General features: G+C 62.3%; 120 protein-coding genes and 5 tRNA genes (2 of these 125 only partly in view). 77 read left to right on the top strand and 48 right to left on the bottom strand.

Features of this window, described 5'->3' with window-relative positions; genetic code table 11:
* The 3 genes in view from HU770_RS12935 to HU770_RS12945 are tightly spaced (at most 53 nt apart) and all read left to right on the top strand, a layout consistent with a single transcriptional unit that may run on beyond the window.
* A protein-coding gene (locus HU770_RS12935) for a tyramine oxidase subunit B (protein ID WP_033696889.1) crosses the window boundary here: on the top strand, positions 1–223 show its 3' portion. It extends 917 nt beyond the left edge of the window; 223 of the gene's 1140 nt are visible here — the last part of the coding sequence; its start codon lies off the left edge, out of view; the stop codon is at positions 221–223.
* A gap of 26 nt (positions 224–249) precedes the next feature.
* On the top strand, positions 250–672 hold the full coding sequence (locus HU770_RS12940; protein WP_186659857.1) for a RidA family protein: 423 nt from the start codon (positions 250–252) through the stop codon (positions 670–672).
* Positions 673–725: 53 nt separating this feature from the next.
* A complete protein-coding gene (locus HU770_RS12945) occupies positions 726–2021 on the top strand; it encodes an FAD-binding oxidoreductase (protein ID WP_033696886.1) in 1296 nt (431 codons plus the stop codon).
* A 29-nt stretch (positions 2022–2050) separates the two neighbouring features.
* Here HU770_RS12945 and HU770_RS12950 read toward each other — a convergent pair whose 3' ends face one another.
* Complete coding sequence (locus HU770_RS12950; RefSeq protein WP_186663899.1) at positions 2051–4105, bottom strand: TonB-dependent receptor; 2055 nt, start codon at positions 4103–4105, stop codon at positions 2051–2053.
* 288 nt (positions 4106–4393) lie between these two features.
* Here HU770_RS12950 and HU770_RS12955 point away from each other — a divergent pair, with 288 nt between their 5' ends.
* Positions 4394–4636 (top strand): DUF1654 domain-containing protein, encoded by a 243-nt coding sequence (locus HU770_RS12955; protein ID WP_033696884.1) that lies wholly within the window; start codon positions 4394–4396, stop codon positions 4634–4636.
* A 6-nt stretch (positions 4637–4642) separates the two neighbouring features.
* Positions 4643–5335, top strand: coding sequence for an endonuclease I family protein (locus HU770_RS12960; RefSeq protein WP_186659862.1), 693 nt, complete (start codon positions 4643–4645; stop codon positions 5333–5335).
* A gap of 3 nt (positions 5336–5338) precedes the next feature.
* Here the strand turns inward: HU770_RS12960 and HU770_RS12965 are convergent, their stop codons facing one another.
* Both HU770_RS12965 and HU770_RS12970 read right to left on the bottom strand, forming a co-directional pair.
* Positions 5339–5764, bottom strand: a complete 426-nt coding sequence (locus HU770_RS12965) for a GTP pyrophosphokinase (protein ID WP_033696882.1) — start codon at positions 5762–5764, stop codon at positions 5339–5341.
* Between the two features lie 116 nt (positions 5765–5880).
* Complete coding sequence (locus HU770_RS12970; RefSeq protein WP_186659864.1) at positions 5881–6450, bottom strand: SPOR domain-containing protein; 570 nt, start codon at positions 6448–6450, stop codon at positions 5881–5883.
* 341 nt (positions 6451–6791) lie between these two features.
* On the opposite strand from HU770_RS12970, the gene HU770_RS12975 reads away from it, so the two are divergent.
* From HU770_RS12975 to HU770_RS12995, 5 genes are read left to right on the top strand one after another with little or no spacing between them, the layout of a single operon-like run.
* Entirely contained in the window at positions 6792–7310 is a 519-nt protein-coding gene (locus HU770_RS12975; RefSeq protein ID WP_186663826.1) for a TRAP transporter small permease, read from the top strand.
* Positions 7310–8593, top strand: a complete 1284-nt coding sequence (locus tag HU770_RS12980) for a TRAP transporter large permease subunit (RefSeq protein ID WP_186659871.1) — start codon at positions 7310–7312, stop codon at positions 8591–8593. The genes HU770_RS12975 and HU770_RS12980 overlap by 1 nt, the downstream gene beginning before the upstream one ends.
* 29 nt (positions 8594–8622) lie before the next feature.
* On the top strand, positions 8623–9618 hold the full coding sequence (locus tag HU770_RS12985) for a TRAP transporter substrate-binding protein (protein ID WP_033696877.1): 996 nt from the start codon (positions 8623–8625) through the stop codon (positions 9616–9618).
* A gap of 51 nt (positions 9619–9669) precedes the next feature.
* Entirely contained in the window at positions 9670–10473 is an 804-nt protein-coding gene (locus HU770_RS12990) for a carbon-nitrogen hydrolase family protein (protein WP_033696876.1), read from the top strand.
* Positions 10474–10498: 25 nt separating this feature from the next.
* Positions 10499–11299 (top strand): aldolase/citrate lyase family protein, encoded by an 801-nt coding sequence (locus tag HU770_RS12995; protein ID WP_095064276.1) that lies wholly within the window; start codon positions 10499–10501, stop codon positions 11297–11299.
* A gap of 51 nt (positions 11300–11350) precedes the next feature.
* Here HU770_RS12995 and HU770_RS13000 read toward each other — a convergent pair whose 3' ends face one another.
* Positions 11351–12250 carry a LysR family transcriptional regulator gene (locus HU770_RS13000; RefSeq protein WP_186663827.1) on the bottom strand — a complete coding sequence of 300 codons (900 nt, stop codon included), beginning with the start codon at positions 12248–12250 and terminating at the stop codon, positions 11351–11353.
* A 112-nt stretch (positions 12251–12362) separates the two neighbouring features.
* Here HU770_RS13000 and HU770_RS13005 point away from each other — a divergent pair, with 112 nt between their 5' ends.
* Genes HU770_RS13005 through HU770_RS13020 form a run of 4 tightly spaced genes read left to right on the top strand, consistent with a single transcriptional unit; the run spans position 12363 to position 16038 of the window.
* A complete protein-coding gene (locus tag HU770_RS13005) occupies positions 12363–13031 on the top strand; it encodes an RraA family protein (protein ID WP_186663828.1) in 669 nt (222 codons plus the stop codon).
* A gap of 48 nt (positions 13032–13079) precedes the next feature.
* Complete coding sequence (locus HU770_RS13010; RefSeq protein WP_186663829.1) at positions 13080–14129, top strand: TRAP transporter substrate-binding protein; 1050 nt, start codon at positions 13080–13082, stop codon at positions 14127–14129.
* Between the two features lie 26 nt (positions 14130–14155).
* Positions 14156–14764, top strand: a complete 609-nt coding sequence (locus HU770_RS13015) for a TRAP transporter small permease (protein WP_186663830.1) — start codon at positions 14156–14158, stop codon at positions 14762–14764.
* Positions 14758–16038: a TRAP transporter large permease gene (locus HU770_RS13020; RefSeq protein ID WP_186663831.1), complete on the top strand. Its 1281-nt coding sequence runs from the start codon at positions 14758–14760 to the stop codon at positions 16036–16038. The genes HU770_RS13015 and HU770_RS13020 overlap by 7 nt, the downstream gene beginning before the upstream one ends.
* A 46-nt stretch (positions 16039–16084) precedes the next feature.
* On the opposite strand, the gene HU770_RS13025 is transcribed toward HU770_RS13020, so the two are convergent.
* Both HU770_RS13025 and HU770_RS13030 read right to left on the bottom strand, forming a co-directional pair.
* A tRNA-Val gene (locus HU770_RS13025) sits at positions 16085–16161 on the bottom strand.
* Positions 16162–16344: 183 nt separating this feature from the next.
* Positions 16345–16421, bottom strand: a tRNA-Val gene (locus HU770_RS13030).
* 201 nt (positions 16422–16622) lie between these two features.
* Between HU770_RS13030 and HU770_RS13035 the strand changes: the two genes are divergently transcribed.
* Positions 16623–17906, top strand: a complete 1284-nt coding sequence (locus HU770_RS13035) for an FAD-binding oxidoreductase (RefSeq protein WP_186663832.1) — start codon at positions 16623–16625, stop codon at positions 17904–17906.
* Positions 17907–17956: 50 nt separating this feature from the next.
* Here HU770_RS13035 and HU770_RS13040 read toward each other — a convergent pair whose 3' ends face one another.
* Positions 17957–18643, bottom strand: coding sequence for a peptidase C39 family protein (locus HU770_RS13040; RefSeq protein WP_033696868.1), 687 nt, complete (start codon positions 18641–18643; stop codon positions 17957–17959).
* Positions 18644–18866: 223 nt separating this feature from the next.
* Here HU770_RS13040 and HU770_RS13045 point away from each other — a divergent pair, with 223 nt between their 5' ends.
* Positions 18867–19046: a hypothetical protein gene (locus tag HU770_RS13045; RefSeq protein WP_033696866.1), complete on the top strand. Its 180-nt coding sequence runs from the start codon at positions 18867–18869 to the stop codon at positions 19044–19046.
* Positions 19047–19123: 77 nt separating this feature from the next.
* Here HU770_RS13045 and HU770_RS13050 read toward each other — a convergent pair whose 3' ends face one another.
* Together HU770_RS13050 and HU770_RS13055 are read right to left on the bottom strand one after the other, a co-directional pair.
* The gene (locus tag HU770_RS13050; protein WP_033696865.1) at positions 19124–19876 is read right to left on the bottom strand and encodes a TerC family protein; all 753 of its coding nucleotides are present in this window, start codon (positions 19874–19876) and stop codon (positions 19124–19126) included.
* A gap of 28 nt (positions 19877–19904) precedes the next feature.
* Positions 19905–20144, bottom strand: a complete 240-nt coding sequence (locus HU770_RS13055) for a hypothetical protein (RefSeq protein WP_033696863.1) — start codon at positions 20142–20144, stop codon at positions 19905–19907.
* Between the two features lie 135 nt (positions 20145–20279).
* Between HU770_RS13055 and nhaR the strand changes: the two genes are divergently transcribed.
* The 3 genes from nhaR (at position 20280) to HU770_RS13070 (ending at position 23225) form a co-directional block, all read left to right on the top strand.
* Complete coding sequence (nhaR, locus tag HU770_RS13060) at positions 20280–21173, top strand: transcriptional activator NhaR (RefSeq protein ID WP_033696862.1); 894 nt, start codon at positions 20280–20282, stop codon at positions 21171–21173.
* A gap of 104 nt (positions 21174–21277) precedes the next feature.
* Positions 21278–22489, top strand: a complete 1212-nt coding sequence (sstT, locus tag HU770_RS13065) for a serine/threonine transporter SstT (protein ID WP_186663833.1) — start codon at positions 21278–21280, stop codon at positions 22487–22489.
* A gap of 88 nt (positions 22490–22577) precedes the next feature.
* Complete coding sequence (locus HU770_RS13070) at positions 22578–23225, top strand: DUF480 domain-containing protein (RefSeq protein WP_033696859.1); 648 nt, start codon at positions 22578–22580, stop codon at positions 23223–23225.
* A gap of 4 nt (positions 23226–23229) precedes the next feature.
* Here the strand turns inward: HU770_RS13070 and HU770_RS13075 are convergent, their stop codons facing one another.
* The 9 genes from HU770_RS13075 to HU770_RS13115 form a co-directional block, all read right to left on the bottom strand.
* On the bottom strand, positions 23230–23418 hold the full coding sequence (locus tag HU770_RS13075) for a hypothetical protein (protein ID WP_186659889.1): 189 nt from the start codon (positions 23416–23418) through the stop codon (positions 23230–23232).
* A gap of 57 nt (positions 23419–23475) precedes the next feature.
* Complete coding sequence (gene ahpF, locus HU770_RS13080; RefSeq protein WP_186663834.1) at positions 23476–25038, bottom strand: alkyl hydroperoxide reductase subunit F; 1563 nt, start codon at positions 25036–25038, stop codon at positions 23476–23478.
* 203 nt (positions 25039–25241) lie between these two features.
* On the bottom strand, positions 25242–25805 hold the full coding sequence (ahpC, locus tag HU770_RS13085; protein ID WP_033696855.1) for an alkyl hydroperoxide reductase subunit C: 564 nt from the start codon (positions 25803–25805) through the stop codon (positions 25242–25244).
* Between the two features lie 288 nt (positions 25806–26093).
* Positions 26094–27449, bottom strand: a complete 1356-nt coding sequence (gorA, locus tag HU770_RS13090; protein WP_047581926.1) for a glutathione-disulfide reductase — start codon at positions 27447–27449, stop codon at positions 26094–26096.
* 98 nt (positions 27450–27547) lie between these two features.
* Entirely contained in the window at positions 27548–28387 is an 840-nt protein-coding gene (gene galU / locus HU770_RS13095; RefSeq protein ID WP_033696852.1) for a UTP--glucose-1-phosphate uridylyltransferase GalU, read from the bottom strand.
* Between the two features lie 48 nt (positions 28388–28435).
* Positions 28436–29797 (bottom strand): UDP-glucose/GDP-mannose dehydrogenase family protein, encoded by a 1362-nt coding sequence (locus tag HU770_RS13100; protein ID WP_186663835.1) that lies wholly within the window; start codon positions 29795–29797, stop codon positions 28436–28438.
* Positions 29798–29899: 102 nt separating this feature from the next.
* Positions 29900–30814 carry a c-type cytochrome gene (locus HU770_RS13105; protein WP_033696850.1) on the bottom strand — a complete coding sequence of 305 codons (915 nt, stop codon included), beginning with the start codon at positions 30812–30814 and terminating at the stop codon, positions 29900–29902.
* The gene (locus HU770_RS13110; RefSeq protein ID WP_186660059.1) at positions 30811–31461 is read right to left on the bottom strand and encodes a c-type cytochrome; all 651 of its coding nucleotides are present in this window, start codon (positions 31459–31461) and stop codon (positions 30811–30813) included. The genes HU770_RS13105 and HU770_RS13110 overlap by 4 nt, the downstream gene beginning before the upstream one ends.
* Before the next feature lie 144 nt (positions 31462–31605).
* Positions 31606–31965, bottom strand: coding sequence for a hypothetical protein (locus tag HU770_RS13115; protein ID WP_033696847.1), 360 nt, complete (start codon positions 31963–31965; stop codon positions 31606–31608).
* Between the two features lie 161 nt (positions 31966–32126).
* Here HU770_RS13115 and HU770_RS13120 point away from each other — a divergent pair, with 161 nt between their 5' ends.
* The 8 genes from HU770_RS13120 to csrA all read left to right on the top strand — a co-directional run bounded on the left by HU770_RS13120 (position 32127) and on the right by csrA (position 37905).
* On the top strand, positions 32127–32429 hold the full coding sequence (locus HU770_RS13120; RefSeq protein ID WP_033696846.1) for a DUF1883 domain-containing protein: 303 nt from the start codon (positions 32127–32129) through the stop codon (positions 32427–32429).
* A 7-nt stretch (positions 32430–32436) separates the two neighbouring features.
* Positions 32437–32607 carry a hypothetical protein gene (locus tag HU770_RS13125; protein WP_077068364.1) on the top strand — a complete coding sequence of 57 codons (171 nt, stop codon included), beginning with the start codon at positions 32437–32439 and terminating at the stop codon, positions 32605–32607.
* Between the two features lie 51 nt (positions 32608–32658).
* A complete protein-coding gene (locus HU770_RS13130; protein ID WP_186663836.1) occupies positions 32659–33735 on the top strand; it encodes a nitronate monooxygenase family protein in 1077 nt (358 codons plus the stop codon).
* Between the two features lie 107 nt (positions 33736–33842).
* Positions 33843–34601 (top strand): molybdate ABC transporter substrate-binding protein, encoded by a 759-nt coding sequence (gene modA / locus HU770_RS13135; protein ID WP_186660064.1) that lies wholly within the window; start codon positions 33843–33845, stop codon positions 34599–34601.
* Positions 34601–35281, top strand: coding sequence for a molybdate ABC transporter permease subunit (modB, locus tag HU770_RS13140; protein WP_033696842.1), 681 nt, complete (start codon positions 34601–34603; stop codon positions 35279–35281). Before modA ends, modB begins: the two co-directional genes overlap by 1 nt.
* 1 nt (position 35282) lies before the next feature.
* Positions 35283–36374 (top strand): molybdenum ABC transporter ATP-binding protein, encoded by a 1092-nt coding sequence (gene modC / locus HU770_RS13145; RefSeq protein WP_033696840.1) that lies wholly within the window; start codon positions 35283–35285, stop codon positions 36372–36374.
* Positions 36375–36431: 57 nt separating this feature from the next.
* Complete coding sequence (locus HU770_RS13150) at positions 36432–37454, top strand: DNA topoisomerase IB (protein WP_186660079.1); 1023 nt, start codon at positions 36432–36434, stop codon at positions 37452–37454.
* Between the two features lie 253 nt (positions 37455–37707).
* A complete protein-coding gene (gene csrA / locus HU770_RS13155; RefSeq protein ID WP_004375914.1) occupies positions 37708–37905 on the top strand; it encodes a carbon storage regulator CsrA in 198 nt (65 codons plus the stop codon).
* Between the two features lie 45 nt (positions 37906–37950).
* On the opposite strand, the gene HU770_RS13160 is transcribed toward csrA, so the two are convergent.
* The 4 genes from HU770_RS13160 to HU770_RS13175 all read right to left on the bottom strand — a co-directional run bounded on the left by HU770_RS13160 (position 37951) and on the right by HU770_RS13175 (position 41304).
* Positions 37951–38313, bottom strand: coding sequence for a response regulator (locus HU770_RS13160; RefSeq protein WP_186663837.1), 363 nt, complete (start codon positions 38311–38313; stop codon positions 37951–37953).
* A gap of 11 nt (positions 38314–38324) precedes the next feature.
* Complete coding sequence (locus HU770_RS13165; RefSeq protein ID WP_186663838.1) at positions 38325–39770, bottom strand: ATPase domain-containing protein; 1446 nt, start codon at positions 39768–39770, stop codon at positions 38325–38327.
* Positions 39771–39775: 5 nt separating this feature from the next.
* Positions 39776–40936 carry an ATP-binding protein gene (locus HU770_RS13170; protein ID WP_186660085.1) on the bottom strand — a complete coding sequence of 387 codons (1161 nt, stop codon included), beginning with the start codon at positions 40934–40936 and terminating at the stop codon, positions 39776–39778.
* An 83-nt stretch (positions 40937–41019) separates the two neighbouring features.
* Positions 41020–41304, bottom strand: a complete 285-nt coding sequence (locus HU770_RS13175; RefSeq protein WP_186663839.1) for a hypothetical protein — start codon at positions 41302–41304, stop codon at positions 41020–41022.
* 213 nt (positions 41305–41517) lie between these two features.
* On the opposite strand from HU770_RS13175, the gene HU770_RS13180 reads away from it, so the two are divergent.
* Both HU770_RS13180 and HU770_RS13185 read left to right on the top strand, forming a co-directional pair.
* Positions 41518–41602 (top strand) — tRNA-Leu (locus HU770_RS13180).
* Positions 41603–41705: 103 nt separating this feature from the next.
* Positions 41706–42119 (top strand): DoxX family protein, encoded by a 414-nt coding sequence (locus tag HU770_RS13185; protein WP_033696831.1) that lies wholly within the window; start codon positions 41706–41708, stop codon positions 42117–42119.
* Between the two features lies 1 nt (position 42120).
* On the opposite strand, the gene HU770_RS13190 is transcribed toward HU770_RS13185, so the two are convergent.
* Positions 42121–42318, bottom strand: a complete 198-nt coding sequence (locus tag HU770_RS13190) for a hypothetical protein (RefSeq protein ID WP_186663840.1) — start codon at positions 42316–42318, stop codon at positions 42121–42123.
* Positions 42319–42825: 507 nt separating this feature from the next.
* Here HU770_RS13190 and HU770_RS13195 point away from each other — a divergent pair.
* Positions 42826–43104: a hypothetical protein gene (locus tag HU770_RS13195; RefSeq protein ID WP_033696828.1), complete on the top strand. Its 279-nt coding sequence runs from the start codon at positions 42826–42828 to the stop codon at positions 43102–43104.
* A 341-nt stretch (positions 43105–43445) separates the two neighbouring features.
* Here HU770_RS13195 and HU770_RS13200 read toward each other — a convergent pair whose 3' ends face one another.
* Entirely contained in the window at positions 43446–43670 is a 225-nt protein-coding gene (locus HU770_RS13200) for a hypothetical protein (RefSeq protein WP_186660092.1), read from the bottom strand.
* 179 nt (positions 43671–43849) lie between these two features.
* On the opposite strand from HU770_RS13200, the gene HU770_RS13205 reads away from it, so the two are divergent.
* Positions 43850–44107 carry a DUF6434 domain-containing protein gene (locus HU770_RS13205; RefSeq protein ID WP_050506020.1) on the top strand — a complete coding sequence of 86 codons (258 nt, stop codon included), beginning with the start codon at positions 43850–43852 and terminating at the stop codon, positions 44105–44107.
* The gene (locus tag HU770_RS13210; protein ID WP_186663841.1) at positions 44079–44447 is read left to right on the top strand and encodes a hypothetical protein; all 369 of its coding nucleotides are present in this window, start codon (positions 44079–44081) and stop codon (positions 44445–44447) included. Before HU770_RS13205 ends, HU770_RS13210 begins: the two co-directional genes overlap by 29 nt.
* Positions 44448–44536: 89 nt before the next feature.
* On the opposite strand, the gene HU770_RS13215 is transcribed toward HU770_RS13210, so the two are convergent.
* A complete protein-coding gene (locus HU770_RS13215) occupies positions 44537–44932 on the bottom strand; it encodes a MerR family transcriptional regulator (protein ID WP_186660097.1) in 396 nt (131 codons plus the stop codon).
* 73 nt (positions 44933–45005) lie between these two features.
* Here HU770_RS13215 and HU770_RS13220 point away from each other — a divergent pair, with 73 nt between their 5' ends.
* Together HU770_RS13220 and HU770_RS13225 are read left to right on the top strand one after the other, a co-directional pair.
* The gene (locus HU770_RS13220) at positions 45006–46073 is read left to right on the top strand and encodes an SDR family oxidoreductase (RefSeq protein ID WP_186663842.1); all 1068 of its coding nucleotides are present in this window, start codon (positions 45006–45008) and stop codon (positions 46071–46073) included.
* A 178-nt stretch (positions 46074–46251) separates the two neighbouring features.
* On the top strand, positions 46252–47151 hold the full coding sequence (locus tag HU770_RS13225; protein ID WP_186660101.1) for an EamA family transporter: 900 nt from the start codon (positions 46252–46254) through the stop codon (positions 47149–47151).
* Between the two features lie 114 nt (positions 47152–47265).
* Here HU770_RS13225 and trbK read toward each other — a convergent pair whose 3' ends face one another.
* The 3 genes from trbK to sohB all read right to left on the bottom strand — a co-directional run bounded on the left by trbK (position 47266) and on the right by sohB (position 49046).
* Positions 47266–47484: an entry exclusion lipoprotein TrbK gene (gene trbK / locus HU770_RS13230; protein WP_033696822.1), complete on the bottom strand. Its 219-nt coding sequence runs from the start codon at positions 47482–47484 to the stop codon at positions 47266–47268.
* A gap of 314 nt (positions 47485–47798) precedes the next feature.
* Positions 47799–47872, bottom strand: a tRNA-Cys gene (locus HU770_RS13235).
* A gap of 154 nt (positions 47873–48026) precedes the next feature.
* Positions 48027–49046 carry a protease SohB gene (sohB, locus tag HU770_RS13240; protein WP_186660103.1) on the bottom strand — a complete coding sequence of 340 codons (1020 nt, stop codon included), beginning with the start codon at positions 49044–49046 and terminating at the stop codon, positions 48027–48029.
* Positions 49047–49244: 198 nt separating this feature from the next.
* Here sohB and HU770_RS13245 point away from each other — a divergent pair, with 198 nt between their 5' ends.
* The 4 genes from HU770_RS13245 to HU770_RS13260 all read left to right on the top strand — a co-directional run bounded on the left by HU770_RS13245 (position 49245) and on the right by HU770_RS13260 (position 52375).
* A complete protein-coding gene (locus HU770_RS13245) occupies positions 49245–49955 on the top strand; it encodes a histidine phosphatase family protein (protein WP_186663843.1) in 711 nt (236 codons plus the stop codon).
* Positions 49956–50011: 56 nt separating this feature from the next.
* Complete coding sequence (locus tag HU770_RS13250; RefSeq protein ID WP_186660108.1) at positions 50012–50329, top strand: SCP2 sterol-binding domain-containing protein; 318 nt, start codon at positions 50012–50014, stop codon at positions 50327–50329.
* Between the two features lie 187 nt (positions 50330–50516).
* The gene (locus tag HU770_RS13255) at positions 50517–51584 is read left to right on the top strand and encodes a phosphotransferase family protein (RefSeq protein ID WP_186663844.1); all 1068 of its coding nucleotides are present in this window, start codon (positions 50517–50519) and stop codon (positions 51582–51584) included.
* Between the two features lie 23 nt (positions 51585–51607).
* A complete protein-coding gene (locus HU770_RS13260; protein ID WP_019470688.1) occupies positions 51608–52375 on the top strand; it encodes an SDR family oxidoreductase in 768 nt (255 codons plus the stop codon).
* Here the strand turns inward: HU770_RS13260 and HU770_RS13265 are convergent, their stop codons facing one another.
* Both HU770_RS13265 and HU770_RS13270 read right to left on the bottom strand, forming a co-directional pair.
* Positions 52376–53197 carry a class I SAM-dependent methyltransferase gene (locus tag HU770_RS13265; RefSeq protein WP_186663845.1) on the bottom strand — a complete coding sequence of 274 codons (822 nt, stop codon included), beginning with the start codon at positions 53195–53197 and terminating at the stop codon, positions 52376–52378.
* A gap of 55 nt (positions 53198–53252) precedes the next feature.
* Positions 53253–53603 carry a hypothetical protein gene (locus tag HU770_RS13270; protein ID WP_186660115.1) on the bottom strand — a complete coding sequence of 117 codons (351 nt, stop codon included), beginning with the start codon at positions 53601–53603 and terminating at the stop codon, positions 53253–53255.
* A gap of 114 nt (positions 53604–53717) precedes the next feature.
* Here HU770_RS13270 and HU770_RS13275 point away from each other — a divergent pair, with 114 nt between their 5' ends.
* Positions 53718–54020, top strand: a complete 303-nt coding sequence (locus HU770_RS13275) for an RcnB family protein (protein ID WP_095064291.1) — start codon at positions 53718–53720, stop codon at positions 54018–54020.
* Between the two features lie 10 nt (positions 54021–54030).
* Here the strand turns inward: HU770_RS13275 and HU770_RS13280 are convergent, their stop codons facing one another.
* Positions 54031–55182: a GGDEF domain-containing protein gene (locus tag HU770_RS13280; protein WP_186663846.1), complete on the bottom strand. Its 1152-nt coding sequence runs from the start codon at positions 55180–55182 to the stop codon at positions 54031–54033.
* Positions 55183–55406: 224 nt separating this feature from the next.
* On the opposite strand from HU770_RS13280, the gene HU770_RS13285 reads away from it, so the two are divergent.
* From HU770_RS13285 to HU770_RS13300, 4 genes are all read left to right on the top strand, one after another.
* Positions 55407–55595, top strand: coding sequence for a hypothetical protein (locus HU770_RS13285; RefSeq protein WP_186663847.1), 189 nt, complete (start codon positions 55407–55409; stop codon positions 55593–55595).
* A gap of 74 nt (positions 55596–55669) precedes the next feature.
* A complete protein-coding gene (locus HU770_RS13290) occupies positions 55670–56056 on the top strand; it encodes a glycine zipper domain-containing protein (RefSeq protein ID WP_033696807.1) in 387 nt (128 codons plus the stop codon).
* 138 nt (positions 56057–56194) lie between these two features.
* Positions 56195–58024, top strand: coding sequence for an SLC13 family permease (locus tag HU770_RS13295; RefSeq protein ID WP_186663848.1), 1830 nt, complete (start codon positions 56195–56197; stop codon positions 58022–58024).
* Positions 58025–58162: 138 nt separating this feature from the next.
* On the top strand, positions 58163–59587 hold the full coding sequence (locus tag HU770_RS13300) for a GGDEF domain-containing protein (RefSeq protein WP_186663849.1): 1425 nt from the start codon (positions 58163–58165) through the stop codon (positions 59585–59587).
* 1 nt (position 59588) lies between these two features.
* Here HU770_RS13300 and HU770_RS13305 read toward each other — a convergent pair whose 3' ends face one another.
* Positions 59589–60350, bottom strand: a complete 762-nt coding sequence (locus HU770_RS13305; RefSeq protein WP_186660123.1) for a TSUP family transporter — start codon at positions 60348–60350, stop codon at positions 59589–59591.
* A gap of 98 nt (positions 60351–60448) precedes the next feature.
* Between HU770_RS13305 and HU770_RS13310 the strand changes: the two genes are divergently transcribed.
* Positions 60449–61354, top strand: coding sequence for a LysR family transcriptional regulator (locus HU770_RS13310; protein ID WP_186660125.1), 906 nt, complete (start codon positions 60449–60451; stop codon positions 61352–61354).
* A gap of 132 nt (positions 61355–61486) precedes the next feature.
* On the opposite strand, the gene HU770_RS13315 is transcribed toward HU770_RS13310, so the two are convergent.
* Positions 61487–61681, bottom strand: a complete 195-nt coding sequence (locus HU770_RS13315; protein WP_186660127.1) for a hypothetical protein — start codon at positions 61679–61681, stop codon at positions 61487–61489.
* Between the two features lie 426 nt (positions 61682–62107).
* On the bottom strand, positions 62108–62461 hold the full coding sequence (locus HU770_RS13320) for an SH3 domain-containing protein (protein WP_186663850.1): 354 nt from the start codon (positions 62459–62461) through the stop codon (positions 62108–62110).
* Positions 62462–62860: 399 nt separating this feature from the next.
* On the opposite strand from HU770_RS13320, the gene HU770_RS13325 reads away from it, so the two are divergent.
* Together HU770_RS13325 and HU770_RS13330 are read left to right on the top strand one after the other, a co-directional pair.
* Entirely contained in the window at positions 62861–63046 is a 186-nt protein-coding gene (locus HU770_RS13325) for a hypothetical protein (RefSeq protein WP_033696800.1), read from the top strand.
* 208 nt (positions 63047–63254) lie between these two features.
* Entirely contained in the window at positions 63255–63434 is a 180-nt protein-coding gene (locus HU770_RS13330) for a hypothetical protein (protein ID WP_033696799.1), read from the top strand.
* A 198-nt stretch (positions 63435–63632) separates the two neighbouring features.
* Here HU770_RS13330 and HU770_RS13335 read toward each other — a convergent pair.
* Positions 63633–63720 (bottom strand) — tRNA-Ser (locus HU770_RS13335).
* Between the two features lie 133 nt (positions 63721–63853).
* Between HU770_RS13335 and HU770_RS13340 the strand changes: the two genes are divergently transcribed.
* The 8 genes from HU770_RS13340 (at position 63854) to HU770_RS13375 (ending at position 69649) form a co-directional block, all read left to right on the top strand.
* The gene (locus tag HU770_RS13340) at positions 63854–64525 is read left to right on the top strand and encodes a Bax inhibitor-1/YccA family protein (protein WP_033696755.1); all 672 of its coding nucleotides are present in this window, start codon (positions 63854–63856) and stop codon (positions 64523–64525) included.
* A gap of 189 nt (positions 64526–64714) precedes the next feature.
* Positions 64715–66094, top strand: a complete 1380-nt coding sequence (locus tag HU770_RS13345) for a uracil-xanthine permease family protein (RefSeq protein ID WP_033696754.1) — start codon at positions 64715–64717, stop codon at positions 66092–66094.
* A 117-nt stretch (positions 66095–66211) separates the two neighbouring features.
* Positions 66212–66604 (top strand): sulfurtransferase complex subunit TusD, encoded by a 393-nt coding sequence (tusD, locus tag HU770_RS13350; RefSeq protein ID WP_033696753.1) that lies wholly within the window; start codon positions 66212–66214, stop codon positions 66602–66604.
* 1 nt (position 66605) lies between these two features.
* Positions 66606–66965: a sulfurtransferase complex subunit TusC gene (tusC, locus tag HU770_RS13355; protein WP_033696752.1), complete on the top strand. Its 360-nt coding sequence runs from the start codon at positions 66606–66608 to the stop codon at positions 66963–66965.
* Positions 66965–67261 carry a sulfurtransferase complex subunit TusB gene (tusB, locus tag HU770_RS13360; protein WP_186660131.1) on the top strand — a complete coding sequence of 99 codons (297 nt, stop codon included), beginning with the start codon at positions 66965–66967 and terminating at the stop codon, positions 67259–67261. The genes tusC and tusB overlap by 1 nt, the downstream gene beginning before the upstream one ends.
* Positions 67258–67593, top strand: a complete 336-nt coding sequence (locus HU770_RS13365) for a TusE/DsrC/DsvC family sulfur relay protein (protein ID WP_186660134.1) — start codon at positions 67258–67260, stop codon at positions 67591–67593. The genes tusB and HU770_RS13365 overlap by 4 nt, the downstream gene beginning before the upstream one ends.
* A complete protein-coding gene (locus HU770_RS13370; protein WP_186660136.1) occupies positions 67590–68591 on the top strand; it encodes a glycosyl transferase family protein in 1002 nt (333 codons plus the stop codon). Before HU770_RS13365 ends, HU770_RS13370 begins: the two co-directional genes overlap by 4 nt.
* A gap of 95 nt (positions 68592–68686) precedes the next feature.
* Positions 68687–69649 (top strand): glutathione S-transferase family protein, encoded by a 963-nt coding sequence (locus HU770_RS13375; protein ID WP_186660138.1) that lies wholly within the window; start codon positions 68687–68689, stop codon positions 69647–69649.
* A gap of 34 nt (positions 69650–69683) precedes the next feature.
* On the opposite strand, the gene cysG is transcribed toward HU770_RS13375, so the two are convergent.
* From cysG to HU770_RS13405, 6 genes are all read right to left on the bottom strand, one after another.
* A complete protein-coding gene (gene cysG / locus HU770_RS13380; RefSeq protein WP_186660140.1) occupies positions 69684–71075 on the bottom strand; it encodes a siroheme synthase CysG in 1392 nt (463 codons plus the stop codon).
* Positions 71076–72356: a serine--tRNA ligase gene (gene serS / locus HU770_RS13385; RefSeq protein WP_033696744.1), complete on the bottom strand. Its 1281-nt coding sequence runs from the start codon at positions 72354–72356 to the stop codon at positions 71076–71078. It abuts the gene before it with no gap.
* A gap of 30 nt (positions 72357–72386) precedes the next feature.
* Complete coding sequence (gene crcB, locus HU770_RS13390) at positions 72387–72761, bottom strand: fluoride efflux transporter CrcB (protein ID WP_033696741.1); 375 nt, start codon at positions 72759–72761, stop codon at positions 72387–72389.
* The gene (locus tag HU770_RS13395) at positions 72758–74083 is read right to left on the bottom strand and encodes a replication-associated recombination protein A (protein WP_186663851.1); all 1326 of its coding nucleotides are present in this window, start codon (positions 74081–74083) and stop codon (positions 72758–72760) included. The genes crcB and HU770_RS13395 overlap by 4 nt, the downstream gene beginning before the upstream one ends.
* Before the next feature lie 12 nt (positions 74084–74095).
* A complete protein-coding gene (gene lolA / locus HU770_RS13400) occupies positions 74096–74719 on the bottom strand; it encodes an outer membrane lipoprotein chaperone LolA (protein WP_033696739.1) in 624 nt (207 codons plus the stop codon).
* Positions 74720–74780: 61 nt separating this feature from the next.
* Complete coding sequence (locus tag HU770_RS13405) at positions 74781–77249, bottom strand: DNA translocase FtsK (RefSeq protein WP_186663852.1); 2469 nt, start codon at positions 77247–77249, stop codon at positions 74781–74783.
* Positions 77250–77610: 361 nt separating this feature from the next.
* Here HU770_RS13405 and aat point away from each other — a divergent pair, with 361 nt between their 5' ends.
* The 3 genes from aat to infA all read left to right on the top strand — a co-directional run bounded on the left by aat (position 77611) and on the right by infA (position 79377).
* Positions 77611–78291, top strand: coding sequence for a leucyl/phenylalanyl-tRNA--protein transferase (gene aat, locus HU770_RS13410; RefSeq protein ID WP_047581837.1), 681 nt, complete (start codon positions 77611–77613; stop codon positions 78289–78291).
* A gap of 57 nt (positions 78292–78348) precedes the next feature.
* Positions 78349–79056 (top strand): arginyltransferase, encoded by a 708-nt coding sequence (locus HU770_RS13415; protein WP_033696734.1) that lies wholly within the window; start codon positions 78349–78351, stop codon positions 79054–79056.
* Positions 79057–79158: 102 nt separating this feature from the next.
* Positions 79159–79377: a translation initiation factor IF-1 gene (infA, locus tag HU770_RS13420; RefSeq protein ID WP_002553999.1), complete on the top strand. Its 219-nt coding sequence runs from the start codon at positions 79159–79161 to the stop codon at positions 79375–79377.
* Positions 79378–79533: 156 nt separating this feature from the next.
* Here the strand turns inward: infA and clpA are convergent, their stop codons facing one another.
* Positions 79534–81804 (bottom strand): ATP-dependent Clp protease ATP-binding subunit ClpA, encoded by a 2271-nt coding sequence (clpA, locus tag HU770_RS13425; RefSeq protein ID WP_186660157.1) that lies wholly within the window; start codon positions 81802–81804, stop codon positions 79534–79536.
* A 30-nt stretch (positions 81805–81834) separates the two neighbouring features.
* Complete coding sequence (gene clpS, locus HU770_RS13430) at positions 81835–82197, bottom strand: ATP-dependent Clp protease adapter ClpS (RefSeq protein ID WP_003251220.1); 363 nt, start codon at positions 82195–82197, stop codon at positions 81835–81837.
* Between the two features lie 230 nt (positions 82198–82427).
* Between clpS and cspD the strand changes: the two genes are divergently transcribed.
* Positions 82428–82688: a cold shock domain-containing protein CspD gene (gene cspD / locus HU770_RS13435; protein ID WP_033696731.1), complete on the top strand. Its 261-nt coding sequence runs from the start codon at positions 82428–82430 to the stop codon at positions 82686–82688.
* 69 nt (positions 82689–82757) lie between these two features.
* Here cspD and icd read toward each other — a convergent pair whose 3' ends face one another.
* Positions 82758–84014, bottom strand: coding sequence for an NADP-dependent isocitrate dehydrogenase (gene icd, locus HU770_RS13440; protein ID WP_033696730.1), 1257 nt, complete (start codon positions 84012–84014; stop codon positions 82758–82760).
* A gap of 414 nt (positions 84015–84428) precedes the next feature.
* Between icd and HU770_RS13445 the strand changes: the two genes are divergently transcribed.
* From HU770_RS13445 to HU770_RS13505, 13 genes are all read left to right on the top strand, one after another.
* A complete protein-coding gene (locus HU770_RS13445; protein WP_095064360.1) occupies positions 84429–86654 on the top strand; it encodes an NADP-dependent isocitrate dehydrogenase in 2226 nt (741 codons plus the stop codon).
* Between the two features lie 152 nt (positions 86655–86806).
* Positions 86807–87247, top strand: a complete 441-nt coding sequence (locus tag HU770_RS13450; protein WP_186663853.1) for an NUDIX hydrolase — start codon at positions 86807–86809, stop codon at positions 87245–87247.
* Positions 87248–87306: 59 nt separating this feature from the next.
* Complete coding sequence (gene mnmA, locus HU770_RS13455) at positions 87307–88431, top strand: tRNA 2-thiouridine(34) synthase MnmA (protein WP_186660161.1); 1125 nt, start codon at positions 87307–87309, stop codon at positions 88429–88431.
* Positions 88428–89054, top strand: a complete 627-nt coding sequence (gene hflD / locus HU770_RS13460) for a high frequency lysogenization protein HflD (RefSeq protein WP_186660163.1) — start codon at positions 88428–88430, stop codon at positions 89052–89054. The genes mnmA and hflD overlap by 4 nt, the downstream gene beginning before the upstream one ends.
* Positions 89055–89243: 189 nt before the next feature.
* On the top strand, positions 89244–90614 hold the full coding sequence (gene purB, locus HU770_RS13465; protein ID WP_033699922.1) for an adenylosuccinate lyase: 1371 nt from the start codon (positions 89244–89246) through the stop codon (positions 90612–90614).
* 81 nt (positions 90615–90695) lie between these two features.
* Positions 90696–91862, top strand: a complete 1167-nt coding sequence (locus HU770_RS13470; protein ID WP_186663854.1) for a cupin domain-containing protein — start codon at positions 90696–90698, stop codon at positions 91860–91862.
* On the top strand, positions 91855–92289 hold the full coding sequence (locus tag HU770_RS13475; RefSeq protein ID WP_033696724.1) for a GNAT family N-acetyltransferase: 435 nt from the start codon (positions 91855–91857) through the stop codon (positions 92287–92289). Before HU770_RS13470 ends, HU770_RS13475 begins: the two co-directional genes overlap by 8 nt.
* 155 nt (positions 92290–92444) lie before the next feature.
* Positions 92445–94403: a DNA topoisomerase III gene (locus HU770_RS13480; protein ID WP_186660204.1), complete on the top strand. Its 1959-nt coding sequence runs from the start codon at positions 92445–92447 to the stop codon at positions 94401–94403.
* Between the two features lie 108 nt (positions 94404–94511).
* Positions 94512–95801 carry an FAD-binding oxidoreductase gene (locus HU770_RS13485; RefSeq protein ID WP_186663855.1) on the top strand — a complete coding sequence of 430 codons (1290 nt, stop codon included), beginning with the start codon at positions 94512–94514 and terminating at the stop codon, positions 95799–95801.
* Positions 95794–96345 (top strand): XRE family transcriptional regulator, encoded by a 552-nt coding sequence (locus HU770_RS13490; protein ID WP_033696721.1) that lies wholly within the window; start codon positions 95794–95796, stop codon positions 96343–96345. The genes HU770_RS13485 and HU770_RS13490 overlap by 8 nt, the downstream gene beginning before the upstream one ends.
* A gap of 15 nt (positions 96346–96360) precedes the next feature.
* Positions 96361–97707, top strand: coding sequence for a glutamine synthetase family protein (locus tag HU770_RS13495; RefSeq protein ID WP_186663901.1), 1347 nt, complete (start codon positions 96361–96363; stop codon positions 97705–97707).
* 112 nt (positions 97708–97819) lie between these two features.
* Positions 97820–98650, top strand: a complete 831-nt coding sequence (locus HU770_RS13500) for an alpha/beta hydrolase (RefSeq protein ID WP_047581828.1) — start codon at positions 97820–97822, stop codon at positions 98648–98650.
* Between the two features lie 143 nt (positions 98651–98793).
* Positions 98794–99573: a TSUP family transporter gene (locus tag HU770_RS13505; RefSeq protein ID WP_033696718.1), complete on the top strand. Its 780-nt coding sequence runs from the start codon at positions 98794–98796 to the stop codon at positions 99571–99573.
* Here the strand turns inward: HU770_RS13505 and nudC are convergent.
* Positions 99541–100371, bottom strand: coding sequence for an NAD(+) diphosphatase (gene nudC / locus HU770_RS13510; RefSeq protein ID WP_033696716.1), 831 nt, complete (start codon positions 100369–100371; stop codon positions 99541–99543). The two genes, HU770_RS13505 and nudC, sit on opposite strands and share 33 nt — an antisense overlap.
* A 34-nt stretch (positions 100372–100405) precedes the next feature.
* Entirely contained in the window at positions 100406–101218 is an 813-nt protein-coding gene (locus HU770_RS13515) for a crotonase/enoyl-CoA hydratase family protein (protein WP_186663856.1), read from the bottom strand.
* Positions 101219–101369: 151 nt separating this feature from the next.
* On the opposite strand from HU770_RS13515, the gene nhaB reads away from it, so the two are divergent.
* The 4 genes from nhaB (at position 101370) to HU770_RS13540 (ending at position 105395) form a co-directional block, all read left to right on the top strand.
* A complete protein-coding gene (gene nhaB, locus HU770_RS13520) occupies positions 101370–102872 on the top strand; it encodes a sodium/proton antiporter NhaB (protein WP_186663857.1) in 1503 nt (500 codons plus the stop codon).
* Positions 102873–103044: 172 nt separating this feature from the next.
* Positions 103045–103596, top strand: coding sequence for a lipocalin family protein (locus HU770_RS13525; protein WP_077068357.1), 552 nt, complete (start codon positions 103045–103047; stop codon positions 103594–103596).
* 48 nt (positions 103597–103644) lie between these two features.
* Positions 103645–104418, top strand: coding sequence for an NIPSNAP family protein (locus HU770_RS27260; protein WP_346014124.1), 774 nt, complete (start codon positions 103645–103647; stop codon positions 104416–104418).
* A gap of 17 nt (positions 104419–104435) precedes the next feature.
* On the top strand, positions 104436–105395 hold the full coding sequence (locus HU770_RS13540) for a ribonuclease Z (RefSeq protein ID WP_186663858.1): 960 nt from the start codon (positions 104436–104438) through the stop codon (positions 105393–105395).
* A gap of 115 nt (positions 105396–105510) precedes the next feature.
* Here HU770_RS13540 and HU770_RS13545 read toward each other — a convergent pair whose 3' ends face one another.
* Complete coding sequence (locus HU770_RS13545) at positions 105511–106794, bottom strand: Zn-dependent hydrolase (RefSeq protein WP_186660183.1); 1284 nt, start codon at positions 106792–106794, stop codon at positions 105511–105513.
* A gap of 45 nt (positions 106795–106839) precedes the next feature.
* Positions 106840–108330: an NCS1 family nucleobase:cation symporter-1 gene (locus HU770_RS13550; RefSeq protein ID WP_033696709.1), complete on the bottom strand. Its 1491-nt coding sequence runs from the start codon at positions 108328–108330 to the stop codon at positions 106840–106842.
* A 616-nt stretch (positions 108331–108946) separates the two neighbouring features.
* Here HU770_RS13550 and hydA point away from each other — a divergent pair.
* Both hydA and HU770_RS13560 read left to right on the top strand, forming a co-directional pair.
* Positions 108947–110386 carry a dihydropyrimidinase gene (gene hydA / locus HU770_RS13555; RefSeq protein ID WP_186663859.1) on the top strand — a complete coding sequence of 480 codons (1440 nt, stop codon included), beginning with the start codon at positions 108947–108949 and terminating at the stop codon, positions 110384–110386.
* A gap of 105 nt (positions 110387–110491) precedes the next feature.
* Positions 110492–110773: the beginning of an FAD-dependent oxidoreductase gene (locus HU770_RS13560; RefSeq protein WP_186663860.1), read on the top strand. It continues 1086 nt past the right edge of the window; 282 of the gene's 1368 nt are visible here — the first part of the coding sequence; its start codon is at positions 110492–110494; its stop codon lies off the right edge, out of view.

Raw genomic sequence — 110773 nt, forward strand, 5'->3', positions numbered from 1 at the left:
CATGATCGCCGAAGGCACGCTCGACGCCGCGCAGGTCGAAGACATCGGCAAGATCATCAGCGGTGACGCGCCAGGACGTCTGAACGACGATGAAATCATCATCATGTCGGTGGGCGGCATGCCCGTGGAAGACGTCGCCTGGGGCACCGTGGTGTACCGCAACGCTGTCGAGAAAGGCATCGGCGTAAAGCTCAACCTCTGGGAAAAACCTGTCCTCAGCTGACCCTCCTCACCTCAAAAGGCTCCCCCATGACGCAAATCACCAAACTGAAAACCGGCTCCAAATTCGAAGACATGGCCAGCTACTCCCGCCTGGTGGCGGTAGACAACTGGATCTACGTGTCCAACACTGCCGGCCGCAACCCGCAGACCCAGATCATCCCCGAAGACGTGATCGAACAGACTCACCAGGTATTCGCCAACATCGAAGCCGCGCTGGCGGCCGTCGACGCTGGGCTGGGCGATGTGATCAGCTCGCGCGTGTTCATCCAGGACCCGAACGATGTTCCCAAGGTCATGGACGTGATCGGCGAGAAATTCAGGGGCGTCGACCCGGCCACCACCGTCACCTGCCCGCCGCTGGGGTCGACCGTGTACAAGGTCGAGCTGGAAGTGACGGCGTACCGGGGTGCCTCCCGCGCGCAGGTCTCGTTGATCCGGCTGGGCCAGTGACCTGCCCGCCTTGAACCCGCCACGTTCTGTTCACACTGCCGCCGAGTGAAGCCATGTCCCCCGTCATCGATCCTGTGCACACCAGTACCACCCACCCTCAGGCCACCAGCGTGGTGATCATCGGCGCAGGCATCATCGGCCTGACCGCAGCCCTGACCCTGGCCGAGCGCAACATCCCGGTGGTGGTGCTGGAGAAGGGCCGCCTGGCGGGCGAGCAGTCGTCGCGCAACCTTGGCTGGGTGCGCAAGACCAACCGCCATGCGCACGACATTCCGCTGGCCCTGGCCGCCGACCGGCTGTGGGCGAAGATGGCCGAGCGGGTTGGCTGCGATGTCGGCTACCGGCAAGCCGGCATCATGTTCATTGGCCGTAACGACACGCAGATGGGCATGCACGAGAGCTGGCTGAAGAGCATCGAGCACCTTGGCCTGGACTCTCGCCTGCTCAGCAGCAAAGAGATTGCCAACCGGGTGCCCGGTGGCCGTGCCGAATGGGCCGGGGGCATCTACACCGCCTCCGACGCCCGCGCGGAGCCAACCCTGGCAGCCAGCGCCATTGCCCGGGCGGCGATCGCCAAAGGCGCAGTGATCGTGGAAAACTGCGCCGTGCGCACATTGGTCACCGCCGCCGGCAGGGTCAGCGGCGTGGTCACCGAACAAGGCGAGATCCGCTGCGAGCAGGTGCTGCTGGCCGGGGGCATGTGGTCACGCAAGTTTCTCGGCAACCTCGATATCGACCTGCCCACCTTGCCGCTGACCTGTTCCGTGCTGCGTACCCACCCGCTGCAAGGCCCAACCGACATCGCCGTGGGCGCACCGGATTTTTCGTTTCGCAAACACAAGGATGGCGGCTACATCATCACCCAACGCGGCGCGCTCGATGCGTTCCTGACCTGGGACCATGTGCTGCTGGGCAGGCGCTACCTGCCGCAATTGCGGGCGCAACGTGATTTTTTGCGCATCAGTTTCGGCAAGTATTTCTTCAAGGATCTGGCCCTGGCCCGGCACTGGAAGGCCTCGCAAGTCACGCCCTTCGAACGCGTCAGGGTTCAGGACCCGCAGGCCAACACCGCACTCAATGACGAAGCCCTGCGGAACCTCAAGGCGGCCTGGCCGGTCTTCGAGCAAGCACAGATCGCCGCAGCCTGGGCCGGCACCATCGACGTCACCCCCGACTCCAACCCGGTCATCGGGCCGGTGCCGGCCCTGCCCGGCCTGACCCTGGCCACCGGCTTTTCCGGCCATGGCTTCGGCACCTCGCCGGCTGCCGGCCAACTGGCGGCAGACCTGGTGTCGCAAGCGCCACCGCTGATCGATCCAAGCCCTTATCGGTTCGAACGCTTCGCCTGAACCCTCAGCGGATATAGCACCGCATCACATCAGCGGAACTGATACTCCAACCCTGCCCCGGCATACCACGAGCGCCCAGGCGCAGCTTCGTAGTAACGCGAGTTGCTGTCGCCCACGATCACCGACCCCACGTACTGCCGGTCAAGCAGGTTATCCAAGCGGATCAGCTGATGAAACGTCCAAGGCCCGACGTGCTGCTCAAAGCGTGTTCGCCAGTTGAACACGGCATAGGCAGGCGCCGGCTTGGCGTTGTTGCTGTCCTCCACATACACCTTGCTGCGGTATTGCCCTTCCACCCCCATGCTGACGAACGTCGCAGGCTTCCACACCAGCTCGCCATACAGGTTGTTCAGCGGTACCCCAGGCAGCCGGTTACCGCTGTCGATGGTCTGCATGCCTTGGGCAAAATCTTCGGCATAGCGGGCATCGGTGCGGGTGTACACCACGGTGGTTTGCCACTGATCGCTCAGGTCACTGTGCAGGCTCGCCTCGAAACCGCGGCGCAAGGTTCGCCCAGCGTTTCGATAGCTGGTGCGGCCTTCGGTGGAGCGGTCCACGACGATTTCATCATCGGTGTGGATTTCGTAGACCGCTGCGTTGATCCGGGTGCGCTCACCGAGCCGGTATTTAACGCCCAGTTCATACTGGGTACTGGTGGCAGGCTTGAGCCCGAAATTGAAGCTTTCGACCAGGCCGGGCGCGTAAGCCATCTCGGCCTGGGTCGGGGTCTCGAAACCCTTGCCGACACTCACGTAACCACGCAAGTCGGCAGTGAATGCGTACATCACCGACAGCGATGGCGTGTTCTGCTGATATTTCTTCTTGCCACTGGCGTCGCCATTGGCCAGGTAGTGGTCATCGACGCGCATTTGCATGGTGCTGTGGCGCACGCCGAGCTGGGTGGTCCAGTCGCCGATTTCCCAATGCGCCTGGATGTATGGGTCCAGGCTGGTGGCGGTGTCTTGCTCGTCACGGCGTAACTCGCCTTTGACGCCTAGCGTGTCGCCGCTGAAATTCTGGTAGCCGCGGCGGTCATCCTTGCTCTGGTCGTAGTCCGCGCCCACCGTGACGGTCAGGTTGCCGGGTGCGGCGGTAACCGGCTGTATCCAGCGCAAGGTGCCACCGTGGAACTCACGGTCGAAGTCGACGACCCCACCGCCACGCTGGCTGTTGGAGGCCACCGTCTTGGGGATGGACAGGTACTGAATGACGCTGCGCTGCCCCGCATAGAGATTGAACTGCAACGTGGCATCGCCAAAATAGCGCTCGTAGTTCATGCCCAACTGCTGGTGGTCGATGCTTTTGCGGGTGTTGTAGGTTTCAGCCACTGTCGCGGTGGAGCGCGGGTCGTGCTGGTAAGCGCTCCAGGTCTGCCCCAACGGGTCTTGCGTGTTGTTTTGCTCAAGGCTGCTGTAGATCAGTGCCAGGCGTGAATCGGCGTCTGGCCTGACGTGCACCTTGGCGAAGGTCTGGTCGCGGCGGGCAGCGCTGTGGTCACGGTAACCGTCGGTGTCCATGCGCGAGGCATCGAGCACAAAGCCGGCCGTCTCGTTACCGCCCTCGGCCGACAGGTGATTCTTGTTGAAACCGTCGCTGCCGAAGGTGGTTTCGGCCCCGAGCCTGGCAGGCCCCTGCCCGTCCCGGCTGAACATCTGGATGACGCCGCCGGCGTTGCTCCCGTAAAGGGTCGCGGCCGGGCCACGCAGTACTTCGATACGGTCGGCCACATCCAGGTTCAGCGAGGCCGCCTGCCCCTGCCCGTCCGGGGTACTGGCCGGAATGCCGTCGCTGAGCAGCTTCAGGCCACGAATGCCGAAGGCCGAGCGTGCGCCGTAACCCCGCGAAGACACCTGCAGGTCTTGCGCGTAGTTCTGCCGGTTCTGCACCACCAGGCCAGGCACCTTGGTCAGCACTTCCGACAGGTTGACGCCCAACTGGCCGTCGTTGCCCTGTGAAAGGTCGACGGTATCGATCGAAAAAGGCAAGTCGAAACTACCGGTTGGCGCATAGGCGCCGGTGACCACCACAGGGTCGGTGATCAGCACATCGGTTACCTCGCTGCCGGCATGGCTCAAGGGGCTCATGCTACCGGTCAGCAACAGGGCCAGGCCTGTGCGCAAGTGGGCAGGTCGATGCAAAGGGAGTGGGTACATGTGAAGCTTCCTGAAACTTGCGCCTGACCCGTTGCGGGCCACGCCCAAGGCGTCGCTGCTGTGGCCATGCACAGCGCGCGCGAATGATGGCGGAGGGGTGATGGGCTGAATGGTATCAATCCTTCACCTCAGTCACACACTCTTTCGCCTCACAGGCAGTTGCGAATTTACTTACAGTGAAATACTGTATGCACATACAGCAAAAACAAGGAAATGCCTGTGGCCAGCACCTCCTCAGCAACGCCGAGCAGCTATGAACAACTGGGTGTCCGTATCCAGAAGATCATCAACAGCCAATCCGCCCAGCGCAACCGCGCCGCGCTGATCTTCCGCCTGGAGCAGGAATCCCCGGACGACTGGGAAACCCTGCTTGAGGAAATCGCCGAAAACGACAACGTCACCCTCGCCCATCGCGACGACGGTGGCGTGCAGATTTTCTGGACCGTGCCCAAGGAAGACTGACCGCGCATGAGAGTTACGCTTTTCGCTGCAACCTGCCTGCTGTTGGCCACCCCGCTTGCCCAAGCCGATGCCCCGCGCACCTTCCAGGAGGCCAAGAAAGTCGCCTGGAAGCTGTACGCGCCCCAGTCGACGGAGTTTTATTGCGGCTGCAAATATAAAGGCAACAAGGTCGACCTGGCCTCTTGCGGTTATGCCCCGCGCAAGAATGCGCAACGGGCTTCGCGCATCGAATGGGAGCACATCGTGCCGGCTTGGCACATTGGCCACCAGCGCCAGTGCTGGCAGGCCGGAGGGCGCAAACAATGCTCGCAACAGGATGAGGTGTACAAACGCGCCGAGGCCGACCTGCACAACCTGGTGCCCAGCATTGGCGAAGTCAACGGCGACCGCAGCAACTTCAGTTTCGGTTGGCTGCCCGAACAGCGGGGTCAGTACGGCAGTTGCCTGACCCAGGTCGATTTCAAGGCCAAGAAGGTCATGCCGCGCCCCTCGATCCGCGGCATGATCGCGCGCACCTACTTCTACATGAGCAAGCAGTACAACCTGCGCCTGTCGAAGCAGGACCGCCAGTTGTTCGAAGCCTGGAACAAGACCTACCCACCGCAGGCCTGGGAGCTGCAACGCAACCAGCAGGTGGCCTGCGTGATGGGGCGTGGTAACGCATTCGTCGGGCCGGTGAACCTCAAGGCCTGCGGCTGAGGGTCAGGCCAGTGTCTGCAGGTAGGCGCTGGCCTCCCGGTAACGGGCCAGCCGCGCCAGGTCGGCAGGGCCTGGGCAGGCGATGCGCGAGAGGTCGCTGTTGTCGGCCAGGTCGGCCAATTTGACGGTACGCGCCAGTGGGTCGACGCCCAGCCGTACCACGAAGTCCTGATAGGCCTCGCCGTCACGTCGGCTCAGCGCCAGCAAGGCGGCGAGAATTTTCAGTGCAAAACCTTCACGCGCCAGGTCGGACAGGGTCAGCGGGGTATCTTCGATCACATCATGAAGCACCGCGACGATCCGCTGCTCGGGCGTGGATACCCGCATCATCACGCGCAACGGGTGGAGGATGTACGCCGCCCCACCCTTATCGTATTGCCCTTCATGTGCCTTGGCTGCCACGACAATGGCCCGCTCCAGTGTAGACATGAGGCCCCTCCCCGTTCAGCTCTCCCAGTGCAAAGCATAGCCCGCACTGGGCGCAGATGACAGGTCGGCTGCTGGCGATAGAGCCCTTGCGGCCTGCCTTGCAGCCTGGATAACCCTCAGCGCTGGGCGCCGTGCTGGATCACCACCGAATCGGTCCCCAGCTTGGCCATCACCTCGGCCTTGCGCGCCTCGGCTTCTTCCTTGGTGGGGAACGGCCCCATCAGCACGACAGGCTTGCCGTTGCGGTATTCGACAGAAGACGGGATGCCCTTCTCGATCAGGCGCGCTGTCATGTCGCTCAATGCGCCCATGTTCGCCCCCTGCACCACTTCGACATCCCAGCCTTCAGGGGCCGGCTCTCCGGCCAGCGCCTCGGCGCGGCGCTGCAGGTCGGCACCGCCACACAGTTCGCGGATGCGCAGGTTGTTGCCGCTGTCGTCAACGATGATCTCATACTGGCCATCACGCTTGATCGCCACATAGCTGCGGTAGGCTTCGTACTGCCCGGCATCGTCCTTGCCGCGGACCTGGCCGCAGAGGGTGCCATTCGTGTCGATCCGCACGTTGCCGAACTTGGCCGTCTTGGGGTTGTGCAGGTGCTCGGCCACCTGCTTGTGCACGCCTTCGACCTCGTTCTCACAGCCCGCCAGGGCGAGCACTGCCATTACCACAGCCAGTTTGCGCACGCGTGTACCTCCAGATTCGAAGGGGCGGAGTCTAGCATGCCGACCCAGGGCAAGGACCGCGACCATACGTTACACCCTGCTACCGCGACGCTGCGACGGCAGTCCATTCCACCGGCAACGCCAGCCCACTGATCGCTATTTCTTATCCCCCTGATAAAAAACTTGAGGCAGCAGACACCGGGCGTTTCGTTGAACAATCCACACAGTCGTACGACGACGTATGTCCAATAATAAAAAGGTGACTCCATGCCCCGCTCACACCTACAGGTGGATGTTCCTGTCCGCGTTCTCGCACCAAGCGCTTTCGGCGCTCCCTGGGCAGTGATGCTCCAGGAGGCGCCATGAAAACACTGATCGATGGTTACTTCCTGGTTCTGAAGACGTTGGTGATCGGGTGCCTTGTCATCATCACCTGCCTGATTTTCACCAATGTCGTGCTGCGCTACGGCTTCAACTCGGGCCTGTTCTTCAGCGAGGAGATTTCCCGCCTGGCCTTCGTCTGGCTGGTGTTCGCCGGCGCCCAACTGATGCTTCACGAACATGGCCACATCGGCGTCGACATCGTTACCCGACGGGTCTCCCCCGGCGTGGCCAGGTGCCTGCTGGCGCTCACTCAAGTGCTGATGCTCTACGTGACCTGGCTGTTCCTTGACGGCAGTTGGAAACAGACCGTGATCAACCTGCATGTAGGCGCCCCCTCCACAGGCATTTCCATGGCCTTGTTCCATGGTGCAGGCCTGGTCTTTTGCATACTCAGCGGGCTGCTGATCTTTACCCAGCTGGTCAGAAACCTCACGGGCACCCTGCCCGCCCACACCCCGGCCGAACCCTCGGCAGCCGAACACGGAGCAGTTGAATAATGGCCCTGTCTGTCTTCGTCGGCGTACTGATGGCCGCCATCCTGATCGGCGCCCCCATCGCCTACGCTCTGATCCTCTGCGGCGTTGCCTTGATGTGGCTGTTGGGCCTGTTCGATGGCCAGATCATCGCGCAGAACATTATCAACTCTGCAGGCAGCTTCCCCCTGCTGGCCATTCCGCTGTTCATCATCGCTGGCGAGGTCATGAACAGCGGTGGCTTGTCCAAGCGCATCATCAACCTGGCCATCACCTTGGTCGGCCACCTGCGCGGCGGGCTCGGCTACGTCACCATCATCGCCGGCGTGCTGCTGTCCAGCCTGTCCGGTTCGGCACTGGCGGACGCGGCCTCGCTGACCGCGCTGCTGCTGCCGATGATGGTCATCGCCGGCTACAACCGCGACCGCTCCGGCGGCTTGATCGCCTCGGTCTCGGTGCTCGGTTCGATCATCCCGCCCAGTATCGGCTTCGTCGTGCTGGGGGTGGCTTCCGGCCTGTCGATCACCAAGCTGTTCCTTGCCGGCATCGCCCCGGGGCTGATGATCGCCACCGCCCTGATCGTGGCCTGGTGGCTGATGTCGCGGCGCAATACCGAGGTCGAGCTGAGCCCAAAGGCCAGTGCCAAGGAGCGCCTCAAGGCCTTGGTCGACAGCTTCTGGGCATTGATGCTGCCGGTCATCATCGTGGTAGGCCTGCGCTTTGGCGTGGTCACCCCCACCGAGGCCGGTGCGGTTGCCAGCGTCTATGCCCTGCTGGTGTCGTCGTTGATCTACCGCGAACTCAGCCTCAAGTCGCTCAATGACCTGCTGCTGCGCGCCGGCAAGACCACCGCCGCCGTGATGTTCCTGGTCGCCGCTGCCTCGATACCCGCCTGGATGATCACCATTGCCGACATCCCGGGGCAGATCATCGACCTGATCCAGCCAGTGATGGACAACCCACGCCTGCTGATCGTGGTGCTGATGCTGTTGATCCTGGTGATCTCCATGGTCATGGACTTGACGCCGACGATACTGCTGCTTGCGCCCATCCTGGTGCCGGTAGTGACCGCCGCCAACATCGACCCGATCTATTTCGGCGTGCTGTTCATGATCAATTGCTCGATCGGCCTGATCACCCCACCCGTGGGCACGGTGCTGAACGTCGTGTGCGGCATCGGCAGGATGCGCTACGAGGCGCTGCTCAAGGGCACGTTCCCGTTCCTGATCGCCGAAATCATCGTGCTGTTCCTGCTGGTCATCTTCCCCGAACTGGTCACCGTCCCCGCTCAGTGGTTCGGCCACTGATCCCCCTACAACAATAAAAGGCACACACCATGAAGAAGCTCGCCGTCATCGCCGCCCTGTTGCTCTCCAGCAGCCTGAGCATGGCCGCCGATTACAATCCGCGCGTGATCAAGTTCGCCGCCACCAGCCCCAAGGGCACACCACCGGCCATCGGCATGGAGCTGTTCGCCAAGAAAGTGCAAGAGCGCAGCGATGGCAAGATCAAGGTACGCACCTTCCCCAATGGCGTCCTGGGTGGCGACGTGCAAGTGCTGTCGTCGCTGCAAGGCGGCGTGGTTGAAATGATGACCTGGAACGCCGGGCTGATGATCAACCACGTCACCGACTTCGGCATCCTCGACTTCCCGTTCCTGTACACCGACACCGCCAAGGTCGATGCCATGCTCGATGGCGAAGTGGGCAAGATGCTCACCGACCAGTTGCCCGAAAAAAACCTGGTCGGCCTGGCGTTCTGGGAGCTGGGCGTACGCAACCTGACCAACAATGCGCGCCCGGTGCAAAGCCTTGAAGACATTGCCGGCCTGAAGATCCGCGCGCAGCAATCGCCGCTGTTCCTCGACGTGTGGGCTGCGCTGGGTGCCAACCCCACCCCTCTGCCTTTCACCGAGGTGCACACGGCACTGGAGACCGGCACCGTGGATGGCCAGGAAAACCCGGCGGCGCTGATCCTGGCCTCGCGCTTCAACGAGGTCCAGAAGTACCTGAGCCTGACCCGGCATAACTACAACCCGCAGATTGTGCTGATCAGCAAGACCTTCTGGGACACCCTCAACCGCGATGAGCAGCAACTGCTGACCGAGGTGGCCCAGGAAGTGCGCTTGGAGCAGCGCAGGATCTCCCGCGAGGCCGACAGCAAGGCCATCGCCGAACTGCGCAGCGACGGCATGCAGGTCAACGACATGCCGGCCGAAGAGGTCGCGCGGATCCAGGCCAGGATCCGCCCCGTGGTCGACAAGTACGCCGCCCAGATCAACCCCGAACTGGTCAGCAAGGTCTACCAGGCCATGGGCTACCAGGCGCAGTGACATTACCCGCGCCGCCCGTGGCGGCGCCCTTCAATTGCCACAAGGACCCGCATGAAAATCTCCGTCGCCCAGATTCATCCCGTGGCCGGCAACCCGGCCCTCACCCTGGAAAAGGTTGCCGAACTGGCACGTCAAACTGCGGCTGAAGGCTCGCGCCTGATCGCCTTTGCCGAATGCCTGATTACCGGTGGCGCTTTCGACAGCCGCGAAGACCTCGAACGCGGCGCCATTACCCTCGATGCCTTGGCACCGCTGCTGCAGGTATCGGCGCAGAGCGGCATCCTGATCGTGGTCGGTTTCTACGAACGGCATGAAGCCTCGGTGTACAACACCGCCGCGCTGATCGGCGCACAGGGCATCATCGGCCTGCACCGCAAACGCCATCTGCCGTTCATGATCGGCGACCGTTTCACCGACCGCCCGAGCGAGTGGGCGCCGCCGGTGTTCGACACCGAGATCGGCCGTATCGGCCTGGCCATCTGCTATGAAATCCGTTTCCCCGAGGTGGTCCGCACGCTGGCGCTCGAAGGCGCCGATATTGTCGTGCTGCCTGCCGCCTGGCCTGAGCAGGCGCGCATGCTGCCGGATATTTTCAGCACCGTGCGCGCGGCCGAGAACATGGTCTATTTCGTCGCGCCCAACCGCAACGACATGGATGAAGGCATGCAGTTCATCGGCACCAGCCACATCATCGAACCCTCCGGCAAGACCTTGGTACGCGCAGGGCTGGAAGACGGTGTGTACAGCGTCGAAATCGACCTGGCCAAGGCCCGCAACAAATCGCTGATACGTGACCCTGGCGTGTTCGAGGTGCACCCGTTCCGCGACCGCCTGCCCGAAACCTATCGCCTCTGATATCAGCCCAAGGCAGACCTTGACCATGAACCCAAACATCACACACACAACGCTGAAGGCGCGCATGGCACGCGGTGCTACCTTCGGCATGAACATTTACAGTACGGCCTGCATGCCCATCGAGGTGGCCGGCAACTGGGGCCTGGACTTCGTCTTCATCGATGCCGAGCACACTGCGCTGGGTGTCGACAGCCACATGGAGAAGCTCTTGCTGGCCGCCAACAGCACGGCCATCCCCTGCCTTGTACGGGTGCGTGGCACGCTGGAGTGGGACATCCGCAAGGCGCTGGAGATGGGCGCTTCGGGCGTGATCGTGCCGCAGGTCCACACGGCGGCGCAGATGCGCGAAATCATCCGCTACAGCAAGTTCCCCCCGCTGGGACGCCGCGGCGGTGACAGTTCGGTGCGCTCGGCAGGGTTCGCCGGGCCCGGCTTCGACTGGGCCACCTACACCCAGGCCGAAAATACCCGCAGCGTGATCGTGCCGATGGCCGAAAGTTACGAGTTCTTTGACAACATCGATGAAATACTCGACGTGGAGGGCATCGACGCCGTGCACTTCGGCCCTGCCGATTATTCATTGTCGCGACATTTGCCGGTCGACTACCGCCTTGGCAACCCCGAAGTGCTGCAACGCCTTGAGCTGCTGATCGAGAAGTGCCATGCCCGCGCGATCCAGGTCATGGTGCCGTGCTTCCCCGCAGACCAGGCCACCGCGCAGCGCCTCATCGAAATGGGCAGCGACATGCTGTTGATGGGCAGCGACCTGTCCTGGCTCAACCAGGCCGGGCAACAGATCTCGGCCGTTAAACGCGCACTGGCCTGAACGCTGGCCCGGCCATGGCGCCTGCGCCGTGGCCGGGCACACCCGGTTTGATCAATCGACCAGAAAATTCTGTTTGACCAAGGTCGCCCGGATAATCGAAACCAAGGTATCAAGTTGCATATCCGGGCGTTCGGTCAAATAAGACAGGCAGAACTTGGCCGGCGGGATCGGCGGATCGCACGGTAATGTCTTCAACAAATCGACAGCCAGCAGGTCGCGAATCAAGGGTACCGGCAAAATACCAATGGCATGCCCTGCCGCTACCATCTTGGCAATAAAGGCCAGCGAGTTGCTCGAATGAAAGGCATGGCTGACCGAGCCACTTTCCTTCAGCCAGCGGTCCACCACTGAATACAGTGTCGAAGGCGCACTGTGGGTGACAATCGAATATTGCCGGGCCTGCTGCGCCAGAAAAGGCCCCGGGGCCACGTCCAGGTGCCGCGCCGCCACCCACTGGAAGGTCATCCACCCAAGGAATACATCGGTTACATCCTCACGCGTGGCCGGGTTGGTCAGCAGCGCGATGTCGAGTTCGTGGTCGTTCAGCTTGCGGTTGAGCACCGCACCGACATCGATGGAGATCTCCAGGGTGACCTCGGGGAAGTGCGCCTTTATATCGCTGATTACCGCCGTCAGCCCGACCATCGCCGAACATTCGTCCGCGCCCAGGCGCAAGCGCCGGTGCTTTTTCTGCTGCGCGGCAAACTGCTCGAGTTGCGTGCTGTTGTTGAGCACCTGTTCGGCGTGGCGCAAAGCGGTATGGCCATCTGCGGTAAGGCTCATGCGTTGCTTGCTGCGGTCGAACAACTTGACGCTGAGCAGCGATTCCATTTCCTTGATCCGCGCCGACACTGCAGGTTGCGTCAGGTGAAGATGACGGGAGGCGGCATGAACGCCCCCGAGGCGGGCGGTCCAGTAGAACGCCTCGATCTGCATCAGCGTGATACGCATGATAAAAACTGCTCCGGTTACTGCTTACGGATTTTTATTATCGACCGTTAAGCGTGCTTGTTAGGATGACCGAAACCCTTCGAAAAAGCATCCGGCCTAATAACAACACCCTATGTATATTATCGAAGCACTGCCCGCCCCGATCAGCGCCGCTGAACTTGAAGTCTTGATCAACGCCGAACCGGCGACCATCGGCCACTTCATTACCCACGGTATTGCCAACCCGCACATCAAGGCACACTTTCAGAATGTCAGGGCCGTGGGTACTGCGGTGACCGTGAGGATGCCAGGCAACGATGGCGGGATTCTGCATTACGCCATGGGCTGCGTGCGCCCAGGCGACTTTCTGGTAGTGGACCGCTGCGGTGAACGCATCACCGCCGCCCTGGGCGGCGCCATGGCCTACGCCGCCAAGCAGGCTGGCGTGGCGGGGATCATCGTCGACGGCTACGTCACCGACCTGGGCGAAATACGCGAGCATGGTGTGCCAGTGTGGTCACGCGGTGCCAGCGCGATTACCACCCGCGTGATGGGCCTGGAAGGCGAGTTCTGTACCGCCATCCAATGTGGCGGGGTGATTGTCCACCCCGGCGATGCGGTGGTGGCAGACGAAAACGGCATGGTGTTTCTGCGCCCCGGCCAGGTGATCGAAATGGCTCAGCGTGCCATCGACTTCCAGCACAACGAAAAGCACACGCTGGCGCGGCTGGCCAAGGGTGAGAAATTCCCTGATATCGTCGGTTCACGAACCACCATCGAGGCCGCACGCCGCCCTCGTTGATCATGAACAGCCCCGAAGTAGCTCCCGAACAAGCACAAGAGGACTACCGTGAAACTCAGCTCGCTGCTCATCCCCCTGGCGTTCGGCGCGCTGCTCGGTACCTCGCCGGCGCGCGCGCAAGACTACCCCGTGATGCGCTTCAACGTGGTGGGCGGTGGCAGCCACAACTACACGTTCCGGGCGGTTGAACAGCCTTTCTGGAATCAGACGTTGCCCGCGCGCTCGCAAGGCAGGGTCACCGCGCAACTGCTGGGGTTGTCGGAAAGTGGCCTGAAAGGCCCGGAGATCATTCGCCTGATGCGCTTTGGCGCAGTCGATATCGGCATGGGCGTGTTCGCCTTCGTCGCCGGCGACGATGCCACCTTCGAAGGTGTGGACCTGCCCGGCCTGGCCGATACCATCGACACCGCCCACAGGGTCGCCAACGCCTACAAGCCGGTGCTCGAACAACGCATGGCCGAGCGTCACGGCATCAAGTTGCTGGCCACCGTCCCCTATACCGCGCAGGTCTTCTTTTGCCGCGATGCCGTGCACTCGCTGGCTGACTTGAAGGGCAGGAAAGTGCGCACTCGTGGGCGCAATATGGCCGAGCTGGTCAAGGCCATGGGCGCGGCGCCCGTCACCCTGCCCTTTGCCGAGGTGGTAACCGCCATGCAAACCGGCGTCATCGACTGCGCCATCACCGGCATTGGCTCGGGCAACGCCGCCAAGTGGTACGACGTTGCAGGCTACCTTTACAACCTGCCCGTGGATTGGTCGATCGGCTTCTATGGCATCGGCCTGAAGCGCTGGCAGCAATTGCCGCCCGAGGTGCAGCAATTGCTGCAGGTGCAATCGCAAGTGCTGGAGCAGGCCCTGTGGCAAGCGACCGCCAACGAGAACCGCTATGCCCAGGCCTGCAATGTCGGCGGCCCTGACTGCCAGATTCATCACCCCGCACACATGACCGCCTCGGCCCCGACCGCAGCAGAGCAGCAGACCCTGCGCCAGGCCGCACTGACCATCGCCAACGACTGGGGCAAACGCTGCGGCGGCCCCTGCGTGGCACGCTGGAATGCCACCGTGGGCGATGCCATCGGCATGCGCCTGGCCCCATGAGCCACCCTGCTTCGGAGACTACCCACATGCACACCGCCCGCTCAGGCATGGGAGCCATCAGCGCCATTGCCAAGGCCAGTACCTGGGTCGGCGGCTTCGCGCTGCTCACCTGCGCCCTTCTGATCGGCATCGACCTGATCTTGCGCAAGGCCCTGGGTATCTCCATGGGCGGCGCCGACGAAATAGCCGGTTACGTGCTGGCGATCACCAGCGCCTGGGCGCTCCCGGTCACCTTGCTGAAGCGCGCGCACATCCGCGTGGACATCCTCTACACCCGCCTTGGCCTGCGCCCCAGGGTCGCGCTCGACCTGCTCGCCCTCGCCTGCATGCTGGTGCTTGCCAGCACATTGGCCTACCACGCGTGGAACGTGCTGTGGGACTCCATCGAATACCGTTCAGTGTCAAACACGCCACTGCAGGTACCACAATGGCTGCCTCAATCGCTCTGGTTCGGCGGCTACGTGTTCTTTGCCCTGACTTTGTCGAGCCTGGTGGTCACCTGCACCCGCCACTTGCTGCACGGCCGCTGGCACGCTGTCAGCAAACTGATCGGCATCAACTCGGTGGAGGAAGATATCCAGCAGGAACGCTACCCCGGCAGCCCCGCTGCTGGCACGGGGCACAAACCATGCTGAGCCTCACCCTGATCGTGCTGCTCGCACTGCTGGCGCTTAGCGTGGCCGCTGCAGTCAGTGTCGGCCTGCTGGGCATGTCCCTGTCGCAGTTGTTCTCGACATTGCCGTTAAGCAGCGCCATGGGTGAAATTGCCTGGAATACCAGTAGCGAATTCCTTCTGGTGGCAATCCCTTTGTACATCCTGATGGGCGAACTGCTGGTGTGCTCAGGCGTGGCCGGGCGGATGTACCAGGCCGTCGAAAAGTGGCTGTCGTGGCTGCCAGGTGGCTTGATGAATTCGAACATCGGCGCCAGCGCACTGTTCGCCACCACCAGCGGCTCCAGCGTGGCGACTGCGGCCACCCTCTCGACCCTGGCCATCCCCGAGCAGGAACGCAAAGGCTACAACGCGCCGCTGTTTCTCGGCTCGATTGCCGCCGGTGGCACACTGGGCATCCTGATTCCGCCTTCCATCAACATGATCCTGTTTGCCCTGATCGCCAACGTGTCAGTGCCCAAGCTGTACCTGGCCGCGACCATTCCCAGCATCATCCTGAGCGTGCTGTTTATCGCGTTGATCGTGCTGGCCTGCCTGATTCGGCCACAGCTGGACGGCCGCAAGGCGCCTACGCGCTGGGCCGAGCGCCTGGCCTGCCTCCCTGACCTGTTGCCGCCACTGGCGATCTTCGCCCTGGTGATCGGTTCGATCTACAGCGGCTTCGCCACCGCCAGCGAGTCGGCAGCGCTGGGTGTGCTGAGCGCCTTGGGCCTGGGCCTATGGCGCCGGGCAATCACCTGGCAGAGCCTCGGTCAGGCGTTCGAGGCAACCCTGCGCACCACCGGCATGATCATGTTCATCACCCTGTCGGCGTTCTTTCTCAACTTTGTGCTGGCCTCCATTGGCCTGACCACCACGCTGGTCCATTTTGTCACTGACCTGAACCTTTCCCCCACGGCCACACTGCTGGCGATCATCCTGTTCTACATCGTGCTGGGTTGCTTCATGGACACGCTGGCCATGTTGATCACCACCGCGCCGCTGATCGTACCGATCATCGTCGCACTGGGTTTCGATCCGTTGTGGTTTGGGGTGGTGTTGATCGTGCTGTGCGAGATGGGCCAGATTACGCCACCGTTCGGCATGAACCTGTTCGTGGTGCAGAGCATTCGTGGCCGGGGCAACTTCATGGACGTGGTGTACGGCGCGCTGCCGTTCTGCCTGGCGTTGCTGGTGCTGATCGCGCTGTTGATCGCCTTTCCACAACTGGCGTTGTGGTTACCGGCAGCCGTTTAGCGGGCAATAAAAAAGGGCGATCCGTGTGGATCGCCCTTTTTCGATTTGGTAGGCACAATTGGACTCGAACCAACGACCCCCACCATGTCAAGGTGGTGCTCTAACCAACTGAGCTATGTGCCTGTCGTGTGGTGCGCATATTAGTGATCGAATGCGTACCTGTAAAGCTTTTTTTTCAGAAAAATCAAAAACTTTCGGTTTTGACCGGAGGGGCTGCTTCATGCCCCTTTTCGACCGGATCGACGCCCCCGCAAGGCCGCCCAATGAAAAAAGGGGCAACCCTTTCGGATTGCCCCTTCTTCGATTTGGTAGGCACAATTGGACTCGAACCAACGACCCCCACCATGTCAAGGTGGTGCTCTAACCAACTGAGCTATGTGCCTGTCGTGTGGTGCGCATTCTACGCACTCCGAAAACCATGTCAACACTTTTTTTTGCGCTAACTTACTGAATCTTAACCTCTTTATAGGAAGGCTTCGGCGACGGCCGGGTAAAGGATTTTCAACGGACGACTAGCGGGTGTTTATTATTATTGATAGCATCGCCACATTCGTTAAAAATATAACACACGAGGTTTCTCGAGCATGGCCAACACCCCCTACCCCCAGTCCTACTACGCCGCCTCGGCTAACCCGGTGCCGCCACGTCCGGCGCTGCAGGGTGAGGTGGAAACCGATGTGTGCATCATCGGTGCCGGCTACACCGGCCTGTCCAGCGCCTTGTTCCTGCTGGAAAACGGCTTCAAGGTCAGCATCGTCGAAGCCGCCAAGGTTGGTTTTGGCGCGTCCGGCCGCAACGGCGGCCAGATCGTCAACAGCTACAGCCGTGACATCGACGTGATCGAGCGCACCGTCGGCCCCAAGCAGGCACAACTGCTGGGCCAGATGGCATTCGAAGGTGGCCGCATCATTCGTGAGCGTGTCGCCAAGTACAATATCCAGTGCGACCTGAAAGACGGTGGCGTGTTCGCAGCCATCACCCCTAAACAGATGGGCCACCTGGAGTCGCAAAAGCGCCTGTGGGAACGCTTCGGCCACAACCAGCTCGAGCTGATGGACCAGAAGCGCATCCGTGAAGTAGTCGCATGCGACAGCTACATCGGCGGCATGCTGGACATGAGCGGCGGCCACATCCACCCGCTGAACCTGGCCCTTGGCGAAGCGGCCACGGTCGAGTCGCTGGGCGGCATCATCTATGAGCAGACCCCGGCCATCCGTATCGAGCGTGGCGCCAACCCGGTCGTGCACACACCGCAAGGCAAGGTGCGCGCCAAGTTCATCATCGTCGCCGGTAACGCCTACCTGGGCAACCTGGTGCCAGAGCTGGCCGCCAAGTCCATGCCGTGCGGCACCCAGGTGATCACCACCGAGCCCCTGAGCGATGACCTGGCACGTACCCTGCTGCCGCAGGATTACTGTGTCGAAGACTGCAACTACCTGCTCGACTACTACCGCCTGACCAGCGACAAGCGCCTGATCTTCGGCGGCGGCGTGGTCTACGGCGCGCGTGACCCGGCGAACATCGAGGCAATCATCCGTCCGAAGATGCTCAAGGCCTTCCCGCAGTTGCAGAACGTGAAGATCGATTACGCCTGGACCGGCAACTTCCTGCTGACCCTGTCGCGCCTGCCGCAGGTTGGCCGCATCGGCGACAACATCTATTACTCCCAGGGCTGCTCGGGCCACGGCGTCACCTACACGCACCTGGCAGGCAAGGTGCTGGCCGAGGCGCTGCGTGGCCAGGCCGAGCGTTTCGATGCGTTCGCAGGCCTGCCGCACTACCCGTTCCCGGGTGGCCAGATGCTGCGTGTGCCATTCAGCGCCATCGGTGCCTGGTACTACAGCCTGCGTGACCGCCTGGGCTTCTGATTGATACCTCGGTAACCTAACACCGGCCTCTTCGCGAGGCCGGTGTACGTTCACCGCCCCAGGCTGTTCACGGCCTGCTTCGCGGCGATTTCCTGCCCTGCTCGGGCCAGTTCGTCAGCCGCCTGCAACCAACGTTGCCGGTCTACCTGGGCGGGCAGTTGCCGCGGCGGTTGCACCAGCACCGCCCAACTGCCCTGCTTGGCCCAGGCCGAAGCAAAATCATCAAAGGCCATCAGTTGCCTGCGGTGCATGCCTGAGCGCAACAGTACCCGCTGCTTGTAGCGGTCATAACCGATCAGCACCGCGTAGCGTGGCTCGCTCCACCAGGCTGAACCCTCCTCGTAACGCAGCAATACCGGGTTGCCCGCCGCCACCTGCGTCAGCAAGGCGTCCATCTGCTTGTCCAGCGCGTACACCACCATGCCGTAGTCACGCGCCACGCGGGGGATGCTGGTGTCCAGCGTTTCGGCGCCCTGGGGCAGGTTCAATGGTTTGTCCAGCAGGCCTGGCGTGATCGGCGCCCCCTGCTGCGAAAGCAGCGCTGCCAGGGCCATGGCGCCGCTGTGGTTGGCATTGCCACGGTAAAACGGCACGCTGCTGATCTCGACCCGCTGCGGCAGGCCTTTCAGGTTCGCGGGCGGTGCGCTGGCACAACCGGCCAGGCTGGCCGCCATCAGGCAGGCCAGCAGCAGCCGCCGGGGGGCTGAGGCCAGCGGTTTGAAGGAAACTTGCTCCATGGGCACTCGCTTGTTCCGATGCCAGGCAGGCAGCGCCCGGCTCTGGGCTCAGATCATAGGGCCCACAGGTGCGCGGGTATAGTCCGACACAGGCTTGTAGCCAATCGGACCAAGCAATAGACCTTTGATCAATGGAACGTCACACGGGTCGAGCTAGACTAAAGCAGTGTCTGTAAGGCGAGCCCTGGCTGACAGCGCGCTTGCCCGAGAGAAGGAGGCACACATGAGCCTGACCCTGGCAATCCTCATGCTGGTAGGTATGTGGCTGAGCGTCGCAGCCGCCATGCTGTGGGGTGTACTGCGTATCGTGCGGCGTCATTCCCATCATCACTCCCTGCCCCCGCAGGGCCTGGCCAAACCTCAAGTTGGGCACAGGGTACGGCGGCAAGTGGAGGCGCATTAAACTCACGCTTTTGTGATGGTCCATTCGCAGGGCCCACCCCTGGCTTCAAGGCCAGCGGTGGGCCTGCGCCTTTTACATCAACCTTCTGCCGCTTCGCGCTTGAGCCGCGCCCGACGGGCCATGATGTTGAGGACCTCGATCAAGGTCGAGAAGGCCATCGCTGCGTACACATACCCTTTCGGTACATGAGCCCCCATGCCTTCGGCGATCAGGGTCATGCCGATCATGATCAGGAAGCCCAGGGCCAGCATCACCACGGTCGGGTTGTCATTGATGAACTTGGCCAGCGGGTCGGCCGCCACCAGCATCACGATCACGGCAGCGATCACGGCAATGATCATGATCGGCAGGTGCTCAGTCATACCCACGGCGGTAATGATGCTGTCGATCGAGAAGACGATATCCAGCAGCAGGATCTGGCCGATGGCTGCGGCAAAGCCCAAGGTGATGGTGGAACCGGCCTTGGACTCTTCCTTGGCACCATGCGGGTCGACGTTCTCGTGGATTTCCTTGGTGGCCTTCCACAGCAGGAACAAGCCACCTGCGATCAGAATCATGTCCTTCCACGAGAAGCTGTGGCCGAACACATCGATCACCGGCTCGGTCAGTTGCACGATCCAGGCCACGGTGCTGAGCAGCGCCAGGCGCATGACCAGGGCCATGCTGATACCAATGCGCCGCGCCTTGGAACGGTATTCCATGGGTAGCTTGTTGGTCAGGATGGAGATGAAGATCAGGTTGTCGATGCCGAGCACGATCTCCATGGCCACCAAGGTGGCGAGGGCGACCCAGGCGGTCGGGCTTGCGGCGAGTTCCAGCAAATATTCCATTTAATCAATCCTGCATCGGGTCTTGGGGTCAGATGTCCTGGGTCTTTTCGTGCTTTTCAGCATCTTTGGGCGGCTGGCCTTCGCTGCCGATGGCATCGCTCAGGGCCTGCTGGGCCGCTTCGTTGGTCTTGTCGATGGCCTGCTTGGCCGACTGGGCGGCTTGGTCGAGCATCTGCTGGGCAGATTTTTCAGCCTGATCGCAGCCGGCCAGGGTGAACAGGGCCAGGGCCAGCACCAAAGGCGTGCCAATGGATTTAAGCTGCAACATGGGTTCCTCGCTTGTCGATATTCCGGCGGCGCGCAACGCGCCTCATGGAGTCGCATTCTAGAGAGGCGAATACATCAGGAAAATTCGTATTTTCAGCGGTTATACTTCGGCTTTTACGAATCGAGAAATACACCGATGCTCAACTATCGCCAGTTGCACTACTTCTGGGCCGTGGCCAAGACCGGCAGCATCGCGCGTGCCAGCGAGCAGTTGAACCTCACCCCGCAGACCATCAGCGGGCAGATCAGCCTGTTCGAGCAGACGTATGGCCTTGAATTGTTCCAGCGGGTCGGTCGGCAGTTGGAGCTGACCGAGACCGGCCGCCAGACGTTGGTGTATGCCGAGCAGATGTTCCAGCTCGGCGGCGAGCTGGAAGCCATGCTGCGCGCCGGCCCGCAAGAGCAGATTCTGTTTCGCGTGGGGGTGGCCGACGTGGTCCCCAAATCCATCGTCTATCGCCTGCTGGCGCCGACCATGGAGCTGGACGAGGTGCTGCGCATCAATTGCCGGGAAGACAAACTCGAGCGGCTGCTGGCGGACCTGGCGATTCAGCGCCTGGACCTGGTCATTTCCGACAGCCCGATGCCCAACCACCTGGATATCAAGGGCTACAGCCAGAAGCTCGGCGAGTGTGGCCTGAGTTTCTTCGCCACCCAGGCGTTGGCGCAACGCCTTGCCGGGCCCTTCCCTGCCTGCCTGGACGATGCACCGCTGTTGATTCCGGGCCAGGAGACCGTGGTGCGTAGCCGTTTGCTGCGCTGGCTGGGGGAACAGCAGGTACAGCCGCGGATCGTTGGCGAGTTCGACGACAGCGCCTTGATGCAGGCGTTTGGCCAATCGGGCAGCGGCATCTTCGTGGCGCCCAGCGTGATCGCCGAGGAAGTATGCCGCCAGTATGGCGTGCAACTGATCGGGCAGACCGAAGCGGTGCATGAGTCGTTCTATGCCATTTCGGTGGAGCGCAAGGTCAAGCACCCAGGGATCGTCGCCATTACCGAGGGGGCGCGACGGGAGTTGTTCCACTGGTGATGTGCTCGCCGCTTCGCGCGTGAACCCTGTAGACCGCGAACCTGCCCGACAAAGGTCTATGGTAAAGTTTCGCCCTTTTTGAACATGCCGGGATATCGCTGCATATGACCCCCTTCTTCCGCCTTCTCAACCGCACCAGCCTGGTGACGCAGATCGTCATCGGCCTGCTGGCCGGCATCGCCCTGGCGCTGCTCGCACCCGACGTCGCCCGCGACCTGGCGTTCCTCGGCAAGGTGTTCGTCAGCGCCCTCAAGGCGGTGGCACCCATTCTGGTGTTCATTCTGGTCATGGCCTCGATCGCCAACCACCGCCACGGCCAGGAAACCCACATACGCCCGATCCTGTGGCTGTACCTGCTGGGCACCTTCTCCGCATCGGTGGTGGCCGTGGTGGCCAGCATGCTGTTCCCATCCCACCTGGTGCTGAGTGCCGGCGATACCACGCTGAGTGCGCCGGGCGGTATCGCCGAGGTCCTGCAGAACCTGCTGCTGAGCGCGGTCGACAACCCGGTCAACGCCTTGCTCAATGCCAACTTCATTGGCGTGCTGACCTGGGCGATTGGCCTGGGCGTGGCGCTGCGCCATGCCGGCGAAACCACCCGCACCGTGGTCGAGGACCTGTCCAACGGGGTTACCTTGATCGTGCGCGTGGTCATCCGTTTCGCGCCCTTGGGCATCTTCGGCCTGGTCAGCGCCACCCTCGCCCAGTCAGGCCTCGAAGCCCTGCTCGGCTACCTGCACCTGCTGGCCGTGCTGATTGGCTGCATGCTGTTCGTGGCCCTGGTGATGAACCCGCTGATCGTGTTCTGGAAGATTCGCCGCAACCCGTACCCGCTGACCCTGCTGTGCCTGCGCGAGAGCGGTATCACGGCGTTCTTCACCCGCAGCTCGGCGGCCAACATCCCGGTCAACCTGGCCCTGTCGGAGCGCCTTGGCCTGCATGAAGACACCTATTCGGTGTCGATCCCGCTGGGCGCGACCATCAACATGGCGGGCGCAGCGATCACCATCACCGTACTGACCCTGGCCGCGGTGCATACCCTGGGTATCCCGGTCGACCTGCCGACTGCCGTGCTGCTCAGCGTGGTGGCGGCTGTCTGTGCGTGCGGTGCCTCGGGCGTGGCAGGTGGTTCGCTGTTGTTGATCCCGCTGGCGTGCAGCCTGTTCGGCATCCCCAGCGAGATTGCCATGCAAGTGGTTGCGGTGGGCTTCATCATTGGTGTGCTGCAGGACTCGGCGGAGACTGCGCTGAATTCGTCGACCGACGTGCTGTTCACGGCGGCGGCGTGCCAGGCTGAGGAGCGACGCGGGGCGTGAGGCTGTCGGGGCCGTGTTGCGGCCCCAATTGCCTTAATCAACGGCTTTACCTACGCTAGTGGCCTTTTCCTCGCAATGAGACAGGGCCATGTCCGAACACGAAACCGTAGGTGAAGGCCGTTTCAACAGCACCGAGATCCGCATTCTCGGCTCGCTGATCGAAAAGCAGGCCACCAGCCCGGAAAGCTACCCACTGACCCTCAATGCCCTGGTCCTGGCCTGCAACCAGAAGACCAGCCGGGAACCGGTGATGAACCTCACCCAAGGCCAGGTCGGCCAGGCCCTGCGGGCGCTCGAAGGCCAAGGCATGACCCGCTTGCAGATGGGCAGCCGCGCCGACCGCTGGGAGCAGCGGGTGGACAAGGCCCTGGAATTGGTGCCGGCGCAACTGGTGCTGATGGGCCTGATGTTCTTGCGCGGCCCGCAAACCCTCAACGAGTTGCTCAGCCGCAGCAACCGCCTGCATGAATTCGATGACACCGAGCAGATCCAGCACCAGCTGGAACGCCTGATTTCAAGGGACCTTGCCCTGCACCTGCCGCGCCAGGCAGGCCAGCGCGAAGACCGCTACACCCATGCATTGGGCGACCCGGCAGAAATCGAAGCGATCATGGCCGCACGCCAACAGGAAGGCGGTGCCCGCAGCAGCGGTGGCAGTGTTTCGGAAGAGCGCATGGAGGCCTTGGAAGCCCGGATTGCAGCGCTGGAGGCGCGCCTGGCCGAACTCGAAGGCTGAGCCATTAGTGCTCGGGGTCGGGGAAATTGCGACAGCTCTTGCGCTCGGCCAGCTCCCGCTCACTGGGGCGCTGGTCGACGAACACGGTGCGGCCGTCGGCGTAGATTTCCAGGTAGCCCCAGTGCAGGTCCTGCTCTTTCTGCCCGGGCTTGGGTGGCACTAGCCACCAGGGTTCGCGGCTGATCAGGGTCATGGTGAGGTTCCTGAGGGTGTCTGGGGTAATGATAGACACCCTCAGGCTGCTGCTGACTTACGCCGGGGCCGAAGCCCGAATCAGGTGGTCGAAGGCCGCCAGCGAAGCCTTGGCGCCCTCACCCACCGCAATGACGATCTGTTTGTACGGCACGGTGGTCACATCACCCGCGGCAAACACGCCGGGGATGTTGGTCGCGCCCTTGGCATCGACAATGATCTCGCCACGCGGCGACAGTTCGACGGTGCCTTTGAGCCAGTCGGTATTGGGCAACAGGCCGATCTGCACGAAGATGCCTTCCAGCGCCAGGTCATGCAGCTCATCGCTGGCGCGATCCCTGTAGCGCAACCCCGTCACCTTCTCACCATCGCCGACCACTTCGGTGGTCAGTGCGCGGGTGATCACCTTGACGTTCGGCAGGCTGTGCAGCTTGCGTTGCAACACGGCGTCGGCACGCAACTGGCTGTCGAACTCGATCAGGGTCACCTGGGCGACGATGCCCGCCAAATCGATGGCCGCTTCCACGCCCGAGTTGCCGCCGCCGATCACCGCCACACGCTTGCCCTTGAACAGTGGGCCATCACAGTGCGGGCAGTAAGCCACGCCCCGGGCACGGTATTGCTGCTCGCCCGGCACGTTCATTTCGCGCCAGCGTGCACCGGTGGCCAGGATCACGGTCTTGGCCTTGAGCGACGCACCGCCCGCCAGACGCACTTCGTGCAGGCCGCCATCGGTGGCCGGGATCAGCGCTTCACCGCGCTGCAGGTTCATGATGTCGACGTCGTACTGCTTGACGTGTTCTTCCAGCGCAGTGGCCAGTTTCGGCCCTTCGGTTTCCTGCACCGAGATAAAGTTCTCGATGGCCAGGGTGTCGAGCACCTGGCCGCCGAAACGCTCGGCGGCAACACCGGTACGGATACCTTTACGCGCGGCATAGATCGCGGCCGCAGCGCCGGCCGGGCCACCGCCGACGATCAATACATCGAAAGCGTCCTTGGCGTTGATCTTTTCGGCCTGGCGGCTGCCGGCACTGGTGTCGATCTTGCCCAGAATCTCTTCCAGGCCCATGCGGCCCTGGCCGAACACTTCACCGTTCAGGTAGATGCTCGGTACCGCCATGACTTTGCGCGATTCGACTTCGTCCTGGAACAGCGCGCCGTCGATGGCCACGTGGCGCACGTTGGGGTTGAGCACCGCCATCAGGTTCAGCGCCTGGACCACGTCCGGGCAGTTCTGGCACGACAGCGAGAAGTAGGTTTCAAAGGTGAATTCGCCTTGCAGCCCTTGGATCTGCTCGATCACTTCGGCGCTGGCCTTGGACGGGTGGCCACCGACTTGCAGCAGCGCCAGCACCAGGGAGGTGAATTCATGGCCCATGGGGATGCCGGCGAAACGCAGGCTGATGTCAGCCCCAGGGCGATTGAGCGAGAACGATGGTCGACGAGCGTCGGTCCCGTCCGCGCGCAGGGTAATCAGGTTCGACAGGCCGGCGATTTCCACCAGCAGGTCGTGCAATTCGCGGGATTTCGCGCCGTCGTCGAGGGAAGCAACGATCTCGATCGGCTGGGTGACCCGCTCCAGGTAGGTTTTCAGTTGCGATTTAAGCGTGGCGTCCAACATACGGGCGATTCCTTTTTCAATCTGCAGATACAAAAACGCCCAGGCAACAGCGCCCGGGCGTTTGGCGGGGCGGTAAGTACTTCAGCTTTGGCGGCTGCTTACCGCCCTCGACTGGCGCATAACGTCTATTCGTTCGTGAAGTGCCGAACGGCGATGAGTTTCAACGCAGCATGATCGTCGCGCAGGCACTTATCGGACGACGATCAGATCTTGCCGACCAGGTCCAGGGATGGCGCCAGGGTAGCTTCGCCTTCTTTCCACTTGGCCGGGCAGACTTCGCCTGGGTGGGCAGCGACGTACTGGGCAGCCTTGACCTTGCGCAGCAGTTCGCTGGCATCACGGCCTACACCACCGTCGTTAATTTCGACGATCTTGATCTGGCCTTCCGGGTTGATCACGAAGGTACCGCGATCGGCCAGGCCGGCTTCTTCGATCAGCACGTCGAAGTTGCGCGAGATGACGTGGGTCGGGTCACCGATCAGCGGGTACTTGATCTTGCCGATGGTTTCCGAGGTGTCGTGCCAGGCTTTGTGGGTGAAGTGGGTGTCGGTGGACACGCCGTAGATTTCCACGCCGAGCTTCTGGAACTCTGCGTAGTTGTCAGCAAGGTCACCCAGCTCGGTCGGGCAAACGAAGGTGAAGTCGGCCGGGTAGAAGAACACGACAGACCACTTGCCTTTCAGGTCGGCTTCGCTTACCTGAACGAATTCGCCGTTGTGGAAGGCGGTGGCGTTGAACGGTTTGACCTGGCTGTTGATGATAGGCATGAGAGACGCTCCTTCATGGGGTTGAAATCAGTTGACGGAGAGAATCCTAACCGCTGGCCCCCAGAAAGGCTCATTGGCAAACCTGATGCTGGCGATTGGTTTTGGCTATAACCAGGGTCTATTAATAGAAGAGATAGCGCTGAGCGGCGGTTGCTTTGTGTAGGAGCGGCCTTGCGTCGCGATGGGCTGCGAAGCGGCCCCAGGATTTCGGCGTCGAAACACAGATCCTGGGGCCGCTTCGCAGCCCATCGCGACGCAAGGCCGCTCCTACAAAGGCCGGAGGTGCTTTTAGCGGGTAACGGTGCGCATCGTCACGAATTCTTCAGCCGCGGTCGGGTGCACGCCGATGGTCTCGTCAAACTGCTGCTTGGTCGCGCCCGCCTTCAGCGCAATCCCCAGGCCCTGCACGATCTCGCCGGCATCCGGCCCGACCATGTGGCAGCCCAGCACCTTGTCGGTCTCGGCATCGACCACCAGCTTCATCAGGGTCTTTTCCTGGATGTCGGTCAAGGTCAGCTTCATGGCCCGGAAACGGCTCTCGAAGATCTGCACCTTATGGCCGGCCTCCAGCGCCTGTTCCTCGGTGAGGCCAACGGTACCGATCGGCGGCTGGCTGAACACCGCAGTGGGGATGTTCTGGTAGTCCACCGGGCGGTACTGTTCGGGCTTGAACAAGCGCCGCGCAACGGCCATGCCTTCGGCCAGCGCCACTGGGGTGAGCTGCACGCGACCGATCACATCGCCAATGGCCAGAATCGACGGCGCGGTGGTCTGGTACTGCTCATCGACGCGAATGTAGCCCCGTGCATCCAGCTCGACGCCCGTGTTCTCCAGGCCCAAATTGTCGAGCATCGGCCGCCGCCCAGTGGCGTAGAACACGCAGTCGGCAACCAGCTCGCGGCCATCCTTGAGGGTGGCCTTGAGGCTGCCGTCGTCCAGCTGGTCGATGCGCTGGATATCCGCGTTGAACTGCAGATCGAGGCCGCGTTTTTCCAGCTCTTCCTTCAAGTGCGTGCGCACCGAACCGTCAAACCCGCGCAGGAACAGATCGCCCCGGTACAGCAAGCTGGTATCGGCCCCCAGGCCCTGGAAGATGCCGGCAAACTCGACGGCGATGTAGCCACCGCCCACCACCAGCACGCGGCGCGGCAACGCCTTGAGGTAGAACGCTTCGTTGGAGGTGATGGCCAGTTCCTTGCCAGGGATGTCCGGCACCTGCGGCCAGCCGCCGGTGGCGATGAGGATGTGCTCGGCGGTATAGCGCTGGCCGTCGACTTCCACCTCGTTGGCGCCAGTCAGGCGTGCATGGCCCTGCAACAGGGTCACCCCGCTGTTGACCAGCAGGTTGCGGTAGATACCGTTGAGGCGCTCGATTTCCCGGTTTTTGTTGGCAATCAGGGTGCCCCAGTCGAAATGCCCTTCTTCCAGGGTCCAGCCGAAGCCTGCGGCCTGTTCCAGCTCGTCGGCGACATGCGCGCCATACACCAGCAGTTTTTTCGGCACACAGCCGACGTTGACGCAGGTACCGCCCAGGTAGCGGCTTTCGGCTACCGCCACCTTCGCGCCGAAGCCCGCGGCAAAACGCGCTGCGCGCACACCGCCGGACCCGGCACCAATCACGAACAGATCAAAATCGTAGGCCATTTATTCAGTCTCCTAGGCTGGCACCCAGCATACCGCCGTTGGCCGCCGCAAACAAAAAAGCCACCCCGAGGGGTGGCTTGCAGACCAGCGGGGGCTTATCAGTAAGCCTTGCCAGTTTTGTAGTAGTTCTCGAAGCAGAAGTTGGTCGCGTCGATGTAGCCTTCGGCGCCACCGCAGTCGAAACGCTTGCCCTTGAACTTGTAGGCAATCACGCAGCCATCTTTGGCCTGTTGCAGCAGGGCGTCAGTGATCTGGATTTCGCCACCTTTGCCAGGCTCGGTGTTGGCGATGATATCGAAGATGTCCGGGGTCAGGATGTAGCGGCCGATGATCGCCAGGTTCGAAGGCGCGTCTTCCGGTGCAGGCTTTTCGACCATGTTGGTGACACGGTAGATGTCGTCGCGGATCATCTCACCGGCGATTACGCCGTACTTGTTGGTTTCCTGCGGGTCGACTTCCTGGATGGCGACGATCGAGCAGCGGTACTGCTTGAACAGTTTGACCATCTGGGTCAGTACACCGTCACCTTCCGGGTTGACGCACAGGTCGTCAGCCAGCACCACCGCGAACGGTTCGTCACCGATCAACGGGCGGCCGGTGAGGATCGCGTGGCCCAGGCCCTTCATCTCGGTCTGACGGGTGTAGGAGAAGGAGCACTCGTTAAGCAGACGACGGATACCGACCAGGTACTTTTCCTTGTCGGTGCCCTTGATCTGGTTTTCCAGCTCGTAGCTGATGTCGAAGTGGTCTTCCAGGGCACGCTTGCCACGGCCGGTCACAATGGAGATCTCGTTCAGGCCGGCATCCAGCGCTTCTTCAACGCCATACTGGATCAGTGGCTTGTTGACCACCGGCAGCATTTCCTTGGGCATGGCTTTGGTAGCGGGCAGGAAGCGGGTGCCGTAACCGGCGGCCGGGAACAAGCATTTCTTGATCATATACGTCCTTAAACAAAGGCTAGGCCTGTGGAATTCGGCGCAGTCTAATCAGGCGGCAGTCACCTTACAATGCCCCACCTGAGGCCGACCGATGCCATGATAGAGATAACCCAGTGTAGATAGTTCCAAGGGATCGTAAATATTGCGCCCATCAAATAGCACTGGCATACGCATAAGCCCCCGCACACGCACGAAATCCGGCTGCCGAAACTGCTTCCATTCGGTCACCAGCACCAGGGCGTCTGCGCCCTCGGCACAGGCGTAAGGGTCTTCGCTCAGGCGCAACTGACCGCTGGCCACGGCCTGCGGATAACGCCCCTGCATGCCGCCAAGTGCCACCGGGTCGCAGGCCTGTACCCGGGCCCCCGCCGCAAGCAACGCATCGATCAGCACCAAGCTGGGCGCCTCGCGAAGGTCGTCAGTGCCCGGTTTGAAGGCCAGCCCCCAGAGCGCGACGCTACGCCCACGCATGAAGCCGCCAAAGTGCTGGTGCAGCGCCTTGAACAGCAAGGTCTTCTGTTCGTCGTTGCGTGCCTGCACCGCCTGCAGAATCGCGGCCTGGTAGCCCTGCTGCTCGGCAGTGCGAAGCAGGGCCCGGACATCCTTGGGGAAGCACGAACCGCCGTAGCCACACCCGGCATAGATAAAATGGCTACCGATGCGCCGATCACTGCCGATGCCCCGGCGCACCTGCTCGATGTCCACATCCAGCTGTGCGCAAAGCCCCGCCAGCTCATTGATGAAGGAAACCTTGGTGGCCAGAAAGGCGTTGGCGGCGTATTTGCTGAACTCGGCGGCGCGGGGCGCCATCAACAGAATGCGTTCGCAGTTACGCACAAAGGGTGCATACAGCCGCTGCAGGCACTGGCCGGCCACCGCACTGTCGCTGCCGATGATGATGCGGTCGGGGCGCATGAAGTCATCGATGGCGCTGCCCTCCTTGAGAAACTCGGGGTTGCTCGCCACCTCGACAGCAAAGCCTGCGCCACGCGCGCGCAAACCGACTGCAATGTGCCGGGCCACCCGCTCTGCAGTACCTACCGGTACTGTCGACTTGTTCACCACCAGGCTTGGGCGTGTCAGGTGGCACCCCAGGCTGTCGGCAACGCCCAGCACATGCTGCAGATCGGCCGAACCGTCCTCCTGGCTGGGCGTGCCCACGGCGATAAACACCACCTCGGCACTGGCCAGCGCCTGCTGCCAATCATCGCTGAACAGCAGGCGGCCCGCCTGCATGCCGCTGTGCAAGAGTGCCGGCAGGCCTGGCTCGTGGATCGGGCACTGGCCCTGGCGCAACTGCATCAAGCGCTGCGGATCACGTTCCAGGCAGGTCACCCGGTTGCCCATTTCGGCAAAACAGGCCGCCGTTACCAAGCCGACATACCCAGCCCCGATCACACAGAGTTCCATGGCCGCGCTCCTTGAGGATGATGGCGGTCATTGCAACCCGAAGGTGGTTGCAGGGCGGTGACGGGCAGATGACAAAAGAAGGCGGCCGGCGCAGCAAACCCGTCAGCTACCCGTTCCCTGCCCGATCAACACCCCCTCGACTTGCTGGCCATACAGGTTCACCCCGTCATTGGCATGAAACTTCAGCCGCGTCTTCTCCACAGACCCCTCCACCAAGCGCGGGTCCTGCGGCCGTTCGTGGCGGTTGATCCACGCCGCCACATCCCAGGCCTGTTGATCGCTCAAGCTGCCCGGTTTGCCCAGTGGCATGTTGTACTTGATGAAGGACGCTGCCGTGTTGATCCGGTGCATACCGGCCCCCCAGTTGTAGGAGTCCTTGCCCCACAGCGGCGGCATCACGTACTCACCGGCCACCTTCTGCCCTTCGCCGTTGTCACCATGGCAAATCGCACATTGCTCACGGTAAACCTGCTGGCCGCGCTTGAAGTCGTAGCCACCCTGGGGTTGCGCCACGTCCGGATAGCCGCGACCCGCGATCTCGACGCCTGTGGGTGCCTTGGTCGACAACCAGTAGGCATACACCGACAGCGCCGTCATCTGCGGGCTGTCCGCCGCCGGTGGCTTGCCGTTCATGCTGAACTGGAAACACCCCTGGATGCGCTCGGCATAGGTGTTGACCTTGTCGTTTTTCTTGCGATAGGCCGGGTACATCGGGTACGCGCCCCACATCGGCGCGGAGTGTGCCAGCCGTCCCTGGTCGAGGTGGCAGTTGCTGCAGTTCAAACCGTTACCCACGGCTTCCGGCATCTTGCGTCGGGTATCGACAAACAAGGCATGGCCCTCGCGGACCATCTTGCCAAAGGCATTGTCCGGCAACTCGCTTTCGGCGGGCGGCACGAACTGCGGCGCGGCCTGCACGCCTGGCACCTTCAACTGCGACTGGTCTTCCATGGCGATCGGGGCGGCCTGGGCACTGCCCATGGCCAACAGCAGCGCGGCGGGAATCAAGGGCTTCATGGCGTGACCTCCAGGCTGGCGGGGCGGGCGAAGAACTCGGCAATGGCCTTGACCTCGTCATCGGTCATCGCCTTGGCCACGCCCACCATCAGTTGGTTGGGGTCATTGCTGCGGCTGCCGTCGCGCCAGGCATTGAGCTGCGCCATCAAGTAAGCCGCAGGCTGGCCTGCCAAGGGCGGAAAATGCTCACCTACCCCACTGCCACCAGGGCCGTGGCATTGCACACAACCGGGTATCTGTCGCCCCCAATCACCGTACAGGGCCATGCGCGTGGTGGGGTCATCGGCAATCTGCTGGCGGCGCAGGTCAGCCGCAGGCTCGGCCGGTAGGCTGGCCAGGTACGCGCTGACCGCCTTGATCTCGTCTTCGCTCAAAGCCTTGGCGAGCGGTTCCATGACCGGCTGCTTGCGCGTGCCATCACGCCAGTCGTGCAACTGTTTGCTCAGGTAGCCGGCGGGTAACCCGGCCAAACGGGGGAACCCGGCGGCGGCAATGCCCTTGCCGTCTGGCCCATGGCAACCTAGGCAGGCCATGGCGGCGGGGTTCGCCCCGCCCTGGGTGAAGATTTTCTGGCCATCGGCGGCATGCGCCGTGGGCCAGGCCAGGATCAGCAAGCTGCCGATCACGACTCGACTCAACGGTGTCATCACGAATCTCCATTTCTTTTGTTATAAGCTTAGGCTTAAAAAACATAAGCAAATGGATACTAGACCCGTAAGGCAAATCGCAACACCACCAGACTCGCCAAGCGAGGGTTATTGGCTTTTTAACCGCGAATCAATTGCGCCAGATCAATGGCCAGAAATGCACTGCGTCGTCGCCGTACGCACGTCGCCCAGGCGCAGCGGGAAGTTGTTCAACCGCTCACGCAGTTTGATGCTGCTGCCGCTGCCACGCTTGTCGATATCGACCAACGCCGCAGGCCCGGCCCCGGACGTGAGCTTCTGCGGCACGATCAGGCGCAGGCCGTCGCCTCGCGGCTCCTCGACCAACGGATCACGGGTATCGGCCAGCTTCTGCTTGATGCAATCTGCGTATTCACGCGGCGTCTTGCCAGAGATCACATCCATTGTTTCGCGCGATTGTTCAAGCTCCGAAACGCTGACACAGCCACCCAGCGTCAGGGACAACGCCGCTACCATCCATTTCATTTGCAGCACCTCTGCCTTTCAAGAATCCCGTTCGACCACCGCCGGGCTGTTTTGCTCCCTGCTTTGGCAGATTTATCTACGCCTGGCCAACAGGCGCGGCAGTGTAACGCTACATCGTGGTATCTTTCGCCTTTGCAGATCCAAACCTTGCGGAGCATCACATGAAATTCGTACACCAGCGCGAGCACCTGAACGAAGACGATATCGTCGTCATCGAGTGCTCCCAGCGCTGCAACATCCGCCTGATGAACGACGCCAACTTCCGCAGTTTCAAAAATGGCGGCCGGCACACCTACCACGGGGGTGCTTTTGACCAGTTCCCGGCAAAGATCACCGTGCCAAGTACCGGTTTCTGGAACATCACCCTCGATACCGTGACCACTCGCCCGATCTCGGTAACGCGCAAACCGACCTTGACCCACAAGATCAAGATCATCCGTCGCTCGTCGTCGAAACTCAGATAAGACCGCCATGACCCAGACCATCAAGTACGTCATCAAATACAAACTCGACGGCGAGCGCCGCTTTGAATTCGCGTTCATGCCCGAGGCTTCCGTGGAGCAGGCGCTGCAAGCGCTGCAAAAGATCCACGGCGACGATGCCGTGAAGATCAGCGACATCCAGGTCAGCAAGGCCCTGTAAACGCCCTACGTGCACTGCCGTACCGATCACGCTGCCCGCAAGGAGAATCGCATGAGCCAGTGGCCTGACCGTCGCATCCTCGATCTGCTGGGCATCGAGCTGCCCATTCTCCAGGCGCCGATGGCCGGTGCGACCGGCTCGGCCATGGCCATTGCCGTGGGCGCTGCGGGCGGCCTCGGTGCGCTGCCCTGCGCCATGCTCACCGCCGCGCAGATCGCTGAAGAGATCGAGGCATTTCGCGCCGCCTGCCCTGGGCGCCCGCTGAACCTGAACTTCTTCTGCCACCAGCCACCGCTGCACGATGCCGAGCGCGATGCGCGCTGGAAGCAGGCATTGAAGCCTTACTACAGCGAAGTGGGTGCCGACTTCGAGGCCCCCACCCCGGCCTCCAACCGTGCGCCTTTCGATGAGCAAAGCTGCCAACTGGTCGAGCGACTGCACCCTGAAGTGGTGAGTTTCCATTTCGGCCTGCCCGCGCCGCAGTTGCTGCAGAGGGTCAAGGCAACCGGCGCCAAGGTGCTGTCCAGCGCCACCACGGTGGCAGAAGCGGTGTGGCTGGAGCGCCACGGCTGCGACGCGATCATCGCCATGGGCTATGAAGCCGGCGGCCATCGTGGCATGTTCCTCAGCGAAGACATCACCAGCCAGATTGGCACCTTCGCCCTGGTGCCGCAGATTGCCGATGCGGTCAAGGTGCCGGTGATTGCAGCCGGCGGCATCGGCGACCACCGCGGCCTGGTCGCGGCCCTGGCCCTCGGCGCGTCGGCCGTGCAGATCGGCACGGCCTACCTGTTCTGCCCTGAGGCCAAGGTTTCTGCCGCTCACCGCCACGCTCTGGACACCGCGCCGGCCAGCGAAACCGCACTGACCAATCTGTTCACCGGCCGCCCGGCGCGGGGCATCATCAATCGCGTCATGCGCGAACTGGGGCCGATGAGCGAGCTGGCACCGCGCTTTCCGCTGGCGGGTGGCGCGCTGATGCCGCTGCGCGCAATCACCGACCCCCAGGGCAACAGCGACTTCAGCAACCTCTGGTCAGGCCAGGCGCTGCGCCTGGGCAGGCACCTGCCGGCAGGTGAGCTGACCCGGGATATCGCCGACAAGGCCCTGCAACAAATCGGGCGCTGAACCCGGTTTGCGAACGTCTATAACACAGTTGCCCTCAGGCCCTTCCCGGCCAATGGCGTATCGCTATATAGTTAACGCTATAACGATAATCCCAAGGAGCTGTCTTCATGCGAATCCGCCCACTGCACCTGGCTGCCACTGCCCTGGCCAGCCTGATCTGCCTCAACACTGCCTGGGCCGACGAGGTTCAGGTCGCGGTCGCAGCTAACTTCACAGCACCGATCCAGGCCATCGCCAAGGACTTCGAGAAAGACACCGGCCACAAGCTGGTTGCAGCCTACGGTGCCACCGGGCAGTTCTACGCACAAATCAAGAACGGTGCGCCGTTCGAAGTGTTCCTCGCCGCCGATGACAGCACCCCAGCCAAGCTCGAGCAAGAAAACGAAATCGTACCCGGTTCGCGTTTCACCTACGCCATCGGCACCCTGGCCCTGTGGTCGGCGAAGGTAGGTTACGTGGACGCCAAAGGTGAAGTGCTGAAAAAGAACGCCTACAAGCACCTGTCCATCGCCAACCCTAAAGCCGCCCCTTACGGCCTGGCCGCGACGCAGGTGCTGGACAAACTGAACCTGGCCGAGGCCACCAAGGGCAAGATCGTCGAAGGCCAGAACATCACCCAGGCCTTCCAGTTCGTATCCACCGGCAATGCCGAGCTGGGCTTCGTTGCCCTGTCGCAGATCTACAAGGACGGCAAGGTAACCAGCGGCTCGGCCTGGATCGTGCCGTCCGCGCTGCACGACCCCATCCGCCAGGACGCCGTGATCCTCAACAAGGGCAAAGACAATGCCGCCGCCAAGGCGCTGGTCGAGTACCTGAAGGGCCCGAAAGCCGCAGCGGTGATCAAGTCCTACGGTTATGAAATCTGATGCCACTGGACGCCAGTGACCTGGGGGCAATCTGGCTGACCGTCAAACTGGCCAGCTTGACCACCCTGATTCTGCTGGTCCTCGGTACGCCCATCGCCTGGTGGCTGGCGCGCACGCGTTCGTGGTTACGCGGGCCGGTGGGCGCCGTGGTGGCGTTGCCGCTGGTGCTGCCACCGACGGTGATCGGCTTTTACCTGCTGATCGCCCTCGGCCCGCACGGTTGGCTTGGCCAGGCTACCCAGGCACTAGGCCTGGGTAGCGTGGTGTTCAGCTTCACGGGGTTGGTGATTGGCTCGGTGATCTATTCCATGCCGTTCGTGGTGCAGCCGCTGCAAAATGCCTTTGGCGCTATCGGCCAACGGCCACTGGAAGTGGCAGCCACCCTGCGCGCCAGCCCCTGGGACACCTTCGTTCATGTGGTACTGCCGCTGGCCCGCCCCGGCTTCGTCACCGCGAGCATCCTGGGTTTCGCCCATACCGTGGGTGAGTTTGGCGTGGTGCTGATGATTGGCGGCAACATCCCCGACAAGACCCGCGTGGTCTCGGTGCAGATCTTCGATCACGTCGAGGCTATGGAATATTCGCAAGCCCACTGGCTGGCCGGTGCCATGCTGGTGTTTTCGTTCCTGGTGCTGCTATTGCTATACGCTGGGCGCCGCGGCAAAGCTGGCTGGAGCTGAAATGACTGGATCGATTGTGGCGCGCCTGGAGTTGGCGCGCGACGACTTTACCCTGGATGTCGACCTGCTGCTGCCAGGGCGCGGTATCAGCGCGCTGTTCGGCCACTCCGGCTCGGGCAAGACGTCATGCCTGCGCTGCCTGGCGGGGCTGGAGCGGGCTGCCAGCGCGTATATCGAGATCAACGGCGAGGTTTGGGAAGACAGCGCGAGCGGCTATTTCCAGGCGCCGCATCTGCGACCGGTGGGCTACGTATTCCAGGAAGCCAGCCTGTTCCCGCACCTGTCGGTACGCAGCAACCTGGAGTTCGGCTGGCGGCGAATTGCGCCGGGCGAGCGCAAGGTCAGCCTTGATCAGGCCTGCCAACTGTTGGGCATCGGCCACCTGCTGGCACGCCGCCCGGCCACCTTGTCCGGCGGCGAGGCCCAGCGCGTCGGCATTGCCCGTGCGCTGCTCAGCAGCCCACGGCTGTTGCTGATGGACGAGCCACTGGCGGCCCTCGACGGGCCGCGCAAGCGCGAGATCCTGCCGTACCTGGAGCGCCTGCATGACGAGCTGGAAATCCCGCTGGTGTATGTCAGCCACGCCCAGGACGAAGTGGCGCGGCTGGCAGACCACCTGGTGTTGCTGGAGCAAGGCCAGGCCGTGGCCAGCGGCCCGATCGGCGAAACGCTGGCGCGCCTCGACCTTTCATTGGCCCAGGGCGAGGACGCCGGGGTGGTGTTCGAAGGCCTGGTGGTCGGTCATGACCCTCATTACGATTTGCTCGACCTACGCCTGCCCGGCAGTAGCGCGCCACTCTTGCGCATCGCCCACCCTGCGCATGTCATGGGCAGTACCCTGCGGGTCAAGGTTCAGGCCCGCGATGTAAGCCTGGCCCTGGCCGCAGACAGCGCCTCGAGCATCCTCAATCGGTTGCCGGTGCGGGTGCGTGAAAGCCGCCCGGCAGACAACCCGGCCCATGTCCTGGTCAGCCTGGATGCCGGCGGCAATGCCTTGCTGGCGCGTATCACTCGCTATTCGGCAGACCAGTTGGGCCTGCACCCAGGCCAGGCACTGTTTGCCCAGATCAAGTCGGTGGCATTGTTGGGCTGAGCAACCACCACGCGGCCGTTGTCCATTGATCAGTGACCTGATCGAGGCCTGCCGCCAATGCTCGACTGCCCCCTGCCCCGCACCTTGCATTACGTTGACGACAGCCAACCGGGCCTGAGCCGGCGGCGCTGGCGCGACCGCTTCATCTACTTTGATGCCGAGGGCCAACGGGTGCGCGACGCCGACACCCTCGCGCGCATCGCCGCGCTGGTGATTCCGCCGGCGTACAGCGAAGTGTGGATCTGCGCCGACCCGCAGGGTCACCTGCAAGCTACTGGCCGCGACGCCCGTGGCCGCAAGCAGTACCGCTACCATGAGCAATGGCGCGAACTGCGTGACCAGCACAAATACGGGCGCATGCTGGCCTTTGCTCAGGCACTGCCGAAACTGCGCCTGCAACTGGAAACGCACCTGGCCCGCCCGGGCCTGGACCGGGAAAAGGTCATGGCACTGGTGGTGAGCCTGCTGGACCACACCCTGATCCGCATCGGCAACCAGCGATACCTGCGCGACAACCAGTCATACGGGCTGACCACGCTGCGCAACCGCCACGTCAAGGTGCAAGGCGGCAGCATCCGCTTCCAGTTCCGCGGCAAGCGCGGCGTCGAGCACGACGTCACCTTGCATGACCGGCGCCTGGCAAACCTGCTCAAGCGTTGCATGGAGCTGCCGGGCCAGGCGCTGTTCCAGTACCTGGACGAAGACGGCCAACGCCGCAGCGTCGGCTCCAGCGAGATCAACCAGTTTTTGCAGGAACTCACTGGCGCCGATTTCACTGCCAAGGACTACCGCACCTGGGCCGGCAGCAGCCTGGCGCTGGACCTGCTCAGGCCGCTGGCATGGGAGCCGGAAAGCGAAGCGAAGCGCCAGGTCGCGGCCATCGTCAAACAGGTCGCCACACGCCTGGGCAACACCCCGGCGGTGTGCCGACGCTGCTACATCCACCCGGCGGTGCTGGAACACTTTGCCCTCGGGCGGCTGGCCAGTTTGCCGCGCAAGCGTAACCGCAAGGGCCTGGACCCGGAGGAAGTCGCGTTGCTGTTATTTCTTCAGGCACTAGAGGAACAGTACGATCATTGACACTGTCTATTTAGGCCATGATGCAGAGAAATTTCCCATACGGGCTGAACCCCCCTATTCTTGCCACCGAGCACCTTCGCCGACAATCCGCTTGCGGTAACTATCGGCGCCTGCAACTGAAGACACGCAACAGAATTTGTCTGTCGGGGAATTCCTATCCGCCGAAAGCGTCTTTAATGAGAAGGAAGAGGGACTGGCTCCCACCGCCGCGGCAAATAGCCCGACGGATTTCAACATTACCAAGGAGAACTACATGCTGATACTCACCCGTAAGGTTGGCGAAAGCATCGTCATCAACGATGACATCAAAGTCACCATTCTGGGCGTCAAAGGGATGCAGGTGAGGATTGGTATCGACGCACCGAAAGATGTCCAGGTGCACCGCGAAGAGATCTTCAAGCGTATCCAGGCTGGCAGCCCGGCCCCGGAAAAACACGACGACTCGCACTGAGCGACCCCACCTCAAGCCGCACGGACGCGCTTGATCGACGGTGCCTCAGGTGCCCAGCAGTTCGCGCACCTTGGCGATCATCCTGTCCATATCGAAGGGTTTGTCGAATACCGCGGCGAACAGTTCCGGGCACCCGTGGTTGGCCTGGCTAACCTGGCCGCCGCTCATCAAGATGACCGGCAGGTCGCTCAGGTGCAGCTCATCGCGCATCGAGCGCACCAGCTCTTCGCCATTGAGCAGGGGCATCATGTAGTCGGTGATCACCAGCTCGACGCGTTTTTCCTTGAGCGCTTCCAGGGCCTTGAGGCCATTGCTCGCCTTCTCCACCAGATAACCTTCATCCTCAAGGGCGAAGCCGAGGATGTCGGCGATCAGGTATTCGTCATCGACGATCAGAATGGTGTTCATCAGAGGGCCCGTCACCCGCTCCCCTGCGGCACAGGGGCCCCAGAGAGCACGCCGCTGGCGCCCTCGAAGGCCTTGCGCAAGGTGATGCCCTGGGGGCCGAGCAGCAGCTCGTGCAACGCAGGGTCATGGTGGCTGTCACGCACCTTGAGGATCGACAGCATGCGCCGCAGCTGCGACTGCAGCTCGACGAAGCGCATCAGCATCAGGTTGTCGACGATGCTCGACAGGTCCGCTATCGGCGCAGTGATTTCCGAACCGAAGATGTCACGCATTTCCCAGGTCAACAGCACACTGACTTCACGTGCTCGCAGCTCAGCAGTCAAGGCGCGGAAAAACGCGTTGAGCCGCGTCGGGTCGATCGCCAGACGGCTGAAGGCACCCAGGCTGTCGATCACCACACGCTTGCTGCCTTGCGCCTCGACACGTTCAAGCAAGCGCGCGCCAACCTGGTCCAGCAAACCCTCCGTGGTGGGCTGCCAGCACAACTGCAGGGCACCTTCGCGCTCAAGTGCGGCAAAATCGTAGCCCAGCGACGCCGCTTTGAGGCGCAAGCGTTCGGGCGTTTCGTAGAAACCGAAGTGCACCCCTGGCGCCCGCTCGGTACATGCGCCCAGAAATGCCAGGCCCAGGGACGTCTTGCCGATACCGGAAGGCCCCATCAACAGGCTGACCGAGCCAGCGGCCAGCCCGCCACCGCACATTTCATCCAGGCTCATGATGCCTGAAGAGACCCGGCTCAGCGTGGCGTTGCCCTTCTGACTGAGGTGACCGAGCAGCGACTCCAGTCGCGGAAACACATGCATGCCCGCTTCGTCGATCAGGCATTCGTGACGGCCCGACAAGGCTGCGCTGCCACGCGTCTTGCGCAACTGAATGTGGCGTACGGCACGGCTGCCGACCAGTTGCTCGCCCAGCTCGATCACCCCATCGACCATCGTGTGTTCCGGGCTGCCTTCGTCCAGCCGTGCACTGGTCAACAGCAACACGGTGCAGCCGGCAAAAGCTGCGTGGCCTTGCAGTTCCGAGACGAATTTTTTCGTGTCCAGGTGCGTCTGCGCACGCACGCGGGCATTGAGCACACCGTCCACGATGAGTAGGCTGGCCTGCTGGCGCCCGATCTCCTGGCGCAGCAACTTGACCACGGCATCGAGCCCTTCCTGCTCGAGGGCGTCGAAGGCACTGACGAACTGGATCTGGTCGCCAACCAGGCTCGGGTCGAAAAATTCAAGGGTACCCAGGTACTGGAACAGCCGCTCGTGGGATTCACTGAGCAACGTCGCCACCAGCACCCTGCCGCCAGTCTGCACGTGGTGACAGGCCAACTGATTGGCGAGAATGGTTTTACCCGCGCCGGGTGGGCCTTGAATGATGTACGACGCCCCCGCCACCAGCCCCCCCCTGAGCAGCGCATCGAGCCCTTCGATCCCCGTCACCAGCCGCTTGAGTGCCTGTGCCATGGTTTCTACCTGTCGAGTTGGCGATCTGCTTGTGGGTCAGACGTGGGTAAATAGAGACGCATGCAGGTGCCCCTGCCGAGCACGCTGTCGACGCTGATGGCGCCATTGCTCTGCTTGGCGAAGCCATAGACCTGGCTGAGGCCCAGGCCGGTTCCCTTGCCGAATGCCTTGGTGGTGAAGAACGGCTCGAAAATGCGTGGCAGCACGTCAGGGGCGATCCCGCTTCCGCTGTCCTGCACCTCGAAGCACACGAAGCTGCCATGCAACCCCTCCACCTCACCGACAAGCTCGACAACCTCGGCCGCCATACGGATTTGGCCACTGCCCGGGATAGCATCGCGGGCATTGAACAACAGGTTCAGCAGCACCATCTGCAACTGCCCTGCATCCACTTCTATTGATGGCAAGGTTGACGGCAGGTGATGCTCCAGGTCGATGTCACTGGGCAGCGAATGTTCCAGCAGCCCACGGGTGGCGGCGATCAGTTCCAAGGGCGCGACGCGGCTGACATCGAGTTTGCGGTGTCGGGCAAAACTGAGCAGTTGCTGGGTCAGTTCGGTACCCCGCTGCCCGGCGTCGACAATGTGTTGCAGCATACGTTGGATACGCGCCGGGTCCTGAGCGTTCATGGCCAGCCGTGCCGAGCTCAGGATGATGGTCAGCATGTTGTTGAAATCATGCGCCAGCCCACCGGTCAGTTGACCAAGGGCTTCGAGCTTCTGCGCCTGGAACAGCTGGGCACGCACAGCATCGAGCTGCAGCGCAGAATCGCGCCGGTCAGTGATATCCCGGGTAACCTTGGCCAGGCCGACGATCTGCCCGAGATCGTCACGGATCACGTCCAGCGCGGCCATCGCCCAGAATTGCGAGCCGTCCTTGCGCACGCGCCAGCCCTCATCCTGCGCCACCCCCTGCTCCAGCGCTTGGCGCAGCAGGCGTTCGGGGCGCCCTTCGGCACAATCCTGAGGGGTGAAGAACAACGAGAAATGCCGGCCGATCACTTCATCTGCGCGGTAGCCCTTGATCCGTTCGGCGCCAGCGTTCCAGGAAACCACGCGCCCATCCGGGTCGAGCATGTAGATGGCGTAGTCCACCACCGACTGAACCAGTTGTTCATAGCGGTGAGCGGGAATGACGGGGTGATCGAGGCAGTCAGCTGAAACCATGCAAACTCCACAGGCACAGCGGGAGGTAGAAAATAGGCCTAACCAGCAGTGTCACCCTGCATCCGCCCTGTGGCAACTGTTTGTCAGCGGTCACGGTCGACCAGTACAGGGCTCACTCGACGCGGCAGCGCCACCTTGAGCAGCCACAGGCCCACCAGCAGAATGCCGCCGCCGCCCGCCAAAGCCATCATGCGTTGGGGTTGCGGGTGCTCGGCGTCAAACCCTAGCATCAGCAAATAACCGCCGAGGCTGATGAGGCTCACATAGAGAAACGCCCCCAGCAGTGTCACCAGGGCGAACAACAGACGCCATATAAACCGCGGGCGCACCACACGACCACTTGCATCGGACGAACTGGCCCGAGTCATCGCTTCATAACCATTGGATCCAAATGAGGGGCAACAGTGGCGTAATGACAGCAAGGTGTCAATCACCCATTCGAGCACCCTTCACACCCTTGATCATAGGTGCTGCGGTTGACTCAACTATAACAATGGGTTATAAAGCGCGCTTGAATGCAAGGCTCTTCTACTTAAAAGCATTGACTTAGAAGCATGCCGGTCGCTCAGACCCATTCAAGTGCGAGTGTGGTGGAATTGGTATACACAGCAGACTTAAAATCTGTCGGCGTGAGCCTTGCGGGTTCGAGTCCCGCCACTCGCACCAAATTCCTTCGAAAAGGCGCCCTTGTGGCGCCTTTTTTCGTCCTGCGGAAATTCCCGGCGCAACTGCTAGAGTGGAGTTTGTCCCCGTCCACTGGAACGCCGCCATGCGCTACTCCCTGTTCGATGGTCAACGCGACGTCATCATCCTGATTGCCCGCATACTGTTGATGATTCTGTTTGTTGTATCCGGCTGGGCCAAACTGACTGGTTTTGAAGGTACGGTCAGCTACATGACATCACTAGGCGCGCCTGCGCCAATGCTTGCCGCAGCAGTTGCAGTGGTGATGGAGTTCTTTGTCGCCATCGTGCTGATTCTGGGGTTCTATACCCGCCCACTGGCATTTCTGTTCGCACTGTTCGTGCTGGGCACCGCGCTGATCGGCCACCCGTTCTGGAACATGGTCGACCCCGAACGCAGCGCCAACATGACTCAGTTCCTGAAAAACTTGAGCATCATTGGCGGCTTGTTGTTGCTGGCAGTGAGCGGCCCCGGGCGTTTCTCGCTGGACCGCCGTTGACTCAATCGTCTTCGCAGTCGTCGTGCCAGGCTGGGTGATCACGGTCCTCGTCATCGAGATCATCCAGCGTTTCCTCATCTTCTTCGACTTCGTCTAGCGCGCCTTGGGCATCTGCTTCGTACTCGATGTCGTCGTAGAGGAATTCGTGGTCGAGCAGGTGGTCATGCTCGGGTTCGTGCAGGTCGTCTTCGTCGCGCATGCTGGCTCCTGGATTGGCGGGAGGCCTATATAGGCTGAACAGTGGGCAAGGTCAATGGATGGCCGCTTAATGCTGGGTTAACCGGGCGCGGGCAGTCTGCAGGCTCTCCCTTCAAGCGTTCCTTGCCCGCCATTTAATGGCGGGCTTTTTTTGCGCGGGGGGTTTGTTGATGACGGGGAAGCACCTGGCTTGAATACCCGCAGCAAACGACAGCCGTATGACACCCTCTTCACATATTATCGACAACCTGCTTGGCACACTGGCCTTGCTCCGTACGTTCTTTAGCCCGCCCATTGTCGGCGGGCTTTTCTTTTGCCGCTTAATAACTGCCTGACGCCATGTTGGGCCTAGCCCCTTTCCTCGCTCCAACCACTATGCGGCGTCACCCAGAAAACACGCTAAGCTCAGCTATCCGATGCCTTGGTAATCGGCGTTTCAACGCGCTTGCCCATCGTCGCTCTGGCGATCCACACCGACGAGCCTATTTGGCTCAAAGAGGGTGTTCCAATGGCGACAATCGAGACAAAAGCGTTCGCTAGAGGGCTGCTGAAGGTTGAAAACGCTTGGCAGGCCTATGTCCTGTCGCGCAAGTCCACCCAGGGGCTTGCCGGCCTGGAGCTGATGGCCGCGCAGGCGGAGTGCGACCGCGACTTTATCAGGTTCCAAAATCAGAGCCAGCAGTTCTACGCCGAAGTGCGCAAGCGTATTGGCGACGCTGAAAAGCTGGAGGTGGACAGGGCGCTGTATCCTCAGCATTTCCCCACACGCCCATCAGCAGACAGCTGAAAGCCCACAAAAAAACCGGCCACTGGCCGGTTTTGCTTTAACGTCTCAAACGCAAGGCCTAGCCCTTCGAATTGGACCACCTGGCCGAAGGCTGCCTGGGGCCGACGCGATCGGAAGCGCCAATACCGGAAGCCACCTCCTGGATGGACCCGCCTTTTGAGAGGAATACTTTGATCTGCTCGTCGAGCCGCAGGTGGGCTTTGTGCGTGGGGGACTGATGGGAGGCATTCATGACTGAACCTCGATAGGGAAGTCACTGGAATGCAGCAACTCGTTTGTCACTATACGCCTCATCCGTCACTGACGGGGTGAATTCCCCTGCCCGCCCCAACTGCCAGCAGTTAAAGAGCCTCCATCCGCCGGTCACCGGAAGGCGGCGGCGCTTTCAAGATGTGGGAAAAGCTCCCGGTCAAGCCGAACCGAAGCTCTTTGGGCATCACGAACGTGAAGTGGATCAGCCATGAGCCATCGCCGAGCAACAACGTTTCGCTTCGGTATCGTAGGACTTCCGCTTCGCTTATGCCGATCGCTACTGCGACTTCCTGATTGCTGGGCTTGCGATCCATTGAGATGACTCCCTCCGACATTGCGCCGGGAAGCCATCAATACTCCTCCTCCGGCTACATAAGCGCTACTTAAAAATTTGCCTACCCGTGTGTGGGCACAGAGGGTGCTTACACCGTCAGTGTTCTGCAGCACGAGCGGTGCTACGCTGCGGGCGACTTCGCCACCCAAGGAGCAGGGAATGAGTTTTGACTGGCACGCAGGGCCGATCACCCGTGCAACCCCGCTGGACAAGAACTACCGCAACACGCAGAAGGTCCGGCAGTTCATGGTCGGCGAATGCGGCGATGGCTTCAAGTTCGATCGCACCTTCATGGCCTGGATCAAGGGCGGCGAGCCCGTAACACTGGGCGACGTTGCTGATGAATGGCTGCGTAGAAGAGCAGTTCTATCTGATATGGCCGGCGTTGATGATCATCGCCATGAAGGTCGGAGGTAAGCGCCTGCTGGTGGCAACCGGCGTCATTCTCGCTATCGGTTCCTTCGCGGTGAGTGAGTACTTCCTGGCTCGCGCCCCCTCGTTCGCTTATTACATGCTGCCTTCCAGGGCAGGCGAACTTCTGGTCGGTGCCCTTCTGTTCCTGTGGCAGGACTCGCGACGCATCCCTGCCTCCGCTGCCAACTTGGCAGGTGCAGTGGGCCTGGCCATGGTTGCCGGATCGATTCTCTATCTTGACGAGAAGAATGGTTTCCCTGGCGTTCGGTCGATTACTCCGTCCCTGGGCACGGCACTCGATCTGTTGGGCAACACATCGAAGATTGAACGGATGAGCATTTAAACTGCCATCTCTGCAAGCCCGCCACCTCGGCGGGCTTGCACTTTTACAGTCTGACCTGGCCGGGATGCCTTGCTCTTGCACATTGAGTCTTAGACATGACCATGGTCAGGCAGTTGAGGAATAGTCTGTCCGTTGGCCAAAGCACTGGCTTCAAGCTTCGCACGCTCCGCGCTTAGAAAAACATAAGCGGCTTGCAGTGTAGTGATCTTCGTTTGAATCTCGGCCATCTTGGCGGCTACCAAAACCACACCGCGCGCGCAATCGATGTTATTACCCCGCCTGGCCGCAAGAATTTCCCCAATCTCTGCGAGTGAAAAACCTCCGCTCTGCGCACTCTGAATGAAGGCTAAATCGACAACGGTCTGTTCGCTGTAGCTGCGGTAGTTGTTGGCTTGTCGATGGGGCACGATAAGGCCGAGCTGTTCGTAATAGCGCAATGCGTGGCGGCTGATCCCACTCCGGCGCTCCAACTCACCAATGTTCACGGTAAAAAATCCTTGACTGTAGAGTAGGCTCTACACCTTAGCCTGCGCCGATCAGCTAAACAAGGATTCAGTCATGAGTGCGGAATGCTTCATCACAGGTGGCAGTGGGTTTGTGGGGCAACATCTACTGAGCCGTATTACGGCGAAAGGGCACAAGACCTGGGTGCTTATGCGCACCCCTGGAAACATAGAGCGTCTCAGGGAACAGGTAGGCCAACTGGGAGGTAACCCTGCGCTTATCCATGCCGTTGAGGGCGATATCAGCAGGGAGGGGCTTGGACTCAGCGAGGCAGACAAGCAAAACGTGTCTTCGGCCACTGTGATTTTCCACCTCGCTGCGCAATTCTCCTGGGGACTGACACTGGAGCGTGCTCGCGCAATTAATGTTCAGGGTGCTCTGAGCGTGGCCAAGCTTGCGGCTAGCCAACGCATCCGACTGCTGATGGTGGGCGGTTTCATGCTACAAAACCTTACCCACCTCAACAGTATCGGAGTTGATATCACATGCCCCGAGAACACAGACTGGCCTGCGGTCTACGCCCGTGTAGGTGGCTATGAAGGCAGCAAACTCGAATCCCATTTTGCTGTCATCCGCTACATGCAAGACGCAGACGCGGATTACACGATTGTTCATCCTGCTACGGTGTGTGGCCACAGCGAGAACGGACATATCTTGGAAGGCCAACCGTTTTCCGAACTGATTCGAAACCTGGCACAAGGCCAGTTCAAAGCTGTACCCGGCTCTGTCAGGCATTGGTTACCATTAGTCAGCGTCGATTACCTGGTGAAGATGATGATTTGCGTGGCCTTCGACCCCTTCATGGCCAACCGTCAGGTCCTGGCGCTCTATGAGCGAACACCGAGCTTACAAGGGATGCTTCTGCAGATCGCAAAAACGCTAGACGTCAAGGCACCCCGCCGCCATGTACCAATAGGGTTGCTCAGGTCGCTATTGACCATTCCCGGACTGGCGACCCGGTTCGCGATCAGCGCCGAGTCATTAAATTTTATTCAGGTGCAGCGCTTCGATATGGGTATGAGTAGACAACTGGAACGGAAGTATCAATTAACCCATCCCAACATGACACGTGCTATCGAGAACACGGTGCGCTACGTCAAGGACTACGTGACGAAGCCATAATCTAGCCCTTTACAGAGATGCTTGCCCTCTGCGCACATTGGCATTTATTGCTGCCCTTTATGCACTCTATTTTCTTCGCAGACCAAATAGTTAATTTCAGACCGTTTGGTTGGTCAAAAGGATCGACACTTAGCCTCGCCCACGAGCAATCCAGCATACATTAACAAGGAATGTACTGATGCAATCTCAATTCGGCAAAGGTGTCCTCTTTGCACTCTGCGCCGCTGCACTGAATGCAACAATCGGAGTATTCAGCAAGGTGCTGATGAACAGTGGGTTCAGCCCCAGCAGTATCGCCCTGATAAAGACCGTACTCGGCTGCCTACTGCTGTCAGTCTTGCTGCTGTTCCTCAAGCGGCCTTGGCATACGGCTAAGTGGCTCCATGCAGCCGTCTGCGCCTTTCTCGGCATTTTCGTGTTGTTCCACTTTGAAACCTCGGCCTATAACCATTACGCCGCAGCGGGCGTGGTGGTGATCCTGATGGCAAGTGCTTCCATTTCTTCGTTATTACTGGGCCGGATAGTCCTCAAGGACCCAATCACCGCCAACGCAGCGGTAGGTGCCGGATTGACGATAGCCGGTATTGCCGTGGTTTTTGGAGCAGACCTGGAACAAGGTTTTTCGCTGCAAGGCGCAGTGCTCGCGTCGATTGGAGGCTGCGGTTATGGCGCGTTTTCGGTTGCCATGAAGCGCATGGGCGTTTCTGGAGGACTGCATTTCACTCGGCAGCTATTGTTTTTCGGGAGTCTTTACCTGCTGATGCCGGCTGCAACCAATGGGTTCATCATGGGAGAGCTGTCACGGGTGGCGGTCATGGCTTTGGTGGCCCTGGCTGCATTGCCGACCATCCTCGGTTTCTTCTGCACCACCAAGGCCATCGAGTATTTAAAGCCATCACAAGTTCAAGCACTGGAACTGACTGAACCGCTGTTTGCCGCACTTCTGGCGTTCGTGGTCCTTAATGAGGTACCGCGAGACACGTTGTACTGGGGGGCCGGGCTCATCCTCACTGGACTGTGTTTCTCAAACGAATTGATCCGATTAGGCAAGAAGACAGCACAGCCGTCTGCGGTGTAATTCGCTTTTGGAGTCAGCACTCGGCGCACACACCAAGCGCATCTATCGCCGAACGGGTGAGCGCGTAAGCCCCACCAAGCAATGGCCAGATTCGGAACTGACGAAGGACGGGCGTTACCAGGTCTTCGGCTCTGACTTCTTGTACGAGCCACCGGTCATGCACTTTTCGACCAGGTCTTCCCGGGCCTTGTTGTCTGGAAGCGTTTTGAGGTAGTCCGGCTGGCAGTGTTCGGCAGTGGGCTCGTAGGCGGCAGTATCGGCGGCTTCTTCTTTGCAGCCGGCCAAGCCCATAGCAAGTGCAGCAGCGAGCATTGTGGTAAGGGTGCGCTTCATGAGGTTCCTTCCTGTGAAATGGGCGGGCGTTATACCAAAGATCGAAATGCCCTGCAAAACGTGGCGCAGTGCCATCAACCAGCCAGCGCCCTACCCTATCCAACCATAACGCCTCACCAGAGATGGCGGCACCTGCATCATCAATTCCATGCGCAGGGACGATATGGCGCGCGTTTACCGCCGCGTCGGCGCCATCGCCAACCCCTCGAAAGGCTGAAGTTTCGAAACTCCACCTCTGTAGATTCGGAACCCCTGTCTTTTTCGACCCACAAAGAAAAACCCCGCAGACGTTAATCTGCGGGGCTTTCGAATAATGGAGGCCGAGGTCGGAATCGAACCGGCGTAGACGGATTTGCAATCCGGAGCATAACCACTTTGCTACTCGGCCTCAAAGTTTGGAGTTAGCCGCTTGCGCCTTTCTATCTCCTTGAAACACTGAACCTTTTTCAAAGTTCGCTGCGTTTCGATGGGCGCCATTATGTCTGCATTCAATGAACCTTGCAACCCCCTGAACAGAAAAAAATTTCAAGGGGTTCAAGGTGTTAGCGCAAGCGGCCGAGCTTGCTCCAAAGCCCCACCACGGTGTTCTCCACCGTGCCGCTGGCGGCCATGCCGATGCGTTCCTGCAGGCTCTTGCGCTCAGCAAAGTGCAAGTGGAACAGGTTGGCGTTGCGGGCGCGGTCGCTCAGGTATTCGTCGCTGGTCTGCAGCTCGTCCACCAGCTTGCGGTTAAGCGCTGCCACGCCCAGCCAGACTTCGCCGGTGGCCACTTCGTCCATGTGCAGCTGTGGCCGATAGCGGGCGACAAAATCCTTGAACAGCTGGTGGGTGATGTCCAGGTCTTCCTGGAACTTCTCCCTGCCCTTCTCGGTGTTTTCACCGAACACCGTGAGGGTGCGCTTGTATTCGCCGGCGGTGAGCACCTCGAAATCGATGTTGTGCTTCTTCAGCAGACGATTGACGTTGGGCAGTTGCGCCACCACACCAATCGAACCCAGCACGGCAAAGGGTGCGCTGACAATCTTCTCGCCAATGCAGGCCATCATGTAACCACCGCTGGCCGCCACCTTGTCGATGCACACGGTCAGCGGGATGCCTGCCTGGCGAATACGCGCCAGTTGCGAAGCGGCCAGGCCATAGCTGTGCACCAGGCCACCGCCGCTTTCGAGCCGCAGCACCACCTCGTCACGCGGGGTGGCGAGGGTCAGCAGGGCGGTGATCTCGTTGCGCAGGCTCTCGGTGGCCGAGGCTTTGATGTCGCCATCGAAATCGAGCACGAAGACCCGGCTCTTTTCTTCAGCCTTGGCTTTTTTCTGCTGTTTTTCCGCCTTTGCCTGCTGCTTGCGCAAGGCCTTGAGCTGGGCCTTGTCGAGCAAACCCGACTCCAGGCGCTCGCGCAGCTCTTTATAGAACTCGTTCAGACGCGTGACCTGCAGCTGCCCGCCCGGTTTGCGCCGCCCTTTGCCGCGCAAACCGGCAATAGCCGACAACACCACCAGGATGGCAATCACCAAGGTGGCGGTTTTAGCGAGAAAGCTTGCGTATTCGGCAAGAAACTCCACGTTGACTCCTTCAAAGACTGGCGCCAGTTCAGCGCGTAACTGCTACAAGCATACCGGTGCGCCTGAGGCGCTGCCAGCCGGTGTAAACGCTGGCAACACAGTTCAAACAACCTTTTCAAACGCTTGTATGTTTTTTCGTTGACAGCCTGTGTGGCACATCCTAACCTCGCAGCAACCTCCAACAGGCCGGATACCTTCGTGGGCAACCTCTACCTGATCCGACATGGCCAAGCCTCCTTTGGTGCCGAAGACTACGACGTCCTCTCAGCCGTCGGTGTGCGTCAGAGCCAGGCCCTGGGCGAACACCTGGCTCAGCTCGGTGTGCGGCTGGATCGTTGCGTGGCCGGCGACCTGCGCCGTCAGCAGGATACCGCACGCCTGGCGTTGGAGGCCTTGCACGCCAGTGGCTGCGCGGTACCGACTGTAGAGACCGACGCGGCGTTCAATGAATTCGATGCCGACGGGGTGATCCACGCCCTGCTGCCGGGGCTGATGGAGCACGAACCCAACGCCCTGCACATCTTGCGCAATGGCGCGCAGCACCGCAGTGAATTCCAGCGCCTGTTCGCCTTGATGGTGCAGCGCTGGCACGATGGCGAGCATGCCGACGACGGCCTGGAGACCTGGCAGGCCTTCACCGCCCGCGTCCAGAAGGGCTTGCAGCGTGTGCTCGAAGCCGCAGGCAGTGGCGACAACATCGCCATCTTCACCTCCGGCGGCACCATCGCCGCCCTGCTCCACCTGGTCACCTGCATTACCCCCAGCCAGGCTTTCGCACTGAACTGGCAAATTATCAACACGTCGCTCAGCCAGCTGAAGTTCCGCGGCCGCGACGTGGCACTGGCTTCCTTCAACAGCCAAGCCCATGTGCAGCTGTTGAGGGCGCCGGAGCTCATCACCTACCGATGAGCCCGGCTTGTTGTGTCCCTGCGGGGACGTGAAAATCACTCTATAAGGAATGCGCCATGACCTCCGTAGCTGATGCCGTTAAGAAGATGCAAGAGAAGTTCAACCCAGCCGCTGCCGCCGGCCTGGACCTGGTGTTCGGCTTCGACATCACCGACGAAGGCAAAAAGTACGCGCTGATCGTCAAAGACGGTACCTGCGACATCCAGGAAGGCGAGAACCCAGACGCCAACTGCACCCTGGTGCTGGACAGCGAGACCCTCAAGGGTATCGTCAGTGGCGAGACCGACGGCATGCAGGCCTTCATGGGCGGCAAGCTGCGCGTCGAGGGCGACATGATGCTGTCGATGAAACTGAGCGAGCTGTTCCCTTCCTGAGTGACGGGCACGCCGAGCGATGAAAAAACCGAAGCCTGACCGGCTTCGGTTTTTTTTTGCCCACCCCATCAAGGCGATTGATCCACTTGCAACACCCTTGTCTATATGACTACTAGGACGCTTGTTCCAGTTCCCGCAGGCCATTAAATTAGCCAATAGTCCTTGCGATCGATTATAAGGAAAACGCATGACGCTCACCGATCAGTCCACCCAGGTACGCCCCGGCGAAGAACTCGACGCGGCCGTCATCGACCCTTATCTCAAGGCCCATATCCCCGGCCTGGCGGGTTTGCCGAGCATCAGCCAGTTCCCTGGCGGCGCCTCCAACCTCACCTACCTGGTCAGCTACCCGGGCCGCGACTTTGTACTGCGCCGGCCGCCGTTCGGCCACAAGGCCAAGTCGGCCCACGACATGGGCCGCGAGTTCCGCATTCTCAATCAGCTCAACGATGGCTTCCCGTACTGCCCCAAGGCGTACGTGCACTGCACCGACGAGCGCCTGATAGGCGGCGAGTTCTACGTGATGGAGCGGGTCAAGGGCATCATCCTGCGCTCGGACATCCCCGCTGAACTCAACCTTGACGTTGCCAAGACCGAAGCCCTGTGCAAAAGCTTCATCGACCGCCTGGTGGAACTGCACCAAGTCGATTACCAGGCCTGCGGGCTGGCCGACCTGGGCAAACCGGAAGGCTATGTGCAGCGCCAGGTCGAGGGCTGGACCAGCCGCTATGCAAAAGCTATCACCGAGGATGCGCCACGCTGGGAGCAGGTCATCGCCTGGCTGCACGAGAAGATGCCCGCCGACCATCCGCGCCCCGGCATCGTGCATAACGACTACCGCTTCGACAATGTGATCCTCGACGCCGACAACCCGATGCGCATCATCGGCGTGCTGGATTGGGAGATGGCCACAATTGGCGACCCGCTGATGGACCTGGGCAACAGCCTGGCCTACTGGATCGAAGCGGGTGACCCGGCGCCGATGCAACTGATGCGCCGCCAACCCAGCAACGCCCCTGGGATGCTGAGCCGTCGCCAGTTCGTCGATTACTACGCCGAGCGCGCCGGTATCCGCCTGGACAACTTCGATTACTACTATTGCTATGGCCTGTTCCGCCTCGCCGGCATCGTGCAACAGATCTACTACCGCTACTACCACGGCCAGACCCAGGACAAGCGCTTCGCTCAGTTCATCCACATGAACCGGCTGCTGGAGCAGATGGCCTTGAAGGTCATCGCCAACACCACGCTCTGACGACAGACAACAAGGAAAACAGCATGTCCAAGACCCACTTGTTCGACCTTGACGGCAAGATCGCCTTCGTTTCCGGCGCCAGCCGCGGCATCGGTGAAGCCATTGCCCACCTGCTGGCCCAGCAGGGCGCCCACGTGATCGTCTCCAGCCGCAAGCTGGACGGCTGCCAGCAGGTCGCCGAGGCGATCATTGCCGCTGGGGGCAAGGCAACTGCAGTGGCCTGCCACATCGGCGAGATGGAGCAGATCCAGCAGGTGTTCGCCGGTATCCGCGAACAGTTCGGGCGCCTGGATATCCTGGTCAACAACGCCGCCACCAACCCGCAGTTCTGCAACGTGCTGGACACCGACCTGAACGCCTTCCAGAAGACCGTGGACGTCAACATTCGTGGTTACTTCTTCATGTCGGTGGAAGCCGGCAAGCTGATGCGCGAACACGGCGGCGGCAGCATCATCAATGTGGCGTCGATCAACGGCGTCTCGCCGGGGCATTTCCAGGGCATCTATTCGGTGACCAAGGCGGCGGTGATCAACATGACCAAGGTCTTCGCCAAGGAATGTGCGCAGTTCGGCATCCGCTGCAATGCGCTGCTGCCAGGCCTGACTGACACCAAGTTCGCCTCGGCACTGGTGAAGAACGACGCCATCCTCAACGCTGCCCTGCAGCAGATCCCGCTCAAGCGCGTGGCCGACCCCAAGGAAATGGCCGGCGCGGTGCTGTACCTGGCCAGCGATGCCTCCAGCTACACCACCGGCACCGCACTCAACGTCGACGGCGGTTACCTGTCCTGATCAGGCCTTGATTGCCTGCAGGGTGTAGCTCAAAGGCAGGCGTGACGGCTGCTGGCGCAAGCGCCACTCGCCGTCGGCACCTTTGTCCATCTGGCCCGGCAGCGCCTCCCAAGGGATGCTCTGGTGCTCGACCAGAGCTGTCAGTTGCAGCCCATGCGCCAGCAACGCACTGATCACCTCGCCCAGGCCGTGGTTCCACTCATGGGTCTCGGTGTGGACCAGGCGCTGATCGGTTTCGACGTACGTCTGGTCGTTATGCCAGACCGTCGGAGTGTCGTGCTCGAAGTACGGATACTCGATCAACAGGCGGCCCTGATGGTCTTCGTTGACCGCCATCAGCATCGGGTGGCCATCGCGCAGGAACAACCGCCCACCCGGTTTGAGCAGGGCTGCCACCGTACGCGCCCACGGTTCGATGTGGGGCAGCCAGCAGAGTGCGCCGATGCCGGTATAGACCAGGTCGAAGCTACCTGCGGGCAACACCTGGTCGGCGGCATAGACATCCGACTCTACATAGTCGATCGGCACCGCGCAGCGCTCGGCGAGTGCCCGCGCCTCGGCCAGCGAAGCCCCGGAGTAATCCAGGCCGCAGACCATCGCGCCCAGGCGGGCGAGCGAGAGGGTATCGGTACCGATGTGGCACTGCAGATGAACGGTGTTGAGCCCGCTGATATCGCCTAGCAACGGCAGGTCGAAGCGAACGGTTTCGGAAAGATGCGCCGGGTGCTCGACGAGCCGTTCGACCTCATAGTCTTTCGAGGCCGCATGCAAAGGGGCTCGTTCGTCCCAACTGCTGCGGTTGAGTTGCAGTGATCGGTCCATGCTTACGTCCTTGTCTACGTGTCAGGTCTCGGCAGCCCTGGTCAGGCCTTCATCATTACAGGCAGGTCGCCGCCGCCGCGCGCCGTTGCAGGGCCACACTGTCATTGTTTTGCGCGTAGTAGTCGACCCGCGTTCCATCTGCTTGCGGATAGATATCCACGAACGCTTCGGCATCGCGGGTATACACCGTGAAACCACCCTGCTTGCGCGGCTCCAGGTAGCCACTGGCATCAACCCCGAACACCGCCTCTTCCTGCCAGCTGAACTGGATGCACTGGGCCACCAGCGCGGGCGCCTTGTGCGAATCGAGCTGCGCGGTCGGCTTGCCGCCACGTGCCGTTTCCATGGTCGCAGAAGCACAACCGACCAGCATCAGTACCGCGGCCATCGGCAGAATTGCTCGCATGTTCAACCCTCAGGGCAAAAAAGAAAGCGACTCTAGCACTGGCAGGCACTGCGAGTGAATTGTTGGCGGCACGCCGCTGTCGCAGTAAGGACATGCCGTCACAAGGAAACCGCCATGAAACTGCATCACCTGCTGCCTTCACTGCTGCTCGCCGCCCTGCCCTGCCTGCCGCTTGCCGCCTCTGCCGCGCCCTCGGCCGAAGAAAGCATCACCGGGCCGGAAACCCACAACCGCGAACTCAAGGTAGGTGACAAGGCCCCCGACCAATACAAACGCGATGACCAGACGGTAAAAGACTGGAAAGCCAAAGGCCTGCCGGCCCCCGAAAAGGAAAGCCACTGGGTGCGCATGGGCGAGCACTATGTGCTGGTGCAGATCACCAATGGTGTGGTCCTGGCCATCCACCCCGCGTCCTGACCCTGCCGAGCTACACATAGGCCGCCATGTGCACCGTGTTGCGCCCGGCGGCCTTGGCCTGGTACAGCGCTGCATCGGCCTGGGCAAGCAGGCTGGCCGTGTTGTCGTTGGCGCCGGGCACACTGCACCACAATCCGACACTGAAACGCAGCTCGATTTCATCGCTGGCAAAGCGTGCGGGGCTGCGGGCAATGGCCTCACGCAAGCCCTGCAGCGCCGCCATTGCGCCAACGCGGTCGGTTTCGGGCAACAGCAGCAAAAATTCCTCGCCGCCATAGCGGCCCAGGCTGTCTCCCTGACGCAAGCGTTGCTGCAACTGGCGCACGCAATGGCACAGCACCTCGTCACCGGCCAGGTGCCCGTACAGGTCGTTGATGCGCTTGAAGTGATCGATGTCGATCATGGCCACGGCCAGGCTGCTCTGCGCGTCCCGGGCGCGGTCCAGCTCGACGACGAAGCGCTCGAGGATCGCCCGGCGATTGTAGGTACCCGTGAGCACATCGCGCAGGGCCAGGTGCTGCAGGCGTGATTCGCTGCGTTCCTTTGCCATCAGCACCAGCCCGATCGAATACATCATCACCGTGGCCGTGCCGATTGCCACCGAAATGCTTTGCTTGAGGTTACTGGTGTCGTAGCGCATTTCCACGGCCGTGCCATTGGCCACAGCCACGGCGCGCATGCCCAGCCCGACCAGGCTGATCAGCGCACCGATCTGCAGCAGCAGGTGCGCCCTGCCCGGCCGCTCGACGTAACGCCGCGCCCAATACAGGATCATCGAACACTGCAGCATCAGCACCAGCGTCGCCAGCAACATGCGGGGCTCAAGGGTATCGAGCAGCAGCATCAGCCCCAAAAGCATGACGGCGGGAATGACGAAGATCATCCGCCACGGGATCACTTGCTCGCGCACCCGGAACAGGCTGGCCGAATAGAACGCCAAGGCCAGGGACAGCAGGCTGTTGCCCAAGCCATAGCTGACCCACAACGGCGCTTGGGCATAGAGCGTGTAGCACACATAGGCCAAGGCATGCACCAGCAGCCCGCAACCGGTCAGCATCAGGTTGTCGCGGCGGTTGCTGCGCCCGACCAGCAGCAGGCAGAAGGCCAGAATGGTTGCAACCAGGGCAACGGCGGCGAACAACGTGGGGGTGTGGGCGATCATCGTGATTCACCGTGTGGCAGTTTGCCGTCTTGGCTGCGGCTTGCTGTGCAGTTTAGTGGCCGACCCGCGGCTCGGCCATGACCGAGCGGGACAGAACAGCAGCCGGCAGGCACGCCGCCGATCGCGCGCCTGACAAAATTTTGCCTGCCAAGGAAACCAAATGGACCGTTCCCAGTCTCAGGAAGTGCCCCGTAAACCTTTGCGGATCAAGGACCTATATCGTGATGACCCGCCTTGCAAGCTTCTCGTTGGTTGCCGCCATCCTGCTGACCGCTGGTTGCCACAGCCATCGCTACCATGACGACGACGATGGCTGGCGTGATCGCGACCGTGGCCAGCGCCACCATCATCGGCATGACCGCGACGATGACGATGACCACCGTCAATACCGCGGTGACCGCTACTACCGCTGAAGCGTCTTTGCACCCCTGACCCGCCGCCCGTTGCGCGGCACCTTTACCTGATGATTCCTTTTGAGGTTCGTACCATGCGTCTGACTCTGCCTTCCCTTGCTCTCGGCCTGCTGCTGTGCCAGGGCGCTTTCGCCGGTGACGGTACCGCCGCCATTGGCGGTGGCCTGGGTGGTGTACTGGGTAACGTTGTCGGTCAACAGATCGGCGGCAGCACCGGCGCTGCGATTGGTGCCGGTGTCGGCGGCGCGGCCGGCAGTGCGGTAGGCGCACGCAAGGGCAACCGCACCGAAGCCGCCATCGGCGGTGGCCTGGGTTCGGCGGGTGGTTCGCTGCTGGGCGGCAAGGTCGGTGGCTCTGCCGGTTCGACCATCGGTGCCGGCCTGGGCGGTGCTGCAGGGGGTGCCATCGGCAACCACCTGGGCGACAACAACGGCAAGAAGCACCGCCGTCACCGCCACTGATCCAGGTGACCAAGGGGTTGCTCGGCAGCCCCTTTTGCTTGTGAAACCCTGCAGCACGTCAACACACCCTTCACCGCAAGCTGGCACACTGGCTGCTACTGTCTACCGTGCCCCCGTGTGAAGGAACACCCCCTCCCCATGAACCAAGAGCTGCTCTGGGTCCTCGGCCTGCTGGCCATCGTCGTCGTCCTCTTCATCATCAACCGCCCGCGCATGGACGTGGTCGCGCTGATGGTGATTCTCGCCCTGCCGTTATCGGGCATCCTTACCGTGGAACAGGCCCTGGCCGGCTTCAGCGACCCCAATGTGGTGCTGATCGCTGCCCTGTTCGTGATCGGCGAAGGCCTGGTACGCACCGGCATCGCCTACCGCATTGGCGAGTGGATGAGCGAGCGGGCCGGCAACAGTGAAGCGCGCCTGCTGGTATTGCTGATGGTGGCGGTAGCGGGGTTGGGCTCGGTGATGAGTTCGACCGGGGTGGTGGCGATCTTCATACCGGTGGTGCTGAGCATCGCCGCGCGCCTCAAACTGTCACCCAGCCGCCTGATGATGCCCTTGAGCTTCGCCGGCCTGATCAGCGGCATGCTCAGCCTGGTGGCCACGCCCCCCAACGTGGTGGTGCACAGTGAACTGGTGCGCCATGGCGAGCAGGGCTTCAACTTCTTCAGCTTTACCCCGTTCGGCCTGGTGGTGCTTGTGCTGGGCATCGGCTACATGCTGCTGACGCACCACTGGCTCAATGGTGAAGTGCGCAAGGACGGCCGCGTGGAAACCCGCCGTACGCTGCTCGACCTGGTGCTGGACTACAAGCTCAACGGCCGCGAGCGGCGCCTGCGCATCCGCCCCCACTCGCCGCTGATCGGCCATACCCTGGGCGAGCTGGAGCTGCGCACCCGGCATGGCGCCAACGTGATCGGCATCGAACGCCAGCACAAGTTCACCACGCGGGTCATCGCGGCCGACTCCAACACCGTGCTGCACCAAGGTGACGTGCTGTTGCTCGACCTGTTCGCCAACCGCGACGACCTGCGCAGCCTGTGCCAGACCATGCAACTGGAACCCCTGCACTTCAAGGCGGCGTACTTCATCGACCAGTCCCAGGAGCTGGGCATGGCCGAAGTGTCGCTGCCTCCCGGCTCGCAGTTGGTCGGCAAGAGCATCCTCGAGCTGGCGTTCCGTAGCCGCTTCGGCCTCAACGTGGTGGGTTTGCGCCGTGAACAGGCCGCCATCGAAGAGCAACTGGTGGAAGAAAAGCTGCGCCTGGGCGATACGCTGCTGGTGGTCGGCCCCTGGAAAGCCGTGCGTCAACTGCAAAGCAACCCCCACGACTTTTTGGTGTTGAGCCTGCCTGCCGAAGTCGATCAGGTCGCCCCGGCCCGCAGGCGCGCACCTCAGGCCTTGCTGAGCCTGGCGGTGATGGTCGGCCTGATGGTCAGCGGCGCGGTGCCCAATGTCATCGCCGCCTTGATCGGCTGCCTGTTGATGGGCGCGGGCCGCTGCATCGACATGAACAGCGCTTACCGGGCCATCCATTGGCAGAGCCTGGTACTGATCGTCGGTATGCTGCCCTTCGCCCTGGCCCTGCAGAAAACCGGCGGTATCGACCTGGCAGTGACCGGCCTGGTCAGCTTGCTCGGCGACGCCGGGCCCAGGGCCATTCTGGCCTGTCTGTTTGCCGTGACCGCAGTGATCGGCCTATTCATCTCCAACACCGCCACCGCCGTGCTGATGGCACCGGTAGCAATCAGCACCGCCACGCAGTTGGGCATGTCGCCCTACCCGTTCGCCATGACTGTGGCCCTCGCCGCATCGGCAGCGTTCATGACGCCCGTCTCGTCACCCGTCAACACCCTGGTGCTCGGGCCTGGGCAGTACCGCTTCGGTGACTTCGTCAAAGTCGGCGTCCCTTTTACCTTGCTGGTGATGCTGGTCACCGTACTGATGGTGCCGTGGTTCTTCGGCTTGTGATGAAATCGACAGGGGGTGCAGGCAATTTGCCATTATCCAGCCGGATCGCGGCAGATTGACACCCACTGCCCTGTGGAAACACACTGATACGTAATTGCCCCAGGTGCTTCAAGGCGTTGTCCTGGATTTCGTTTCCGCTTGCCGGTCGAGTTCATGGTTTTTCCAGCCCAATCGCGCTTGTTGTCCTACGTCGCTCTGCTTTGCCTGACCTTTGCCTTGACCCTGGGCGGCATCCTGGCACGCCCGATCGAGTCCCTGTCGCTGTTCTGGCCAGTCAATGCGGTAATGGTCGGCGTGCTGTTGCGTTACCCCCGTCAGGCCAATGCCCTTGGTTTCACACTGGTGTGGCTGGCCATGGTGGCGGCCGACCTGCTGTGCGGCAGCGATTGGATGCCGGCCTTGTGGTTCAACCTGTGCAACCTCGGCATGGTGTTCAGCGTGTGGCAGTTGCTGGCACGCGTGCCGCGCCTGCACCGCCGCATGCGCAGTCCGCATGGCGTGCTCAGCGTGTTTGCCGCTTGCGCGGCCGGTGCCATGGTCGCGGCGAGCCTGGCCTCGGTCATGGCCGCCCCCTGGTTCGAGCAATCCCTGCAGGCCACCTGGCTGGCCTGGTTCAGCGAACAGTTCTCGACCGGCGTACTGGTGCTGCCAGTGCTGCTGACCGCCCCCTCGGTACGCGCCCTGATGCGCAGCGGCGCCCAGCCGGTACGTTTGCCGCCCCTGCTGGTGCTGCTTGCTTCGCTGGCCTTCAGCATTGCCTTTGGTGGGCCAGGCGCCATTGCCTTCCCGATTGCCGCACTGTTGTGGTGTGCCTGGACTTACCCGCCGTTTCTGGTCTCGCTGCTGACGCTCACCGCTGGCAGCACGCTGATCGTCGCGGTCGCACAAAACCTCATGCACTTCAGCGTGCCGCAAAGCGAACCGGGGGTCACTACGCTGATGTCGGCGCGCCTGGGCATCGCCATGCTGGTGCTCGGCCCGCTGGTGGTGGCCTGTGTCAGCCAGGCCAACCGCAGCCTGCTGGCGCGCCTGGCGCATCAGGCCACCATCGATCACCTGACCGGTGTACTGACCCGCAGCGCGTTCACCCGCCGTGCCAACGCCCTGCTCGACAGCCGCCAGCAACACGGCCCGGCACTGCCGCTGACCTTGATGATGCTGGACATCGACCATTTCAAAGCGATCAATGACGCGCATGGCCACGCGGTCGGTGACAAAGTGCTGCGCCAGTTCGCCCGCACCCTGCAAGACCAGTTGCACGAAGGGCAGCTGTTCGCGCGCATGGGCGGCGAAGAGTTTGTCGTGGTCCTCCCGGGCCTTGCACCGGAGCGTGCCAAATTCACCGCCGAACGCCTGCGCCGGGCGGTGCAGGACCTGCATGTGGTGCAGGCCGACCATCGCCTGCAGATTACCGTGAGCATCGGCCTGGACGGCTGCGCCGCGGAGACCCCGGCACCGAGCCTGGACGAACTGCTGGCGCGCGCCGACCAGGCGCTGTACCGGGCCAAGGCCCATGGCCGCAACCGTGTCGAACAGGCCGAGGCACAGCGCCAGGTGGTCTGACTCACCCGACCAGCAAGTCCCAGGACAGCTTGGCGATCAGTACGCACAGCAAAATCAGGAACAGCCCGCGCACGAACCCTGCCCCCTTGCGCACCGCCAGCCAGGTGCCGGTCAAAGCGCCGAGAATGTTGCATGCCGCCATCGGCAAGGCGATGGCGTACAACACGTTGCCCGACGGCACGAAGAACACCAGCGCCGCCAGGTTGGTCGCGATGTTCACCACCTTGGCCGAAGCCGAGGCATGCAGGAAGTCCAGGGCGAAGAAGCGAATGAACAGGAAGATCAGGAAGCTGCCGGTGCCTGGCCCGAACAGCCCATCGTAGAAACCGATCGCGCCGCCGATCAGCACCGCCAGGCACTGCTCCTTGCGACCGATCTGCGTGGGCTTGTGCAAGGTGCCGAAGTCCTTCTTGCAGAAGGTGTAGATCGCCATCAGGACGATCATCACCAGCACTGCCGGGCGCATCACGCTGGGCGGCACCAGCGATACTGTGGCGGCGCCGACGAACGACATGACGAAGGCACTGAGCGCTGCGGGCACAATCAGCCCCCAGTCCAGCGTGACCTTGCGAATGAACGAGCGCGCTGCAAAGGCCGTACCACACACCGAGGCCAGCTTGTTGGTGCCCAGCAAGGCCGCCGGTTGCGCGGTGGGCAGCACGTTGAACAACGCCGGAATCTGAATCAGCCCACCACCGCCCACGGCGGCGTCGATCAAACCGGCGGCAAAGGCGAATACAGAAAGTACGGCGATATCCATCATGATGCAGCTCCAGGCAGTGAGTCAGGCTGCAAGGCTAATCAAAGTGCCGCACTTGTGTTGAAATGCCACATTGCGAAAACTGCAACGAGGGCTAGGCAATGGCATTGGACATGCTGCGGGAGATTCAGGCGTTCGTCAGTGTGGCGCACAAGCGCAGCTTCGTTGCCGCAGCGCGCGCCCTGGGCCGCTCACCCAGTGCAGTGACGCGTGCGGTGCAAACCCTGGAAGACAATGCCGGCAGCAAACTGCTCAACCGCAACGCCAATGCCGTGACCCTCACCGAAGCCGGCGAGCGCTTGTTGCCCCATGCCGAACGCTTGCTGGATGCGCAACGTGATGCAGCCGATGAGCTGGCCGCGCTCAGCGGCAGTACGCAAGGCTGGATCCGTTTTGCCGTGCCGCAATTGCTCGCTGAACATGTGCTGCCACGGGTACTTGCCGCGTTTTCCCAACGCCATCCACAAGTGACCCTGGACGTGCAGTACAGCGATGCCGCCCTGGACCCACTGCTGGACAAATTCGACTTCGTGGTGCGCGGTGCCTTTCCGCAATCCAGCGAGCTGATCGGCTATCCGCTGTGGAGCTACCGCCGCCATCTCTATGCAAGCCCAGGTTACCTGGCCATGGCGGGCAACCCGCAACACCCCGATCAGTTGGAAGACCACGCACTGATTCTGCATACCGCCCCGCGCATACTCAAAGCCTGGCACTTCTGCCGTGATGGCCAGATCACCAGCCTGCGCCCGACGCCACGGCTTCGCCTGGATTCGGGCGAAGCCGTATACCACAGCGCCTTGGCAGGGGGCGGTATCGCGCGCCTGGCAGCCTGGGTTGGCGAAGCCCAGGTTGAAGCCGGGCGCCTGGTGCGGGTGTGCCCGCAATACCACTTGACTTCAAGCACAGGCCAGGACCCGCAAATGCACGCGGTCTACCCCGCTGGCGAGTTGCCCGCACGGGTGCGTGAGCTGTTGCAGGCCCTGCGCCGCGCCGGCCTGTCGGCCTGACCCAAGCCCCCGAAAAGGACTGTTCAAATTCTGCTCAATTTAACAGAGCCCGCTTCCGGCTTGGCTTACAGCATTTTATCCACAGACCTACCCACGTTTTTTGTGGACAGATTTCCCAGCGCAAAGAACGACTTATCGCACATGCAGCAACGCCGAATTGGCCAGCTTGACCAGTTTGATCCATTCGGGGGTGCTGATCACTCCCGACTGTTCCAGCACGCCGGCACTGCGTAGCGCCTCATCGTAGCCCTCCTCGTCGAGGGCGCCTTCAGCGAGAAAACGGCAACGCCACTCCAGCATGGCTGAAGTGCCTTTCTTGCATTCCATGTATGTTCGACTCCAAGGCAAAAGACCGGCCCGTCCATGCGGGCCGTATGGCGGCGGCGGGAGACTACACGAGCCATTTACACTTGAGAATGACTTGCAGCTACCGCTGGTCCAGCGATGGCGATCGGGCGGGATTGGCGAAGGGCGCGCACGTGCGGGCCCATCTGGCGAATCAGACGGGCCGCAGAGGGGGAAGTGTGGTGAATGTCAGCTTGGCGGGATGGTGCCTAAAAGACCTATCAGAATGGTCAGGAGCAGAAAACCACCCAGGAACAGCGTCAGCTTGCCCATCGGAACCTCTACAGTGTGATGCGGGGATGGGCATATTGTCTTACTTGGCCTGATACGGTTACAGATTCAGGTTTGCAGAAAAAAAGCAGATCAGATGCACCGCAGGTGCGCTACATTTCGTCGAAACAAGTTGAATCAACTCAGTTGCTTGAGCTTCTCTGCTGGCAACCAGCCCAGCTCGCCATCGCCTTGGCGCCGGCACCATATCCAACCATTGAGCGGGCGAAGTATCTGCACCAACTGCCCCGGGTCGGCGTCCAGTTCATGGGCCGAGTAGTCATCAAGCGCCCTGCCCCGCCCCACGCTGATCGGCTCGATGAGCTGGGCCGGCACCCAGCCCGGTTCCTGGCCGGTGCACGAGCACAGGTACCAGTCCTGCCAACCCGGCTCCCCCTCATAACGCGGGCCGATATCCAGCAGCGTGCCCTTGACGAAACGAAGCGGGTGCGGGTATTCGCTGCGGTGGGGCTCGATCACGATGTAATGCATACGCCTCTCCTTGGCCAGGGAAATCAGAGATCGTAGCAGATGCTATCTGATATGCATTTGCTAAAGCCGTGGCCCATTAACCTCGCCAGCGGCCCGCTTCAGGGCCTGTAATTGCTACACAAGATTTCGAAGCTCACGGCGCGCCTGCTACAGATCACTGTAACTGATGACGCTATCGAACTCGCTTCAATACCCGTCAATCCGCGGTATTGAGCGCCATCTGAAACACACTTCTTGAAATGGACAGATTCAAGATTTGTAGGATTTTGTCCTGTGGTTCGTAGGACAACTCTAGGCAGCAGCGTGGTCCTGTATGAAACATCAGTTTCATCGGCAAAATCGAGCTGATACGGTCCAGTTTTCCTACAACGGCACGGACGCCTACCGCATGAGAAAAGCATGGACCCGTTCGACTCCTCAGCCCTGAAACTACAGAAAAACCTGCTGACACTGCGCCGGGCGCGTGACCGCCTCAGGCAGGAAGGCAATGACAAGGAAGCGGATCAGCTTGCGCAACAGATCGCGCGAATCGAGGCGGTGTTGAGCAATATGCAAGGTACGATCAGACCGCCAACATTGCAGTGAGCCCAAGCATTTTCGTGTACGGCGGGTGCGCGCCCTTCACGAACATTGCTGAAGGGCGCGTCGGTCACGCCTGCGCCTGCCCCGTAGGCTCTCGGTAACTGGCACAAAAGTAACCCTGCGAAAGGTTCAGCCAGGCAAAGATGACCAAGCCTCACGACGCGAATTGTGTACCCTGTACGCCTTATGCCATTCGCCGCTGGAAGCGCCCATGAATAAATTGATCCTACCTGCCGCCATCTTCTTTAGCGTGCTCATCGCCGGCAAGCTAGCCGAGCACTTCGGGCTTGAGGGCAGCTGGAAAATCGGCTTGCTCTGCCTCGTGGCAGCGGCCGTGCAGATCGCGGTTTCGCGTTTGCAGCGCATGCAGCAGCAAAAAGCCCAACGCTGACTCGCCTTCTGCCTCCGCCTTCGCAGGGGCAGCTTTCGCTGCACTTGATGATAGGTCGAGGCGCAAGCTTGTGCAGGGGGCGACTTGGCGCCGGGCGCAGGTTGCAGGTTGCAGATCGAGAAGCAAAGAAGGTTCCCAAGGGCAGTTTCTGCATGCCTCAGAAACGCAAAAAGCCCTGAATAATCAGGGCTTTGAATATGGCGGAAGCGTAGAGATTCGAACTCTAGGATAGTTGCCCATCGACGGTTTTCAAGACCGTTGCCTTAAACCACTCGGCCACGCTTCCAGCTCGTTTTGCGGCCGCCATAATACCGTAATGAAACACGCTGTCAAACTCTCTATGTCGCCGGTTGCAGGAGCTCTGATAGACTCCTAGCATCTGAACGTCTGAAACCACAGGTTTACCAAGGAGTGTCGCCATGCGCGAACAGGATTACGCCGTACACCACGGCCAGCAGGTCGAGCAGCAGGAGATCAGCAAGGTCCTGCGCAACACGTACAGCCTGCTGGCACTCACCCTCGCCTTCAGCGGTGTCATGGCCTTCGTCGCCCAGCAGATGCGCGTCGGCTACCCGAATATTTTCGTGGTGCTGATCGGCTTTTACGGGCTGTTCTTCCTCACCAACAAACTGCGTGATTCGGCCTGGGGCATCGTGTCCACCTTTGCCCTCACCGGCTTCATGGGCTTCATCCTCGGCCCTATCCTCAACCGCTACCTGGGTATGGCCGGTGGCGCTGAAGTGGTCAGCTCGGCCTTCGCCATGACCGCGCTGGTGTTCGGTGGTCTGTCGGCCTACGTGCTGATCACCCGCAAGGACATGAGTTTCCTCAGCGGCTTCATCACCGCAGGCTTCTTCGTGCTGCTGGGTGCAGTGGTTGCCAGCTTCTTCTTCCAGATCAGCGGCCTGCAACTGGCGATCAGCGCTGGCTTCGTGCTGTTCTCGTCGGTCTGCATCCTGTTCCAGACCAGCGCGATCATCCATGGCGGTGAGCGTAACTACATCATGGCGACCATCAGCCTATATGTATCGATCTACAACCTGTTCGTCAGCCTGCTGCAGCTGTTCGGCATCATGGGCCGCGACGACTGATTGCGATTGGTCGAATGCAGTAAAAGGAAAGCCCGCTTCGGCGGGCTTTTTCATGAGCAGAGATTGACCTAAAAGTCAGCTTATTGAGTGAATAGCCACCGATCATGCTGCCATCGTGCTTGCCACTACCCCTGACGCGCCTCAGCCCGTAGAATGCGCTCCTTTTTTCTCCCAGGGCAGCTTTGTGCAATGAGCTCACACGAACACAGCCCAGGCGCATCGGCGCCTGCCAATGAACTGGTGCTTGGCCTTGAGGACAAGCCGCGGCTGCTGATCGGCCTGCTGGCGGCGCTGCAGCATCTGCTGGCGATCATCGTACCAATCGTCACGCCGGGCCTGCTGATCTGCCAGGCGCTTGGCGTCTCGGCACGTGACACCAACCTGATCGTGTCGATGTCGCTGGTGATCTCCGGTATCGCCACCTTCGTCCAGTGCAAGCGCTTCGGGCCGTTCGGTGCGGGGCTGCTGATTGTCCAAGGCACCAGCTTCAACTTCGTCGGGCCGCTGATTGCCGGTGGCGCGTTGATGGTCAAGCAAGGCACGCCGGTTGAAGGCGTGATGGCAGCCATCTTCGGCGTGGTGATTGCGGGCTCCTTCGTGGAAATGGGCGTGTCGCGCATCCTGCCGTTCGTCAAACGCCTGATCACCCCGCTGGTGACCGGCATCGTCGTGCTGATGATCGGCCTGACCCTGATCAAGGTCGGCCTGATCAGCATGGGCGGCGGCTTTGGCGCGATGGCCAATGGCACTTTCGCCAATGGCGAGAACCTGCTGCTGTCGGGTGTGGTGCTGGCGATCATCGTCATCCTCAACCGCATCCCGGTGGTCTGGATGCGCAGCTGCGCCATCGTCATCGCCCTGGCGGTCGGTTATGCACTGGCCGGCTACCTGGGCCGCCTGGACTTCACCGGCATGCACGAGGCCGCGCTGTTCCAGGTGCCAACACCTTTGCACTTTGGCTTGAGCTTCTCGTGGGCGCTGTTCATTCCGATGCTGGTGATCTACCTGGTGACGTCGCTGGAAGCCATCGGTGACGTCACGGCTACCAGCAAGGTCTCGCGCCAGCCAGTCGAAGGCCCGGTGTGGATGCAACGGATCAAGGGCGGGGTGCTGGTCAACGGCGCCAACTCGCTGCTGGCTGGCCTGTTCAACACCTTCCCCAGCTCGATCTTTGCCCAAAACAACGGCGTCATTCAGCTGACCGGCATCGCCAGCCGTCACATCGGCATCTGGATCGCTGTCATGCTGGTGCTGCTGGGCTTGTTCCCATCGGTTGCCGGGGTGATCCAGGCGGTACCGGAGCCGGTACTCGGTGGTGCGGCCATGGTCATGTTCGGCGCGGTAGCGGCCTCGGGCATCAACATTCTGGCCAGCACTCAGCTGGACCGTCGCGCCCTGCTGATCATCGCGGTATCGCTGGCGCTGGGCCTGGGTGTGGCTCAGGTGCCAGAGTTTCTGGCCCACATGCCAGCGGCAATCCGCAATGTGCTGGAGTCCGGCGTCGCTACCGGCGGTATCTGCGCCTTGGTACTGAACTGGTTCCTGCCAGAGAGTAAAGAGCGCGCCTGATCATTCGGCGCCTCAGCTGAAAAGCCCACCCCTTTGCGCAAGGCCACAAGGCCGTTGCATAAGCGGGGATGGGCTTTTTTGCTTTATCATGGCGGCATTCCCTTGCATGAGTTGTCCATGAAATTCGCTATCGCGGTATTTTCCCCGGCCCATGCGCCCTCCTCGCGCCGCGCGCTGCGCTTTGCCGAGGCGGTGCTGGCCGGCGGGCATGAGATTGCCCGGCTGTTCTTCTACCAGGACGGGGTACACAGTGCCTCGGCCAATGTGGTCACCCCTCAGGATGAGCTGGATGTCGCCGCCCAATGGCGCACCTTCATCGACAGCCACCAACTGGACGCTGTGGTGTGCATTGCCGCCGCCCTGCGCCGTGGCGTGCTCGACGAAGCCGAGGCCAGCCGCTATCAACGCCCGGCCGCGAACCTGCCCAAGCCCTGGGAGCTGTCGGGGCTCGGCCAACTGCACGAGGCGGCGCAGAGTGCCGATCGCCTGATCTGCTTCGGAGGCGATTGAAATGGCCAAGTCCTTGTTGATCATCAGCCGCCAGGCCCCCTGGAACGGCCCATCGGCCCGCGAAGCGCTGGACATCGCATTGGCCGGGGGCGCGTTCGACCTGCCGCTGGGCATGCTGTTCCTCGATGACGGTGTGTTCCAGCTTGCCCCAGGCCAGCAGCCCACCGCCCTGCAACAGAAAAACCTTGGCGCCAACCTGCAGGCCTTGCCGATGTTCGGCGTAGAAGCACTGTTCGCCTGCAGCCACAGCTTGCGCCAGCGCGGCCTGGCAGCCGACACCCTGGAACTGCCCGTACAAGTGCTGGACGACGCGGCCCTGGCTGCATTGATCGCCCGTTTCGACCAGGTGGTAACGCTCTGATGACGACCCTGCATGTAATTGCCCATTCGCCCTTTGGCGACAACCGGCTGGCCAGCTGCCTGCGCCTGCTAGGTGCCGACGATGCACTGCTGCTGTGTGGCGATGCGGTCTATGCACTGCACACCGGCAGCGAACCACAGCGCCTGTTGCAGGGCGCAAACCTCAGCCAGCGCCTGTTCGCCCTCGACGAAGACCTACAAGCCCGCGCAGTTGCCAACCACCTGGCCACGCCCGTGGACTACGCCGCATTCGTCCAGCTGTCACTGCATTACGACAAGGTCAACAGCTGGTTATGAGTACCCTCAATGTTGGTGATCAGGCGATTGCCTTGGACAAAGACGGTTTTCTGGTCGACCTGCAAGACTGGTCCCCTGCCGTTGCCAATGCCCTCGCCGCACGCGAAGGTATCCCGTTGACCGAGGACCACTGGGCAATCCTCGAACTGCTGCGCCAGTTCTACCAGGAATTCCAGCTCTCCCCGGCCACACGCCCACTGATCAAGTACACCGCCCTCAAGCTGGGGCCCGAAAAGGGCAACAGCGCGCACCTGAACCGCCTGTTCAACGGCACTCCCGCCAAACTTGCCGCCAAGCTGGCGGGCCTGCCCAAGCCGACCAACTGCATATGATCGAACCACGCCCGCTCACCCTGCAAACCCCCGCCGAACACCCGTTCGCCGAATTCGTGCGCATACTTGGCAAAGGCAAGCGCGGCGCGCGCGGCCTGACCCGCGAGGAAGCCCATACAGCAATGACGTTGCTGCTGGAGGACAAGGTCGAAGACGCTCAACTGGGTGCCTTCCTGATGCTGCTACGCCACAAGGAAGAAAGCGCCGAGGAACTGGCCGGCTTCACCGAGGCCCTGCGCGCGCACCTGCAGGCCCCGCATATTGCCGTGGACCTGGACTGGCCCACCTATGCCGGCAAGAAACGTCACCTGCCCTGGTACCTGCTGGCCGCCAAGTGCCTGGCCAACAACGGCGTGCGTATCCTGATGCATGGTGGCGGTGCCCATACCGCCGGGCGCATGTACACCGAACAACTGCTTGCACTGCTGCACATCCCACTGTGCCGTGACTGGTCCACAGTCGGTACCGCGCTCGACCAGCAGCGCCTGGCGTTCTTCCCGCTACAAGACTGGGCGCCGCAGCTGCAACGCATGATTGATCTGCGCAACACCCTGGGCCTGCGCTCGCCGATTCATTCGCTGGCACGGGTACTCAACCCGCTGGGCGCACGCTGCGGCCTGCAGAGCATCTTCCACCCGGGCTACCAGGCGGTGCACCGCGAAGCCAGCCGCCTGCTCGGCGACCACGCCGTGGTGATCAAGGGCGACGGCGGCGAAATCGAAGTCAACCCCGACGTCATCAGCCACCTCTACGGCACCAGCGCTGGCGAGGCCTGGGATGAAGAGTGGCCAGCCCTGAGCGAACGGCGTCACGTCAAACCGCCTAGCCTGCAACCGCAGCAGCTGCTTGCCGTGTGGCAAGGTGATGCCGAGGACAGTTACGGCGAAATGGCGGTGGTCGCCACCATGGCTTTGGCCCTGCGCGGCCTTGGCCAGCATCGTGAAGACGCCTTCGCCACCGCGCGCCGTTACTGGAGCGAACGCAACACATCGATTTAATCGATCAAAGACCCCGAGTCTTTGCGCTATTTGTTCGAACGATTTTCCCTAGACTGGGCTCCAACGACAAACAACTTTGTTCCGAGGAGCTCAGCATGGGCCTTTTGATCGACGGCCGCTGGCACGACCAGTGGTATGAAACAGGCAAAGACGGCGCCTTCAAACGCGAAAACGCCCAGCGCCGCAACTCCCTGCCCGCGCCTGAAGCCGGCCGCTATCACCTGTACGTCTCGCTGGCTTGCCCATGGGCCCACCGCACCCTGATCGTGCGTGCGCTCAAGGGCCTGGAGCCGCTTATCGATGTGTCGGTGGTGAGCTGGCTGATGCAAGAAAACGGCTGGACCTTCGACCAGCAGCAGGGCTCCAGCGGCGATCACCTCGACGGCCTCGAGTTCCTGCACCAACGCTATACCCAGGATGATCCGCATTACACTGGGCGTGTCACCGTGCCGGTGCTCTGGGACAAGAAAGAGAAGCGCATCGTCAACAACGAATCGTCCGAGATCATCCGCATCTTCAACAGTGCCTTCGACGAGTTGACCGGCAATCGCCTGGACCTGTACCCAGAGCCGTTGCGCCCAACGATCGACGCACTGAACGAGCGGATCTACCCGGCGGTGAACAATGGCGTATACCGCGCAGGTTTCGCCACGACGCAGGACGCGTACGAAGCGGCATTCGACGAGGTGTTCAATGAGCTGGCTCATCTGGAAGCGCTGCTGAGCCGCCAGCGGTACCTGGCCGGTGAGTACCTGACCGAGGCCGATGTGCGCCTGTTCACCACGCTGGTGCGCTTCGACGCGGTGTATCACGGGCACTTCAAGTGCAACCTGCGGCGCCTGGCCGATTACCCGAACCTGTCAAACTGGCTGCGCGAGCTATACCAGTGGCCAGGGGTGGCGCAGACGGTGGATATGGAGCACATCCAGAAGCACTATTACATGAGCCACAAGACCATCAACCCGAATGGGATCGTGCCCAAGGGGCCGCTGCAGGACTTTGGCCTGGCGCATGATCGGGAGCGTTTGGCGGGGCGTGGGATATGGCTTAATAGCTGATAACGCCGGGGCCGCAAAGCGGCCCCGTTCGATTTCAGCTTTGTTGCGACCCCTCAAACCAAGCCAGCTTCTCACGCAACTGCACCACTTCCCCGACAATCACCAGGGTCGGCGCATGCACTTCATGCTGGGCGACCAGGCTCGGCAAATCCGCCAGGGTACCGGTGAACACCCGCTGATTACGCGTCGTCCCCTGCTGCACCAGCGCCGCAGGTGTGCTGGCCGCACGCCCATGACGAATCAGCTCGGCGCAAATGGTCGGCAAGCCCACCAGCCCCATGTAGAACACCAGGGTCTGGTTCGGCGCCACCAGGTCATTCCAAGGCAGGTTACTGGTCCCGTCCTTCAGGTGCCCGGTCACGAAGCGCACCGACTGCGCATAATCGCGATGGGTCAGCGGGATGCCGCCGTAGGCAGAGCAACCACTGGCCGCAGTAATACCCGGTACCACCTGGAACGGGATGCCCTGCTCGGCCAGTTCTTCGATCTCCTCGCCACCCCGCCCAAAGATGAACGGATCGCCACCCTTGAGCCGCAGCACACGCTTGCCCTGCTTGGCCAGGTCGACCAGCAGACGGTTGATCTGGTCCTGCGGCACGGCATGCTCGGCGCGACGCTTGCCCACGTAGATACGCTCGGCATCACGCCGGCACATCTCGATGATGGCCGGGGCCACCAGGCGGTCGTACAGCACCACATCGGCCTGCTGCATCAGGCGCAAGGCACGGAAGGTCAGCAAGTCCGGATCGCCCGGCCCCGCGCCCACCAGATACACCTCACCGCCCTGCTGCACCGGCGCACCATCGACCATCGCCTGCAACAAGCGCTCGGCCTCGGCGCCCTGCCCGGCCAGCTGGCGCTCGGCAACCGGGCCCTGGAATACGTTTTCCCAGAAACCGCGACGCTGGTTGACGTCCGGGTACAGGCGTTTGACCTGGTGCCGGAAACGCGCGGCCAACCCGGCCAGTTCGCCGTACGCCGAAGGGATCCACGCCTCCAGCTTGGCGCGAATCAAGCGCGCCAAGACCGGCGCATCACCGCCACTGGAGACAGCCACCACCAACGGCGAGCGGTCGACGATGGCCGGGAAGATCACCGTGCACAGGGCCGGCGCATCCACCACATTGACCGGCAGGTTGAGCGACTGGGCATCGGCCGACACCTGAGCGTTGAGCCCAGGGTCGTCGGTGGCCGCGATCACCAGCCGGCAACCGACCAGGTCGGACGCCTGATAACCGCGCACCAGCACCTCACCGCCACCTTCCCGGGCCAATGCAGCCAATTGGCCATCAACCTCGGGCGCCACCACGCGCAGCGCGGCGCCGGCATCAGCCAGCAGGCGCGCCTTGCGCAAGGCAATTTCACCGCCACCGACAACCAGTACCCGGCCGCCCTGCAGCTTGTGGAACAGTGGCAGGTAATCCATTTAGCGGATGACCTCGACGCCACCCATATACGGCTTGAGCACCTCAGGCACACGGATCGAACCGTCGGCCTGCTGATAGTTCTCAAGGACCGCCACCAGGGTGCGGCCTACCGCCAGGCCAGAGCCATTGAGGGTGTGCACCAGCTCTGGCTTGCCGGTTTCCGGGTTGCGCCAGCGGGCTTGCATGCGACGGGCCTGGAAGTCACCGCAGTTGGAGCAGGAGCTGATCTCGCGGTACTTGTCCTGGCTTGGCACCCACACTTCCAGGTCGTAGGTCTTCACCGCACCAAAGCCCATGTCGCCGGTGCACAGCGCCAGTACGCGGTACGGCAGCTCCAGCAGTTGCAGCACACGCTCGGCGTTGCCTGTCAGGCCTTCCAGGGCTTCCATCGACTTGGACGGCTCGACCACTTGCACCATCTCGACCTTGTCGAACTGGTGCTGGCGGATCATGCCGCGAGTATCACGGCCCGAAGCGCCGGCTTCACTGCGGAAGCACGGGGTGTGGGCGACCAGCTTGAGCGGCAGTTGCTTGGCATCGAGGATTTCACCCGCGACCAGGTTGGTCAGCGAAACCTCGGCCGTCGGGATCAGGTAGAAGTCGGCTTCGCCTTCACGGGTGATCTTGAACAGGTCTTCCTCGAACTTGGGCAACTGGCCGGTACCCTGCAGGGCCGGTGCCTGTACCAGGTACGGGGTGTAGTGTTCTTCGTAGCCGTGCTCGCCGGTGTGCAGGTTGATCATGAACTGCGCCAGGGCGCGGTGCAGGCGGGCGATCGGGCCACGCAGCACGGCAAAGCGTGCGCCAGACAGCTTGGCAGCGGCTTCGAAGTCCAGGCCACCGCTGACCTCGCCCAGGGCGACGTGGTCCTTGATTTCGAAGTCGAACGCTGTCGGCGTGCCCCAACGGCGCACTTCGACGTTGTCGTCTTCGCTGGCGCCGACCGGCACGCTGGCGTCCGGCAGGTTGGGGATGGTCAGCAGGATGGCGTCCAGTTCAGCCTGGATGCCGTCCAGTTCGACCTTGCCGGCTGCCAGCTCATTGGCCATGCGCTCGACATCGGCCATCAGCGGCGCGATGTCCTCGCCTTTTGCCTTGGCCTGGCCGATGGACTTGGAGCGGGCGTTACGCTCGGCCTGCAACTGCTCGGTGCGGGTCTGCACCGCCTTGCGGCGCTCTTCCAGTGATTCGATGCGCGCGACATCCAGGCTGAAGCCACGGGAGGCCAGGCGATCCGCCACTTCCTGAAGTTGGCCGCGTAACAGTTTGGAATCGAGCATATCGTTCTCTCGTTATATGTAAGTGTTGGTTCAGAATCGGGTCAGGGACAGGCCGGCCCAGGTCGCGAGCAGCCCGCCCACCACGCTGATACCGGTATAGCCCAAAGCCAGGGGCATCTGCCCGCTTTCCATGAGGCGTACGGTATCGAGCGAAAAAGAGGAAAACGTCGTCAAGCCGCCAAGAAAGCCGACCATCAGGCCGGCGCGCAGCTCGGCCGGCACCATCGGCTTGTGCAAGAACAGGCCGTAGAGCAGGCCGATCAGCAGGCAGCCGATCAGGTTGACCGCCAGCGTACCGAGATAGAAGTGCCGTGGCCAGTGGGCAACCACCCAGTTCGCGGTGGCAAAGCGCAGCAACGTGCCGGCGACACCGCCCGCACTGACGGCGGCGATCAGTGCAATCACGGTTTTCTCCGTTGTCGGGGGCTGCTGCGATCCAGCTCGGCCAGGTGCCGAAGCTTCTCGCCGATCTTCAGCTCCAGGCCACGGGGGACGGGCTGATAGTACTGGCGGGGTTCAAGCTGGTCGGGGAAGTAATCTTCACCCGCCGCGTAGGCATCGGGCTCGTCATGGGCGTAGCGGTACTCATCGCCATAGCCCAGTTGCTTCATCAATTTGGTCGGGGCGTTGCGCAGGTGCAGCGGCACCTCCAGCGAGCCGTGCTCGGCGGCCTCGCGCAGGGCGGTCTTGAAGCCCATGTACACCGCGTTGCTCTTCGGCGCGCAGGCGATATAGGTGATGGCCTGGGCGACTGCCAGCTCACCCTCGGGACTGCCCAGGCGCTCTTGCACGTCCCAGGCCGAAAGGCACAGGCTCAAGGCGCGAGGGTCGGCGTTGCCGATGTCTTCGCTGGCCATGCGCACCACGCGACGGGCGATGTACAGCGGGTCGCAGCCACCATCGAGCATGCGCGCGAACCAGTACAAGGCCGCATCGGGGTTGGAGCCGCGCACCGACTTGTGCAGCGCCGAGATCTGGTCATAGAACGCCTCGCCCCCTTTATCGAAACGGCGGCGGCTGTCGCCGAGCAGGCTTTGCAGCAGCTCGACAGCAATTTCGCTGCCATCTTCAGCCAGGTCCGAGGCATTTTCGAGAAAATTGAGCATGCGCCGGCCATCGCCGTCGGCGGCAGCCATGAGCATCTTGAAGGCCTCGTCGCCAACCCGCAGGTTGTGCTGGCCCAGGCCGCGCTCCTCGCTGAGGGCCCGGTCGACCAACTTGCGCAGGGCCGGCTCGTCCAGGCTCTTGAGCACGTACACCCGCGCCCGCGAGAGCAAGGCATTGTTCAGCTCAAAGGAGGGGTTTTCGGTGGTGGCGCCGATGAAGATCAGCGTGCCGTCTTCCACATAGGGCAGAAAAGCGTCCTGCTGGGACTTGTTGAAGCGGTGCACTTCGTCGACGAACAGGATAGTCCGACGGCCATACTGGGCCGACTGCTGCTTGGCCACCTCGACCGCCTGGCGAATTTCCTTGACCCCCGCCAGCACCGCCGAGACGGTTTCGAAGTGGGCATCACAGAACTGCGCCAGCAACCGCGCCAGGGTGGTCTTGCCGACCCCGGGCGGGCCCCAGAAGATCATTGAGTGCAAAGCCCCCTGCTCCAGCGCCTCGCGCAGCGGCTTGCCGCGCGCCAGCAGGTGCTCCTGGCCGACGTACTCGTCCAGGTTGGACGGGCGCAGGCGAGCAGCCAGGGGCTGGGCGACGGGTTCGCTTCGAAACAGGTCCATCACGGGCTCCGCTTACTCCTGGATGATGTCCGCGCCTTTCGGGACATCGAACTTGAACTTGCTGTCCGGCACCGCCTGGTTGGCCTTCACCCCGGTGAACAGGATGTTGGTGCGCTGGCCGACGCTGTCGATCAGTTGCATGTCATTGATCAGGCCCTTGCGGAACGAAACACGCAGCGAGTCGAACAGGGTGTCCTTGGTTTTCGGCTTCAAGGTGAAGTCCATCACTTCGCCCTGCTCCTTGGAGTCGATATCGAAGCTCTGGCTGATCTTCGACACGTCACCGGACAGCAACAGCGCCGGGGTCTGGTTCAGGCGCACATCGAGCTTCTTGATGGTGGCCTGTTCCAGGTCCGGGTCCCACAGGGTGACCATCTTGCCATCGGACACCACTACCTGCTCCTGCGGGGCATCGGTATGCCAGTAGAACAGGCCCGGGCGCTTGACGGTCATCTGCCCGGCAGTTTCCTGCAGGCTGGTGCCGTCGGCACCCAACGTCAGTTGAGAGAACTTGGCATCGATGGTTTGCGACTTTTCCAGCAACTGGGTCAGGCGCTTTACGTCCAGCTCGCCGGCGTGGGCCGACACAGAGCCCATGGCCAGGGCAGAAACCAACAGCATGCGAATCGCGCGCATGGAAATCCTCGTAGGGCAGTCTATGAACCAGGCGCCCTCGAGGCGCCCGGCAATGTGTTCATCAATCGCGCGGGCCGCCTGGGGCAATCACTTCCCGCGAGCCGTTGCTGTTCATGGGGGTGACCACGCCGGCCATCTCCATCGCCTCGATCATGCGTGCGGCGCGGTTGTAACCGATCTTCAGCTTGCGCTGCACCGCCGAAATGGAGGCTCGACGGCTTTCTAGCACGAATTGCACCGCCTCATCATACAGCGCATCGCTTTCCGAATCGTCGCCGTCACCGCCACCACCACCGCCTTCGAAGCCGCTGCCGGCCTCTTCGACGCCGTTGAGGATGTCGTCGTTGTAGTCCGGCGCGCCACGTAGCTTCCAGGCCTCCACCGTGCGGTGCACTTCGTCGTCGGAAACGAACGCGCCATGCACACGAATCGGCAGGCTGGTGCCCGGCGGCATGTACAGCATGTCACCGTGGCCAAGCAACTGCTCGGCACCGCCTTGGTCGATGATGGTGCGCGAGTCGATCTTGCTCGACACCTGGAACGCCATGCGGGTCGGGATGTTGGCCTTGATCAGGCCAGTGATCACGTCAACCGACGGACGCTGGGTGGCAAGGATCAGGTGAATACCGGCGGCCCGCGCCTTCTGGGCGATACGGGCGATCAGCTCTTCGACCTTCTTGCCGACGATCATCATCATGTCGGCAAACTCGTCCACCACTACCACGATGGTCGGCAGGGTCTTCAGTGCTGGCGGCTCGTCGTCCATGCTCTCGCGGCGGTACAGCGGGTCGTGAATGACCTCGCCGGCTTCCTGGGCATCCTTGATCTTGCGGTTGAAGCCGGCCAGGTTACGCACCCCCATGGCGGCCATCAGTTTGTAGCGCCGCTCCATCTCGGCCACGCTCCAGCGCAGCGCGTTGGCGGCATCCTTCATGTCGGTGACCACCGGGCACAGCAGGTGCGGGATGCCTTCGTAGATCGACAGTTCGAGCATCTTCGGGTCGATCATGATCAGCCGCGCGTCTTCGGGCCCGGACTTGAACAGGATCGACAGGATCATCGCGTTCACACCCACCGACTTACCGGAACCGGTGGTACCGGCGACCAGCAGGTGCGGCATCTTGGCCAGGTCGGTGATGACCGGCTTGCCGCCGATGTCATGGCCCAGGGCCAGTGCGACCGGGGATTTGGATTCATCGAACAGCGGCGACGACAGCACTTCGGAGAAGCGCACCATCTGCCGGTTTTCGTTGGGGATCTCGATACCCACAGTGGTTTTGCCCGGGATCACCTCGACCACCCGTACGCTGGTCACTGCCAGTGAGCGCGCCAGGTCCTTGGCCAGGTTGGCGATACGGCTGACCTTTACCCCGGCCGCTGGCTGGATCTCGTAACGGGTAATGACCGGGCCTGGGTGGATGGAGTCCACCGAGACTTCCACGCCGAATTCCTTGAGCTTGATTTCCAGCAACTGGCCGACGCCGGCCAGGGACTCCGGCGAGTACTCGATCTTCTTCTGCTCGGCCGGGTCGAGGATGGAAATGGACGGCAACGTGCCTTCCACGGCGCTGTCGACGAACAGCGGCGCTTGCTTCTCCTTCATCACACGCTTGCTCGGTTCCGGCGCCTTGGCCGGCGCGGGCGGGACGATTACCGGGGCCGCAGGTTGCTCGCGGGGCACCACGGCCTCACGCGCCACCACGGGTTCACGCGGCGCAGCAGGCGGCGTGGCTACAGGCCGGGCGGGCACATCGTCACGCTCGACGCTGCGCTCGCGCAGCGGTGGCTTGGCCGGGTCGCGCTTCTGGGCGGCCATTGCCACCGCGCCGAAGTCAGGTTCATCGACCTCGCGCAACTGGGCCTCCAGGCGCTTGCGCTCGTTGCGGGCTTCCCACCAGCGGTTGGCGGCGCCTTGCACCAGTTCGAACAGGTCGAGGGTGATCTTGCCGGTAAGGTCCATCACCTTGAACCAGGACAGGTCGGTGAACACCGTCAGGCCAAACAGGAACAGGGCAATGAACATCAGCGTGCTGCCCTGCACGTTCAGCAGGTTGCGCGCCAGCTCGCCCAGGCTTTCGCCCAGGGCGCCCCCGGCAGAGAACGGTATGCTCGCCGGCGGGTGGAAATGGATATGCGCCAGGGCCGCGCCCGACAGCACCAGGAACACCAGCCCGATGAGCCGCCAGGAGAACAGCCAGCCGCTCCATTCCCAGGCCTGGTGGCGTTCGCGGAAGATCTGCAAGGTCTTGATCGCCAGCAGCAGCGGGAAGATGTAGGCGAAATAGCCCAGCACCATGAACAGGATGTCGGCGAAGTAGGCCCCTGCTCGCCCGGCGGCGTTCTGCACCTGGTCGACGTTGCTGGTGTGGCTGAAGCCAGGGTCGGACGTGTCGTAGGTCAGCAGCGCCATCCACAGGTACAGGCACATGGCGCCGACGGCGATCAACGCACCTTCCTTCAGGCGATAGTGCAGCTGCTGCCGCCACAGGGGCACTGGCAAGGGAGCTGGAGTTGCGGTGGATTTCTTCAAAACGCGTCTATTCCTGCGCGTGCTGCGCGTCCAATAGTGATCGGCCAATGCATGGCCAATGAACCACTACTTTTAACATTACTGCCCGTCAGCCGCCATGACGGCGCGCCGCACATGGGCTTGAGGGGGCTACTTTCACTTAGCTGCAATTTGAGCATGCATTTTCTTTTGTGACAAAGGCTTATGCTGTGTTTTTGCACAGGTATGACAGCAAATGTCCCGGATGGTGCCTGTGGCCTCATGAATGTGTAGGAAATTACCTAAACGGTTGCTCGTACCTTGGCGAATGAGCGACAGCGATTGACCCTGCTTTTCAGCCGCGCCATGCTGGCCGCTCCCCTCCCCCACCGCACAATAGACCATGCTCACCTGGCTGACCCGCGACTCGCTGACCTTCCCGCCCCTGGAAAAGGCCCTGCATGAACCCAACGGCCTGCTCGCCGCCGGCGGCGACCTGAGCCCCGAACGCCTGGTGCAGGCCTACCGCCATGGCTGCTTCCCTTGGTACCAGGAGGGCCAGCCGATCCTCTGGTGGTCACCCAACCCCCGCACGGTGCTGTTGCCAGATGAGCTGCACGTCTCGCGCTCGCTGGCCAAATTCATCCGCCAGGGCCACTACCAGGTCACCTTCGACACCGACTTCGCCGCCGTGATCGCCGCCTGCGCCGCACCCCGCGACTATGCCGACGGCACCTGGATCACCGACACCATGCGCGCCGCCTACTGCGAGCTGCACCGTCGCGGCCACGCCCATTCAGTGGAAGTGCGCCAGGACGGCGAGCTGGTCGGCGGCCTGTATGGCCTGGCCATGGGCCGCCTGTTCTTCGGCGAGTCGATGTTCAGCCGCGCCGACAATGCCTCCAAGGTCGGCTTCGTCACGCTGGTCACGCACCTGCGCCAGGCCGGTTTTGTCCTGATCGACTGCCAGATGCCGACCAACCACCTGCACAGCCTTGGCGCCCGCGCCATCAGCCGCGCCGAGTTTGCCGGGTACCTCGCGCGTTACCTTGACCAGCCCAACAGCGCCACCTGGGTTCCCTAGGCGAGTTCCCAGAGCTGGCTTACACTTAAAGGCAAAGTCTCACCGAAGGGGTTGATCATGACAGAGTTGGCGCGGTTGAAGTTCTATGCCACTCAGCCCCACTCCTGCAGCTACCTGCCCGAGGAGCAGGCCACCACGCTGTTTCTCGACCCCAGCCAGCCGATGGACGTGAACGTCTATGCCGACCTGTCTGAAATGGGTTTTCGGCGCAGCGGCGACCACCTTTACCGCCCCCACTGCCAAAACTGCAATGCCTGCGTGCCGGCGCGCATTCCGACGGCGCGCTTCATCCCCAACCGCCAGCAGCGCCGCATCCTCAAGCGCAACGCCGACCTGACCGTGACCGCGGCACGCCCGGCATTCAAGGAAGAGTACTTCGACCTGTACCGGCGCTACATCGAGACCCGTCACGCCGACGGCGACATGTACCCGCCCAGCCGCGACCAGTTCTCCACCTTCCTGGTGCGCGACCTGCCGTTCTGCTGGTTCTACGAGTTCCGCCTGGCGGGGCGCCTGCTGGCGGTGGCGGTGTGCGACCTGCTGCCTAACGGCCTGTCGGCGGTGTACACCTTCTACGAGCCCGATGAAGAGCGCCGCAGCCTGGGCCGTTTCGCCATCCTCTGGCAGATCACCGAAGCCCTGCGCCAGAATCTTGAGGCGGTTTACCTCGGCTACTGGATCAAGAACTGCAAGAAGATGAACTACAAGACGCAGTATCGACCCATCGAGCTGCTGATCAACCAGCGCTGGGTCACCCTCAACTGAAAGCATTGGCTTGAAACACTATTTTCCGGCATAATCCACGCCACTTTTTTGCCCGGTGCGGTTATGCGTCGGGCCAACACTGGACACCGAGGGCTCAACTGCATGTCGAAAGAAGACAGCTTCGAAATGGAAGGTACTGTCGTCGACACCCTGCCCAACACCATGTTCCGCGTGGAGTTGGAAAACGGGCACGTCGTAACCGCGCACATCTCCGGAAAGATGCGCAAGAACTACATTCGTATTCTCACTGGCGACAAGGTCCGCGTCGAACTGACACCTTACGACCTGAGCAAAGGCCGCATCACTTACCGTGCGCGCTAAGCCCAAGCCATGAAAAAGCCCGGCCATGTGCCGGGCTTTTTTTTGGGGTTGAAGAACTGGGAGGGCTTTGCCCTCCTTTCGCGACGCAAGGCCGCTCCTACAGGATCGCGGTAACCTGCAGGTACGGTGAGAAAGGGCCGCATAGCGGCCCCACTGTCACGCCACCTCAGCCGTGGTCTCGAAGTCGAACACCAGCTCGCCATCGCGCAGGTCGACGTGCACCACGCCACCATGCTCGGCCAGCTCGCCAAACAGGATCTCCTCGGCCAGTGGCCGTTTGATCTTGTCCTGGATCAGCCGCGCCATTGGCCGCGCGCCCATCTGCACATCGTAGCCCGAGGCCGCCAGCCAGCCGCGGGCGTCATCACTGACTTCCAGCAGCACACGCTTGTCTTCCAGCTGGGCCTGCAGCTCGATGAGGAACTTGTCGACGATGCTCTTGATCGTCTCGTGGCTCAGGCGGCCAAACTGGATGATGGTGTCCAGACGGTTGCGGAACTCCGGCGTGAAGCTCTTGCGGATGACTTCCATGGCATCGGACGCATGGTCCTGATGGGTAAACCCGATCGAAGCCCGCGCCGCGGTTTCAGCCCCGGCGTTGGTGGTCATGATCAGGATCACGTTACGGAAGTCCGCCTTGCGCCCGTTGTTGTCGGTCAGCGTGCCGTGGTCCATCACCTGCAGCAGCAGGTTGAAGACTTCCGGGTGGGCCTTCTCGATTTCGTCCAGCAGCAGGACGCAATGCGGCTGCTTGGTGATTGCCTCGGTCAACAGGCCACCCTGGTCGAACCCGACATAACCGGGCGGGGCACCGATCAGGCGCGAAACGGTATGCCGCTCCATGTACTCGGACATGTCGAAGCGCACCAGCTCTACGCCCAGCGCCTTGGCCAGCTGCCGCGCCGCTTCGGTCTTGCCGACACCGGTAGGCCCGGCGAACAGGAACGAGCCGACCGGCTTGTCAGGCGCCTTGAGCCCGGCACGGGACAGCTTGATCGCGGTCGACAGCGAGTCGATGGCAGGGTCCTGCCCGAACACGGTCAGCTTCAGGTCACGCTCCAGGTTACGCAACAGTTCCTTGTCGGAGCTGCTGACATGCTTCGGCGGAATCCGTGCAATCTTGGCGACGATGTCTTCAACTTGCGGCACGTCGATGCGTTTGACCCGGTTCGCCTCTGGCTGCAGGCGCTGGTAGGCACCCGCCTCGTCGATCACGTCGATGGCCTTGTCCGGCATGTGCCGGTCATTGATGTAGCGCGAGGCCAGCTCGGCGGCGGCGCGCAGGGCTTCGTCGCTGTACTCGATGTTGTGATGGCTCTCGAACCGGCCCTTGAGCCCGCGCAGGATGCCCACGGTGTCCTCCACCGAAGGCTCGCTGACATCGACCTTCTGGAAGCGTCGCGCCAGGGCACGGTCCTTCTCGAAGATGCCGCGAAACTCTTGGAAGGTAGTCGAGCCAATGCAGCGAATGTCGCCAGACGACAGCAGCGGCTTGAGCAGGTTGGATGCATCCATGACCCCACCAGACGCCGCACCGGCACCGATGATGGTGTGGATCTCATCGATGAACAGGATCGCCTGCGGGCGCTTGCGCAGCTCGCCGAGCAGCGCCTTGAAACGCTTCTCGAAGTCGCCACGGTACTTGGTGCCGGCCAGCAGCGCACCCAGGTCGAGGGAGTACACCACGCTCTGGGCCAGCAGGTCAGGCACCTGACCGTCGACGATACGCTTGGCCAGGCCTTCGGCAATGGCAGTTTTGCCCACCCCGGCCTCACCCACCAGCAGCGGGTTGTTCTTGCGCCGACGCGCCAGAATCTGCGCGACGCGCTCGACCTCCTGCTCGCGCCCGACCAGCGGGTCGATGCGCCCGGCGCGGGCCAGCTCGTTCAGGTTGCTGGCGTAAGCATCCAGCGGGTTGCTCGACGATGACGCTTCGCCACCGTCCTCGTCCTGCATTTCCTGGTCGCCTTCAGTGTTCGGGCCATGGCCCGGCACCTTGGAAATGCCATGGGCGATGTAGTTGACCACGTCGATCCGGGCCACGCTCTGCTGCTTGAGCAGGAACACGGCCTGGCTTTCCTGTTCGCTGAAGATCGCCACCAGCACGTTGGCGCCGGTCACTTCGCGCTTGCCGGAGCTTTGCACATGGAACACGGCACGCTGCAGCACACGCTGGAAGCCCAGGGTTGGCTGGGTCTCGCGGTCTTCATCGTTGACCGGAATCAGGGGCGTGGTGGAATCGATGAACTCTTGCAGGTCGTGCTTGAGTTTGTCGAGATTGGCGCCACAGGCGCGCAGAACGGTCGCGGCAGCCTCGTTGTCAAGGAGTGCCAGCAGCAGATGTTCGACGGTCATGAATTCATGACGTTTCGAACGAGCCTCCTTGAAGGCCAGATTGAGGGTGACTTCGAGCTCGCGGTTTAACATAGCTTCACCTCATACCCAAGTGGTCGGCGATTAACCGTCCTTCTCGATTTCACAGAGTAGCGGATGCTGGCTTTCCCTGGCGTATTGGTTGACCTGCATGGCCTTTGTTTCGGCGATGTCACGGGTAAACAATCCGCACACTGCCCGCCCCTCGGTATGGACGGTCAGCATGATCTTGGTCGCCAGCTCGCGGTTCAGACTGAAGAACGTCTCGAGCACTTCGACGACGAAATCCATCGGTGTGTAGTCATCGTTGAACAAAACCACCTTGTACATCGGTGGCGCCTGCAGGATCGGCTTGGCTTCCTGGACAGCAAGACCTGAGCCGTCGTCCTCATTCGATTGCGGGCGATCCTGATTGAATGTTAGTCGAATCTCACTGGGTGCATGCATGGAAAGAATTTCATCATGATCGACAGGTTAAAGTTGTCGGTTGAGCGCAAAGTTCGCCTACGGCGCACGCGCCGCCTGACCTTGACTATCGGCAAAACGGTGTTACAACCAATAAGAACCCACCGTGGTCGATAAAGATCCGCGCAGTCAACCAGATTTTTCGCATGGTTCGTATGCGGATGAAGTGGATGATACTCCAGTGATGGAGTCCTTTGCAGAGGGACATAGGGATGGCAAGCGGTAAAGTCAAGTGGTTCAACAATGCCAAGGGCTACGGATTCATCAACGAGGATGGTAAATCCGATGACCTGTTCGCTCATTACTCGGCCATCCAGATGGACGGATACAAAACGCTCAAGGCTGGCCAGGCCGTGGAATTCGAAATCATCCAGGGCCCCAAAGGCCTGCACGCGGTCAAGATAATGGACGCCGTTACCGCTGCGGCTGCCAAGGCCCAAAGCCAGACCGCGAGCGAAACCGCCAGAGCCTGAACCCTGCTCCGTGTCGGTATACGAAAAAACCGGTCGCCTCTTTAGCCAGGCGACCGGTTTTCTCTTGCCTCACATATGCTTGATCATCTCATCGCCAAAGCCTGAACTGCCCACCAACTTCGCCCCTTCCATCAGGCGCTCGAAGTCGTAGGTCACGGTCTTGGCGGCAATCGCGCCGTTGGTGCCCTTGATGATCAGGTCAGCCGCCTCGGTCCAGCCCATGTGGCGCAGCATCATCTCTGCCGACAGAATCACCGAGCCCGGGTTGACCTTGTCCTGCCCGGCATACTTGGGCGCGGTGCCGTGGGTAGCTTCGAACATGGCCACGGTGTCGGACAGGTTGGCGCCCGGCGCGATGCCGATACCGCCCACTTCCGCCGCCAAGGCGTCAGACAGGTAGTCACCGTTGAGGTTGAGGGTGGCGATCACGTCGTACTCGGCCGGGCGCAGCAGGATCTGCTGGAGCATGGCGTCGGCGATGGCATCCTTGACGATGACCTCGCGACCGGTCTTGGGGTTGTTGAACTTCATCCAGGGGCCGCCGTCGAGCAGCTCGGCGCCAAACTCGTCGCGGGCCACCTCGTAACCCCAGTCCTTGAAGGCACCTTCGGTGAACTTCATGATGTTGCCCTTGTGCACCAGCGTGAGCGATTCGCGGTCGTTGTCCACCACGTATTGCAACGCCTTGCGCACCAGGCGCTTGGTGCCCTCCCTGGAGACGGGCTTGACGCCAATGCCGCAGTCCTGGTCGAAGCGGATCTTGGTGACGCCCATTTCCTCCTTGAGGAACTTGATCACCTTGTTCGCCTCGGGCGAGCCGGCCTTCCATTCGATGCCCGCATAAATGTCTTCGGAGTTCTCACGGAAGATCACCATATCGACATCGCCAGGCTTCTTCACCGGGCTCGGCACGCCCTGGAACCACACCACCGGGCGCAGGCACACGTACAGGTCAAGCTGCTGGCGCAAGGCAACGTTGAGTGAGCGGATGCCACCGCCGACCGGTGTGGTCAGCGGCCCCTTGATCGACACCACGTACTCACGCACCGCATCGAGGGTTTCCTGCGGCAGCCAGGTGTCCTGGTCATAGACCTGTGTGGCCTTCTCGCCCGCGTACACCTCCATCCAGGCAATCTTGCGCTTGCCGCCGTAGGCTTTCTGTACGGCAGCATCCACCACCTTGATCATCACCGGCGAGACATCGACGCCGATCCCGTCGCCTTCGATATAGGGAATGATGGGGTTGTCGGGCACATTGAGCGAATGGTCTGCATTGACGGTGATCTTGGTGCCGTCGGTCGGAACCTTGATTTTCTGGTATCCCATGCTTGCACTACTCCGCTTTCGGGTGTGATTGGACATCGTGCGATCCACTGAGCCTAAACCACATCTGCTGACCTGCAAGCACTGCGACAACGCGCCACATTGCCCCTACGTCTTTGGTCTTATAAATGGCGCCGATGTCACTTCGCCTTGCTGAATAGCCCGATTGGTTTGATATACTGCGCCGCGACCGTAGGGTCATCGGGGCGAACCCTTGGAAAATGCGGCTCGCCCTTGGCCAAGAACGGCCACGAAGCCTGGGCTGTTACCGCAGTTCAGCACTTGACGCTCGACTGATGCATCCACCATCACCGCTCGCAGCCTCTCGACTTTCCGCTCATGGCGTCGCCAGGGCGAAGCGCCTACCCTGCGCACCTCGAGACTCGAGTACGCTCAGCACATAGAGAGTTAAACCGCATGCCCACCCGTTCCAAGATCATCTATACCTTCACCGACGAAGCCCCTGCCCTCGCCACCTACTCGCTGCTGCCGATCGTCGAAGCGTTCACCGCCTCGGCTGACATCGCCGTCGAAACTCGCGACATTTCCCTGGCTGGCCGTATCCTCGCGGCTTTCCCGGAGCAACTGGGCGCCGAGAAGCAAGTAGGCGATCACTTGGCGGAACTGGGCCAACTGGCTACCACGCCTGAAGCCAACATCATCAAGCTGCCAAACATCAGCGCCTCGGTACCGCAGCTCAAGGCCGCGATCAAGGAACTGCAAGGCAAAGGCTTCAACATCCCCGACTACGCCGACGAGCCGTCCACCGAGGCCGAGAAAGAATCCCGCGCCCGCTACGACCGCATCAAGGGCAGCGCCGTCAACCCAGTACTGCGCGAAGGCAACTCCGACCGCCGCGCCCCGCTGTCGGTCAAGAACTACGCACGCAAGCACCCGCACAAGATGGGCGCCTGGGCTGCCGACTCGCAGTCGCACGTTGCCCACATGACCCAAGGCGACTTCTACGGCAGCGAAAAGGCCGCGCTGATCGAGGCTGACGACAGCCTGCGCATCGAGCTGGTCGGTAAAGACGGCACCACCACCGTTCTGAAAGCCAAGACTGCGGTCAAAGCTGCCGAGATCGTCGACTGCGCCACCATGAGCCGCAAGGCCCTGCAAGCCTTCATCGCCGAGCAGATCGCCGATGCCAAGGCCTCTGGCGTGCTGCTGTCGGTACACCTGAAAGCCACCATGATGAAGGTCTCCGACCCGATCATGTTCGGCGTCATCGTCGAAGCGTTCTACAACGACGTGCTGGCCAAGCATGCCGCCGCACTGGCTGAAGTGGGCTTCAACGCCAACAACGGCATCGGCGACCTGTACGCCCGCATCAAGGACCTGCCAGCTGACAAGCAGGCCGAGATCGAAGCCGACATCCAGGCCCTGTACGCCGTTCGCCCGGCCCTGGCCATGGTCAACTCCGACAAAGGCATCACCAACCTGCACGTGCCGAGCGACGTCATCGTCGACGCCTCGATGCCGGCCATGATCCGTGACTCGGGCAAGATGTGGAACACCGCAGGTGAGCTGCAGGACGCCAAGGCGATCATCCCGGACCGCTGCTACGCCGGCATCTACCAGGCCACCATCGAAGACTGCAAGGCCAACGGCGCCTTCGACCCGACCACCATGGGCAGCGTACCGAACGTCGGCCTGATGGCGCAGAAAGCCGAAGAGTACGGCTCCCACGACAAGACCTTCCAGATCCAGGCCGATGGCGTGGTGCGTGTGGTCGATGGCAAAGGCCAGGTCGTGCTGCAGCAGAACGTCGAAGCGGGTGACATCTTCCGCATGTGCCAGACCAAGGACGCGCCGATCCAGGACTGGGTCAAGCTGGCCGTCAACCGTGCCCGCCTGAGCAACACCCCGGCGGTGTTCTGGCTGGACCCGGCGCGCGCCCACGACGGCGTGATGATCGAGAAGGTGCAGCAGTACCTGAAGGATCACGACACCACCGGCCTGGACATCCGTATCCTGGCCCCGGTCGACGCCATCAAGTTCTCCCTGGCCCGCATCCGCGAAGGCAAGGACACCATCTCGGTGACCGGCAACGTGCTGCGCGACTACCTGACCGACCTGTTCCCGATCATGGAGCTGGGCACCAGCGCCAAGATGCTGTCGATCGTACCGCTGATGAACGGCGGTGGCCTGTTCGAAACCGGCGCTGGCGGTTCGGCACCCAAGCACGTGCAGCAGTTGGTCGAAGAGAACTTCCTGCGTTGGGACTCGCTGGGTGAGTTCCTGGCCCTTGCCGCTTCCCTGGAGCACCTGGGCAACACCTACGACAACCCGCGTGCCAAGGTCCTGGCCAACACCCTGGACCAAGCTACCGGCAAGTTCCTCGACACCAACAAGTCGCCTTCGCGCAAAGTCGGTGGCATCGACAACCGCGGCAGCCACTTCTACCTGACCCTGTACTGGGCCGAAGCCCTGGCCGCCCAGGCTGACGACGCCGCCCTGCAGGCGCGCTTCGCCCCGCTGGCTAAAACCCTGGCCGAGAACGAAGCGACCATCGTCGCCGAGCTCAACGCCGTTCAGGGCAAGCCGGCCGACATCGGTGGCTACTACGCCACGGATGCCGAGCTGACCGCCAAGGTAATGCGCCCAAGCCAGACCTTCAACAGCGCCATTGCCGCTCTGTAAGGTACGCTTGATGTAACACCACAAACCCCGGCCACGCACCGGGGTTTGTGCTTTTTAGCCGCAAGCTGCAAGCCACAAGTCAAAGCAGCCCGCGTACTGCTTCGACTTGTGGCTTGCAGCTTGAAACTTGCTACTTAGGGAGAGAATCGACCGTGTCCTGGCAACCCCATATCACCGTCGCCACCGTCGTCGAGCACGAGGGCAAATTCCTCTTCGTCGAAGAGTTCAAAGCTGGCCAGCATGTTTTCAACCAGCCCGCTGGCCACCTGGAACCCAACGAAACCCTGCCCCAGGCCGCCCTGCGCGAAACCCTCGAAGAAACCGCCTGGGAAGTCGAACTGACCGGCGTGGTCGGCATCTACCTGTACACCGCACCCAGCAATGGTGTGACCTACCAGCGCATCTGCTTCGCCGCGCGCCCGGTGCGCCATCACGCCGACCTGGGGCTGGACAGCGACATCGTCCGCGCCGTCTGGCTGACCCGCGACGAGCTGCTCGCCGACCCTAGCCGCTGGCGCAGCGAGCTGGTGCCGCGCTGCCTCGACGACTACCTGGCCGGCCCGCTGCACAGCCTCGCCCTGCTGCGCGACTGACGCGCGGCCTCGGGTTTGATAGAATCGGCGTTTTTCCCCTCTGATACACATCGGTAGCCATGACCAGCCCAGCACTCAAAGACCCCGCCAAGACCCGCGTCATCGTCGGCATGTCCGGCGGCGTGGACTCTTCCGTCTCCGCCCTTCTGCTCATGGAGCAGGGCTACCAGGTGGAAGGGCTGTTCATGAAAAACTGGGAAGAGGACGACGGCACCGAATACTGCACCGCCCGCGAAGACCTGGCCGACGCCCAGGCCGTGTGCGACCGCATCGGCATCAAGCTGCACACCGCCAACTTCGCCGCCGAGTACTGGGACCACGTGTTCGAGCACTTCCTCGAAGAATACAAGGCCGGCCGCACGCCCAACCCCGACATCCTCTGCAACCGCGAAATCAAGTTCAAGGCGTTTCTCGACTACGCCCTGTCGCTGGGTGCCGACCTGATCGCCACCGGCCACTACGTGCGCCGCCGCGACACCGGTGAGCTCACCGAGCTGCTCAAGGGCCTGGACCCGAACAAGGACCAGAGCTACTTCCTGCATGCCGTCGGCGGCAAGGAAATCGCCCGCACCCTGTTCCCGGTCGGCGAACTGGAAAAACCCGAGGTCCGCGCCATTGCCGAAAAGCACGGCTTGGCCACGGCCAAGAAAAAGGACTCCACCGGTATCTGCTTCATTGGCGAGCGCCGCTTCAGCGACTTCCTCAAGCAGTACCTGCCGGCCCAGCCAGGTGAAATCCAGACCACCGACGGCGAAGTCATCGGCCGCCATCATGGCCTGATGTACCACACCATCGGCCAGCGCCAGGGCCTGGGTATCGGCGGCCTCAAGGATGCCGGTGACGAGCCGTGGTACGTGCTCGACAAAGACCTCTCGCGCAACGTGCTGGTGGTCGGCCAGGGCAATGAGCACCCGTGGCTGTTCTCCCGCGCCTTGCTGGCCTCGGACATCTACTGGGTCAACCCAATCGACCTGTCCAGCCCACGCCGCCTGACTGCCAAGGTGCGTTACCGCCAGGGCGACCAGGGTTGTACCCTTGAGCGCAGCGATAACGGCTACCGCGCGGTGTTCGACGAGCCGCAGCGGGCCGTGACGCCCGGCCAGTCGGTGGTGTTCTACGACGGCGAGGTATGCCTGGGTGGCGGCGTGATCGAGACCGCCGAGCCCTGGAGCCCGCGCGCATGAGCAACCTGCAGGAGCAATTGATTGCCCTGGGCGGTGTGTTCCAGGCCGCCGTGCTGGTCGACCGCATCGCCCGCACCGGCCAGGCCAGCGAGGCCAACATCGGCTGCATGCTGGGCAGCCTGCTGGTACGCGACCCCAAGGACACCCTGGAGGTGTTCGGCGGTGACGACCTCAACCTGCGCGACGGTTACCGCGCCCTGGTCGGCGCGCTCGAGCGCGACCCCAGCAGCCTGCAGCGCGAGCCGCTGCGCTATGCCCTGTCGATGCTGGGCCTGGAACGCCAGCTGGCCAAGCGCGGCGACCTGCTCGACACCATCGGCAACCGCTTGCCGCAGATTCAGTCGCAGGCCGACCATTTCGGCCTGATTCATGAAAACGTCATCGCTTCCAGTGGAGCCTTGTACCAGGACACCCTGAGCACTTTGCGCCAGCGTATTCAGGTACACGGCGACATGCGTTTCCTGCAGCAGCCCAGCAACGCCTCGAAGATCCGCGCCCTGCTGCTGGCCGGCATCCGCGCCGCGCGCCTGTGGCGCCAACTGGGCGGCCATCGCTGGCAGTTGGTGTTCAGCCGCCGCAAGCTGCTCAACGAACTGTACGACATGATGCGCACGCCGTCCTGAAGAAAAACGCCGGACCTGTAGGAGCGGCCTTGCGTCGCGAAAGGGCTGCACAGCAGCCCCAGAATCGCCGCCCCAGCATAGATTGCCGGGGCCGCTGCGCAGCCCTTTCGCGACGCAAGGCCGCTCCTACAGGCATTTTTCATGTATGATATGCGCCCTTCCAAAAGCCTGACTGTCCGAGAACACCCCATGCAGCTTTCCTCGCTCACTGCGGTTTCCCCTGTAGACGGCCGTTATGCCGGCAAAACCCAGGCCTTGCGCCCCATTTTCAGCGAATACGGCCTGATCCGTTTCCGCGCCCTGGTCGAAGTCCGCTGGTTGCAGCGCCTGGCCGCCCACCCGCAAATCGGCGAAGTGCCGGCGTTCTCCGCCGAAGCCAACGCCGTGCTGGACACCCTGGCCACCGATTTCAAACTTGAGCACGCCGAACGCGTCAAGGAAATCGAGCGCACCACCAACCACGACGTCAAGGCCATCGAGTACCTGCTCAAGGAGCAGGCTGCCCAGCTGCCTGAGCTGGCCAAGGTCAGCGAGTTCATCCACTTCGCCTGCACCAGCGAGGACATCAACAACCTGTCCCACGCCCTGATGCTGCGCGCCGGCCGTGACGAAGTGCTGCTGCCGCTGATGCGCCAGATCGCCGACGCCATCCGCGCCCAGGCCCACGCCCTGGCCGACGTGCCGATGCTGTCGCGCACCCACGGCCAACCGGCTTCGCCGACCACCCTGGGTAAAGAGCTGGCCAACGTCGTGTACCGCCTGGAGCGCCAGATCGCCCAGGTGGCCGCCGTGCCGCTGCTGGGCAAGATCAACGGCGCCGTAGGCAACTACAACGCCCACCTGTCGGCCTATTCGCAGATCGACTGGGAAGCCAACGCCCGCGCCTTCATCGAAGACGAGCTGGGCCTGCAGTTCAACCCGTACACCACCCAGATCGAGCCGCACGACTACATTGCCGAGCTGTTCGATGCGATCGCCCGCTTCAACACCATCCTCATCGACTTCGACCGCGATGTGTGGGGCTACATCTCCCTGGGCTACTTCAAGCAGAAGACCGTCGCGGGCGAAATCGGCTCGTCGACCATGCCGCACAAGGTCAACCCGATCGACTTCGAAAACTCCGAAGGCAACCTGGGTATCGCCAACGCGCTGTTCCAGCACCTGGCCAGCAAGCTGCCGATCTCGCGCTGGCAGCGTGACCTGACCGACTCCACCGTGCTGCGCAACCTGGGCGTGGGCTTCGCACACAGCGTCATCGCCTACGAAGCCAGCCTCAAGGGCATCGGCAAGCTGGAAGTCAACACCGCACGCATCGCCGCCGACCTGGACGCCTGCTGGGAAGTGCTGGCCGAGCCGATCCAGACGGTCATGCGCCGCTTCAACATCGAAAACCCCTACGAGAAGCTCAAAGAGCTGACCCGTGGCAAGGGCATCACCCCTGAAGCGCTGCTGACCTTCATCGACGGCCTGGACATGCCAGCCGACGCCAAGGCCGAGCTCAAGCTGCTGACCCCTGCTACCTACATCGGTAACGCGGCAGCACAGGCCAAACGCATCTAAGCTGACCGTCGCGTTCAACGCCCGGCTTAGCCGGGCGTTTTTATTCCCGGACGAAAATTACGTTTTTTCAATAGGTTGAACATGAATCCTGATACTCCACTGCAGCTGCTGGGCGGCATCTCTGCCCGCGAATTCATGCGCGACTACTGGCAGAAGAAGCCCCTGCTGGTACGCCAGGCCTTCCCCGACTTCATCAGCCCGATCGAACCCGACGAACTGGCCGGCCTGGCGCTGGAAGAAGAAGTTGAATCGCGCCTGGTGCTCGAGCACGGCGAACGCCCTTGGGAACTGCGTCGCGGCCCGTTCGAGGAAGATGTCTTCGCCACCCTGCCCGAGCGTGACTGGACCTTGCTGGTACAGGCCGTGGACCAGTTCGTCCCGGAAGTGGCCGAACTGCTGCAAGAGTTCCGTTTCCTGCCCAGCTGGCGCATCGACGATGTGATGGTCAGCTTCGCCGCCCCCGGTGGCAGCGTCGGCCCGCACTTCGACAACTATGACGTGTTCCTGCTGCAAGGCCACGGCAAGCGCAACTGGAAGATCGGCCAGATGTGCAACAGCGACAGCCCGCTGATCGAGCACGCCGACCTGCGCATCCTGGCCGACTTCGAACAGAGCGGTGAGTGGACCCTGGAGCCCGGCGACATGCTCTACCTGCCGCCGCGCCTGGCCCACTACGGCGTAGCCGAGGACGACTGCCTGACCTACTCGGTCGGTTTCCGTGCCCCGAGCGCCGCCGAAGTGCTGACCCACTTCACCGACTTCCTCGGCCAGTTCCTGCCGGACGAAGAGCGCTACAGCGACGCCGACGCGCAGCCGGTCAGCGACCCGCACCAGATCCAGCACGATGCCCTCGACCGCCTCAAGGGCCTGCTCGACAAGCACATGGGTGACAAGGACCTGCTGCTGACCTGGTTCGGCCAGTTCATGACCGAGCCGCGCTACCCGGAGCAGGTGGTGGGTGAAGAGCTGAGCGAGAAAGAGCTGATCGAAGCCCTTGAGGATGGCGCCATCCTGATCCGTAACCCAAGTGCGCGCATGGCCTGGTCCGAGCTCAATGACGACCTGATGCTGTTCGCCAGCGGCCGTAGCTGCCCACTGCCCGCCAAGCTGCGTGAGCTGCTGAAGCTGGTCTGTGCGGCGGACGCGTTACACATCGAAAACCTTGCAGAGTGGTTGGAGGATGAAGATGGCCTTATGCTGGTACAGCAGCTGATCAAACAAGGAAGCCTGGGATTCGCCAATGAATAAGATTCGTGTGCGCCTCGCCGACTGGCATAAGGACAACGCCGACATCCGGCGTATCCGTGAAGCGGTGTTCATTGCCGAACAGCACGTACCGCCAGAGCTCGAGTGGGACTCGGACGATCCGACTGCGGTGCACTTCCTGGCCCTGGAGGGTGACTACCCGATCGGTACCGCCCGCCTGCTGCCCGACGGCACTATCGGCCGAGTATCGGTACTCAAGGACTGGCGCGGGCTGAAGGTGGGCGATGCACTGATGAATGCGGTCATCATCGAAGCCCAGCAGCGCGACCTGAAGCAGCAGACACTCAGTGCCCAGGTGCACGCCACGCCGTTCTACGAGCGCCTGGGCTTTCGCGTCGTCAGCGAAGAGTTCCTTGAAGCCGGCATCCCGCATGTGGACATGGTGCGCGACTCTCGCGAAATCGCCTGATCCCTAAGTGTTTGCCTGCACTGCCCCGCGAAAGGGGCAGTGCAGGCAAAACATCTCGACCGACAAAACCTGTACATCCATCCAGATAAAACTTGCCTCTGCGCCCCTGCTTGCGCATCCTAGTGCCCATCACCCCCGATGAAGCGTTTGCGGCCATGCGCCTGTTCCTCTGCGAAAAACCCTCCCAGGCAAAAGACATCGCCAAAGTACTCGGCGCCACTCGCAAGGCCGACGGCTGCTGGCAAGGCACCGATGTCTGCGTGACCTGGTGCATTGGCCACCTGCTCGAAACCGCCCCACCCGACAGTTACGACGAACGCTACAAGCGCTGGAACCTCGCCGACCTGCCGATCATTCCCGAAAAATGGAAGATGCTGGTCAAACCCAAGACCGCCAGCCAGTTCAAGGCCGTCAAGCGCCTGCTCGGCGAGGCGCGCGAACTGGTGATCGCCACCGACGCCGACCGCGAAGGCGAGATGATCGCCCGCGAACTGGTCGAGCACTGCCGTTACCGCGGGCCGATCCAGCGTTTGTGGCTGTCGGCACTCGACGATGCCTCCATCCGCAAGGCCCTGGCGCGCCTGCTGCCCGGCCAAGAGACGTTCAGCCTTTACCACTCGGCGCTGGGTCGCTCCCGTGCCGACTGGCTGATCGGCATGAACATGAGCCGGCTGTTTACCTTGCTCGGCCGCCAGTCCGGCTACCAAGGGGTGTTGCCGGTAGGCCGGGTGCAGACGCCGACCCTGCGCCTGGTGGTGGACCGCGATCGCAGCATCGCCGACTTCGTGCCAGTGCCGTTCTGGGCCATCGACGTGCAACTCGAACATGCCGGCCAAGGCTTCAATGCCCAATGGCGGGCCCCGGAGGACGCCTGTGACGACCAGGGCCGGTGCCTCAACCCGGCCTTGGCGCAACAGGCTGCCGCCGATATGAGTAACGCGGGCACGGCCCGAGCGGTCAAGGTGGCGACAGAACGCGTGCGCGAAGCTGCCCCCCTGCCCTTCGACCTGGGCACCCTGCAGGAGCTGTGCTCGAAAAAGTTTGGCCTCGGCGCCCAGGAAACCCTCGACATCGCCCAGGCCCTGTACGAAACCCACAAGCTGATCACCTACCCGCGCAGCGACTGCGGCTACCTGCCACTGAGCCAGCACGCCGAGGCGCCCGCCATTCTCGCAGCGTTGCAGCGCGCCGATAGCAGCCTTGCGCCGCTGCAGCCTTACCTTGAGCCACAGCGCCGCTCCCGTGCCTGGAACGATGCCAAGGTCAGTGCCCACCACGGCATCATCCCCACAGCAGCGGCCAGCGACCCCGCGCGCCTGCCCGCCAAGTACAAAGCGGTCTACACCTTGATACGTGCCCGTTACCTGGCGCAGTTTCTGCCCAACCACGAGTACGACCGCACCCAGGCCGATTTCGACTGTGCGGGCCATGCCCTGCGCGCCGTGGGCAAGCAGATCGTCGAGCCTGGCTGGCGGCGTGCCTTGCCCGAGGCATTGACCCCGGCCAAAGGCCGCGAGGCAGCGCCAGCCCAGGTCCTGCCAGCCTTGCGCGAAGGCCAGGACTGCAACGTGCAAGGCCTGCAGCTCAAGGACATGTGGACCCAGCCACCCAAGCCCTTCACCGAAGGCGACCTGATCAAGGCGATGAAGAACGTCGCCAAACTGGTAGATGACCCTCGGCTGAAACAGAAGCTCAAGGAAACCACCGGCATCGGCACTGAAGCGACCCGGGCCAGCATCATCCAGGGCCTGCTCGACCGCGGCTACCTGGTCAAGCACGGCAAGGCCTTGGCCGCGACGCCTGCGGCCTTCAGCCTGATCGACGCCGTGCCACGCGCTATCGCCGACCCCGGCACCACGGCAATCTGGGAGCAGGCCCTGGACATGGTGCAGAGCGGTGAAATGAGCCTGGAAGAGTTCGTCGCCCGGCAGTCGGCCTGGATGGGCAAGCTGGTCGAGCGCTGCAGCGGCATGCGCATGACCATCACAGGGCCGGCAGCCGGCGCCGCGCCGCCCTGGAAAAAGAAGCGCCGGGGCGGCGGGAAAGGCAAAACCACCGCAGGCAAGGCGGCCGCAGCCAAGCCAAGGCAACCGAGGAAAAAGGCGGCAACCTGAACCCTGGCAATGCCAAAACCACAAAACCCGACAAACAAACTGGCGCCGTGAAATTTACCTGCTAAATTTTCATGAAAATAATGATAAAAATTTTCATGAGGCCCCGGTATGTTCAAGCAATCCGCGCAACACATTGCCACCTACTACGCCCAGACCTACCCCACCCCTATTCCTCTGCGCCCTACTCTGCAAGGCCGACACGACACTGACGTGCTGATTGTCGGCGCCGGGTTCAGCGGCCTGCACACCGCCCTGCGCCTGGCCATGGCCGGCAAGCGAGTGACGCTGCTGGAAGCCAGCCGTGTGGCCTGGGCTGCGTCCGGGCGCAACGGTGGCCAGGCGTTGCTGGGCTGGTCATGCGACATGCCGCCGCTGGAAAAAACCCTCGGCATCGAACGCACTAGGTGCTTGTGGGACAGCATGTGCTGGGCCGCCGATGAAATGCGTGAACTGCCGCAACGCCATGGTTTCGATGTCGACTATCGGCTTGGCAGCTTGTGGACCGCCGTGTTGCCACGGCGGGTGAAGATGCTTGAGGATGCCCTGCATGACGCCCAGGCCAAGTGGGGCTATGACGCCCTGCGCTTGATTGGGCGCGATGAGCTGCCCCAGTGGATCGACAGCCCGCGCTACCAGGCTGCGCTGTATGACGCCAAAGGTGCACACCTCAACCCGCTCAAGCTGGCCCAAGGCCTGGCCAGCACTATCGAGGCAGCCGGCGGGCACATCTTCGAGCAAAGCCAGGTGCTCGACTACCAGCAGACCGGCAACGGGTATGTCACCCGCACCGGCCATGGCGAGGTGCACAGCCAGGTCCTGGTGCTGGCCTGCAACGCCTACATCGACCGCCTCGACCCGGCACTGTCGCGCCGTTTGCTGCCCGTTGGCTCCTACCAGATAACGACCGCGCCTTTGGAAGCCGACTTCGCCAAATCATTACTGCCGCGCAACAGCTGCGTGATCGACAACCAGTTCGTGCCCGACTATTTCCGCCTTACCCCCGACAACCGCCTGCTGTTCGGCGGCGGCTGCACCTACCTGGGCGGCATCCCCAAGGACGTGGCCGGCGCCACCCGCCCCTACCTTGAACGGGTGTTCCCGCAATTGGCTGGGGTGGCCATCGACTTTGCCTGGGGCGGCCACATCGACTGCAGCATCCAGCGCACGCCCGACATCGGCCGTGACGGCCAGCGCTATTGGTTACAGGGTTTCTCCGGCCATGGCGTGCTGCCGACCCTGGCTGGGGCGCGGGCGGTCAGCGATGCGATCCTCGGTAACGACGACCTGCTGACGTTGTACCAAGGCATCGACAACGGTCGCTTCCCTGGTGGCGACTTGATGGCCGCACCGCTGGAAGCCGCGGCCAAAGCCTGGTACAGGTTGCGCGACCATGTCTGATGAAGTTCAAACACTGGCGGTGCTGATCCGCGACCTGCGCAAGCACCGCGGGCTGACGCTTGACGAGCTGGCCGGCAAGGTCAAGCGCTCACTGGGCTTTCTCTCGCAGGTCGAGCGCGGCCTGTCGCGCCCGACCGTGGCCGACCTGACGGCCATCAGCGAAGCCCTGCACGTGCCGACCACCTACTTCTACCAGGCCGGCCAGCCGCGCCCGCTGGACTGGGTCACCCGGCCCGGTGAACGGCGCACGATCTACTACGCCGAGGGCATCAGCGACGTGCTGGTATCGCCCACCCTCAATGGCGGCTTCTCCATGCTCGAAAGCCACCTGGCGCCTGGCGCCAGCAGTGGCGAGGGGCACCTGAACGACAGTTCCGAGCAAGGCGGCTTCGTCCTCGAAGGCGAGCTGACGCTTTGGCGCGAAGGCCACGCCGAGGCGGTGACGCTGCGGCGCAACGACAGCTTTCAGCTCCCCCCGCACAACCAGTTCCGCTACGCCAACCTGACCGACCAGACGACCCGGGTCCTCTGGGTCTTCCGATGAGAGCACAGCATGACCATCACCACAGGTTTTCCCGATCTGCTCAGTGAAGTACGCGCGTTCCGTGCCCGCTACCCCGGCGTACGCCACGTCGACCTGCTGAGCCTGGATATCCCCGGGCATTTCTACGGCAAGCGCTACCCCATCGACATGCTGGAAAAGGTCGCCGCCGGCAGCCCGCTGAAACTGCCACAGAACTGCGTGCTGCTGGGGGTACAGGGCGGGTTGTTCCCGATTGGCGACTATTGCTTCAACGATGGAGACCCGGATGCGCTGCGGCGCCTGATCCCCGGCACCCTCAAGCCGGTCACCTGGGAGCGCGAGCCGCTGGGCCAGATGCTGATCAGCTCCGATGGCACCGCAGCGCCCATCGAGTTCGAGCCACGGGAGGTGCTCGCCCGCGTGTTGCAGCGCCTGGCCCGGCGTGGCATTCGCCCGGTCGTGGCATTCGAGCTGGAGTTCTACCTGTTTGAGCGGGCACTCAAGGAAGGCCTGCCGCAGTTTCCGCGCGACCCGTTCAGCGACGACCCGGACGATCAGCCCAACATGCATATCGAGCGGCTGTCGCGCTTCAGCGACGTGCTGCTCGACATGGTCGAAACGGCCAACGCGCAGGGCGTCGACGCCAACGTCATCACGGCGGAATTGGGGCCGGGCCAGTTCGAGATCAATTTCGGCCACTGCGACGACGGCCTGCGCGCCGCCGACTGGGCAGCCCTGTTCTGCCGCAGCACCCGTGGCGTGGCGCTCAAGCATGGCCTGCGCGCCTCATTCATGAGCAAACCCTACCTGCAAGCCCCGGGCAGCGGCATGCATGTGCATGTGAGCCTGTATGACAACGACGGCAACAACCTGCTGGCCGCCGACGGGCAGCGCCCGCTGCGCCATGCGGTGGCAGGCTGCCTGGCGACCCTGCCGCACTGCATGCCGATCTTTGCCGCCAACCACAATGCATTTCGCCGCTATGGCGCCATGGTCAACGCTGCCAGCCGTGCGAGCTGGGGCTTCGAGGACCGCGATGCGTGCATCCGCATTCCCGAGTCCGATGCGCGCAATTTACGCATCGAGCATCGTCTGGCGGGTGCGGACGCCAACCCGTACCTGGTGCTAGCGGCGATCCTGTGTGGCATGGAGCATGGGCTGGATGCGGCGCGGGAGCCGATTGCGCCGCTGAACGAAGACCGTGGCAGCGGTATCGACTTTCCGAAGGACATGCTCAGCGCCGTAGCCGCGATGCGCAATCACCCGGCGGTGAATGAGGGGCTGGGCGAAGAGTTCGTGATGGTGTATTGCGAGAACAAGCGTCAGGACCATTTGGCGTTCATGCAGGAGGTCAGTGCCAGAGAATATCGATGGTTCCTGTAATGACTTAATTGTCAGTGCTGGCCCCGCGAAAGGGCCGGTACTGACAAGACCAAAATCTCTCCTATTCTCAATAGCTCACTTGGCAATCCCCCTGCACAGAGGAGCCGCGACCATGAGCTACGTAACCACGAAGGATGGCGTTCAGATCTTCTACAAGGACTGGGGCCCGCGCGATGCGCCGGTCATCCACTTCCACCACGGCTGGCCGCTGAGTGCCGACGACTGGGACGCCCAGCTGCTGTTTTTCCTGGCCGAGGGCTTTCGCGTGGTCGCCCACGACCGCCGCGGCCATGGGCGCTCCAGCCAGGTGTGGGACGGCCATGACATGGACCACTACGCCGATGACGTGGCCGCCGTGGTCGAACACCTGGGCATCCAGGGCGCGGTGCATGTCGGCCACTCGACCGGCGGCGGCGAAGTGGTGCGCTACATGGCGCGCTACCCCGGCGACAAGGTCGCCAAGGCGGTACTGATTGCCGCCGTGCCACCGCTGATGGTGCAAACACCTGCCAACCCGGGCGGCCTGCCCAAGTCGGTGTTCGACGGTTTCCAGGCCCAGGTGGCAGATAACCGGGCGCAGTTCTACCGCGACGTGCCGACAGGGCCGTTTTATGGCTATAACCGGCCTGGCGTCGAACCTGCCGAAGGCATCATCGGCAACTGGTGGCGCCAGGGCATGATCGGCAGCGCCAAGGCGCACTACGACGGCATCGTTGCGTTCTCGCAGACTGACTTCACCGAAGACCTGAAGGGCATCAACCAACCGGTTCTGGTGATGCATGGCGACGATGACCAGATCGTGCCCTACGAGAATTCCGGCCCGTTGTCAGCTAAGTTGCTGCCTAACGGCACGCTGAAGACTTACAAAGGCTACCCGCACGGCATGCCCACCACCCATGCCGATGTGATCAATGCCGATTTGCTGGCGTTCATCCGCAACTGAAGCGGTGCCAGTGCGGGCCCCTATGGCAGCGGGTTTACCCGCGAAACGGCCCGCACTGGCAACCCCCACTCGTCAGGATTACCATGTCCCACTTCTAGCGCGGCCGTTTGCCGCACCCTTGCCTCCCTGCCTGCCAGATACCAATGCCCTTCGAACTCACCGTAGAACCCCTCACGCTGCTGATCCTGGCCCTGGTCGCCTTCGTCGCCGGCTTCATCGACGCCATCGCCGGCGGTGGTGGCCTGCTCACCACGCCGGCATTGCTGACGGCCGGCATGCCACCGCACCTGGTGCTGGGCACCAACAAGCTCAGCTCCACATTTGGCTCGGCCACCGCCGGTTTCACCTACTACAAGCGCAAACTGTTCCACCCTGCGCAGTGGCGCCCGGCACTGTTCGCCACCTTGGTCGGCGCCTCGCTGGGCGCAGTGATCGCCCACTACCTGCCCGCCGAATGGCTGAACAAGATGCTGCCGGTGGTGGTCTTCGCCTGCGGGGTCTACCTGCTGTTCGGCGGCACGCCAAAGGCACCGCTGGATGCCAATGCGCCGATCAAGAAGAAATGGCAAGTGCCGCAAGGCTTCACCCTGGGCTTCTACGATGGCGTGGCCGGCCCCGGCACCGGCGCGTTCTGGACCGTGAGCACCCTGCTGCTGTACCCCATCGACCTGGTGCGCGCCAGCGGCGTGGCACGCAGCATGAACTTCGTCAGCAACATCGCGGCGCTGACGGTGTTCATCATTTCAGGGCAGGTGGACTACATCGTCGGCCTGGCCATGGGCCTGTCGGTGATGGTCGGCGCCTTCTTCGGCGCACGCACGGCGATCAGCGGCGGCAGCAAGTTCATCCGCCCGGTGTTCATCACCGTGGTGCTGGCCTTGACCGTGCGCCTAGCGTGGCAGCACTGGTTCGGGCAGGCCTAGACGCCGAGCCACATACAGGTCGATCAGGTAGCGGGCGATGGAACGCCCGGCCGGCAGCGGCGGCAGGTCGTGCACGCTGAACCACTGGGCGTCCTCGATCTCGTCCGGTTGCATCACAATCTCCCCGCCCGCGTACTCGGCATGGAAGCCCAGCATCATCGAATGGGGGAACGGCCAGCACTGGCTGCCAACGTACTGGATGTTCTGCACCTCGACCGCCACCTCTTCACGCACCTCGCGTACCAGGCAGTCCTCGGCCGACTCGCCTGGCTCGGCAAAGCCCGCCAGGGTGCTGTAGACACCGGTGACAAAACGCGGCGAGCGCGCCAGCAGAATCTCGTCACCGCGGGTGACCAGCACGATCATGCTCGGCGAAATGCGTGGGTAGCTGCGCAGGTCGCACGGCTGGCAATACATTGCCCGCTCCCAACGGATTTGCGTCATCGCCTGGCCGCAACTGCCGCAGAACCGGTGTTCGCGGGCCCAGGTGCCGATCTGCGCGGCGTAGCCCAGCACCTTGTACAGGGCGAAGTCGCCTTCGAGCATGAACGCACGCAACCCACGCCAGGCACACCCCGGCACGTCGGTGGCGGTGCGCAGTTCGAGCAGGAACACCGGCTGGCCATCGAAGTGACCGATACCATGCTCGCACAGTACGTCCAGGTCCTGGCGCTTGAGCCACTCGCGGGGGAACAGCGCGCCGTTGTCGTCCACCAGGAACCCTTCCGGGCTGCGGGCGACGGCCCAGCCCCCGGTGATCTGCGGGTCGAGTACTGCGGTAGTCCAGCGTGCTGACATGTTGGGGGTTCCTTGCTGAGCGCCCCCCGAGCTGTCAGTCGGCGAACGTCGGTTTCTGTTTGCTCATGTGCGCCGCCACTGCCACGCGCAGGTCTTCGGACTGCAGCATCGCGGCGTTCCAGGTGGCGATGTACTCCAGGCCATCGTCAATGCGATGGTCACGCATGTAGCTGAGCATTTCCTTGGTGCCGGCCACGGCGATCGGCGATTTTGCGGCAATCTCGCGGGCAATGGCAAAGACCCCGTCGAGCAGCGCGGCCTGATCATCATAGACGCGGTTGACCAGGCCGATGCGCAGCGCCTCATCGGCCTCGACGTTGCGCCCGGTGAATGCCAGCTCACGCATCATGCCGTCGCCGATGATACGTGGCAAACGTTGCAGCGTGCCGACATCGGCGGCCATGCCCATGTCGATTTCCTTGATCGAGAACTGCGCATCCTGGCTGCAGTAGCGCATGTCGCACGCCGAGATGAGGTCGATGGCGCCCCCAATGCAGTAGCCCTGCACCGCCGCCAGCACCGGCTTGCGGCATTTGTCCACGGCGTTGAACGAGCCCTGCAGGCGCAGGATGGTACTGCGCAGGAAGCGCGCATTACGGCCGACGTCCTTGCCCATCTGGCCAGCGAGCGAGGCCAGCATCATCAAGTCGATGCCGGCGGAAAAATGCTTGCCCGCACCGCTGATGACCACGGCACGCACGGCAACGGTGTCGTCGACCCACTGGAAGATGTCGATGATCTCTTCCCAGAAGGCCGCGTTCATGGCGTTGACCTTTTCCGGGCGGTTGATCTGAACGTGGGCAATGTTGTCGGTCAGTTCGACCTTGAACGCGCTGTACTCGGTCACGTGCGGCACTCCTGCGGTTGAAGGGTTCATAGCGCAGGATGGTAACCCAGCCGCGAGGCCGCACTTGTGCCAAAAACGGGACTGCACACCTTGCCTAAGGCGGCCCGATCCGGCACCGTGCGGCATTGCCGAATTATAAGGATACATATTCATGTCACGCTCCGTGGCCGGCGCGCTCGCGCACAATTTCCTGGGCCAGTCACCGCTCTGGTACAAGGCCGTCATCGGCCTGTTCCTGGTGCTCAACCCATTGCTGTTGCTGACTGCAGGCCCGGTCACGGCGGGCTGGGTGCTGGTGATCGAATTCATCTTCACCCTGGGCATGGCGCTCAAGTGCTACCCGCTGATGCCTGGCGGATTGTTGCTGGTTGAAGCACTGCTGCTGGAGATGACCACGCCTCAGGCGCTGTACGAAGAACTGCAGCACAACTTCCCGGTGATCCTGCTGCTGATGTTCATGGTTGCCGGTATTCACTTCATGAAGGAACTACTGCTGTTCCTGTTCTCGCGGATCCTGCTTGGCGTGCGCTCGAAAGCGCTGCTGTCGGTCCTGTTCTGCGTGCTGTCGGCGTTTCTCTCGGCCTTTCTCGATGCCCTGACGGTTACGGCGGTGATCATCAGCGCTGCGGTAGGCTTCTACGCGGTCTTTCACCGTGTCGCCTCCGGGGCCAACCCGCGCGAAGACAGCGCGCTCGACAGCGACCAGCAGATCCCCCAACTGCACCGTGAAGACCTCGACCAGTTCCGCGCCTTCCTGCGCAGCCTGCTGATGCACGGTGCGGTCGGTACCGCGTTGGGCGGCGTGTGCACGCTGGTGGGCGAACCGCAGAACCTGTTGATCGGCCATGAGATGGGTTGGCACTTCGCCGACTTCTTTTTCAAGGTCGCGCCCGTGTCGTTGCCGGTGCTCGGCGCCGGGCTGCTGACCTGTGTGCTGTTGGAAAAACTGCGCCTGTTCGGCTACGGCACGCTGATGCCCGAGCGCGTACGCCAGGTGCTGGCCGCCTACACCGCCGAAAACGATGTCGCGCGCACCGCAGCACAGCGAGCCGCGCTGTGGGTGCAAGGCAGCGCCGCGCTGATCCTGATCATCTGCCTGGGCCTGCACATTGCCGAGGTTGGCCTGGTGGGCCTGCTGGTGATCGTGCTGATCACCGCGTTTACCGGCATTACCGATGAGCACCGCCTAGGCCGTGCCTTCCAGGACGCCATGCCGTTCACCGCGCTGCTGGTGGTGTTTTTCGCCGTGGTCGCGGTGATCCATCAACAGCAGCTGTTCAGCCCGCTGATCGCCTGGGTACTGGCGCTACCCGCCGAACAACAACCCGGCATGCTGTACCTGGCCAACGGTTTGCTGTCGGCGATCAGCGACAACGTGTTTGTCGCTACCATCTACATTACCGAGGTCAAGCAGGCGTTTCTCAATGGTGGCATGAGCCGCGAGCATTTCGAGACGCTGGCGGTGGCGATCAACACCGGTACCAACCTGCCGAGCGTGGCGACCCCTAATGGGCAGGCGGCGTTCCTGTTTCTGCTGACCTCGGCGGTTGCGCCGCTGATCCGGCTGTCGTATGGCCGAATGGTGTGGATGGCCTTGCCTTATACCGTGGTCATGGGTGGGCTGGGGTGGTGGGCGGTGACCTACTGGTTGTGAGGGCCTGGCTTGGGTTTTGCTGCGTCTGTGAGATCGAGCGCTGCCCGCGCGGCGCTCGATCTCAGACGCTGCAATCCTAAAGACAAACATCCCACACCCAACCCGATACAACTTTTCCCCCTACCCAGCATCGAATCACAGTAAGTCCCCATCCGCTTCAAGGAGGTTCGCCATGGCGATGCGCTCGGCACTGTTGCTTTCCTGCATGACCCTTGCCCTGATCGGTTGCGCCGGGTCCAACGACGAACACAAGACGCCCCCCACCACGCAGCAGGTCGACCTGCAACGCTACCAAGGCACCTGGTACGAGCTGGCACGCCTGCCGATGTTCTTCCAGCGCAACTGCGTGCAATCCGAAGCGCACTACGGCCTGCGCGAGGACGGCCGCATCGACGTCAACAACCGCTGCAAGGAAAAGGACGGCCAATGGAATGAAGCCAAGGGCATCGCCGAAGCCCAGCAGCCAGGCAAGACCGACAAGCTCTGGGTGCAGTTCGACAACTGGTTCAGCCGCCTGGCACCGGGCCTGACCAAGGGTGACTACTGGGTGCTTTACCACGACAAGGACTACCGCGTAGCCCTGGTCGGGCACCCTAACCGCGAGTACCTGTGGCTGCTTTCGCGCACACCGGCGGTCACCGACCAGGAGCGCGAACAGCTGCTGTCGATAGCCCGCAAGCAAGGCTATGACACCAGCAAGCTGATCTGGCGCCAGGAGGGCTAGCCCGCCGCACGGCTGCTCGTCGACGACGCGGGGCAATCAAGCTAAGGTGTGCGCCCCGCATCCCCTCGAAGGAACGAGCCGTTGATCACCTGCCACGTCAAATACACCGTCGACCCTTACCAGTTGCCAGCGTTCGAGGCCTATTCGCGCCTGTGGATGGGCCTGGTTACGCGCATGGGCGGCAAGCACCATGGCTACTTCCTGCCTGCCGAAGGCGCCAACAATGTTGCCTACTGCCTGTTCAGTTTTCCCAGCCTGGCGGCCTACGAGCAATACCGCAAACAGGCGGAGACCGACCCCGAATGCATCGCCGCGGTGGCCCTGGCCACTGAGCAACGGTTTATCCTCAGCGATGAGCGCAGCTTCCTCAAGCCACTGCTCGAGCCGCGCATTCGCTCACTTGCCCTGTGCGTGTTCCATCACCAGGGCAAGATCCTGGTCAACGTCTTCGATGACCCTGTGACGCAACGGACGCTGTGCCGACCGCTCGGTGGCGGTATCGAGTTTGGTGAACGGGGCAGTGCAGCCATCGCCCGGGAAATCGAAGAAGAACTGGGGCAGTCGATCAGCGATGTGCGCTTGCTTGGTACGCTGGAGAGCCTGTTCACCTATGCCGGTGCACCGGGGCATGAGATTGTGCAGGTTTTCGATGCCCGCTTCGATGACGCCAGCTTGTACCAGCAGCCGTGGCTGGAAGGCCGCGAATCCAACGGCAACCCTTTTCGCGCCAAGTGGTGCGACAGCGCCGACTTCGACAGTATCGGCCCGCTTGTCCCCGAAGGGTTGCAAGCCATGCTGCGCGACCTGTCGCTGCTCGGTTGAACTGAAGGAGGCAGATCATGGACCTGCTGTTTCTAGGCACCAGTGCCGGTGTGCCGACCAAGGCCCGCAACGTCAGTGCCACCGCCGTGATCGAAGCCAGCGGCAGCCAGTGGTACCTGGTCGATTGCGGCGAAGGCACGCAACACCGGCTCCTGCACACGCCGTTATCGATACGCGACCTGCGCGGCATCTTCATCACCCACGTTCATGGCGACCATTGCTTCGGCCTGCCGGGCTTGCTGGCCAGTGCCGGAATGAGCGGGCGTACCCAGCCGCTGGACCTGATCCTGCCCGCTGCGCTGCATGATTGGGTGAGGCTGAGCCTGGCTGCCAGCGACAGCTACCTGCCTTTCGAAGTGCGCCTGCTGGCAGTAGAGAGCCTGGCTGACTGGCGTAGCGAGACGCTGCAGGTCAGTACCGTGCAGTTGTCGCATCGGGTGCCGAGCGTTGGCTTCGTGTTTACCGAGCTCAACCCTGAGCCGCGCCTGGACGTGCAACGCCTGGATGCCGAGGGCATCCCTCGCGGGCCGTTGTGGGGTGACCTGGCCAAGGGGCTGTCGGTGGAACATGGGGGGCGAACCCTGCACGGGCATGATTACCTGCGCGCGTCGCGAGCGGCACGGCGAGTGATTGTGTGCGGTGACAACGACAGGCCCGAGCTGCTGGCGGAGGTCGCCAAGGGCGTGGATGTCCTGGTGCATGAGGCGACCTTTACCCAGGCGATCATCGAACGCACGGGGGCTACATTCGGCCATAGCACGGCGGCGCAAGTGGCACGGTTTGCCGAGGCCGCAGGGGTACGTAACCTGGTGCTGACGCATTTCAGTGCGCGGTATCAGAGTGATTCACGGCGCAGTCCATCCATCGATGATGTTCGGGTCGAGGCGCTGGCCCATTACCACGGGCATTTGACCTTGGCCCGGGACCTGCAGCGGTATCACATTGGGCGCGATGGGTGTCTGGTGGCGGTTGGGTAGATTGGGGTTGGGCTGACAGGTGCATGCCGTAGGTATGGCGCCATGAGATCGAGCGCCGCCCGCGTGGCGCTCGATCTCATGGGCGCTGAAACCTCAAACCAAGGGCCTAGCGGCTTTAAGCCGCCAACCGCCCACTGGCAATCGCCTCCGAAGCCGCCAGCATCGCCCGCAACAACACCGCACACCCCGCCGCCAGATCCTCCGGCGTGGCATTCTCGATTTCGTTATGGCTGATGCCATTCTCGCACGGCACAAAAATCATCCCCGCCGGCCCCAGCTCAGCCAAAAAGATCGCGTCATGCCCGGCGCCGCTGACAATATCCATGTGCGCCAGCCCCAGCGTATCTGCCGAATCCCGCACCGCATCGACACACGCCTTGTCGAAGTACAACGCCGGGAAATCCGCCGTGGGGGTCAGCTCATGCGCCAGGCCATGCTTGGCGCAAGTGCTTTCGATCACCCCACGCACCTCGGCGATCATCGCATCCAGCTGCTCACCTTCAAGGTGGCGAAAATCCAGGGTCATGCGCACCTCACCCGGAATCACGTTGCGCGACCCAGGGTAGGCCTGCAAGCAACCCACCGTGCCACAGGCATGCGGCTGGTGACCAAGGGCGGCGCGGTTGACCGCCTCGACCACCGCCGCCGCCCCCACCAGGGCATCCTTGCGCAGGTGCATGGGCGTCGGGCCTGCGTGGGCTTCTACACCGCGCAAGGTCAGGTCGAACCACTTCTGGCCCAAGGCCCCAAGCACGACGCCGATGGTCTTGGCCTGGTCTTCGAGAATCGGCCCCTGCTCGATATGCGCTTCGAAGTAAGCCCCCACCGGGTGGCCTAGCACGGCGCGCTGGCCCGCGTAGCCGATGGCGTTGAGCGCCTCGCCAACACTGACGCCCTGGGCATCGCGCTTGGCCAGGGTGTCTTCCAGGGTGAACTTCCCGGCAAACACCCCCGAGCCCATCATGCAGGGCGCAAAGCGCGAACCTTCCTCGTTGGTCCACACCACCACTTCCAGCGGTGCTTCGGTTTCCACGCCCAAGTCGTTGAGGGTACGGATCACCTCCAACCCAGCCATCACCCCGAAGCAGCCATCGAACTTGCCGCCGGTGGGCTGGGTATCGATATGGCTGCCCGTCATCACCGGGGGCAGTTTGGGGTTGCGCCCCGGTCGGCGGGCAAAGATGTTGCCGACCGCGTCCACACTGACGCTGCAACCGGCCGCCTCGCACCACTGAACGAACAGGTCACGGGCCTGACGGTCGAGGTCGGTCAGCGCCAGGCGGCAGACGCCGCCCTTGGCCGTGGCGCCGAGGCGGGCCAGGTCCATCAACGATTGCCACAGGCGCGCGCTGTCGACGTGGCGTTGGGTGGAATGCAGCACTTGCTTGGCTGGGGTCATGGTCGTTCTCCTCAGGCATTTCTAGTTGTCGGTACTGGCAAGCGGTCACGGCAAAGGCTTGGCCAGCCGCGTCGGGCTGCGCGCCGCCACGCCGCCGAGGACGTAGTAAAGCGCCCCACCCAGCAGCGAACCGGTGAACCAGCCGTAGTCGTAGAACCAGCTGAAACTGCTGTTGCCGATGGCCATGACGGTCAGCGCCACCGGCAGAGCGAAGGCCGCAAAACCTGCCCAGTTCCAGGCCGGATACACGTCGTCGCGGTACAGCCCGGCCAGGTCCAGACGCTGGCGACGGATCAGGAAGTAGTCCACCACCATGATCCCGGCAATGGGCCCAAGCAGGCTCGAATAGCCCAGCAACCAGTTGGAATAGACGCTCTCAAGGCTCAGGTCGGAAACGATCAAGCCAAGCTTTTTGAGCAGTTCGTGACTCATCAGCGCCAAGCCGATAAGGCCGGTCAGCCACACCGCACGGCTACGCCCGATCAGGCGTGGGGCGATGTTCTGGAAGTCGTTGGTTGGCGACACGATGTTCGCCGCAGTGTTGGTCGACAGTGTGGCGATCACGATCAGTGCCATGGCCAGGGCCACCCAGCCTGGGCTCTGGATCTTGCCGATCAGGCTCACCGGGTCCGACACCGTTTCGCCCACCAGCGACGCCGAAGCGGCGGTCAGCACCACACCCAGGGCGGCGAACAGGAACATGGTCAGCGGCAAGCCGAAGATCTGCCCCAGAATCTGGTCCTTCTGGCTTTTCGCGTAGCGGCTGAAGTCGGGAATGTTCAGCGACAACGTGGCCCAGAAACCGACCATGGCGGTGAGCCCGGCACAGAAGTAACTGACCACGCTGGCGCCCTCGGGCCGCTTGGGCGGTTGCGCCAGCAACTCGGTCATCGACATGTGCGGCAGAGCCCACACCAGCAGGCCGATGCCGACCGCCACCAGCAATGGCGCTGAAAGGGTTTCAAGCCATTTGATCGACTCCGCCCCGCGCAGCACCACCCACAGGTTGAGGGCCCAGAAGATCATGAAGCCAATCACCTCACCGGTGCCCTCCAGGGCCTTCCAGCCATCGAACATCGAACCGAGGAACAGGTGAATGGCCAGGCCGCCGAACATCGTCTGGATGCCGAACCAGCCACAGGCGACGACGGCGCGGATCAAGCACGGCACGTTGGAACCAAGGATGCCGAACGAGGAACGCAGCAGCACCGGAAAGGGGATGCCGTACTTGGTGCCGGGGAACGCGTTGAGGGTCAGCGGGATCAGCACGATCAGGTTGGCCAGCAGGATCGCCAGCAACGCTTCACCCACGCTCAGGCCAAAGTAGGCCGTGAGCACACCGCCCAGGGTGTAGGTGGGTACGCAGATGGACATGCCCACCCACAAGGCGGTGATGTGCCACTTGTTCCAGGTGCGCTGGTGCACCTTGGTGGGCGCGATGTCGTGGTTGTAGCGCGGGCTGTCGAGCACGTCACTGCCCGCCTCCAGCTCGAACAGGCCTTCCTGCTCGATCACTTGCGATCTGCTCTGTTGCATGGGGCCTTCTCCAGGTTTTTCTAATTGTTTGCTCATCGGGCTAACGCGATGGCCGGAGTACACACACCACCAGTACTGCTCCTCCGGTCCGGCCTGGCGGTTGTGGCCGTACTCAAATTGCGTGCCGGGTTGGCCTGCGCCGTCCCGGGTGGCCGCCGCCTACCGGAGGTAATCAACTGAACTGCAAAGCATTTATCTGCGCCTGGCGAAAGTACGGTGTTCCCCTCGCCTGCTGCGCATACCACCTTCGGCCGCCCCTGCACCCTGCCTTTGGTTTCAATCTGGTGCAGCCTGGTTTTTTGAGCAGGATAGCCGGCCCTTCGAACCGGTTATCAAGCAGCTGATTTTGCATGGAAAATCTTGACCAATTTGGCTTCTTGTCAAGTGCGTCAAAATGGTGAAGGGCCTCACCATTTTGGTGATTTCTATATTTTTACCTTTAATATCAATAATTTATAAATGCTATAAGCTAATAAATTATTTTCTTGAACAATCTCAAATCACCATCTAAATTTCATTCTTGTCAGGTCTGACAGGATTGCAAGTCACCCTTCAGCCACTGGCCGATAACAATTCAAGAACCGGCCCAGACCGGTCAGCCTGCGAGGAAGACGGCATGTCCCTGTTGATCCGTGGTGCCACCGTGATAACCCACGAAGAGCGTTACCCCGCCGATGTTTTGTGTGTCGAGGGTGTGATCCGCGCCATTGGCGAAAACCTCACCCCCCCCACCGACTGCGAAATCCTCGACGGCACTGGCCAGTACCTGATGCCCGGCGGCATCGACCCGCACACCCACATGCAACTGCCCTTCATGGGCACCGTGGCCAGCGAGGACTTCTTCAGCGGCACTGCTGCAGGCCTGGCCGGCGGTACCACCTCGATCATCGACTTCGTCATCCCCAACCCGCAGCAGTCGTTGCTGGAGGCCTTCCACACCTGGCGTGGCTGGGCACAGAAGAGCGCCTGCGACTACGGCTTCCACGTCGCCATCACCTGGTGGAGCGAGCAGGTCGCCGAAGAAATGGGCGAACTGGTGGCCAAGCACGGGGTGAACAGCTTCAAGCACTTCATGGCCTACAAGAACGCCATCATGGCCGCCGACGACACGCTGGTGGCCAGCTTCGAACGCTGCCTGCAACTGGGCGCGGTGCCCACCGTGCATGCCGAGAACGGCGAACTGGTCTACCACCTGCAGAAAAAACTGCTGGCCCAGGGCATGACGGGCCCCGAGGCACACCCCCTGTCGCGCCCTTCGCAGGTCGAAGGCGAAGCCGCCAGCCGCGCCATCCGCATTGCCGAAACCATCGGTACACCGCTGTATGTGGTGCACATCTCAAGCCGCGAAGCGCTGGACGAGATCACCTATGCCCGGGCCAAAGGCCAGCCGGTGTACGGTGAAGTACTGCCCGGCCACCTGCTGCTCGATGACAGCGTCTACCGCAGCCCGGACTGGGCCACCGCCGCCGGCTACGTGATGAGCCCGCCCTTCCGCCCACGGGAACACCAGGAAGCCCTGTGGCGCGGCCTGCAATCGGGCAACCTGCACACCACCGCCACCGACCACTGCTGTTTCTGCGCCGAGCAGAAAGCCATGGGCCGCGACGACTTCAGCCGCATCCCCAATGGCACCGCCGGTATCGAGGACCGCATGGCGGTGCTGTGGGATGCCGGGGTCAACAGTGGGCGCCTGTCGATGCAGGAGTTCGTCGCACTGACTTCCACCAACACCGCGAAGATCTTCAACCTGTTCCCGCGCAAGGGCGCCATCCGCGTCGGTGCCGATGCCGACCTGGTGCTGTGGGACCCAGAGGGCACGCGATTGATTTCGGCGCAGACCCACCACCAGCGCGTGGACTTCAACATTTTCGAAGGCCGCACCGTGCGCGGCATCCCCAGCCACACCATCAGCCAGGGCCGTGTGGTCTGGGCCGATGGCGACCTGCGCGCCGAACCTGGCGTCGGCCGTTACGTGGAGCGCCCACCCTACCCCTCGGTGTACGAGGTGTTGGGCCGACGCGCCGAGCAGCAGCGCCCGACACCCGTCCAGCGCTGAGCCTTACCACAGCACCCGCACTGCCGTACCGGCCCTGAAGAGGCCGGGCGGCGCCGTATTGCCGTTGACTGCCACATCCAAAAAAGAAAAGAGAGGCTAACAACCGTGATCGATGCCCTGAACCACTTGCCGCGCCCCCGGGCCGGCGCCGACCAGTTGGCCGAGCGCTTCGGCGACCTCGCCCCGCCCCTCACCGCCCGCCAGGCCGCCGTGGAAAGCGCCCGCTGCCTGTATTGCTACGACGCCCCCTGCGTCAATGCCTGCCCAAGCGAAATCGACATCCCCTCGTTCATCCACCGCATCAGTGACGAGAACCTGCAAGGCGCTGCCGAACGCATTCTGTCGGCGAATATCCTCGGCGGCAGCTGTGCGCGGGTATGCCCGACC

The sequence above is a fragment of the Pseudomonas sp. SWRI68 genome, assembly GCF_014269165.1.
GTDB lineage: Bacteria > Pseudomonadota > Gammaproteobacteria > Pseudomonadales > Pseudomonadaceae > Aquipseudomonas > Aquipseudomonas capeferrum.

Coding starts and splice junctions, on each gene's coding strand:
- HU770_RS12940 (WP_186659857.1), top strand. CDS start 250: ATGACGCAAATCACCAAACTGAAAACCGGCTCCAAATTCGAAGACATG.
- HU770_RS12945 (WP_033696886.1), top strand. CDS start 726: ATGTCCCCCGTCATCGATCCTGTGCACACCAGTACCACCCACCCTCAG.
- HU770_RS12950 (WP_186663899.1), bottom strand. CDS start 4,105: ATGAGCCCCTTGAGCCATGCCGGCAGCGAGGTAACCGATGTGCTGATC.
- HU770_RS12960 (WP_186659862.1), top strand. CDS start 4,643: ATGAGAGTTACGCTTTTCGCTGCAACCTGCCTGCTGTTGGCCACCCCG.
- HU770_RS12965 (WP_033696882.1), bottom strand. CDS start 5,764: ATGTCTACACTGGAGCGGGCCATTGTCGTGGCAGCCAAGGCACATGAA.
- HU770_RS12975 (WP_186663826.1), top strand. CDS start 6,792: ATGAAAACACTGATCGATGGTTACTTCCTGGTTCTGAAGACGTTGGTG.
- HU770_RS12980 (WP_186659871.1), top strand. CDS start 7,310: ATGGCCCTGTCTGTCTTCGTCGGCGTACTGATGGCCGCCATCCTGATC.
- HU770_RS12985 (WP_033696877.1), top strand. CDS start 8,623: ATGAAGAAGCTCGCCGTCATCGCCGCCCTGTTGCTCTCCAGCAGCCTG.
- HU770_RS12990 (WP_033696876.1), top strand. CDS start 9,670: ATGAAAATCTCCGTCGCCCAGATTCATCCCGTGGCCGGCAACCCGGCC.
- HU770_RS12995 (WP_095064276.1), top strand. CDS start 10,499: ATGAACCCAAACATCACACACACAACGCTGAAGGCGCGCATGGCACGC.
- HU770_RS13000 (WP_186663827.1), bottom strand. CDS start 12,250: ATGCGTATCACGCTGATGCAGATCGAGGCGTTCTACTGGACCGCCCGC.
- HU770_RS13005 (WP_186663828.1), top strand. CDS start 12,363: ATGTATATTATCGAAGCACTGCCCGCCCCGATCAGCGCCGCTGAACTT.
- HU770_RS13015 (WP_186663830.1), top strand. CDS start 14,156: ATGCACACCGCCCGCTCAGGCATGGGAGCCATCAGCGCCATTGCCAAG.
- HU770_RS13020 (WP_186663831.1), top strand. CDS start 14,758: ATGCTGAGCCTCACCCTGATCGTGCTGCTCGCACTGCTGGCGCTTAGC.
- HU770_RS13035 (WP_186663832.1), top strand. CDS start 16,623: ATGGCCAACACCCCCTACCCCCAGTCCTACTACGCCGCCTCGGCTAAC.
- HU770_RS13040 (WP_033696868.1), bottom strand. CDS start 18,643: ATGGAGCAAGTTTCCTTCAAACCGCTGGCCTCAGCCCCCCGGCGGCTG.
- HU770_RS13045 (WP_033696866.1), top strand. CDS start 18,867: ATGAGCCTGACCCTGGCAATCCTCATGCTGGTAGGTATGTGGCTGAGC.
- HU770_RS13050 (WP_033696865.1), bottom strand. CDS start 19,876: ATGGAATATTTGCTGGAACTCGCCGCAAGCCCGACCGCCTGGGTCGCC.
- HU770_RS13055 (WP_033696863.1), bottom strand. CDS start 20,144: ATGTTGCAGCTTAAATCCATTGGCACGCCTTTGGTGCTGGCCCTGGCC.
- nhaR (WP_033696862.1), top strand. CDS start 20,280: ATGCTCAACTATCGCCAGTTGCACTACTTCTGGGCCGTGGCCAAGACC.
- sstT (WP_186663833.1), top strand. CDS start 21,278: ATGACCCCCTTCTTCCGCCTTCTCAACCGCACCAGCCTGGTGACGCAG.
- HU770_RS13070 (WP_033696859.1), top strand. CDS start 22,578: ATGTCCGAACACGAAACCGTAGGTGAAGGCCGTTTCAACAGCACCGAG.
- HU770_RS13075 (WP_186659889.1), bottom strand. CDS start 23,418: ATGACCCTGATCAGCCGCGAACCCTGGTGGCTAGTGCCACCCAAGCCC.
- ahpF (WP_186663834.1), bottom strand. CDS start 25,038: ATGTTGGACGCCACGCTTAAATCGCAACTGAAAACCTACCTGGAGCGG.
- ahpC (WP_033696855.1), bottom strand. CDS start 25,805: ATGCCTATCATCAACAGCCAGGTCAAACCGTTCAACGCCACCGCCTTC.
- gorA (WP_047581926.1), bottom strand. CDS start 27,449: ATGGCCTACGATTTTGATCTGTTCGTGATTGGTGCCGGGTCCGGCGGT.
- galU (WP_033696852.1), bottom strand. CDS start 28,387: ATGATCAAGAAATGCTTGTTCCCGGCCGCCGGTTACGGCACCCGCTTC.
- HU770_RS13100 (WP_186663835.1), bottom strand. CDS start 29,797: ATGGAACTCTGTGTGATCGGGGCTGGGTATGTCGGCTTGGTAACGGCG.
- HU770_RS13105 (WP_033696850.1), bottom strand. CDS start 30,814: ATGAAGCCCTTGATTCCCGCCGCGCTGCTGTTGGCCATGGGCAGTGCC.
- HU770_RS13110 (WP_186660059.1), bottom strand. CDS start 31,461: ATGACACCGTTGAGTCGAGTCGTGATCGGCAGCTTGCTGATCCTGGCC.
- HU770_RS13115 (WP_033696847.1), bottom strand. CDS start 31,965: ATGAAATGGATGGTAGCGGCGTTGTCCCTGACGCTGGGTGGCTGTGTC.
- HU770_RS13120 (WP_033696846.1), top strand. CDS start 32,127: ATGAAATTCGTACACCAGCGCGAGCACCTGAACGAAGACGATATCGTC.
- HU770_RS13125 (WP_077068364.1), top strand. CDS start 32,437: ATGACCCAGACCATCAAGTACGTCATCAAATACAAACTCGACGGCGAG.
- HU770_RS13130 (WP_186663836.1), top strand. CDS start 32,659: ATGAGCCAGTGGCCTGACCGTCGCATCCTCGATCTGCTGGGCATCGAG.
- modA (WP_186660064.1), top strand. CDS start 33,843: ATGCGAATCCGCCCACTGCACCTGGCTGCCACTGCCCTGGCCAGCCTG.
- modB (WP_033696842.1), top strand. CDS start 34,601: ATGCCACTGGACGCCAGTGACCTGGGGGCAATCTGGCTGACCGTCAAA.
- modC (WP_033696840.1), top strand. CDS start 35,283: ATGACTGGATCGATTGTGGCGCGCCTGGAGTTGGCGCGCGACGACTTT.
- HU770_RS13150 (WP_186660079.1), top strand. CDS start 36,432: ATGCTCGACTGCCCCCTGCCCCGCACCTTGCATTACGTTGACGACAGC.
- csrA (WP_004375914.1), top strand. CDS start 37,708: ATGCTGATACTCACCCGTAAGGTTGGCGAAAGCATCGTCATCAACGAT.
- HU770_RS13160 (WP_186663837.1), bottom strand. CDS start 38,313: ATGAACACCATTCTGATCGTCGATGACGAATACCTGATCGCCGACATC.
- HU770_RS13165 (WP_186663838.1), bottom strand. CDS start 39,770: ATGGCACAGGCACTCAAGCGGCTGGTGACGGGGATCGAAGGGCTCGAT.
- HU770_RS13170 (WP_186660085.1), bottom strand. CDS start 40,936: ATGGTTTCAGCTGACTGCCTCGATCACCCCGTCATTCCCGCTCACCGC.
- HU770_RS13175 (WP_186663839.1), bottom strand. CDS start 41,304: ATGACTCGGGCCAGTTCGTCCGATGCAAGTGGTCGTGTGGTGCGCCCG.
- HU770_RS13185 (WP_033696831.1), top strand. CDS start 41,706: ATGCGCTACTCCCTGTTCGATGGTCAACGCGACGTCATCATCCTGATT.
- HU770_RS13190 (WP_186663840.1), bottom strand. CDS start 42,318: ATGCGCGACGAAGACGACCTGCACGAACCCGAGCATGACCACCTGCTC.
- HU770_RS13195 (WP_033696828.1), top strand. CDS start 42,826: ATGGCGACAATCGAGACAAAAGCGTTCGCTAGAGGGCTGCTGAAGGTT.
- HU770_RS13200 (WP_186660092.1), bottom strand. CDS start 43,670: ATGGATCGCAAGCCCAGCAATCAGGAAGTCGCAGTAGCGATCGGCATA.
- HU770_RS13205 (WP_050506020.1), top strand. CDS start 43,850: ATGAGTTTTGACTGGCACGCAGGGCCGATCACCCGTGCAACCCCGCTG.
- HU770_RS13210 (WP_186663841.1), top strand. CDS start 44,079: ATGATCATCGCCATGAAGGTCGGAGGTAAGCGCCTGCTGGTGGCAACC.
- HU770_RS13220 (WP_186663842.1), top strand. CDS start 45,006: ATGAGTGCGGAATGCTTCATCACAGGTGGCAGTGGGTTTGTGGGGCAA.
- HU770_RS13225 (WP_186660101.1), top strand. CDS start 46,252: ATGCAATCTCAATTCGGCAAAGGTGTCCTCTTTGCACTCTGCGCCGCT.
- trbK (WP_033696822.1), bottom strand. CDS start 47,484: ATGAAGCGCACCCTTACCACAATGCTCGCTGCTGCACTTGCTATGGGC.
- HU770_RS13250 (WP_186660108.1), top strand. CDS start 50,012: ATGACCTCCGTAGCTGATGCCGTTAAGAAGATGCAAGAGAAGTTCAAC.
- HU770_RS13255 (WP_186663844.1), top strand. CDS start 50,517: ATGACGCTCACCGATCAGTCCACCCAGGTACGCCCCGGCGAAGAACTC.
- HU770_RS13260 (WP_019470688.1), top strand. CDS start 51,608: ATGTCCAAGACCCACTTGTTCGACCTTGACGGCAAGATCGCCTTCGTT.
- HU770_RS13265 (WP_186663845.1), bottom strand. CDS start 53,197: ATGGACCGATCACTGCAACTCAACCGCAGCAGTTGGGACGAACGAGCC.
- HU770_RS13270 (WP_186660115.1), bottom strand. CDS start 53,603: ATGCGAGCAATTCTGCCGATGGCCGCGGTACTGATGCTGGTCGGTTGT.
- HU770_RS13275 (WP_095064291.1), top strand. CDS start 53,718: ATGAAACTGCATCACCTGCTGCCTTCACTGCTGCTCGCCGCCCTGCCC.
- HU770_RS13280 (WP_186663846.1), bottom strand. CDS start 55,182: ATGATCGCCCACACCCCCACGTTGTTCGCCGCCGTTGCCCTGGTTGCA.
- HU770_RS13285 (WP_186663847.1), top strand. CDS start 55,407: ATGACCCGCCTTGCAAGCTTCTCGTTGGTTGCCGCCATCCTGCTGACC.
- HU770_RS13290 (WP_033696807.1), top strand. CDS start 55,670: ATGCGTCTGACTCTGCCTTCCCTTGCTCTCGGCCTGCTGCTGTGCCAG.
- HU770_RS13295 (WP_186663848.1), top strand. CDS start 56,195: ATGAACCAAGAGCTGCTCTGGGTCCTCGGCCTGCTGGCCATCGTCGTC.
- HU770_RS13305 (WP_186660123.1), bottom strand. CDS start 60,350: ATGATGGATATCGCCGTACTTTCTGTATTCGCCTTTGCCGCCGGTTTG.
- HU770_RS13310 (WP_186660125.1), top strand. CDS start 60,449: ATGGCATTGGACATGCTGCGGGAGATTCAGGCGTTCGTCAGTGTGGCG.
- HU770_RS13315 (WP_186660127.1), bottom strand. CDS start 61,681: ATGGAATGCAAGAAAGGCACTTCAGCCATGCTGGAGTGGCGTTGCCGT.
- HU770_RS13320 (WP_186663850.1), bottom strand. CDS start 62,461: ATGCATTACATCGTGATCGAGCCCCACCGCAGCGAATACCCGCACCCG.
- HU770_RS13325 (WP_033696800.1), top strand. CDS start 62,861: ATGGACCCGTTCGACTCCTCAGCCCTGAAACTACAGAAAAACCTGCTG.
- HU770_RS13330 (WP_033696799.1), top strand. CDS start 63,255: ATGAATAAATTGATCCTACCTGCCGCCATCTTCTTTAGCGTGCTCATC.
- HU770_RS13340 (WP_033696755.1), top strand. CDS start 63,854: ATGCGCGAACAGGATTACGCCGTACACCACGGCCAGCAGGTCGAGCAG.
- HU770_RS13345 (WP_033696754.1), top strand. CDS start 64,715: ATGAGCTCACACGAACACAGCCCAGGCGCATCGGCGCCTGCCAATGAA.
- tusD (WP_033696753.1), top strand. CDS start 66,212: ATGAAATTCGCTATCGCGGTATTTTCCCCGGCCCATGCGCCCTCCTCG.
- tusC (WP_033696752.1), top strand. CDS start 66,606: ATGGCCAAGTCCTTGTTGATCATCAGCCGCCAGGCCCCCTGGAACGGC.
- tusB (WP_186660131.1), top strand. CDS start 66,965: ATGACGACCCTGCATGTAATTGCCCATTCGCCCTTTGGCGACAACCGG.
- HU770_RS13365 (WP_186660134.1), top strand. CDS start 67,258: ATGAGTACCCTCAATGTTGGTGATCAGGCGATTGCCTTGGACAAAGAC.
- HU770_RS13370 (WP_186660136.1), top strand. CDS start 67,590: ATGATCGAACCACGCCCGCTCACCCTGCAAACCCCCGCCGAACACCCG.
- HU770_RS13375 (WP_186660138.1), top strand. CDS start 68,687: ATGGGCCTTTTGATCGACGGCCGCTGGCACGACCAGTGGTATGAAACA.
- cysG (WP_186660140.1), bottom strand. CDS start 71,075: ATGGATTACCTGCCACTGTTCCACAAGCTGCAGGGCGGCCGGGTACTG.
- serS (WP_033696744.1), bottom strand. CDS start 72,356: ATGCTCGATTCCAAACTGTTACGCGGCCAACTTCAGGAAGTGGCGGAT.
- HU770_RS13395 (WP_186663851.1), bottom strand. CDS start 74,083: ATGGACCTGTTTCGAAGCGAACCCGTCGCCCAGCCCCTGGCTGCTCGC.
- lolA (WP_033696739.1), bottom strand. CDS start 74,719: ATGCGCGCGATTCGCATGCTGTTGGTTTCTGCCCTGGCCATGGGCTCT.
- aat (WP_047581837.1), top strand. CDS start 77,611: ATGCTCACCTGGCTGACCCGCGACTCGCTGACCTTCCCGCCCCTGGAA.
- HU770_RS13415 (WP_033696734.1), top strand. CDS start 78,349: ATGACAGAGTTGGCGCGGTTGAAGTTCTATGCCACTCAGCCCCACTCC.
- infA (WP_002553999.1), top strand. CDS start 79,159: ATGTCGAAAGAAGACAGCTTCGAAATGGAAGGTACTGTCGTCGACACC.
- clpA (WP_186660157.1), bottom strand. CDS start 81,804: ATGTTAAACCGCGAGCTCGAAGTCACCCTCAATCTGGCCTTCAAGGAG.
- clpS (WP_003251220.1), bottom strand. CDS start 82,197: ATGCATGCACCCAGTGAGATTCGACTAACATTCAATCAGGATCGCCCG.
- cspD (WP_033696731.1), top strand. CDS start 82,428: ATGGCAAGCGGTAAAGTCAAGTGGTTCAACAATGCCAAGGGCTACGGA.
- icd (WP_033696730.1), bottom strand. CDS start 84,014: ATGGGATACCAGAAAATCAAGGTTCCGACCGACGGCACCAAGATCACC.
- HU770_RS13445 (WP_095064360.1), top strand. CDS start 84,429: ATGCCCACCCGTTCCAAGATCATCTATACCTTCACCGACGAAGCCCCT.
- mnmA (WP_186660161.1), top strand. CDS start 87,307: ATGACCAGCCCAGCACTCAAAGACCCCGCCAAGACCCGCGTCATCGTC.
- hflD (WP_186660163.1), top strand. CDS start 88,428: ATGAGCAACCTGCAGGAGCAATTGATTGCCCTGGGCGGTGTGTTCCAG.
- purB (WP_033699922.1), top strand. CDS start 89,244: ATGCAGCTTTCCTCGCTCACTGCGGTTTCCCCTGTAGACGGCCGTTAT.
- HU770_RS13470 (WP_186663854.1), top strand. CDS start 90,696: ATGAATCCTGATACTCCACTGCAGCTGCTGGGCGGCATCTCTGCCCGC.
- HU770_RS13475 (WP_033696724.1), top strand. CDS start 91,855: ATGAATAAGATTCGTGTGCGCCTCGCCGACTGGCATAAGGACAACGCC.
- HU770_RS13480 (WP_186660204.1), top strand. CDS start 92,445: ATGCGCCTGTTCCTCTGCGAAAAACCCTCCCAGGCAAAAGACATCGCC.
- HU770_RS13485 (WP_186663855.1), top strand. CDS start 94,512: ATGTTCAAGCAATCCGCGCAACACATTGCCACCTACTACGCCCAGACC.
- HU770_RS13490 (WP_033696721.1), top strand. CDS start 95,794: ATGTCTGATGAAGTTCAAACACTGGCGGTGCTGATCCGCGACCTGCGC.
- HU770_RS13500 (WP_047581828.1), top strand. CDS start 97,820: ATGAGCTACGTAACCACGAAGGATGGCGTTCAGATCTTCTACAAGGAC.
- HU770_RS13505 (WP_033696718.1), top strand. CDS start 98,794: ATGCCCTTCGAACTCACCGTAGAACCCCTCACGCTGCTGATCCTGGCC.
- nudC (WP_033696716.1), bottom strand. CDS start 100,371: ATGTCAGCACGCTGGACTACCGCAGTACTCGACCCGCAGATCACCGGG.
- nhaB (WP_186663857.1), top strand. CDS start 101,370: ATGTCACGCTCCGTGGCCGGCGCGCTCGCGCACAATTTCCTGGGCCAG.
- HU770_RS13525 (WP_077068357.1), top strand. CDS start 103,045: ATGGCGATGCGCTCGGCACTGTTGCTTTCCTGCATGACCCTTGCCCTG.
- HU770_RS13540 (WP_186663858.1), top strand. CDS start 104,436: ATGGACCTGCTGTTTCTAGGCACCAGTGCCGGTGTGCCGACCAAGGCC.
- HU770_RS13545 (WP_186660183.1), bottom strand. CDS start 106,794: ATGACCCCAGCCAAGCAAGTGCTGCATTCCACCCAACGCCACGTCGAC.
- HU770_RS13550 (WP_033696709.1), bottom strand. CDS start 108,330: ATGCAACAGAGCAGATCGCAAGTGATCGAGCAGGAAGGCCTGTTCGAG.
- hydA (WP_186663859.1), top strand. CDS start 108,947: ATGTCCCTGTTGATCCGTGGTGCCACCGTGATAACCCACGAAGAGCGT.